The 113,418-nt window shown below is 67.4% G+C and carries 96 protein-coding genes, 1 tRNA gene and 1 pseudogene (1 of these 98 only partly in view); 65 read left to right on the top strand and 33 right to left on the bottom strand.

Annotated elements, in window-relative coordinates; genetic code table 11:
• On the bottom strand, positions 1-445 hold the 5' end (the start) of the coding sequence (locus ACJQWM_RS07265) for an FKBP-type peptidyl-prolyl cis-trans isomerase (RefSeq protein ID WP_332703193.1). The gene continues 503 nt to the left of window position 1, outside the view; the window shows 445 of its 948 coding nt (coding positions 1-445); its start codon is at positions 443-445; the stop codon falls past the left edge of the window.
• A 413-nt stretch (positions 446-858) separates the two neighbouring features.
• On the opposite strand from ACJQWM_RS07265, the gene ACJQWM_RS07260 reads away from it, so the two are divergent.
• From ACJQWM_RS07260 to ACJQWM_RS07240, 5 genes are all read left to right on the top strand, one after another.
• Entirely contained in the window at positions 859-1,278 is a 420-nt protein-coding gene (locus ACJQWM_RS07260; protein ID WP_332703195.1) for a hypothetical protein, read from the top strand.
• Between the two features lie 4 nt (positions 1,279-1,282).
• On the top strand, positions 1,283-1,657 hold the full coding sequence (locus ACJQWM_RS07255) for a GntR family transcriptional regulator (protein ID WP_332703197.1): 375 nt from the start codon (positions 1,283-1,285) through the stop codon (positions 1,655-1,657).
• On the top strand, positions 1,654-2,562 hold the full coding sequence (locus ACJQWM_RS07250; RefSeq protein WP_332703199.1) for an ABC transporter ATP-binding protein: 909 nt from the start codon (positions 1,654-1,656) through the stop codon (positions 2,560-2,562). Before ACJQWM_RS07255 ends, ACJQWM_RS07250 begins: the two co-directional genes overlap by 4 nt.
• Complete coding sequence (locus ACJQWM_RS07245) at positions 2,559-3,617, top strand: hypothetical protein (protein WP_332703201.1); 1,059 nt, start codon at positions 2,559-2,561, stop codon at positions 3,615-3,617. The genes ACJQWM_RS07250 and ACJQWM_RS07245 overlap by 4 nt, the downstream gene beginning before the upstream one ends.
• A gap of 204 nt (positions 3,618-3,821) precedes the next feature.
• Positions 3,822-4,679 carry a DUF4097 family beta strand repeat-containing protein gene (locus ACJQWM_RS07240; RefSeq protein WP_332703203.1) on the top strand — a complete coding sequence of 286 codons (858 nt, stop codon included), beginning with the start codon at positions 3,822-3,824 and terminating at the stop codon, positions 4,677-4,679.
• A 127-nt stretch (positions 4,680-4,806) separates the two neighbouring features.
• On the opposite strand, the gene ACJQWM_RS07235 is transcribed toward ACJQWM_RS07240, so the two are convergent.
• Positions 4,807-6,195, bottom strand: coding sequence for a class II fumarate hydratase (locus tag ACJQWM_RS07235; protein ID WP_332703205.1), 1,389 nt, complete (start codon positions 6,193-6,195; stop codon positions 4,807-4,809).
• A 180-nt stretch (positions 6,196-6,375) separates the two neighbouring features.
• Here ACJQWM_RS07235 and purB point away from each other — a divergent pair, with 180 nt between their 5' ends.
• The 15 genes from purB to ACJQWM_RS07160 all read left to right on the top strand — a co-directional run bounded on the left by purB (position 6,376) and on the right by ACJQWM_RS07160 (position 25,682).
• Positions 6,376-7,752, top strand: coding sequence for an adenylosuccinate lyase (purB, locus tag ACJQWM_RS07230; protein ID WP_332703207.1), 1,377 nt, complete (start codon positions 6,376-6,378; stop codon positions 7,750-7,752).
• A 9-nt stretch (positions 7,753-7,761) separates the two neighbouring features.
• Positions 7,762-8,142, top strand: coding sequence for a VOC family protein (locus tag ACJQWM_RS07225; RefSeq protein ID WP_332703209.1), 381 nt, complete (start codon positions 7,762-7,764; stop codon positions 8,140-8,142).
• Between the two features lie 273 nt (positions 8,143-8,415).
• Positions 8,416-9,621, top strand: a complete 1,206-nt coding sequence (locus ACJQWM_RS07220) for a JmjC domain-containing protein (protein ID WP_332703283.1) — start codon at positions 8,416-8,418, stop codon at positions 9,619-9,621.
• Complete coding sequence (locus ACJQWM_RS07215; protein ID WP_332703211.1) at positions 9,618-10,523, top strand: GNAT family N-acetyltransferase; 906 nt, start codon at positions 9,618-9,620, stop codon at positions 10,521-10,523. Before ACJQWM_RS07220 ends, ACJQWM_RS07215 begins: the two co-directional genes overlap by 4 nt.
• Before the next feature lie 464 nt (positions 10,524-10,987).
• Positions 10,988-13,819, top strand: coding sequence for a 2-oxoglutarate dehydrogenase E1 component (locus ACJQWM_RS07210; protein WP_332703213.1), 2,832 nt, complete (start codon positions 10,988-10,990; stop codon positions 13,817-13,819).
• Positions 13,820-13,949: 130 nt separating this feature from the next.
• Positions 13,950-15,206 carry a dihydrolipoyllysine-residue succinyltransferase gene (sucB, locus tag ACJQWM_RS07205; protein ID WP_332703214.1) on the top strand — a complete coding sequence of 419 codons (1,257 nt, stop codon included), beginning with the start codon at positions 13,950-13,952 and terminating at the stop codon, positions 15,204-15,206.
• 170 nt (positions 15,207-15,376) lie between these two features.
• Positions 15,377-16,801 (top strand): dihydrolipoyl dehydrogenase, encoded by a 1,425-nt coding sequence (gene lpdA / locus ACJQWM_RS07200; RefSeq protein ID WP_332703215.1) that lies wholly within the window; start codon positions 15,377-15,379, stop codon positions 16,799-16,801.
• 131 nt (positions 16,802-16,932) lie between these two features.
• Positions 16,933-17,526 carry an LOG family protein gene (locus ACJQWM_RS07195; protein WP_332703216.1) on the top strand — a complete coding sequence of 198 codons (594 nt, stop codon included), beginning with the start codon at positions 16,933-16,935 and terminating at the stop codon, positions 17,524-17,526.
• 687 nt (positions 17,527-18,213) lie between these two features.
• A complete protein-coding gene (locus ACJQWM_RS07190; RefSeq protein WP_411306749.1) occupies positions 18,214-19,578 on the top strand; it encodes a UbiA family prenyltransferase in 1,365 nt (454 codons plus the stop codon).
• Entirely contained in the window at positions 19,575-20,894 is a 1,320-nt protein-coding gene (locus ACJQWM_RS07185) for an FAD-binding oxidoreductase (protein ID WP_411306744.1), read from the top strand. Before ACJQWM_RS07190 ends, ACJQWM_RS07185 begins: the two co-directional genes overlap by 4 nt.
• A complete protein-coding gene (locus tag ACJQWM_RS07180; RefSeq protein WP_332703220.1) occupies positions 20,891-21,631 on the top strand; it encodes an SDR family oxidoreductase in 741 nt (246 codons plus the stop codon). The genes ACJQWM_RS07185 and ACJQWM_RS07180 overlap by 4 nt, the downstream gene beginning before the upstream one ends.
• A gap of 29 nt (positions 21,632-21,660) precedes the next feature.
• Positions 21,661-22,602 carry a lysylphosphatidylglycerol synthase transmembrane domain-containing protein gene (locus ACJQWM_RS07175; protein WP_332703222.1) on the top strand — a complete coding sequence of 314 codons (942 nt, stop codon included), beginning with the start codon at positions 21,661-21,663 and terminating at the stop codon, positions 22,600-22,602.
• An 81-nt stretch (positions 22,603-22,683) separates the two neighbouring features.
• Positions 22,684-24,033: a glycosyltransferase family 39 protein gene (locus ACJQWM_RS07170; protein WP_411306743.1), complete on the top strand. Its 1,350-nt coding sequence runs from the start codon at positions 22,684-22,686 to the stop codon at positions 24,031-24,033.
• Between the two features lie 186 nt (positions 24,034-24,219).
• Entirely contained in the window at positions 24,220-25,212 is a 993-nt protein-coding gene (locus ACJQWM_RS07165) for a YhdH/YhfP family quinone oxidoreductase (RefSeq protein WP_332703226.1), read from the top strand.
• Positions 25,213-25,316: 104 nt separating this feature from the next.
• Positions 25,317-25,682, top strand: coding sequence for a response regulator (locus ACJQWM_RS07160; RefSeq protein WP_332703228.1), 366 nt, complete (start codon positions 25,317-25,319; stop codon positions 25,680-25,682).
• A 196-nt stretch (positions 25,683-25,878) separates the two neighbouring features.
• Here the strand turns inward: ACJQWM_RS07160 and ACJQWM_RS07155 are convergent, their stop codons facing one another.
• Positions 25,879-26,787, bottom strand: a complete 909-nt coding sequence (locus ACJQWM_RS07155; RefSeq protein WP_332703230.1) for a DnaJ C-terminal domain-containing protein — start codon at positions 26,785-26,787, stop codon at positions 25,879-25,881.
• A gap of 175 nt (positions 26,788-26,962) precedes the next feature.
• Here ACJQWM_RS07155 and ACJQWM_RS07150 point away from each other — a divergent pair, with 175 nt between their 5' ends.
• Complete coding sequence (locus ACJQWM_RS07150; RefSeq protein ID WP_332703232.1) at positions 26,963-27,442, top strand: peroxiredoxin; 480 nt, start codon at positions 26,963-26,965, stop codon at positions 27,440-27,442.
• Positions 27,443-27,685: 243 nt separating this feature from the next.
• On the opposite strand, the gene gyrA is transcribed toward ACJQWM_RS07150, so the two are convergent.
• From gyrA to smc, 6 genes are all read right to left on the bottom strand, one after another.
• Complete coding sequence (gyrA, locus tag ACJQWM_RS07145; protein ID WP_332703234.1) at positions 27,686-30,331, bottom strand: DNA gyrase subunit A; 2,646 nt, start codon at positions 30,329-30,331, stop codon at positions 27,686-27,688.
• 429 nt (positions 30,332-30,760) lie between these two features.
• Positions 30,761-31,822, bottom strand: a complete 1,062-nt coding sequence (gene mtnA / locus ACJQWM_RS07140; protein ID WP_332703236.1) for an S-methyl-5-thioribose-1-phosphate isomerase — start codon at positions 31,820-31,822, stop codon at positions 30,761-30,763.
• 121 nt (positions 31,823-31,943) lie between these two features.
• Complete coding sequence (gene epmA / locus ACJQWM_RS07135) at positions 31,944-32,924, bottom strand: EF-P lysine aminoacylase EpmA (protein WP_332703238.1); 981 nt, start codon at positions 32,922-32,924, stop codon at positions 31,944-31,946.
• A gap of 112 nt (positions 32,925-33,036) precedes the next feature.
• Positions 33,037-35,382: an NAD-dependent DNA ligase LigA gene (ligA, locus tag ACJQWM_RS07130; protein WP_332703240.1), complete on the bottom strand. Its 2,346-nt coding sequence runs from the start codon at positions 35,380-35,382 to the stop codon at positions 33,037-33,039.
• Positions 35,383-35,545: 163 nt separating this feature from the next.
• Positions 35,546-36,295: a cell division protein ZipA gene (gene zipA, locus ACJQWM_RS07125; protein WP_411306742.1), complete on the bottom strand. Its 750-nt coding sequence runs from the start codon at positions 36,293-36,295 to the stop codon at positions 35,546-35,548.
• Positions 36,296-36,629: 334 nt separating this feature from the next.
• Positions 36,630-40,148, bottom strand: coding sequence for a chromosome segregation protein SMC (smc, locus tag ACJQWM_RS07120; protein WP_332703244.1), 3,519 nt, complete (start codon positions 40,146-40,148; stop codon positions 36,630-36,632).
• Positions 40,149-40,590: 442 nt separating this feature from the next.
• Between smc and zwf the strand changes: the two genes are divergently transcribed.
• The 5 genes from zwf to eda all read left to right on the top strand — a co-directional run bounded on the left by zwf (position 40,591) and on the right by eda (position 46,564).
• On the top strand, positions 40,591-42,027 hold the full coding sequence (gene zwf, locus ACJQWM_RS07115) for a glucose-6-phosphate dehydrogenase (RefSeq protein ID WP_332703246.1): 1,437 nt from the start codon (positions 40,591-40,593) through the stop codon (positions 42,025-42,027).
• Positions 42,024-43,070: a glucokinase gene (gene glk / locus ACJQWM_RS07110; RefSeq protein WP_332703248.1), complete on the top strand. Its 1,047-nt coding sequence runs from the start codon at positions 42,024-42,026 to the stop codon at positions 43,068-43,070. Before zwf ends, glk begins: the two co-directional genes overlap by 4 nt.
• 56 nt (positions 43,071-43,126) lie before the next feature.
• Positions 43,127-43,858, top strand: coding sequence for a 6-phosphogluconolactonase (pgl, locus tag ACJQWM_RS07105; protein ID WP_332703287.1), 732 nt, complete (start codon positions 43,127-43,129; stop codon positions 43,856-43,858).
• A gap of 193 nt (positions 43,859-44,051) precedes the next feature.
• Positions 44,052-45,917 (top strand): phosphogluconate dehydratase, encoded by a 1,866-nt coding sequence (gene edd / locus ACJQWM_RS07100; RefSeq protein WP_332703250.1) that lies wholly within the window; start codon positions 44,052-44,054, stop codon positions 45,915-45,917.
• Positions 45,914-46,564, top strand: a complete 651-nt coding sequence (gene eda / locus ACJQWM_RS07095; protein WP_332703252.1) for a bifunctional 4-hydroxy-2-oxoglutarate aldolase/2-dehydro-3-deoxy-phosphogluconate aldolase — start codon at positions 45,914-45,916, stop codon at positions 46,562-46,564. The genes edd and eda overlap by 4 nt, the downstream gene beginning before the upstream one ends.
• Before the next feature lie 44 nt (positions 46,565-46,608).
• Here eda and ACJQWM_RS07090 read toward each other — a convergent pair whose 3' ends face one another.
• Together ACJQWM_RS07090 and ACJQWM_RS07085 are read right to left on the bottom strand one after the other, a co-directional pair.
• On the bottom strand, positions 46,609-46,932 hold the full coding sequence (locus ACJQWM_RS07090; protein WP_441004836.1) for a BolA family protein: 324 nt from the start codon (positions 46,930-46,932) through the stop codon (positions 46,609-46,611).
• Positions 46,929-47,228 carry a YciI family protein gene (locus tag ACJQWM_RS07085; protein WP_332703254.1) on the bottom strand — a complete coding sequence of 100 codons (300 nt, stop codon included), beginning with the start codon at positions 47,226-47,228 and terminating at the stop codon, positions 46,929-46,931. Before ACJQWM_RS07085 ends, ACJQWM_RS07090 begins: the two co-directional genes overlap by 4 nt.
• A 468-nt stretch (positions 47,229-47,696) precedes the next feature.
• Between ACJQWM_RS07085 and ACJQWM_RS07080 the strand changes: the two genes are divergently transcribed.
• The 3 genes and pseudogenes from ACJQWM_RS07080 to ACJQWM_RS07070 all read left to right on the top strand — a co-directional run bounded on the left by ACJQWM_RS07080 (position 47,697) and on the right by ACJQWM_RS07070 (position 51,371).
• The gene (locus tag ACJQWM_RS07080) at positions 47,697-48,668 is read left to right on the top strand and encodes a segregation and condensation protein A (protein ID WP_332703256.1); all 972 of its coding nucleotides are present in this window, start codon (positions 47,697-47,699) and stop codon (positions 48,666-48,668) included.
• Positions 48,669-48,942: 274 nt separating this feature from the next.
• Positions 48,943-49,492: pseudogene (gene scpB, locus ACJQWM_RS07075) on the top strand (SMC-Scp complex subunit ScpB); the annotation flags it as partial.
• Positions 49,493-49,844: 352 nt separating this feature from the next.
• A complete protein-coding gene (locus ACJQWM_RS07070; RefSeq protein WP_332703258.1) occupies positions 49,845-51,371 on the top strand; it encodes a pseudouridine synthase in 1,527 nt (508 codons plus the stop codon).
• Positions 51,372-51,582: 211 nt separating this feature from the next.
• Here the strand turns inward: ACJQWM_RS07070 and ACJQWM_RS07065 are convergent, their stop codons facing one another.
• The 4 genes from ACJQWM_RS07065 to ACJQWM_RS07050 all read right to left on the bottom strand — a co-directional run bounded on the left by ACJQWM_RS07065 (position 51,583) and on the right by ACJQWM_RS07050 (position 56,750).
• A complete protein-coding gene (locus tag ACJQWM_RS07065) occupies positions 51,583-52,308 on the bottom strand; it encodes a hypothetical protein (RefSeq protein WP_332703260.1) in 726 nt (241 codons plus the stop codon).
• A gap of 229 nt (positions 52,309-52,537) precedes the next feature.
• On the bottom strand, positions 52,538-53,305 hold the full coding sequence (locus tag ACJQWM_RS07060; protein ID WP_345786184.1) for a slipin family protein: 768 nt from the start codon (positions 53,303-53,305) through the stop codon (positions 52,538-52,540).
• Entirely contained in the window at positions 53,302-54,813 is a 1,512-nt protein-coding gene (locus ACJQWM_RS07055; RefSeq protein ID WP_332703262.1) for an NfeD family protein, read from the bottom strand. Before ACJQWM_RS07055 ends, ACJQWM_RS07060 begins: the two co-directional genes overlap by 4 nt.
• Positions 54,814-54,995: 182 nt before the next feature.
• Positions 54,996-56,750: a 3-hydroxybutyrate oligomer hydrolase family protein gene (locus tag ACJQWM_RS07050; RefSeq protein ID WP_411306741.1), complete on the bottom strand. Its 1,755-nt coding sequence runs from the start codon at positions 56,748-56,750 to the stop codon at positions 54,996-54,998.
• A gap of 196 nt (positions 56,751-56,946) precedes the next feature.
• On the opposite strand from ACJQWM_RS07050, the gene ACJQWM_RS07045 reads away from it, so the two are divergent.
• Both ACJQWM_RS07045 and ACJQWM_RS07040 read left to right on the top strand, forming a co-directional pair.
• Positions 56,947-57,711: a 3-hydroxybutyrate dehydrogenase gene (locus tag ACJQWM_RS07045; protein WP_332703266.1), complete on the top strand. Its 765-nt coding sequence runs from the start codon at positions 56,947-56,949 to the stop codon at positions 57,709-57,711.
• A 128-nt stretch (positions 57,712-57,839) separates the two neighbouring features.
• Entirely contained in the window at positions 57,840-58,505 is a 666-nt protein-coding gene (locus ACJQWM_RS07040) for a response regulator transcription factor (protein ID WP_332703267.1), read from the top strand.
• A gap of 556 nt (positions 58,506-59,061) precedes the next feature.
• Here ACJQWM_RS07040 and ACJQWM_RS07035 read toward each other — a convergent pair.
• A complete protein-coding gene (locus ACJQWM_RS07035) occupies positions 59,062-62,448 on the bottom strand; it encodes a hybrid sensor histidine kinase/response regulator (RefSeq protein WP_332703269.1) in 3,387 nt (1,128 codons plus the stop codon).
• Between the two features lie 248 nt (positions 62,449-62,696).
• Positions 62,697-64,946 (bottom strand): TonB-dependent receptor, encoded by a 2,250-nt coding sequence (locus ACJQWM_RS07030; protein WP_332703271.1) that lies wholly within the window; start codon positions 64,944-64,946, stop codon positions 62,697-62,699.
• Between the two features lie 451 nt (positions 64,947-65,397).
• On the opposite strand from ACJQWM_RS07030, the gene ACJQWM_RS07025 reads away from it, so the two are divergent.
• Together ACJQWM_RS07025 and ACJQWM_RS07020 are read left to right on the top strand one after the other, a co-directional pair.
• Positions 65,398-66,801 (top strand): GntP family permease, encoded by a 1,404-nt coding sequence (locus ACJQWM_RS07025; RefSeq protein ID WP_332703273.1) that lies wholly within the window; start codon positions 65,398-65,400, stop codon positions 66,799-66,801.
• 80 nt (positions 66,802-66,881) lie between these two features.
• Complete coding sequence (locus tag ACJQWM_RS07020; protein ID WP_411306740.1) at positions 66,882-70,028, top strand: diguanylate cyclase; 3,147 nt, start codon at positions 66,882-66,884, stop codon at positions 70,026-70,028.
• A gap of 112 nt (positions 70,029-70,140) precedes the next feature.
• Here ACJQWM_RS07020 and ACJQWM_RS07015 read toward each other — a convergent pair whose 3' ends face one another.
• Together ACJQWM_RS07015 and ACJQWM_RS07010 are read right to left on the bottom strand one after the other, a co-directional pair.
• Positions 70,141-70,938, bottom strand: a complete 798-nt coding sequence (locus ACJQWM_RS07015; RefSeq protein ID WP_332703293.1) for an amidohydrolase — start codon at positions 70,936-70,938, stop codon at positions 70,141-70,143.
• A 173-nt stretch (positions 70,939-71,111) separates the two neighbouring features.
• Positions 71,112-72,302 (bottom strand): pyridoxal phosphate-dependent aminotransferase, encoded by a 1,191-nt coding sequence (locus ACJQWM_RS07010; RefSeq protein ID WP_332703277.1) that lies wholly within the window; start codon positions 72,300-72,302, stop codon positions 71,112-71,114.
• 113 nt (positions 72,303-72,415) lie between these two features.
• Here ACJQWM_RS07010 and ACJQWM_RS07005 point away from each other — a divergent pair, with 113 nt between their 5' ends.
• From ACJQWM_RS07005 to ACJQWM_RS06945, 13 genes are all read left to right on the top strand, one after another.
• Positions 72,416-72,907, top strand: coding sequence for a DUF3293 domain-containing protein (locus ACJQWM_RS07005; protein ID WP_332703279.1), 492 nt, complete (start codon positions 72,416-72,418; stop codon positions 72,905-72,907).
• An 84-nt stretch (positions 72,908-72,991) separates the two neighbouring features.
• Positions 72,992-73,636, top strand: a complete 645-nt coding sequence (gene ccmA, locus ACJQWM_RS07000) for a heme ABC exporter ATP-binding protein CcmA (protein ID WP_332703281.1) — start codon at positions 72,992-72,994, stop codon at positions 73,634-73,636.
• Positions 73,637-73,715: 79 nt separating this feature from the next.
• The gene (ccmB, locus tag ACJQWM_RS06995; RefSeq protein WP_411306739.1) at positions 73,716-74,408 is read left to right on the top strand and encodes a heme exporter protein CcmB; all 693 of its coding nucleotides are present in this window, start codon (positions 73,716-73,718) and stop codon (positions 74,406-74,408) included.
• 166 nt (positions 74,409-74,574) lie between these two features.
• The gene (gene ccmC, locus ACJQWM_RS06990; RefSeq protein WP_332705675.1) at positions 74,575-75,336 is read left to right on the top strand and encodes a heme ABC transporter permease CcmC; all 762 of its coding nucleotides are present in this window, start codon (positions 74,575-74,577) and stop codon (positions 75,334-75,336) included.
• Entirely contained in the window at positions 75,333-75,521 is a 189-nt protein-coding gene (gene ccmD, locus ACJQWM_RS06985) for a heme exporter protein CcmD (protein ID WP_332705672.1), read from the top strand. The genes ccmC and ccmD overlap by 4 nt, the downstream gene beginning before the upstream one ends.
• Positions 75,522-75,575: 54 nt before the next feature.
• Complete coding sequence (ccmE, locus tag ACJQWM_RS06980) at positions 75,576-76,064, top strand: cytochrome c maturation protein CcmE (protein ID WP_332705669.1); 489 nt, start codon at positions 75,576-75,578, stop codon at positions 76,062-76,064.
• A gap of 198 nt (positions 76,065-76,262) precedes the next feature.
• Positions 76,263-78,242, top strand: a complete 1,980-nt coding sequence (locus tag ACJQWM_RS06975; protein WP_332705666.1) for a heme lyase CcmF/NrfE family subunit — start codon at positions 76,263-76,265, stop codon at positions 78,240-78,242.
• Between the two features lie 35 nt (positions 78,243-78,277).
• A complete protein-coding gene (locus ACJQWM_RS06970) occupies positions 78,278-78,829 on the top strand; it encodes a DsbE family thiol:disulfide interchange protein (protein ID WP_332705690.1) in 552 nt (183 codons plus the stop codon).
• A 113-nt stretch (positions 78,830-78,942) separates the two neighbouring features.
• The gene (locus ACJQWM_RS06965; protein WP_332705663.1) at positions 78,943-79,368 is read left to right on the top strand and encodes a cytochrome c-type biogenesis protein; all 426 of its coding nucleotides are present in this window, start codon (positions 78,943-78,945) and stop codon (positions 79,366-79,368) included.
• Positions 79,368-80,369 carry a tetratricopeptide repeat protein gene (locus tag ACJQWM_RS06960; RefSeq protein ID WP_332705660.1) on the top strand — a complete coding sequence of 334 codons (1,002 nt, stop codon included), beginning with the start codon at positions 79,368-79,370 and terminating at the stop codon, positions 80,367-80,369. Before ACJQWM_RS06965 ends, ACJQWM_RS06960 begins: the two co-directional genes overlap by 1 nt.
• A 165-nt stretch (positions 80,370-80,534) precedes the next feature.
• Complete coding sequence (metX, locus tag ACJQWM_RS06955) at positions 80,535-81,683, top strand: homoserine O-acetyltransferase MetX (RefSeq protein ID WP_332705657.1); 1,149 nt, start codon at positions 80,535-80,537, stop codon at positions 81,681-81,683.
• Between the two features lie 167 nt (positions 81,684-81,850).
• Positions 81,851-83,014: an outer membrane protein assembly factor BamB family protein gene (locus tag ACJQWM_RS06950; RefSeq protein WP_411306738.1), complete on the top strand. Its 1,164-nt coding sequence runs from the start codon at positions 81,851-81,853 to the stop codon at positions 83,012-83,014.
• 154 nt (positions 83,015-83,168) lie between these two features.
• Positions 83,169-83,759, top strand: coding sequence for a cysteine dioxygenase family protein (locus ACJQWM_RS06945; protein WP_332705651.1), 591 nt, complete (start codon positions 83,169-83,171; stop codon positions 83,757-83,759).
• 371 nt (positions 83,760-84,130) lie between these two features.
• Here ACJQWM_RS06945 and ACJQWM_RS06940 read toward each other — a convergent pair whose 3' ends face one another.
• Both ACJQWM_RS06940 and ACJQWM_RS06935 read right to left on the bottom strand, forming a co-directional pair.
• The gene (locus tag ACJQWM_RS06940) at positions 84,131-84,325 is read right to left on the bottom strand and encodes a hypothetical protein (RefSeq protein ID WP_332705648.1); all 195 of its coding nucleotides are present in this window, start codon (positions 84,323-84,325) and stop codon (positions 84,131-84,133) included.
• Positions 84,326-84,489: 164 nt separating this feature from the next.
• Positions 84,490-84,576: transfer RNA gene (locus ACJQWM_RS06935), tRNA-Leu, on the bottom strand.
• Between the two features lie 76 nt (positions 84,577-84,652).
• Between ACJQWM_RS06935 and ACJQWM_RS06930 the strand changes: the two genes are divergently transcribed.
• A complete protein-coding gene (locus ACJQWM_RS06930; RefSeq protein WP_332705645.1) occupies positions 84,653-85,444 on the top strand; it encodes an NRDE family protein in 792 nt (263 codons plus the stop codon).
• 121 nt (positions 85,445-85,565) lie between these two features.
• Here the strand turns inward: ACJQWM_RS06930 and ACJQWM_RS06925 are convergent, their stop codons facing one another.
• From ACJQWM_RS06925 to ACJQWM_RS06900, 6 genes are all read right to left on the bottom strand, one after another.
• A complete protein-coding gene (locus tag ACJQWM_RS06925; RefSeq protein ID WP_332705643.1) occupies positions 85,566-86,024 on the bottom strand; it encodes a hypothetical protein in 459 nt (152 codons plus the stop codon).
• The gene (locus ACJQWM_RS06920) at positions 85,997-86,197 is read right to left on the bottom strand and encodes a PspC domain-containing protein (protein ID WP_332705640.1); all 201 of its coding nucleotides are present in this window, start codon (positions 86,195-86,197) and stop codon (positions 85,997-85,999) included. Before ACJQWM_RS06920 ends, ACJQWM_RS06925 begins: the two co-directional genes overlap by 28 nt.
• 269 nt (positions 86,198-86,466) lie before the next feature.
• Entirely contained in the window at positions 86,467-87,552 is a 1,086-nt protein-coding gene (locus tag ACJQWM_RS06915) for a class III poly(R)-hydroxyalkanoic acid synthase subunit PhaC (protein WP_332705637.1), read from the bottom strand.
• Position 87,553: 1 nt separating this feature from the next.
• Positions 87,554-88,714: a class III poly(R)-hydroxyalkanoic acid synthase subunit PhaE gene (gene phaE / locus ACJQWM_RS06910; RefSeq protein WP_332705635.1), complete on the bottom strand. Its 1,161-nt coding sequence runs from the start codon at positions 88,712-88,714 to the stop codon at positions 87,554-87,556.
• 235 nt (positions 88,715-88,949) lie between these two features.
• Complete coding sequence (locus tag ACJQWM_RS06905) at positions 88,950-89,564, bottom strand: CDP-alcohol phosphatidyltransferase family protein (RefSeq protein WP_332705632.1); 615 nt, start codon at positions 89,562-89,564, stop codon at positions 88,950-88,952.
• Between the two features lie 217 nt (positions 89,565-89,781).
• Positions 89,782-90,594: a glycine zipper 2TM domain-containing protein gene (locus ACJQWM_RS06900; protein ID WP_332705629.1), complete on the bottom strand. Its 813-nt coding sequence runs from the start codon at positions 90,592-90,594 to the stop codon at positions 89,782-89,784.
• A gap of 173 nt (positions 90,595-90,767) precedes the next feature.
• On the opposite strand from ACJQWM_RS06900, the gene ACJQWM_RS06895 reads away from it, so the two are divergent.
• Together ACJQWM_RS06895 and ACJQWM_RS06890 are read left to right on the top strand one after the other, a co-directional pair.
• A complete protein-coding gene (locus ACJQWM_RS06895; protein ID WP_332705626.1) occupies positions 90,768-90,983 on the top strand; it encodes a DUF6116 family protein in 216 nt (71 codons plus the stop codon).
• Positions 90,984-90,993: 10 nt separating this feature from the next.
• Entirely contained in the window at positions 90,994-91,779 is a 786-nt protein-coding gene (locus ACJQWM_RS06890) for a TatD family hydrolase (RefSeq protein ID WP_332705623.1), read from the top strand.
• A gap of 418 nt (positions 91,780-92,197) precedes the next feature.
• Here the strand turns inward: ACJQWM_RS06890 and ACJQWM_RS06885 are convergent, their stop codons facing one another.
• Positions 92,198-93,016, bottom strand: coding sequence for a tRNA threonylcarbamoyladenosine dehydratase (locus tag ACJQWM_RS06885; protein ID WP_332705620.1), 819 nt, complete (start codon positions 93,014-93,016; stop codon positions 92,198-92,200).
• 78 nt (positions 93,017-93,094) lie between these two features.
• Between ACJQWM_RS06885 and ACJQWM_RS06880 the strand changes: the two genes are divergently transcribed.
• Together ACJQWM_RS06880 and ACJQWM_RS06875 are read left to right on the top strand one after the other, a co-directional pair.
• The gene (locus ACJQWM_RS06880; protein ID WP_332705617.1) at positions 93,095-93,550 is read left to right on the top strand and encodes a hypothetical protein; all 456 of its coding nucleotides are present in this window, start codon (positions 93,095-93,097) and stop codon (positions 93,548-93,550) included.
• 182 nt (positions 93,551-93,732) lie between these two features.
• On the top strand, positions 93,733-94,218 hold the full coding sequence (locus tag ACJQWM_RS06875; RefSeq protein WP_332705614.1) for a peptidoglycan-associated outer membrane lipoprotein precursor: 486 nt from the start codon (positions 93,733-93,735) through the stop codon (positions 94,216-94,218).
• Between the two features lie 210 nt (positions 94,219-94,428).
• On the opposite strand, the gene ACJQWM_RS06870 is transcribed toward ACJQWM_RS06875, so the two are convergent.
• On the bottom strand, positions 94,429-94,638 hold the full coding sequence (locus tag ACJQWM_RS06870) for a cold-shock protein (RefSeq protein ID WP_332705611.1): 210 nt from the start codon (positions 94,636-94,638) through the stop codon (positions 94,429-94,431).
• 232 nt (positions 94,639-94,870) lie between these two features.
• On the opposite strand from ACJQWM_RS06870, the gene ACJQWM_RS06865 reads away from it, so the two are divergent.
• The 3 genes from ACJQWM_RS06865 (at position 94,871) to ACJQWM_RS06855 (ending at position 97,851) form a co-directional block, all read left to right on the top strand.
• Positions 94,871-95,356 (top strand): DUF456 domain-containing protein, encoded by a 486-nt coding sequence (locus tag ACJQWM_RS06865; RefSeq protein ID WP_411306737.1) that lies wholly within the window; start codon positions 94,871-94,873, stop codon positions 95,354-95,356.
• Positions 95,357-95,581: 225 nt separating this feature from the next.
• On the top strand, positions 95,582-96,847 hold the full coding sequence (locus ACJQWM_RS06860) for a phospholipase D-like domain-containing protein (RefSeq protein WP_332705608.1): 1,266 nt from the start codon (positions 95,582-95,584) through the stop codon (positions 96,845-96,847).
• 47 nt (positions 96,848-96,894) lie between these two features.
• Positions 96,895-97,851, top strand: a complete 957-nt coding sequence (locus ACJQWM_RS06855; RefSeq protein WP_332705605.1) for a patatin-like phospholipase family protein — start codon at positions 96,895-96,897, stop codon at positions 97,849-97,851.
• A gap of 108 nt (positions 97,852-97,959) precedes the next feature.
• Here ACJQWM_RS06855 and ACJQWM_RS06850 read toward each other — a convergent pair whose 3' ends face one another.
• A complete protein-coding gene (locus tag ACJQWM_RS06850) occupies positions 97,960-99,486 on the bottom strand; it encodes a fumarate hydratase (protein ID WP_332705684.1) in 1,527 nt (508 codons plus the stop codon).
• A gap of 399 nt (positions 99,487-99,885) precedes the next feature.
• Between ACJQWM_RS06850 and ACJQWM_RS06845 the strand changes: the two genes are divergently transcribed.
• The gene (locus tag ACJQWM_RS06845) at positions 99,886-100,602 is read left to right on the top strand and encodes a DUF4142 domain-containing protein (RefSeq protein WP_332705600.1); all 717 of its coding nucleotides are present in this window, start codon (positions 99,886-99,888) and stop codon (positions 100,600-100,602) included.
• Between the two features lie 141 nt (positions 100,603-100,743).
• Here the strand turns inward: ACJQWM_RS06845 and ACJQWM_RS06840 are convergent, their stop codons facing one another.
• Positions 100,744-100,944, bottom strand: coding sequence for a hypothetical protein (locus ACJQWM_RS06840; RefSeq protein ID WP_332705597.1), 201 nt, complete (start codon positions 100,942-100,944; stop codon positions 100,744-100,746).
• A 275-nt stretch (positions 100,945-101,219) separates the two neighbouring features.
• Here ACJQWM_RS06840 and ACJQWM_RS06835 point away from each other — a divergent pair, with 275 nt between their 5' ends.
• Positions 101,220-101,951, top strand: a complete 732-nt coding sequence (locus ACJQWM_RS06835; protein ID WP_332705594.1) for a BON domain-containing protein — start codon at positions 101,220-101,222, stop codon at positions 101,949-101,951.
• 62 nt (positions 101,952-102,013) lie between these two features.
• Here the strand turns inward: ACJQWM_RS06835 and ACJQWM_RS06830 are convergent, their stop codons facing one another.
• Complete coding sequence (locus ACJQWM_RS06830; RefSeq protein ID WP_332705591.1) at positions 102,014-102,586, bottom strand: DUF488 domain-containing protein; 573 nt, start codon at positions 102,584-102,586, stop codon at positions 102,014-102,016.
• A 257-nt stretch (positions 102,587-102,843) separates the two neighbouring features.
• On the opposite strand from ACJQWM_RS06830, the gene ACJQWM_RS06825 reads away from it, so the two are divergent.
• Together ACJQWM_RS06825 and ACJQWM_RS06820 are read left to right on the top strand one after the other, a co-directional pair.
• Positions 102,844-104,529, top strand: coding sequence for an ABC1 kinase family protein (locus ACJQWM_RS06825; RefSeq protein ID WP_332705681.1), 1,686 nt, complete (start codon positions 102,844-102,846; stop codon positions 104,527-104,529).
• A 189-nt stretch (positions 104,530-104,718) separates the two neighbouring features.
• A complete protein-coding gene (locus ACJQWM_RS06820; RefSeq protein ID WP_332705588.1) occupies positions 104,719-105,528 on the top strand; it encodes a ferredoxin--NADP reductase in 810 nt (269 codons plus the stop codon).
• 156 nt (positions 105,529-105,684) lie between these two features.
• Here the strand turns inward: ACJQWM_RS06820 and ACJQWM_RS06815 are convergent, their stop codons facing one another.
• On the bottom strand, positions 105,685-106,167 hold the full coding sequence (locus ACJQWM_RS06815; protein ID WP_332705585.1) for a glutathione peroxidase: 483 nt from the start codon (positions 106,165-106,167) through the stop codon (positions 105,685-105,687).
• A 246-nt stretch (positions 106,168-106,413) separates the two neighbouring features.
• Here ACJQWM_RS06815 and ACJQWM_RS06810 point away from each other — a divergent pair, with 246 nt between their 5' ends.
• The 7 genes from ACJQWM_RS06810 to ACJQWM_RS06780 all read left to right on the top strand — a co-directional run bounded on the left by ACJQWM_RS06810 (position 106,414) and on the right by ACJQWM_RS06780 (position 113,299).
• Positions 106,414-108,672 (top strand): M3 family metallopeptidase, encoded by a 2,259-nt coding sequence (locus ACJQWM_RS06810; protein WP_332705582.1) that lies wholly within the window; start codon positions 106,414-106,416, stop codon positions 108,670-108,672.
• A 566-nt stretch (positions 108,673-109,238) separates the two neighbouring features.
• The gene (locus ACJQWM_RS06805) at positions 109,239-109,589 is read left to right on the top strand and encodes a hypothetical protein (protein WP_332705579.1); all 351 of its coding nucleotides are present in this window, start codon (positions 109,239-109,241) and stop codon (positions 109,587-109,589) included.
• Between the two features lie 124 nt (positions 109,590-109,713).
• Positions 109,714-110,145, top strand: a complete 432-nt coding sequence (locus ACJQWM_RS06800) for a hypothetical protein (protein ID WP_332705576.1) — start codon at positions 109,714-109,716, stop codon at positions 110,143-110,145.
• Between the two features lie 167 nt (positions 110,146-110,312).
• Positions 110,313-110,639: a YciI family protein gene (locus ACJQWM_RS06795; protein WP_332705573.1), complete on the top strand. Its 327-nt coding sequence runs from the start codon at positions 110,313-110,315 to the stop codon at positions 110,637-110,639.
• A gap of 186 nt (positions 110,640-110,825) precedes the next feature.
• A complete protein-coding gene (locus ACJQWM_RS06790) occupies positions 110,826-111,167 on the top strand; it encodes a hypothetical protein (protein ID WP_332705570.1) in 342 nt (113 codons plus the stop codon).
• Positions 111,168-111,283: 116 nt separating this feature from the next.
• The gene (locus ACJQWM_RS06785; protein WP_332705566.1) at positions 111,284-112,303 is read left to right on the top strand and encodes a hypothetical protein; all 1,020 of its coding nucleotides are present in this window, start codon (positions 111,284-111,286) and stop codon (positions 112,301-112,303) included.
• Between the two features lie 126 nt (positions 112,304-112,429).
• Positions 112,430-113,299, top strand: a complete 870-nt coding sequence (locus tag ACJQWM_RS06780) for a GIY-YIG nuclease family protein (RefSeq protein WP_411306736.1) — start codon at positions 112,430-112,432, stop codon at positions 113,297-113,299.
• Positions 113,300-113,418 lie beyond the last annotated feature (119 nt).

The following is a 113,418-nucleotide window of genomic DNA, read 5'->3' as shown; positions in this document are numbered from 1 at the left end:
GTGCCCGCACCGCCTGCACCAGCACGGAAAGCTCAATGGCATCCTTGATCTGCAGCAATGAGCGGCCCACCATCAGGCCCCCGACGAGATAGCCGACCTTGTCCGGCGACACGCTCGGCAGCGGAGCGGCTGCATCCGCCGATCCGGTGACGCCATCGCGCGCCATGACCCGCGCGCGCAGCGCCTGATCGGTTTCACGGGCTTCGGCTTCGCTCAGCAACGGCTCGCCTCCGTCGAAGGCATTGCGGATGCCACGCTCGAACGCCGCCAGGTCCATGTCCGGACCGACTGGCTTGATCGAGCTGCCCACATCCATGCCGATGGCGTAGCTGACCCGCTCCTTTTCGTTGTCGAGCGCGGTTTTTTCCTGGGCGATGGCCGAAGCCCCAATCAGCGCCGCCGCGGTGGTCAGCATCACGGCGATGCCGCGCACGAAAGCCTTCATCCGGAACTACTCCTGTGATCTCTGGATATGACCGGGACATCGGCCCAACAGCGGCCGATCCCGGTAGACGGACCCGCTCGCGCCACGGTAGTGCGACGCGAAGCGGGCCATTGTCGCGGCACCACGCGGCCGCGGCAATCGCAGTTGCCAAAGCCCCGTTCAGCATGCGTCGAGGGCGCTAGTCATCGCGGCGGCGCCCGCGGCCGTTGCAGGAGCGCGCCGTGCGGGGCGGGTCTGGGCGCGATCGCCGCCGCATGTGCCGCCCGGTCACACCACGCGTTCCACCGGCATGGCCGCTCCCGCACACCCATGACTTCAGTTGGGTACCCGGCCCCACCCAAGGGTATTGACGCGCCGAAACTAGGTGTTATAGTCACCTACAACACCGGTTTAGCAATCAGCAGGATGACCCCATGAACCGCAAGCTGCACAATTCTCTGACCGCCTTGATGGCAAGCGCCGCCGTGCTGGTGCTGGGCCTGGTCGCAGCCACTCCGGCCGCGCCCTCAGGCAACGAAGTCGGCACGCAGCCGATCACGTACGAAGCCCCGGCACCGGCCAGCGGCTTCGACCAGCTCACCGCCGTCGCCCGGGCAGAAGCCGCCGCGACCGTCATCCGCGCCGATCTTTCCGAGATCGACACCCTGGCCGACGCCGCCGCGCTGACCGCCGAACTGGCGGCTGCCGCTGCACTCGCGGCCGCGTTCCAGCAGGCCTCCTCGGCGCCACAGGACAGTGGCGACCAGGTTCCATCGCACCCGCCACGCAAGACCACGCGCCGTAACCGGCAGACCCTCGTCATGCCTTTTTTCTCATTCGCACCGCGGGGTTGACTCGATGACCGCTATCCAATGGAGCGATGGCGCTCCAATCTACCGCCAGCTGAAGGAACGCGTCGTGGCAATGATGCTCGACGGCATCCTCAAGCCCGGCGATGCCCTGCCCTCGGTAAGGCAGGTCGCCGCCGAGTATCAGCTCAACCCCATCACCGTCTCGCGCGCCTACCAGGAGTTGGCGGACGAGGCCCTTGTCGAAAAACGTAGAGGATTGGGCATGTACGTGACCGAAGAAGCCGCCAGGAAGCTGCTAGTCAACGAGCGCGAACGATTCCTGACCGAAGAGTGGCCGCTGGTGCTGGAGCGCATCCTGCGACTCGGGCTCAGTGCCGAAGAGTTGCTGAAGGTGGCCCCGGCCCAGGCAGGTGCACGATGAATGCCCCGCTCGATACCGCCCCCAAGGCCGACACCGCGCTTGCCTCCGCACCGGTGATCCGTGCCCGCGGCCTGCGCAAGGCCTACAGGAACAAGCTGGCGCTGGACGACGCCGCGTTCGACATCCCCGCCGGCCGCATCATCGGCCTGATCGGTCCCAACGGCGCCGGCAAGACCACCGCGCTGAAGGCGATCCTCGGGCTGATCCCGTACCAGGGCGAGCTCAGTGTGCTCGGCCGTGACCCCTGCACCCAGCGCGACGAGCTGATGCGTGATGTCTGCTTCATCGCCGACGTCGCGGTGCTGCCGCGCTGGATCCGGGTGCGCGAGGCGATCGAGTTCGTCGCCGGCGTGCATCCGCGCTTTGACCGGGCCCGTTGCGAGCGATTCCTCGCCGGCACCCAGCTCAAGCCGCAGATGCGCGTGCGCGAGATGTCCAAGGGCATGATCGTGCAACTGCACCTGGCGCTGGTGATGGCGATCGACGCCAAGCTGCTGGTGCTCGACGAGCCCACCCTCGGCCTGGACATCCTGTACCGCAAGCAGTTCTACCAGCGCCTGCTGGAGGACTACTTCGACGAGGAAAAAACCATCCTAGTCACCACCCACCAGGTCGAGGAAATCGAGCACATCCTCACCGACCTGATGTTCATCCAGAACGGCAAGGTCGTGCTCGATACCGAGATGGACACCCTGGGCGAGCGGTTCGTCGAGGTACTGGTCAACCCCGACCAGGCCGAGCAAGCTCGTGCGCTCGGTCCACTGGACGAACGCGCCCTGCCCTTCGGCAAGACCGTGATGCTGTTTGACGGCGTGCCGGCCGAGCGGCTGTCCGGCCTCGGCGAAACCCGCACCCCCGGCCTGGCCGATTTGTTCGTGGCCACCATGAAAGGGACCTACGCATGAACGCGCTCGACACCACCGCCCAGGCCGCCCCGCGCGCCGCTGCGCAGCCCGTCCACCCGACCCACAAGTTCAAGCTGCTGCTCAAGCGCGAGTACTGGGAGCACAAGGGCGGCTTCCTGTGGGCGCCGCTGATCGCCGGCGGCATTTCCCTGCTGTTGACGCTGATGGCGATCGTGGTGGCCCTGATCGCCGCCCGGCGCGCGATCGGCGAAGGCAGCTTCGAGGTTGATGGGGTGACCATCAACGGCCTGGACCTGGCCCAGCTCACCAGCCAGCTCGGTCCCGAGGAGATGGACCAGTTTGTCGCGGGCATCAACCTCACGTTGTTCATGAGCTCGGTATGGCCCTTCATCGTGCTCGCGTTCGTGGCGTTCTTCTATTGCCTCGGCGCGCTGTACGACGAGCGCAAGGACCGCAGCGTGCTGTTCTGGAAGTCGTTGCCGTTGTCGGACAGTCAGACCGTGCTGTCGAAGGTCGTGAGCGTCGGACTGGTCGCCCCGGCGCTGGCGACGATAGCGGCGGTGGCCACCATGCTTGTCTTCGCCTTGATGATCAGCGTGGTGGTGATGCTGCACGGCGGCAACGCGTGGACCATGGTGTGGGGGCCGTCCAGTCCGCTCACCATCATCGGCGGACTCATTGCGGCGATTCCGGTCTACGCGCTATGGGCGATGCCGACCATCGGCTGGCTGCTGCTGTGCTCGGCCTTCGCCCGCAGCAAGCCGTTCCTGTGGGCGATCATGGTGCCGCTGTTCGCCGGCATCTTCGTGACCTGGTTCGACCTGATGCAGCTGTTCGACCTCGGAGCCTCGTGGTTCTGGGCCAACATCGTCGGGCGCCTGTTGCTCGGCACGGTCCCGGGCCTCGAGCTGCTCTACCGCGACGGGGTGGGCGAGCCCGGTGACTTCGAGCACTCCGCAGACCTGCTCCACCTGCTGTCGGCCAACAACACCCTTGCCACCCTGGCGATGCCGGAGTTGTGGATCGGCGTGATCGTCGGCGCGGCGATGATCCTCGGTGCGATCCGCCTGCGCCGCTGGCGGGATGAGGGGTGAGGCAGGCCGCTTGCGCGGCACTGCCGCGCGGCCTGCCGAACGCCCGGCCATGGATGGCCGGGCAGGAGTATCCCAAGCCGGCGAAGTGGCGCCATGGACGGCAACGCCGAACCTTGCGCCACGCACTTCCGCGCGGCGGGCCTGTTCCCCGGCCAGGTTCCGGACCGCCCCCGCCTACCGCAACTCTCACGAGAGGACAACACGATGCGCACCTTCATTTTTGCCTGCCTGCTGCTGGCGCCGCTGGCCGCTGCGGCCCAGGACACGCACTGCAAGCATGCGCAGCCGCGCGAGCTGCAGCTCGACCTCGCCGGGGTGGAGACGGTCGTGTTCGAGGTCGGCCCTCACCGGCTCGACCTGCGGGGCGCGGCCGGCGCCGCCGGTAACCTGCAGGGACGCGCCTGTGCCTCGCAGGCCAACTACCTGCAGCAACTCACGTTGACCCAGCGCAAGAGCGGCGACCGGCTGCTCGTGCGCCTGCATCGCGAGGGTTTGTCGAATGGCTCCATCAACAACCTGGGCGAGCTGCGCGACTTCGTGTTCGGCAGCAACCATGCTCATCTGGAGCTGACCGGCGATATCCCCGATCACGTCCGGGTGGAACTCGACGTCGGATCAGGTGACGCCTCGGTCCGCGGCGTCGCGGCGGCTGCGCTCGATGTCGGCTCCGGCGATGTGGAGGCGCGCGACATCCATGGACTGGTGACGGTCGCGGTCGGCTCGGGCGATGCCGACATCCACGATGTCGGCTCGCTGCGGGTGAGCTCGCTCGGTTCCGGTGACCTGCTCGCCCGCCGCGTGAACGGCGACGCCAGCATGGGCAGCATCGGCTCCGGCGATGCGGAACTGCGGGAGGTCGCGGGCAAGGTCGAGATCGGCAGCATCGGATCGGGCGATGCGACGCTGGTGGACGTGACCGGCGACGTCGCGCTCGACAGCGTCGGATCGGGCGACTTGCAAGTGCGCAACGCCCGCGGCGCCCTGCGCGTACGGTCGATTGGCAGCGGCGATGTCGACCACAGCGGAGTGGACGGCACGGTGAGCCTGCCGCGTGGGCATTGACCGCGCCGCCACGGCCGCGTGCTCGGCCTATCTGTAGGAGCGGCGTGAGCCGCGATCCAAAACCGGCGCGGGCGACCCACACCCACGATAGCGGCTGAAGCCGCTCCTACACCGTCACGTGCAGCGTCTACTTCTGGATACCGCCGCGGGTCAGCGCCGCCGGGTCCAGCAGCCTGCGCAGCTCGTCGCGTGCCATGCCGGTCGCCTCCACCGCCACGTCCAGCACCGGCCGGCCCTCGCGGTATGCCTGCTTGGCAATCGCGGCCGCCTTCTCGTAGCCGATCACCGGGTTGAGCGCGGTCACCAGGATCGGATTGCGCTCCAGCGCCTCGCCGACCCGTTCGCGGCGTATCTGCAAACCGGCGATCGTGTCGTCGGCCAGCAAGCGCATGGCATTGCCGAGCAGCCGGATCGAGTCGAGCAGATCGTGGGCGATCAGCGGCAGCATCACGTTGAGCTGGAAATTGCCGCTCTGCCCGGCAATGGTTATAGCGGTGTGGTGGCCCATCACCTGCGCGCAGACCATCGCCACCGCCTCCGGGACCACCGGGTTGACCTTGCCGGGCATGATCGAGCTGCCCGGCTGCAACGCGGGCAGCTCGATTTCGCCCAGGCCCGCCAAGGGGCCGGAGTTCATCCAGCGCAGGTCATTGGCGATCTTCATCAGCGCCACCGCCAGCACGTTGAGTTGGCCGGAGAGTTCAACGGCATCGTCCTGAGCGGCCAGACCTTCGAACTTGTTTTCGGCCGATTCGAAGCGGACCTTCGACAGCGATGACAACGACTTGGCCATCGCCTTGCCGAAGCGCGGGTCGGCGTTGATGCCGGTGCCGATCGCGGTGCCACCGATCGGCAGGCGCCGCAGCCGCTTGAGGCTGTCCTCGATCCGCGCCTGCGCGGAGGTCAGTTGCGCCGACCACGCGCCGAACTCCTGCGCGAACGTCAGCGGCATCGCGTCCATCAGGTGGGTGCGGCCGGTCTTGGTGATCTTGCCAAGCGATTTCGCGCGGCGGTCGATGGTCCGGCGCAGGTGCTTCAGCGCAGGCAGCAACGCTTCGAGCACCGCCAGCTGCGCCGACACCCGGATCGCGGTGGGCACCACGTCGTTGGAGCTCTGGCCGAGGTTGACGTGGTCGTTGGGGTGGACCTTCGCGCGGCCGGTTCGGGCCGCCAATGCGGCGATCACCTCGTTGGCATTCATGTTGCTCGAGGTGCCCGAGCCGGTCTGGAACACATCGATTGGAAACTGCCCGTCGTGCGCGCCATCGGCAACCGCCAGTGCGGCCTTGCGGATCGACTGGGCCACGCCCTTGCCCAGCAGGCCGAACCCGCCATTGACCTCGGCCGCCGCGGCCTTGACCAGCCCGAGCGCGCGGATGAACTCGCGTGGCATCGGCTGGCCCGAGATCGGGAAGTTGTCGACCGCGCGCTGGGTCTGCGCGCCCCATAGCGCATCCGCGGGCACCTGCAGCTCGCCCATGCTGTCGTGTTCGGTGCGGTAATCCTGTGTGGCCATGGTGCCTCCTGATGTCGCACCCGAGCATACGCCGCCCGCCATCACGCTCTTGTAGGAGCGGCTTCAGCCGCGATCCGGGGTCGGCACGAACGATGAATCATCCGATCGCGGCTGAACCCGCTCCTACAAGGACCGGGGCGTCCACGTAGAATGTGCGACTGCCTCCAACACGCCGTCACCATGTCCGCCACCATCGAATCCCAACTGCTCGCCCTGTCCCCTCTCGATGGCCGCTATGCCGGCAAGGTCGATTCGTTGCGGCCGATCTTTTCCGAGTTCGGCCTGATCAAGGCCCGGGTCAAGGTCGAGGTCGAATGGTTGCTGGCGCTGGCCGATGAGCCGGCCATCGTCGAGCTCGAGCCTTTCAGCGACGCTGCCACCGCGCGCCTGCGCGCACTGGCCGACGAGCTGTCGGTGCAGGACGCAGCCCGGGTCAAGGAGATCGAACGCACCACCAACCACGACGTCAAGGCAGTCGAATACCTGATCAAGGAGCGGCTCGCCGACGACAGCGAGCTCGGCCCGGCGCTGGAGTTCGTGCACTTCGCCTGCACCAGCGAGGACATCAACAATCTCAGCTACGCACTGATGCTGAGCCAGGCGCGCCAGTTCGTGCTGCTGCCCAGGCTCGATCAGTTGATCCAGGCGCTGCGTGCGATGGCGCACCAGCACGCCGAATTGCCGATGCTTTCGCGCACGCACGGCCAGACCGCGTCCCCGACCACGGTCGGCAAGGAAATCGCCAACGTGGTCGCGCGCCTGAAGCGCCAGGGCGAGACGCTGGCTGCCGCGCCGATGTGCGGCAAGATCAACGGCGCGGTCGGCAACTACAACGCCCACCTCGCCGCCTATCCGGAAGTCGACTGGGAGGCGTTCTCGCAGCGTTTCGTGCACTCGCTGGGTCTGGACTGGCAGCCCTACACCACCCAGATCGAGCCCCACGACGGCATCGCCGAGCTCTGCGACGCCCAGCGCCGCATCGACACGATCTGCATCGACCTGTGCCGCGATATCTGGGGCTACATCTCACTTGGATATTTCAGGCAATCGGTCAAGGCCGGCGAAGTCGGCAGCTCGACCATGCCGCACAAGGTCAACCCGATCGATTTCGAGAACGCCGAAGGCAACTTCGGCATCGCCAACGCGCTGTTCGAGCATTTCGCCGCCAAGCTGCCGATCAGCCGCTGGCAACGTGACCTGACCGACTCGACCGTGCTGCGTGCGCTCGGCACCGCGTTCGGCCATGCGCTGATCGGACTTGACGCGCTGCAGCGCGGCCTCGGCAAGCTCAGCGCCAATCCGGAGCGGCTCGCCGCCGATCTCGATGCGTCGTGGGAAGTGCTGGCCGAGGCGGTGCAGACCGTCATGCGCCGCCACGGCCTGCCCAATCCGTACGAGCAACTCAAGGCGCTGACCCGCGGCCAGGGCATCACCGAGCAGTCGATGCGCGAGTTCATCGACTCGCTGGAATTGTCCGACGAGGCCCGCCAGCGGCTGCTCGACATGACGCCTGGCAGCTACACCGGGCTGGCAGCGAAGCTCGCCGGAGCCGTCTGAGCATTCGCGATGAACCTCAACCAGATCACCTTGCCGGCAATCGACGTGGACGCCTCGGTCGCGTTCTACCGCGACATGGGGTTCACCCTGATCGTCGATTCGGCGCCGCGTTACGCGCGCTTCGAATGCCCGCGCGGCGATGCGACGTTTTCGGTGCATCGGGTCGATGCGCTGTCGCCGGACTCGGGGGTGGTGGTGTATTTCGAATGCGATGACCTCGACGCGCGGGTGGCTTCGCTGCAGGCGCGCGGCCTGGTGTTCGATCGGCCGCCCACCGATGAGCGCTGGCTCTGGCGCGAGGCGCGGCTGAAGGACCCGGCCGGCAACGTGCTGTGCCTGTTCCATGCCGGCGAGAACCGGAAGAACCCGCCCTGGCGCGTCGATACCTGATGCAGTTGCCGCAGGAGCGCCCGTGGGCCCAACCGCTTCGCGGAAGTCGTCGCCATCAGGAGCTTCGCGCCCATGGGCGCTCCTACCCAGGCGCGATTCCAGAAATCACGAGATCACGACATGAGCCGGAAGCCCCCCCTTCCCCGTAGTGCCGGGCTTGCCCGGCAGCCGCGAACCCGCAAGCCGGGCGAGCTCGGCTCTACCAAGATCGGACGCGGCGGACCCGCCGGGTCGCCGATCGAAGTGAACGCCGCCGCCCTGCCCCCGCTCGGCATGGCGCCGGCAGACTTCCTGCACGACTACTGGCAGAAGAAGCCGCTGCTGATCCGCAACGCGTTCCCGGATTTCGCCGCGCCCGGCTTCGAGCCGGCCATCTCGCCGGAAGACCTCGCCGGCCTGGCCTGCGAGGAATTCGCGCTGTCGCGGATCGTCGCGCGGGAGCGCAGCGCTTCCCCGCACGACCACGACCGCTGGCTGCTGCGCCACGGTCCGTTCGAGGAAGCGATGTTTCCCGGCATGCCGGACCGCGACTGGACCCTGCTGGTGCAGGACGTCGACAAATGGGACGCCGACGTCGCCGGCGTGCTCGATGCGTTCGGCTTCCTGCCGCGCTGGCGCATCGACGACATCATGGTGTCGTTCGCCGCGCCTGGGGGCTCGGTCGGTGCGCACGTCGACCACTACGACGTGTTCCTGCTGCAGGCGCAGGGGCACCGTCGCTGGCAGATCGACGCCTCGCCCAGCCCCTCGCTGGAGTTCCGCGATGATGCCGAACTGAAGCTGCTGCGCGAGTTCGAGGCCAGCCACGACTGGGTGCTCGGCCCCGGCGACATGCTGTACCTGCCGCCCGGGGTGCCGCACCACGGCGTCGCCGAGGATGCCTGCCTGACGTTCTCGATCGGCATGCGCGCGCCGTCGGCCGCGGAGTTGCTCGGAGATTTCGTCGACACCCTCGCCAGCGAGGCCGACGGGGCGATGCGCTACCGCGACCCGAACCTCGTTCCGCCGGCCGATGCCAGCGAGATCGACGCGGACGCGATGGGCCGGGTAGTCGAGGCGTTGAACGCGCTGCGCATGAACGACCCGGAACGCCTCGGCGACTGGTTTGGACGTTTCATCACCGTGTACCGCAGCGCGGGCGCGGTTGGCGCGCACCCGCACGAGGAGCCGCGCTCGCGCATCGAAATCGAATGGGACCTGCAGCACGGCGGCTCGCTGTGGCGCCACCCGTTCTCGCGCATGGCCTGGCGCAGGGCACAGGCCAGGGCAGGCGGCGGCGCGCGGCTGTATGTCAGCGGCCAGGAGTACCCGCTGCCAGTGCGCGATGCGCAGCGCATCGCCAATGGCGCCACGATCGATGGCGCGAGCTACGCCCGCCTGTCGCAGGCCGGGCGCGACTGCGTAATCGAGCTGCTGGGCAATGGCCACTACCAGTTTGCAGGCGACCAGATGCACCCAGAGGACGGAGAGGGGCGATGAACACCACGCCGGGTTTCAGCGTCGAGGCGGTCGAGTACGAGGCGGCCCTGCCCGATCTGCGCGTCGTGCGCGAGACCGTGTTCGTGCAGGAGCAGAAGGTCCCGATCGAACTGGAATGGGACGAGTTCGACCCAAACTGCCGGCACGTGCTGGCCCGCGACGACAGCGGACGTCCGATCGGCACCGGCCGGCTGACCCCGCAGCGCACCATCGGCCGGATGGCGGTGCTGCCCGACTGGCGCGGGCGCGGCGTGGGCGATGCGCTGCTGCTGGGGCTGCTCGACCAGGCACGCGAACTGGGCTGGCGCGAGTTGTCGCTGCATGCCCAGGCCTCGGCGATCGGCTTTTATGCGCGGCACGGTTTTCTGCCGTACGGCGAGCGTTTCGAGGAGGCCGGCATCGATCACCAGTCGATGGGGATCGTGCTGGATGCGGTGAACCCGGTGGAAACCTGCGATGCGGCAATCGCCGCCGTGCTGGGGGTGATCGCCGGCGTCCGTCGCACGCTGTACATCTACAGCCGTGAGCTCGACCCAAGCCTGCTCGACGACCCGGAGGTCATCGCGGCGCTGCGCCGGCTCGGCACCGGCGATGGCGAGGTGCGGATCCTGCTGCAGGACCCGGCCAGCCCGCAGCGTGCACTGGCGCCGTTGATCGGCCTCGCACAGCGCCTGCCCAGCACGTTCGGCTTCCGCGCCATCGAGGAACCGACCGACCGCGGCTATCCGTCGGCCTACGTGGCCAACGATCTGGGCGGCTACTACTTCCGCCCGCTCGGGCACCGCTTCGACGGGGAAACCCGGCTGGACGGCCCGGCGCGCGCGCGGCAACTGCGCGCCACCTTCGATCCGGTCTGGCAGCGCGCCCGCTGGTGCACCGAGTACCGCGCGCTGGGGATCTGACCCGCGCCGCCGCAACAGGCCCTCTGTAGGAGCGGCCCACGGCCGCGAGCTCTTCGCTCAGGCTGCGGAACAGCCTGGTCATGCAGCAGGACCCCAGCGGCGCGATTGCGGTTCGCCGGTCGCGGGTCGAAAGGCATCGCGGCCATGGGCCGCTCCTACAGGGGTTGCGTCGCGGTCCGTGGAGCCGAGCTGTTCGGCTCCGTGCGGTGCAGCGGAGCAAGCTCCGCCCTACGCTGCCCGCCAGGCCTTTGTAGGAGCGGCCCATGGCCGCGATCGTGTGGCAGGCCGTCGCGCCCATGGGGCGCTTCCTACAGAAGATCCCGAACAAACCGCGCTGTTCCCGCACCGGCACTGGCCGCCGACGGTCGCCCTGCCGCTATAATCGACGGTTCTTGGGCCCATTCATGCGCTGCGCGCGTCGGGATGGCGCTCCGACCTCCCCCTCCGAGTTTCCCGATGCCATCGTGGATAGTCTCCTGAAGCAGTTCTCCCAGTCCTCGCAACTCGGCGCCAACGCCGCCTACATCGAAGACCTGTACGAGCAGTACCTGGTCTCGCCCGACAGCGTGTCGCCGACATGGAAGGCGTATTTCGACGGCTTCAAGGGCCGCGAGGCCGGTGACGTGCCGCATTCGGCCGCCATCGAGAGCATCGTCGCGGCCGGCAAGCGCGCCGCCCACGCTCAGCCCGCCGCGGCCGCCGGCACCGGTGACGAGCGCGAGCGCGGCATCGGCAAGCTGATCACCGCATATCGTTCGCGCGGCCACCTCGGCGCCAACCTCGACCCGCTCGGCCTGCTCGAAAAGCCAGACGCACCCGACCTGGCACTCGGCTTCCATCGACTGTCCCAAAGCGATCTCGGTGCCGAGTTCAGCACCGGCGGCGTGGCCGGCAAACAGCGGATGAAGCTCGGCGACCTGCTCGCGCTGCTCAAGGCGACCTATACCGGCCCGATCGGCGCCGAGTTCATGCACATCACCGACGCCGAGCAGCGCCGCTGGGTGTACGAGCGACTGGAGACCGCCGGCGGCAACTTCGGCCACAGCGACCAGACCAAGCGCCGCATCCTCGAGCGCCTGACCGCGGCCGACGGCCTGGAGCGCTATCTCGGCACCAAGTACGTCGGCCAGAAGCGCTTCTCGCTGGAAGGCGCCGACGCACTGATCCCGCTGCTGGACACCACCATCCGCCGCGCCGGCGAACAGGGCGTGCAGGACATGGTGGTCGGCATGGCCCACCGCGGCCGCCTCAATGTGCTGGTCAACACCCTCGGCAAGCCCGCGCAGCACCTGTTCGACGAGTTCGAAGGCAAGTTCGAGCACATCCACAGTGATCTGGCCCACACCGGCGACGTCAAGTACCACCTGGGCTTCAGCGCGGATGTCGCGACCCCGGGCGGCCCCGTCCACCTGGCGCTGGCGTTCAACCCCTCCCACCTTGAGATCGTCAACCCGGTGGTCGCCGGTTCGGTGCGCTCGCGCCAGAACCGCCGCGGCGACCAGGGCCGCAGCCAGGTGCTGCCGGTGCTGATGCACGGCGACGCCGCGTTCGCCGGCCAGGGCGTGGTGATGGAACTGCTGCAGATGTCGCAGGCGCGTGGTTTCGCGGTCGGCGGCACGCTGCACATCGTGATCAACAACCAGGTCGGTTTCACCACCAGCGAGCGCCAGGACGCGCGCTCCACGTTGTACTGCACCGACGTGGCCAAGATGGTCGGCGCGCCGGTACTGCACGTGAACGGCGACGATCCCGAAGCGGTGGTGTTCTGCGCGCAACTCGCGCTGGATTTTCGCCAGCGGTTCGGCAAGGACGTGGTCATCGACCTGGTCTGCTACCGCCGCCACGGCCACAACGAGGCCGACGAGCCAGCCGCGACCCAGCCGCTGATGTACCAGGTGATCCGCAAGCACAAGGCGCCGCGCGAGCTGTATGCCGAGCAGTTGAAGAGCGAAGGCACCCTCGACGCGGACGACATTAAGGCGATGGTCGATGCGTACCGCGACAAGCTCGATGCCGGCGAGGTCACCACCGAGGTGGTCGAGGTCAAGCCAGACGAGTTCAACGTCGACTGGAGCGGGTTCCTCGAAGGCAAGCTGGGCGATCCGGTCGACACCACGTTCGACCGCGCGCGGCTCGACGAACTCGCCATCGCGATCAACGACGTCCCCGACGAGATCAAGCTGCACGCACGCGTCGCCAAGATCTACCAGGACCGCCGCAAGATGGCCGCCGGCGAACAGGCGGGCGACTGGGGCTTCGCCGAGAACCTGGCGTACGCCACGTTGGTGAGTGAGGGCTACAAGCTGCGTCTGGTCGGCCAGGACAGCGGCCGCGGCACCTTCTTCCATCGCCACGCGATCCTGCACGACCAGGTCGCCGACGCGCCGTACGTGCCGCTGCGCGAACTGGTCGAGAACCCGACCGACGTGACCATCATCGACTCGCTGCTCAGCGAGGAGGCGGTGATGGGCTTCGAATACGGCTATTCGACCGCCGATCCGATGACGCTGGATATCTGGGAGGCGCAGTTCGGCGACTTCGCCAACGGCGCGCAGGTGGTGATCGACCAGTTCCTGTCCTCTGGCGAGGCCAAGTGGGGCCGCCTGTGCGGGCTGGCGCTGCTGCTGCCGCACGGCTACGAAGGCCAGGGCCCGGAGCACAGCTCGGCGCGGCTGGAGCGCTTCCTGCAGTTGTGCGCGCTCGACAACATGATGGTCTGCGTGCCGACCACGCCGGCGCAGGCGTACCACATGATCCGCCGGCAGATGCATATGGCCACGCGCAAGCCGCTGGTGGTGATGACGCCCAAGTCGCTGCTGCGCCACAAGCTGGCGGTGTCCTCGCTGGACGAGCTGGCCCTGGGCGGATTCCAGGAGCTGATCCCGGACACCAACGCCGACATCAAGAAGGTCAAGCGCGTGGTGGTGTGTTCGGGCAAGGTCTACTACGACCTGCTCGAGGAAACGCGGAAGCAGGAGCAGGAGGATGTGGCACTGGTGCGCGTCGAGCAGCTCTACCCGTTCCCGCGCGAGGCGCTCGCCGCCGAACTCAAGCGCTTCGGCGCGGCCAGGGATGTGGTGTGGTGCCAGGAAGAGCCGCAGAACCAGGGCGCGTGGTACCAGATCCGCCACCACCTGAGCTGGTGCCTGCAGTCGAAGCAGTCGCTGCACTACGCCGGGCGCCTGCGCTCGCCGTCACCGGCCGCGGGGCACTTCTCCGACCATGTCGCCGAGCAGAAGCAGCTCATCGCCGATGCCCTGGTCAACCCGCTACGTGGCGAGCACCACACCGAATGACGCCTGTCATTCCGGACACAGTGAGGAACCTGCTGTTCGGCCAGTCACGCGACACCAGATTCCTCATGCAGCCGGTCCCGAGTTTTTCGATGGGTTCGGAACGACATCCTTCAATCTAGGACGACACCCCATGAGCACCGAAATCAAAGTCCCGGTCCTGCCCGAATCGGTTTCCGACGCCACCATCGCGACCTGGCACAAGAAGCCCGGCGATGCGGTCGCGCGCGACGAGAACCTGGTGGACCTGGAGACCGACAAGGTCGTGCTGGAAGTGCCCTCGCCGGTCGACGGCGTGCTTGGGGAGATCAAGTTCGAGTCCGGCGCTACCGTGACCAGCGAACAAGTGCTGGCCACCGTCGAAGCCGGCGCCGCGGCCGACAAGAAGCCCGACAAGGACAACGGCCAGACCGATGCCGATGCCGATGCCAAGAACGACGCGGCCACCACCGCCGAGGCCAAGCCGGTGCAGCCCAAGTCCGGCGCGGGCAAGGCCGAGCCGGCCAAGGCGGCCAAGCCGGCATCGAAATCCTCCGGCAGCGACGAGCTGCCGCCGGGCGCGCGCTTCACCGCCAGCAAGGAGGGCATCGACCCGTCGCAGGTCGAGGGCACCGGTCGCAAGGGCGCGGTGACCAAGGAGGACATCGTCAACTACGCCAAGGCCGGCGGCGTCGGCAATGCCTCGGGCGCACGCCCGGAAGAGCGCGTGCCGATGACCCGCATGCGTGCCCGGATCGCTGAGCGCCTGATGCAGTCCAAGAACTCGACCGCCATGCTGACCTCCTTCAACGAGGTCAACCTCGGCAAGGTCATGGCGATGCGCAAGCAGCTGGGCGAGTCGTTCCAGAAGGAACACGGGGTCAAGCTCGGCTTCATGAGCTTCTTCTGCAAGGCCGCCGCCAACGCGCTGCAGAAATACCCGGTGGTCAATGCATCCATCGACGGCAACGACGTGATCTACCACGGCTATACCGATATCTCGATCGCGGTGTCGACCGAGAAGGGGCTGGTCACGCCGGTGCTGCGCAATGTCGAGCGGATGGGCTTTGCCGATGTCGAAAAGGGGATCGACGGTTACGCCCGTTCCGCGCGCGAGGGCGGCCTCAAGCTCGAAGACCTGCAGGGCGGCACCTTCACCATTACCAACGGCGGCACCTTCGGTTCGCTGATGTCGACCCCGATCGTCAACCCGCCGCAATCGGCGATCCTCGGCATGCACACGATCAAGGAACGCGCGATCGTCGACAATGGCCAGGTGATCGCCGCACCGATGATGTACATCGCGCTGAGCTACGACCACCGCATCATCGACGGCAAGGATGCGGTGCTGTTCCTGGTCGATATCAAGAACCAGCTCGAGAATCCGCATCGCATGCTGCTGGGCATGTGATTCGTGTGCCTCCTGTCATCCGGAGGCCCGTTTTTAGCCCCTTCCCCTTCAAGGGGAAGGCTGGGATGGGGATGGGTTTGACCTTGCGTCGCGGCAACGTCTCCGTTCGAAACCCATCCCCACCCTAACCCTCCCCTTGAAGGGGAGGGAACTGGAACAAGGACCTGACAATGAGCGAACAATTCGACGTAATCGTGATCGGCGCTGGCCCGGGTGGCTACGTTGCCGCCATCCGCGCCGCGCAGCTCGGCCTGAAGACCGCGTGCATCGACGCGGCGCTCGGCAAGGACGACAAGCCGGCCCTTGGCGGCACCTGCCTGCGCGTGGGCTGCATCCCGTCGAAGGCGCTGCTCGACAGCTCTCGCCAGTTCCACAATCTCACCCATATGTTCGCCGACCACGGTATCTCGGCCGAGAAGCCGAAGATGGACGTGGGCACCATGATCGGCCGCAAGGACAAGATCGTGAAGCAGTTCACCGGCGGCATCGCGATGCTGTTCAAGGCCAACAAGGTGACTCCTTTCTACGGCTTCGGCACCCTGCACAAAGGCAACCTCGTCAAGGTCAAGCAACACGACGGCTCGGAGGTCGAGCTCAAGGCCGCCAACGTGATCCTCGCCGCGGGGTCCGATTCGATTGAGTTGCCGTTTGCCAAGTTTGACGGTGAGCGCATCGTCGACAACGTCGGCGGGCTGGATTTCGACAAGGTGCCCAAGCGCCTGGGCGTGATCGGCGCCGGCGTGATCGGTCTGGAGCTCGGCAGCGTCTGGAACCGGCTGGGTAGCGAAGTCACCATTCTGGAGGCGCTGCCAGAGTTCCTCGCCGCCGCCGATGCCGACATCGCCAAGGCTGCTGCCAAGGAGTTCAAGAAGCAGGGCCTGGACATCAAGCTCGGCGCCAAGGTCGGCAAGGCCGAAGTCAAGAAGGACGGGGTCCATCTGACCTACAACGACGGCAAGGCCGACCACAAGCTGGTCGTCGACAAGCTGCTGGTGGCAGTCGGCCGCCGCGCCGCGACCAAGGGGCTGCTGGCCGAGGGCACCGAGGTGAAGCTCGACGAACGCGGCATGGTCGAGGTCGACGAGCACAACCACACCGGCGTTGACGGCGTCTGGGCGATCGGAGACTGCGTGCGCGGCCCGATGCTCGCCCACAAGGCCACCGAGGAAGGCATCGCCGTGGCCGAACTGATCGCGGGCCTGCCCGGCCACGTCAACCTCGATACGGTGCCGTGGGTCATCTACACCGAGCCGGAGATCGCCTGGGTCGGCAAGACCGAAAAGCAATGCAAGGACGAGGGCATCCCGGTCAGGACCGGCAGCTTCCCGTTCGCCGCGATCGGTCGCGCCGTCGCGATGAACGAGCCGGCCGGCCTGGTCAAGGTGATCGCGCACGCCGAGACCGACCGCATCGTCGGCATGCACCTGGTCGGCGCCAATGTGTCCGAACTGGTCCACAGCGGCGTGATCGCGATGGAGTTCAACGGCGCCGCCGATGACCTCGCGCGCATCTGCTTCGCGCATCCCACCTTGAGCGAGGCCGTGCACGAAGCGGCGATGTCGGTCGACAAGCGCGCGATCCACAAGGCCAATTGAGGCACGGCGGTACGCCGCCGTCCGACTGGATTCTCTCCGGTCGTAGGAGCGGCTTCAGCCGCGATGCTTTCGATGGAACCGCGTCGACGCACAACCCATCGCGGCTGAAGCCGCTCCTACGAAGACCGGTCATGAAATCGATCTGCGTCTACTGCGGCTCCAACCCCGGCTCCCGCCCGGTCTACGCCGAACGCGCCGTCGCCCTGGGCAGGCGCCTGGCCGAGCAGCGCCTCGCCTTGGTCTACGGCGGCGGCAACGTCGGCCTGATGGGCATCATCGCCGATTCCGTGCTGCAGGCCGGCGGCGAGGTGGTCGGCGTTATTCCCGAACAATTGGTCGGATGGGAAGTGGCGCACCGCGGGGTGACGCGGCTGGAGGTCGTGTCCAACATGCACCAGCGCAAGGCGCGCATGTTCGATCTTGCCGATGGCTTCATCGCCCTGCCCGGCGGTTTCGGCACGCTGGACGAAATGTTCGAGATGCTGACCTGGCGCCAGATCGGCATCGCCGACAAGCCCTGCGCGTTCCTCGACGTCGAAGGCTTTTATGCGCCGCTGATATCCATGATGGACCGCATGGTCGCCGAGCGTTTCCTGCACGCCGAGCAGCGCCGCGACCTGTGGCACGGCGAGGACATCGACGCGCTGCTGGCCTGGATGCGCAACTACGCGCCGGTGCGAGCGGACAAGTGGCTGGACGAAAAGCGGCGCAAGGATTTGCGCTGACGCCAGGCCGCGGCACCGATGCTGCCGTAATCCCGGCGCAGTTGCGCCCATGGTCGAGATGATGGATCGGCGGGTCGACCGGCGATGCCCGCAACCGCACCAGCGCAGCCCGTAACCCGCGACGGCTCCCGCACGCTGCTCGCCTGAGACGCGCCGATCGGCCCGTCGAGGCCACCCGAACAACTGGACCACGGATGCCGCGGGAACCGCCGCTGCCGCGGCTTCCACCGTGTTCTCTCCCCGGTCCGGGGTCGGCGCGGGCCCACTCAAGTTCCATGCCAGGCGGGCAATGTCCGGTCCGCGAACCTCCACGCGTTCCCCCCCCCAAAGAGATCGATCTGGAGACGAGTTGGCAGATTGGTCCCGGCAGTGGTCAGCACGCCATCCGGCTGCATGAGTGGCGCGTCCCTACACGCATGGAGATGCGACATGACAACGCCCCCCCCGCTCGTCCTCGATTTCGACGACGCTCTGGAATCGCCCTCCCCCCACGCCAATGATTTCGGCGGCACGCTGGAAGCGCCTCCCCCTCGCGCTCCTGAGCTCCATGGCGCACGGGAAACGCCGTCCCCGCGCGTCATCGATCTGGACGGTACTCCGGCAACGCCGCCACCCGACGGCAGGCTGGCAGCGCTACCCCCGCTGGTCGTCGACCTCGACGGCACGCTGCTCCGGTCCGATCTCCTGATGGAGACCGGGCTGATGTTCCTGCGCGACCAGCCGTATCGGATGCTCGCGACCCTGCGATGGCTGACCCGTGGTAAAGCGGCGCTGAAGCAGCAGCTGGCCCACGCGACGGAGCTGGACGTTTCCGTCCTGCCTTACGAGACGGCGGTCATCGAGTTCGTCAAGGCCGAACGTGACCGCGGCAGGCGGGTCATTCTGGCTACGGCAAGCCACCTGCGGTTGGCCTCCCGCGTGGCAAAGCACCTCGCGCTCTTCGATGAGGTGATCGCCACCGACGCCGGTCGCAACCTATCAGCCAACACCAAGCGCGACGTGCTGGTGCGGATGTTCGGCAGTGGCGGTTTCGATTACGCCGGGAACTCGCGCGACGATCTGCCAGTATGGGGCGCGGCGCGGCATACCTACGTCGTCAATGCCTCGCCGGCCGTCGAGCGGCGTGCACGGGCGATCGGCAACGTCGCGGAGGTACTGAGTTCCAAGCGGCCGACCATGGGGGACTGGATCAAGGCGCTGCGGGTCCACCAGTGGCTCAAGAACCTGCTGATCTTCGTGCCGCTACTGGCGGCACACCTCTATGCCGAGGTTCCGCTGGTGCTCAGTACGCTGGTGGGCTTCGTGTGCTTCTGCCTGTGCGCATCCAGCGTGTACATCCTCAACGATCTGCTGGACCTGCGCGACGACAGGAAGCACGCCAGCAAACGGTCGCGCCCGTTCGCATCGGGGCGGCTGTCGATCCAGTCGGGGCTCGTCGCCTTTCCGGCGCTGCTCGCCTCCGCCTTCGCGCTCGCGGTCTGGCGGCTGCCACCGGACTTCGCGGTGGGACTGGCTGCGTATTACGCGCTGACGCTTGCCTACTCGATGTCGCTCAAGCGCCGCATGGTCATCGACGTCATCACGCTGGCAGGGCTCTATACGATGCGCATCATCGTCGGCGCCCTCGTCCTGGGCATTCCACTGAGCTTCTGGCTGCTGGCGATCTCGATGTTCATTTTCCTGAGCCTCGCCCTGGTGAAGCGTTATGCCGAGCTCTTCCAGGTACGTGCCCATGGAAGCAGGAAAATGGCCAGCGGGCGTGGCTACTACCCGGACGACCTGCAGATCATCGCTTCGCTGGGTGCGGCCGCCGGCTACATGGCCGTCATGGTGCTGGCGCTCTACATCAACGATGCCGGCACCGCGCAGCACTACAGGCACCAGCAGCTGATTTGGTTCGCCTGCCCGTTGCTGCTCACCTGGATCAGCCGCGTCTGGATGCTGGCCCATCGCGGCGAGATGAACGAGGACCCGGTCATCTTCGCCGTCAAGGACCGGATCAGTGTCTCCATCGGTGCGCTGCTCGCGCTGGTGTTCTGGGCTGCGGCATGAGTACCGCTCGACTGCTTTCATGGGGTAAGCATCCGCGCTTTCCGCAGCTTCCCACGAGCTGCAACTGGCGTGATGAGTTGTCCCGCAAGCTGGCGCAGGCAAGGCAGGCACAAGGCACCACGCTGCCCTATGGGGCGGGCCTGAGCTACGGTGACAGTTGCCTGGCCGCCAGCGACCATGTGCTCCACATGCGGCCGCTGGATCGCTTCATCAGCGCCGACTGGTCTGCCGGCGTACTTGTGGCCGAGGCAGGGGTCACGCTCGAGGACATCCTCTCGGTGGCGATCCCCCGGGGGTGGTTCCTGCCGGTTACGCCGGGGACCAAGTACATCACGCTGGGCGGTGCGATCGCCAACGATGTCCATGGCAAGAACCACCACCGCCGGGGCACCTTCGGCCGCCACGTCCGACAGCTTGGACTGCTCCGCTCCGATTCGGGGCATCAGGTCTGCTCTCCCGGGAGCGAGGCTGGACTGTTCAATGCGACGGTCGGCGGCCTGGGCCTGACCGGACTGATCGAATGGGCCGAGATCCAGCTCGTGCCGATACGCTCCAGCCAGATCGACCGTGTCACGCAGCGCTTCGGCGACCTCGATGAATTCTTCGCGCTCTCGGCCGAGCTCGACCACAAGCACGAATTCTGCGTCGCGTGGATCGACTGCGCCGCCACCGGCAACGCCATCGGACGCGGCATCCACATGGCCGGTGATTTCGCCGAGGACGGGCCGCTCGCCGTGGAGAATCCACGCAAGCTCACCGTACCGCTGACGCCTCCGGTGTCGCTGGTCAACGGCCTGATGCTGCGTACCTTCAACGAGCTGCACTGGCGCAAGGCGCCGCGGACGCGCAGCCGGGCGCGGGTGGGCTACGCCCCGTTCTTCTACCCGCTCGACGCGATACTGAAGTGGAACCGCATCTACGGGCCCAAGGGCTTCCAGCAGTACCAGGCGGTGATCCCGGAGGGAGAGGAACGCACCGGCATCCACGCGCTGCTGGCTGCCATCGCCGATTCCAGGGCAGGTTCGTTCCTCGCGGTGCTGAAGCGGTGCGGGCCGGCGCGCTCGCCGGGATTGATCTCGTTCCCATGCTCGGGAACGACGCTCGCCCTGGACTTTCCACAGACCGATCGCCTGGACACCGCCCTGTTTCCGCGGCTCGATGCCATCGTGAGGGCGGCGGGAGGACGAATATACCCGGCCAAGGATGCGCACATGAGCGGGGAAGACTTCCGCAGCAGCTATCCCGGCTGGAGCGAGGTGGAAGCCCTACGCGACCCGGCCTTGCTGTCGCGCTTCTGGGAGCGGGTTACCCGATGAAGAGGGTCCTGATCATCGGCGCGACTTCCGCCATCGCCGGTGCATGCGCCCGGTTGTGGGCAGCAGGGGGCGCGCACCTATTCCTGGTCGGCCGCGACGCCGAAAAGCTCGAGTCACTCGCCGCAGACCTGTCGGTGCGCGGCGCATCGGCTGTGCACCGGCGGCAAATGGACGCCAACGATGTGCCTGCTCACCTGGCGATGGTCGATGCGGCTGTGCAGGCGCTCGGTGGCTTCGACATAGCCCTGGTCGCGCACGGGACCTTGCCCGACCAGGCGGCCTGCCAAGCCGATGCCGATCTGACCCTGCGCGAGTTCACCACCAACGGCACTTCGGTGATCGCCTTGCTGACCGTCCTCGCCAACCAGTTCGAACGCCAGCGCAGCGGCGCGATCGGCGTGATCACCTCGGTAGCCGGCGATCGCGGGCGGCCGAGCAACTACGTCTACGGCAGTGCCAAGGCCGCCGTTTCTGTCTACTGCGAAGGCCTGAGGGCGCGCCTGTTCAAGGCCGGCGTATCGCTGACCGACATCCGTCCGGGTTTCGTGGCAACGCCCATGACTCAGGGCCTGCCGCTGCCGGCCTTGCTGGTGGCCCAGCCCAACACCATTGCCCGGCTGATCGTGGCCGGTATCGAGCGCAGGGCGGACGTGCTCTACGCACCTGCGTTCTGGCTGTACCTGATGATGATCATCCAGGGCATTCCCCGTGCGGTCTTCAAGCGGATGGCGCTGTGACGGCCCCCCTGCCATCAGCGCCGGCCGTGTTGGACAGCACCCAGTCGCTGCCGGGCTGGCACACCCGTGCGGTGGTCGGGTCAATGCTGCTGGCGGCAACTGGCTATCTCGGCTTTGCGCTCTGGAGCGGCTGGCAGGAGGTCTTGGCGGCCATCGGGAAGGTGGGCGTCCTCGGTGTTGCGGCGGCGCTGTCGCTGTCCCTGGCCAACTACGGACTTCGGTTCATCCGCTGGCAGGCATATCTCCGGGCCATGGATCACCCGGTGCCATGGCGGCCGAGCCTGAAGATCTACATCGCCGGGTTCGCACTGACCACCACGCCCGGCAAGGCGGGAGAGGCATTGCGCGGCGTCCTGCTCAAGCGCTTGGGCACGCCCTACCCCACCAGTCTCGCGGCGTTCCTCAGTGAGCGTCTTTCCGATCTGCTGGCGGTGGTCGTACTCACGTTGTTCGGGTTGACGGTGTACCCGATGTCGCAGCCCATGGTCGCTGTCGGCGCCGCCGGCGTCGTGGCAGCGTTCCTGGTGCTATCCAGCCAGGGACTGCTGCAGCGGCTCCACGGCGCTGTCACCGGAACCGCTCGTATCGCGTCGCTGTTGCGCGACGGGTTGCAGGTCCTGCTGCAGGCGCGCCGTTGCCACACACCCGCCCTGCTTGCGGGCGCCACCGGGCTCAGCCTGGTCGCCTGGGCAGCCGAAGCATGGGCTTTCCATCTGATCCTGCAGTGGATGGGGCTGGATGTGCCGCTGGGTTTTGCCGTGTTCGTCTATGCGATATCGATGCTCGCGGGCGCTCTCAGCTTCATGCCGGGCGGCTTGGGTGGGGCCGAATTCGCGATGGTGACGCTCCTCGCGTGGCAGGGGATTCCAGGCCCCGATGCCATCGCGGCGACCGTGCTCATAAGACTGACCACCCTGTGGTTTGCGGTCGGGATCGGCGTTCCGGTCCTTTCATGTTCACTCGATAAATAGGCCCGACTCCGCCGTGGCGTGCTCCGCTGTGGCGTGGCGTCGTCGGACGTGGCAGGCGGTTACGTAAGCTCGCGGGAGTTGATGGCGATGGTTGTCGAGGCGTTAGACGCAACGCGGTGGCGGCCCACGCCCGGATTCATGCGGGGACGGGTTTTCAGCACCGGGATGGAAGGGCGCGTGGCGCTCTGCCTGGTCACGCTGGCCCTGCTCGTGCGCACCATGGCGGCTTTCCTGCTTGCCGATGTGAGTGGCGGCGCTTCGACCTGGGAATACGGCCAGCAAGGTCTCTGCGCGCTACAGACCGACGGCGATCTCTGCATGCGCGATCGCACTGGCGCGCCCTACGCATCGGCTTACATGCCGCCGCTGACCTCGTATCTGTGGCTAGGGCTGTTTTCGCTGCTCGGCGATGGTGCAGGCGCGCGTACGGCGTACATCGCGCTCAATGTCCTGGTGGGCGCGCTCGGCCCCGGTCTACTTTACCTCTTCGCGCGCCGAGCCGGTCTCGGCCGCATTACCGCCGGCGCCGGCGCGCTCGTGTTGTGCTTCTATCCGACGTTCGTGTTCGTCTCGACCACCTATCACGCGACGAACTTCACGGTAGCGTTGTTGCTCGCGTTCGCACTGATACTGGTACGCGCGCTGCGCAGCGGCGAAATCCTGCCGGCGCTCGCCGCCGGTTTGGTCTGCGGCATCGCGGTGCTGACGCGATCGGAGATGCTCCTGGTCGGCGCTGGCGCCGGGCTTCTGCTGCTGTGGCGCTATCGTGTGCACTGGCGCACCGCATTGCTTTCCGCAGCGGCGCTCGCGATCGGGGCAGCACTGGTCGTAACGCCGTGGGCGATACGCAACTACGTGGTGTTCGAGCGCGTGATCCTCGTGGCCAACGCCAATGACTACAACCTGTGGAAGGCGTTCGGCCCCTACGCCCAGGGCTCCGGCAACCAGGTCGGGACCGCGCCGGAAAGCCTCGCCGCCATCGACTCGATCCGCGACGGTGTCCCACTCGGCGATGCGCCCGGCGCGCGCTACGAGAATCGCGTGCAGGATGCGTTCGCCGAAGACACCTCGCGCTTCATGGGCCGGCTCGGTGCCACACACCTGATCACGCTCACCGCACAGAAGGTCGCACTGCTCTGGCTGTTCGACTGGACCGACCCGCTGACACACGGCTTCCTGTACTGGGCGCCCTGGCTTGTCGTGAACGCGTTGGCCGTGGCCGGCGCATTCCTGATGGCTCGCGGGCGCTCCGAGCGTCTGAACGCCGACGGCGCAGCGATCGTGTTTCTTCTGCTTGCGGTGCTCACGTTTTCATATGCCATTTCGGGCGTGCACGCGCGCTATCGCATGCACCTCGAGCCGGTCCTGTTCCTGTTCGCCGGTGTCGCGCTGCAAGCGCTGCTCGCCGCCGTCCGCAGAGCGCGTGCGTGATCCGCTGTCCGTATCCGGTTGCACGAGCTGTTGTTCCGATTCGCATGTCCGGCTCGGTCGGTCGGCCGATCCAGATCGGAGCGGTCCGCATCCGGATATCATCGGGGCTCATCTCCCGAAAAATTCCCGCGTGACCGCAGGTCGGCTCTCCTGAGCCTGCCGAACGGCGGGATGAAGAGCACAGCAATGACGACGCCGACGGCATTCAAGGCATTTCGCATCCACAGCGACGAGGCCGGCTACCGCAGCGGCATCGAGCAGGTTTCGCTCGACGAGCTGGCGCCGGGCGAGGTCGTGATCAGGACCGCGCACTCCTCGGTCAATTTCAAGGACGCGCTGGCCGCTACCGGCGAGGGCAAGATCCTGCGCCGGTTCCCATTGGTCGGCGGCATCGATGTCGCCGGGCACGTGGTCGCCTCAAGTGACGCGAAGTTCAGGGAAGGCGATGCGGTGCTCGTCACCGGCTGCGGCCTCAGCGAGACCCGCGACGGCGGTTACGGCGAATATGCACGGCTCGAGGCGCGCTGGGCCATCCCGCTGCCAAGTGGCCTGACCCTGCGCGAGAGCATGATCCTCGGCACCGCCGGCTTCACCGCGGCGCTGGCGCTGTACCGCATGCTCGACAACCGGCAGGGGCCCGAGCTCGGGCCGCTCGCGGTCACCGGCGCAAGCGGCGGGGTGGGTTCGCTCGCCCTGGACATATTCAGCCGCGCCGGTTTCGAGGTGCACGCGATCAGCGGCAAGGCCGACCAGGCGAGTTACCTGAAGGCCATCGGCGCCAGCGAAGTGCTGGGCCGCGAGGCCCTCGCCACGACCCGGCCGATGGAGACCGCGCGCTTCGGCGGCGGGCTCGACAACGTCGGTGGGCCGATGCTCGCCAGCCTGCTTGCGCAGACCGCGCCCTACGGCAATGTCGCCAGTGCCGGTCTGGCTGCGTCGCACGGGCTCGACGCCACCGTGATGCCCTTCATCATCCGCGGCGTGTCGCTGTTGGGCGTGGCCTCGGCCGGCACTGCGCGCGATATCCGCGAGGCCGTCTGGCAGCACCTGGCCAGCGACTGGAAACCCATGCACCTGGACCGCATCTGCACCCGCGAAGTCGGCCTCGACCAGCTGCCGGAGGTGTTCCCGACCATGCTCGCGGGTGGTTCGATCGGCCGCACCCTGGTGACGATCTGATCGGTCATCACCCTCCCCCGCATGTCCCTGCGGCCGCACCAGTGGTGGCCGTTTGCGGCCACGCGCTGCATCGCTACAATCGGCGGCACGTTTAGGGGAAGACTATGGCTCGTATCTTGATCGTGGATGATTCGCCCTCGCAGTTGATGGGCATCCGCCGCATCGTGGAGAAGCTGGGCCATGAAGCGGTGACGGCCGAGGATGGCGCGGCCGGTGTCGAAGCGGCCAAGCGCGAGCTCCCCGACCTGGTGCTGATGGACGTGGTGATGCCGAACCTCAACGGCTTCCAGGCCACGCGGTCGATCTGCCGCGAGCCGACCACCCGCCACATTCCGGTGGTGCTGGTGACCACCAAGGACCAGGACACCGACCGCGTCTGGGGCATGCGCCAGGGCGCCAAGGCCTACATCACCAAGCCGTTCAATGAGGCCGACCTGGCCGAGATCATCGGCCAGCTGCTGCCGGGTTGAGGCAGATTCCGGCTGTTGTAAGAGCGGCTTCAGCCGCGAGCATCTGCGCCGTTGGGCGATAACGCGTCGAACGCACCGAGTGCGCCGTTGCCGAACAGCTCGCGGCTGAAGCCGCTCCTACAAAGATGCAGAGGCCACGCATATGGAGCCAAGGCGCGCGGAGCCGGGGCCCTGAAGCCAGGTCAGTATCTCCGGCTCACGACCGTCGCCCGTCCTCCTCGAACGCATCGCGCAGGGCCTGATACGCCGAGCGCTGTGCGGTGGTCTCCGGCTTTGGTGCCAGTATTTCCAGCTCCACGATCTGGTCACCCGGCGGGGCACCCGGCAGGCCGCGGCCGCGCAGTCGCAGCTTGCGACCGGCTTCAGAATTCGGCGGGATCTTGAGCTCGACCGGGCCGCCCAGCGTCGGCACGCTGACAGCCGCGCCCAGCGCCGCCTCCCACGGTGACAGCGGCAGCACGTGGACCACGTTGCGGCCGTCGACCTCGAACTGCGGATGCGCTGCGTATTCCATCTCCAGCAGCAGGTTGCCGTGCTCGCCCTGGCCGCTCAGTCGGATCAGCTGGCCCGGCCTGATGCCCTTGGGCACGCGCACATCCAAGGTCTTGCCGCTGATGCCGATGCGCACCTTGCCGCCTTGGTAGACCGTCTCCAGCGAAATCGCCAGCTTGGCCCGGGTATCGCCCCGCGGTGGAGCCGGGCGACTGCGCTGCGGACCGGCGCCGGCGCCGCCACGGCCCCGGCCGAACATGCTTTCGAAGAAGTCGCTGAAACCGCCGCCGGCACCGCCGCCGGCGAAGATCTCCTCGAAATCGACGTTGCCCGCGTAACCGCCACCGCCACCCCCGAAGCCGCCCGGCGGCGGCTGGACGTCATCGCCTGGGCGGTAGCCACGGGCCCGTAACTGGTCGTAGGCGGCGCGCTTCTGCGGGTCGCGCAGCGCCTCGTACGCTTCGTTGACCGCCTTGAACTTCTCCTCGGCGCCGGCCTCCTTGCTGACGTCGGGATGATATTTTCGCGCCAGCCGGCGGTAGGCGGTCTTGATCTCCGCTTCGCCGGCGCTGGACTCGACTCCGAGGGCTTCGTAGTAATCCTTGAACTGCATGAAAACTCCCGATGCGAAGGCGGCGACACAGCGTACGCGCGCGACAGCATCGCGCAAGGTAGCGCAGAAGATGGCCTCGCCGGTTTTTTTTTCAAGTGCGTGTCTACTTTGACGCGCATTTCAGGTGGTGCGCATAAACTGCGCGTTGGCCGCACTCCCCCGAGAGACGATCCCGATGAGCATCCAGGTTGGCGAATACCTTCCCGAAGTCCCGCTGCAGCGAATCCACGACGGCATCGAGACCGTCGACACCAAGGCCCTGGTCGAGGGACGCAAGCTCGTCCTGTTCGCGGTGCCCGGCGCATTCACCCCGACGTGCTCGGAGAAGCACCTGCCGGGCTACGTCGAACTGTTCGACCAGTTCCACCGCCGCGGCGTCGACGTCGCCTGCCTGTCAGTCAACGACCCGTTCGTGATGCAGGCCTGGGGCCAGGCGCACCACGTCCCCGGCGGACTGATGATGCTGGCCGACGGCAATGGCGAGTTCACCCGTGCGCTGGGCCTGGAACTCGACGCCAGCGCCTACGGCATGGGCACCCGCGCCAAGCGCTTCGCGCTATACGCCGAGGACGGCGTGGTGCAGCAGCTGAACGTCGAGGGTCCCGGCGAGTTCGGGGTTTCCTCGGCCGAGCACATGCTGAAGCAGCTGCCGTAGGGCAGCCTCGACCCGCACCTCCCGCAACGCCGACATCACGTTTGGCACAAGGCCTCGCGTAGGCTGGGCTGACAAGCCCAGCGCATTGGATGCGCCGGGGGCTGGGCTTGTCGGCCCGACTTACGGGCTTGTCTCCCCTCTTTGGAAAAGAGGTGCGGGGGAGATTTGCTCCCGCGTCGGCCGCGTGGAAAGAAAAACGCCACCCGAAGGTGGCGTCTTTTCCGATCCGTGTCGCTCCAAGCGCTACGGCTGAACTGCCTCGTCGCCAGACACGTCATCGGCTGCCGCCGCGTCAACCGGCCCCACTGCGGCATCGCCTGCACTCTCGAGCTCGCTTCCTTCGCCATCGAGCTCCTCGTCCAGCGAAGCATCGATGCGCTCGATCGCCTGCAAGGTCTCGTCGGCCGCCATGCGCATCAAGGTGACGCCCTGGGTGTTGCGGCTGACCTGCGAGATCTCCGATGCGCGCGTGCGCACCAGGGTGCCGCCATCGGAGATCAGCAACACCTCGTGGTGGTCGCTGAGCTGGATCGCGCCGACCAGTTTGCCGTTGCGTGCGCTGGTCTTGATCGCCAGCACGCCCTGGGTGCCGCGCCCCTTGCGCGGGTACTCGGTTTCCGGCGTGCGCTTCCCAAAGCCACGCTCGCTGGCGGTGAGGATGTCGCCATCGCCTTCGATCACCACCAGGCTGACCACCTGCTCGCCCTCGCCCATGCGGATGCCGCGCACGCCGGTGGCGGTGCGGCCCATCGAGCGCACCGCATCCTCGGTAAAACGCACCGCCTTGCCATTGCTGGCGAACAGCATCACGTCGCACGAGCCATCGGTCAGCGCCACGCTGACCAGCGCATCGCCTTCATCCAGGTTGATTGCGATCTTGCCGCGCTGCAGGCGGAACGCGAACTCGGTCAGCGGGGTCTTCTTGACCGTGCCCTTGCGGGTGGCGAAGAACACGAAGCAATCGTCGCGGTACTCGCGCACCGGAAGCACCGCCTGCACCTGCTCGCCATCCTCCAGCGGGATCCAGTTGATGATCGGGCGGCCGCGTGCGTTCGGGCCGGCGTCGGGCAACTGGTGCACCGGCAGCCAGAACACGCGTCCGGCACTGGTGAAGGTCAGCAGGGTGTCGTGGGTATTGACCAGCCACAACCGGTCGATGAAGTCCTCCTGCTTCATCGATGCGGCATTCCGGCCGCGGCCGCCGCGCTTCTGCGCCCGGTAGTCGCTGACCGGCTGGCGCTTGGCATAGCCGGCATGCGACAGGGTGACCACCACGTCCTCGGGCGCGATAAGGTCGAGGATGTCGAGGTCTTCCTCACTGGTGCGGATCTCGCTGCGGCGGGCATCGCCGAACTCCTCCTTGACGTTGCGCAGTTCGGTGCGGATCACCTCCAGCAGCACGTCGGGATCCTCGAGGATCTCGATCAGCCCGCGGATGGTTTCCAGCAGCAGCCTGTATTCCTCGGTGAGCTTTTCCTGCTCCAGCCCGGTCAGGCGGTGCAGGCGCATTTCCAGGATCTGCTGTGCCTGGGTTTCGGTCAGCTGGTAACGACCGTCGACCAGCCCCACCCCGACCGGCAGATCCTCCGGACGCGAATCATCCGCGCCGACCGCGCCAAGCAGCGCACCGACCAGGCCCGGCTCCCAGGTCTTGGCGAGCAGGCGCTCGCGCGCCTCGTTCGGATTGGCCGAGGTCTTGATCAGCTCGATCATCTCGTCGATGTTGGCCAGCGCGACGGTCAGCCCTTCGAGGATGTGCGCGCGGGCCCGGGCCTTGCGCAGGTCGAAGATGGTGCGGCGGGTCACCACCTCGCGGCGGTGGCGGATGAACGCCTCCAGCATCTGCTTGAGGTTCAGCAACTGTGGACGGCCATCGACCAGCGCCACCATGTTGATGCCGAACACCGACTCCATCTGGGTCTGCTGATAGAGGTTGTTGAGCACCACCTCGGCCGACTCGCCGCGCTTGACCTCGATGAAGATGCGCATGCCGTCCTTGTCGGACTCGTCGCGCAGCTCGCTGATGCCTTCGAGCTTTTTCTCTTTCACCAGCTCGGCGATCTTCTCGATCAGCCGCGCCTTGTTGACCTGATAAGGAATTTCGGTGACAGCGATCGCCTCGCGGCCGGTGTCCTCGTTGACCTCGATCTCGGCGCGCGCGCGCATCCGCACCCGGCCGCGGCCGGTGCGGTAGGCATTGATAATGCCGGAGGTGCCGTTGATGATGCCGGCGGTCGGGAAGTCCGGCCCCGGGATGTATTCCATCAGCGCATCGATGTCGATCTCGGGCGTGTCGATCAGTGCGATGGTGGCGTCGATCACTTCCGAGAGATTGTGCGGCGGGATGTTGGTCGCCATGCCGACTGCGATGCCGGCCGAACCGTTGATCAGCAGATTCGGCACCCGGGTCGGCATGACCGAGGGCTCGAGCTCCTTCTCGTCGTAGTTGGGCTGGAAGTTGACGGTCTCCTTGTCGATATCCGCCATCAGCTCGTGGGTGAGGCGCGACATGCGCGCCTCGGTGTAGCGCATCGCCGCCGCGGAGTCGCCGTCGACCGAGCCGAAGTTGCCCTGCCCGTCGACCAGCAGGTAGCGCAGCGAGAACGGCTGCGCCATGCGCACCAAGGTGTCGTACACCGACTGGTCGCCGTGCGGGTGGTATTTACCGATAACGTCACCGACGATGCGCGCCGACTTGTAATACGGCTTGTTGGCGTGGGCGCCGAGCTCGTGCATTGCGTACAGCACCCTGCGATGCACCGGCTTGAGCCCGTCGCGGACGTCCGGGAGCGCGCGCCCGACGATCACGCTCATCGCGTAATCGAGGTAGCTGCGACGCATCTCGTCTTCGAGATTGACCGGGATGATTTCTTTGGCGAGTTCTGCCATCAGGGTTCCGTCGTAAGCAAGATCGATGCTGCCGGCGAGCCATGGAAACGACCGTTTTTTGGGTCACTCCGCGACAGCGCGTGGGGCAGATGAAAAAGACGTGAAATGATAGCACTAATCGACCCGTTTTGCCGGTTCGATTCCGCGTAAAAACAAGGGTTTAGCGACAGATTGCGGAGCAGATGCAGGGCTGGGGGCCGAGGTCGCGCCTGGGTGCTTGATCAGGGGCTTTTTTGACGCGGATCAACGCGGATGGGCGCGGATCAAGCACAGGAACTTTGCGATGGAACCGGCTTCGCAGGCCGGCCTCTTCCCGCCGTCTTCCGGTTTTTACCCGCACCGGCCATGATGGCAGGACCAGACCGCCTTTCCAGCTTTGCCTTTATCCGCGCCATCTGCGTTGAACCGCGTCAAACGCCCTTATCGGCATCAATCGCCAAATGCCGCCTGCATCGCCGCCGCGTCGGGCCGCTCGATGACGCCGCGCTCGGTCACGATGGCGTCGATCAGCTCGTGCGGGGTGACGTCGAACACCGGGTTCCATGCGCTGATCTCCAGCGCCGCGGTGCGCACGCTGCCGACGCCGAACAGCTCGTCGGGATCGCGCATCTCGATCTCGATCGAGTCGCCGCAGTCCATCGCCATGTCGACCGTCGACGATGGCGCCGCAACCATGAACCTGACCCCGTGGTGGCGGGCCGACAACGCGAGCTGGTAGGTGCCGATCTTGTTGGCGACATCGCCGTTGGCGCAGATCCGGTCGGCGCCGACCACTACCCACTGCACCGCCCCGCTCTTCATCAGGTGCGAGGCCGCCGCATCGGCGATCAGGGTCGGCATGATGCCGTCCTGCTGCAGCTCCCAGGCAGTCAGGCGCGCGCCCTGCAGCCACGGCCGGGTCTCGCCGGCGTAGACCTTGGTGATGCGGCCCTGCGCCACTCCGGCGCGGATCACGCCCAGCGCGGTGCCGAAGCCGGCGGTGGCCAGCGAGCCGGTGTTGCAGTGCGTCATCACGCCGCTGCCTTCCCCGATCAGTGCCGCGCCCAGCGCGCCCATCCGCCGGTTTGCGGCCAGATCCTCGGCGGTGATCGCATCGGCGTCGCGCTCGATCACCTCGCGCCAGTCCTCGCCAGCGGCCGTGAGGGTCCGGCGCATGCGTGCGAGCGCCCAACCCAAGTTGACCGCGGTCGGGCGGGCCGCGTACAGGCGCTGCATCGCCGGTTCCATTTCGGTCAGTGCGCTCGCGCCGTCGGCCGCGTCGATCCCGCGTGCGGCAAGCACCACGCCCCAGGCGGCGGCAATGCCGATCGCGGGTGCGCCGCGCACGGTCAGCGCGTGAATTGCGGCAGCCACGTCATCGCTGCTCTCGCAGCGCACGTACTCCACCACGAACGGCAGCTTGCGCTGATCGAGCAGTTCGAGCGCGTCGCCGGTCCAGCGGATCGGACGGACGCGGTCGTAGCGGTCGAAGTCGAAGGTGTGGTCGGTCATGTCACGATTCTAGCCGGGAGATCCTGTAGGAGCGGCTTCAGCCGCGATCTACAATGCATCGGCTGACGATTCTGGTTCGCGGCTGAAGCCGCTCCTACGGCTGGGGGAATCAGCGGGAGCCTCAGGCGTGGGCGAAATCGAATGCCAGCACATCGGCAATGCGTTCGGTGCCGAGCATGGCCATCATCAGCCGGTCGACGCCGAGCGCGACGCCGGCGCAGTCCGAGAATCCCGCCGACAACGCCGCCAGCAGGCGCGCGTCGCGCGGCGGCGACGGTTGGCCGCGCTGCTCGCGCACCTGGCGGTCACGCTCGAAACGAGCGCCCTGCTCGGCCGCATCGGTCAACTCGTGATAACCGTTGGCCAGTTCGAGTGGCCCGAGGTACAGCTCGAAGCGCTGCGCGACGGGCGTTCCTTCATCGTCTTCGCGGATTCGCGCGAGTGCGCATTGCGATGCGGGGTAGCTGTGAATCGCAAGCAGCCGGTCGTGTGCAAATGTCGGTTGCAGGCGGTGCGTCATCAGCAGGTCGAGCCAGTCGTCGCGGGTCAGGCCAGCCGGATCGATGACGATATCGCCGAGCGCGCCGCGCAGGTCTTCGTCGCTCGCCTGCATCGGATCGATGCCGAGCTCACGCCGGTACAGCTCGCGGTAGCTGGTGCGCTGCAACGGCGCGCTGCGGCCGACCAGTGCCAGCGCCTCGTTCACCAGCGCGGCGGCTTCCTCGATCAGCCGCTGGTGGCCCCAGCCGATCCGGTACCACTCCAGCATCGTGAACTCGGGGTTGTGGCGACCTCCGGCTTCGCCATCGCGGAACACCCGGCCGAGCTCAAAGCAGTCACCGAAACCGGCCGCCAGCAGGCGCTTGAGCGGGTATTCGGGCGAGGTACGCAGCCAGCGCGTACGCGGCGCGCCGTCTGTGCGGCCGCTGAACTGCAGCGAGAACGACGCGATGTTCGGGTCGGTGTTGCCGGCGACCGACAGGACCGGGGTTTCCACCTCCATCACCTCGCGCTCGGAAAAAAAGGCGCGGATGCGGGCGCTGAGGGCCGCGCGCAGGCGAAGGACCTCGAAGGACGCGGTGGGCTGCCAGTCGGCGCTCATGAGGATTTCGACGCCCCCGTAGGAGCGGCTTCAGCCGCGATGCGAACCGGGTGCCGGCGCAAGGCGCCCATTGTCTTCGCGGCTGAAGCCGCTCCTACCAATGCACGGCGCTTCATTCGTGCTCACCAAGAAACGCGAGCAGCCGCACCTCGTCCCAGACCTCGACGCCCAGCTCCTCGGCCTTGGCGAGCTTGGAGCCGGCCGCCTCGCCGGCGACGACGAAGCTGGTTTTCTTCGAGACGCTGCCGGCGACCTTCGCTCCCAGCGCTTCCAGGCGCACCTTCGCGTCCTCGCGGGTCAGTGCCGACAGCGTGCCGGTGAGTACGACGCTCTGCCCGTCGAGCGGCCCAGTCACGGTGGTCGGCGCGGCCGGGGTTATCACATCGAGCCTGGACAGCGCCCCACCAATCTCGCCCAGCAGTCGCGCATTGCCGGCGTCATCCAGCCAAGCCGCGAGGGCGCGCGCGGTTTCGGCCGGAAGACCCGCAGTCACGAAATTGTGCTCCGGCGCGTCGATCAGGGCATCCACCTGCTTGAACACGGCGGCAAGCTGCTCGGCGCGGAGGCGGGTGATCTTCGGGATATCCAGATCGACCAGCAGCGTCGCCATATCGAGCCCCTCGCGCAACTTCGGCGACGGCGGATGCGCATCGCTGATGCTCACCCCGCGCGCGAGCAGATCATCGATGACCTGCTGGTTGCCGGGTTGGTCGAGGAAGTGGCCGATCGCGCGCGCCACCTCGCCACCGATGTCGGGCACGCGCTTGAACAGCGGCCACGGCAGGCGCCGGATGACTTCGATGTCGCCGAACCAGAGCGCCAGCGCCTTGGCGGTGCTTTCACCCACATGCTCGATGCCGAGGGCGAACAGGAAGCGCTCCAGCGTGGTGTCGCGGCTGCGGGCAATCGCGGCGATCAGGTTCTCGGCCCACCTGCTGGCGACCTTGCCGGCCTTGACGGTTCCCGGCACCGTGTCGTCACGTTCATCGCAGCGGCGCTTCATCTCCAGCAGGTCGTCGCGCTCCAGCGTGTAAAGGTCGGCGACGGACTTGACGAAGCCCAGTTCCGACAGGTTTTCGATGTGGCGCTCGCCCAGGCCGTCGATGTCCATTGCCCGGCGCGAGGCGAAATGGCCGATCGCCTCGCGGCGCTGGGAGGCGCAGGTCAACTCGCCCGAGCAGCGCCACACGGCGGCGCCCTCCTCGCGCACGATCTCCGAGCCGCACACCGGGCATTGCCGCGGCATCGACCACGGCACTGCATCGGGCGTGCGCTGGTCCGGCATCACCCGCACCACTTCGGGGATCACGTCGCCGGCGCGGCGCACGATCACGGTGTCGCCGACGCGCACGTCGAGCCGCGCCACCTGGTCGGCGTTGTGCAGGGTGGCGCGGGTCACGGTGACGCCACCGACGTGCACCGGTCGCATCAGCACCCAGGGCGTGACCGCGCCGGTGCGACCGACGTTGACCTCGATCGTCTCGACCACGGTCGTCTGTTCCTGCGCCGGGAACTTGTGCGCGATCGCCCAGCGCGGCGCGCGCGAGACGAAACCCATCTCGCGCTGGTCGGCGTAGTCGTCGAGTTTGTAGACCACGCCGTCGATGTCGAACGGCAGCGCGTCGCGCTTGTCGCCGATGCGCCGGTAGTAGCCGAGCAGACCGTCGCTTCCGCTGACCACGCGGCTTTCGGCGCTGACCGGCAGACCCCACTCGCGCAGGCGCTGCAAGGTGGCCGAATGCGTGTCGGGCAGCTTGCCGCCCTCGACCAGCCCGGTGCCGTAGGCGTAGAACGCGAGCGGACGCCGCGCGCTGATGCGCGCATCGAGCTGGCGCAGCGACCCGGCCGCACCGTTGCGCGGGTTGGCCAGCACCTTGCCGCCTTCGGCCAGCGCGCGCTCGTTGTAGGCTTTGAACGCGGCCAGCGGCATGTAGGCCTCGCCGCGCACTTCCAGCACATCCGGCCAGTCGTCGCCGCGCAGCTGAAGCGGGATGGCTTTCACCGTGCGCAGGTTGGCGGTCACGTCCTCGCCGGTCGCGCCATCGCCGCGGGTCGCGCCCTGCACCAGTCGGCCATGCTCGTAGCGCAGGCTGATCGCGAGCCCGTCAAGCTTGGGCTCGACCGAGAACGTCGGGTTTTCCCGATCGAGCTTCTGTTCGACCCGACGCACGAAATCGGCGACCTCCACTTCGGTGAAGGCGTTGCCGAGCGACAGCATCGGAATCGCGTGCCTGACCGCTGCGAAGGCACCGGACGGCGCGCCGCCGACACGCTGGGTCGGCGAGTCGGGCGTCAGCAGCTCCGGGTGCGCCTGCTCGAGCTCGTCCAGTTCGCGCAGCAGGCGGTCGTAGTCGGCGTCCGGGATCGCCGGGTCGTCGAGCACGTGATAGCGATAGTTGGCGTCATCGAGTTGACGGCGCAGCTCGGCGATGCGGGTAGCTACGTCGGTCATGGTCATCGCATCGCAGGGCGGTCCGCGGAGGTGAAATCTTTCGACGCGGATCAACGCGGATCAGCGCGGATCAGCGCGGATAAGAGCCAAGCGTGGCCGAAAGCGCAGAAGCATTCCTGAATGCTCTATCCGTGTCCATCCGCGTAAATCCGTATCACAAAAAAAAAGCTCACCAACGCGACGGCTTGCTCAGCGGCGGCGCTTCGCGTTCGCGGTCATAGGCGCGCAGCTCCTCGCGGATGAGGGCGATGCGTTGGCGGCCCAATGCGTTGCGCTGCTCGTCCAGGACGATGCCACCGAGCAGCTCGGCCATGCGCTCGACGGTCGGCAGCATGGTTTCCCAGCCGTCGAGCGCCGGCACCGGTGCCGGCAGGGTCAGGAAGAAGGCGATCGCCGGGGTTTCCAGCTCCTGGATGGTCGCCATATCAAAGCTGCCCGGCTTCATGATGTTGGCGACGCTGAATACCGGACCGCGTTCGGCATGATTCTCGACCAATCGGTGGAATACGCCCATGTAGCCGTAGGTCAGGCCGGCCTTCTCGGCGGCGACCACGATGTCGGTGCCCTGCAGCTTCTCGCCGGCGCGCGCGGCCAGATACAGCGTGACGATCTTGTCGAACTCCTCGCTGACGCGGCGGCCCGGCTCGCTGCCGCCCGCGCTGGCACCGCCTTCGAGGGTCCGGTCGAACAATTCGAGCTCGGCCTGGGTGCTGGCCGCATCGCCGTTGTCATCGGGCCCAACCAATCCGCTTTCAATCTGCTCACCGAACGTCGGCTCGACCCGCGAACCACTACCGGCTTCACGCGCGACCCGCTTGCCCTGCCCCGGCCGGCGCGGCCGGCCGAAGAACACGATCGCGGCGATGAGGATCACGCCGGCGATCAGGATTCCGATCCGCAGCAGGGTCATGTCCGACATCTGGGGCTCCTAAAACCGGTTGCCCGCAAAGGGCGCAAAAAGGACGCGAAAAAGGGCGTAAAAAAGGCGAAAAAAATTTACTTTTCGTTTACCCGTATATCAGATGTCATCCCCGCCAAGGCGGGGATCCAGAGCGGCGATCCTGCAAGTCCGCGGGGCATGGATTCCCGCCTTCGCGGGAATGACGGCTGGTAAAGCCGGTTCTTCGGGATTCCCTCGTGTTCCGTCTGGCTCGCCTTACCTTCTTACCCTGCTTCTTCGATTACTTCCTTCCTTACTTTTCTTTCGCTCTACTTTTGCGCGTTTCGCGTCCTTTGCGGACAGCGCCCTTGCTTCAAGCCGCCCCAGCCAGACGCGTAGCTTCCGCGAGGTCGACCGAAACCAACCGGCTGACGCCCGGCTCGCGCATGGTGACGCCGGACATCTGTTGCGCGGCTTCCATCGTGGCCTTGTTGTGGGTGACGAACAGGAACTGTACCTGCTCGCTCATCTCGCTGACCAATGCGCAGAAGCGACCGACGTTGGCTTCGTCCAGCGGCGCGTCGACCTCGTCGAGCAGACAGAACGGCGCCGGGTTCAGGCGGAAGATCGCGAACACCAGCGCGACCGCGGTCATCGCCTTCTCGCCGCCCGAGAGCAGCGAGATATTGGACACGCGCTTGCCCGGCGGGCGCGCCATGATCGCCACGCCGGTATCGAGCAGGTCCTCGCCGGTCAGCTCCAGGTACGCGTGGCCGCCGCCGAACAGGCGCGGGTAGAGCTCCTGCACGCCGGAATTGACCCGGTCGAAGGTGTCCTTGAAGCGGCCGCGGGTTTCGCGGTCGATCTTGCGGATCGCGTCCTCCAGGGTCTCCAGCGCGGTCGTGAGGTCGGTGTCCTGCGCGTCGAGGTACTCCTTGCGTTGCGCGGCCTCGGCGTGTTCGGCGATCGCGGCGAGGTTCACGGGCTCGAGCCGGCGCAGCTTGGCGTCGAGCTCGCTGACGGTGCGCTCCCACGCCTGTGGTTCGGCCGCGTCGTCGAGCGTGTTGACCACGTCCTCGAGCACGAAGCCGGCCTCGACCACCGCCGCGCTGAGTTGTTCGGCCTTGAGCACCAGCGCCTGCTGTTCTAGCCGGCGCTGGCCAATAGCCTCGCGCTGCTGCAGGGCCTGCTCGTCGCGCTGGTGACGGGTCTGCTCGAACCGCCGCAGGTCGTTGTCGATCCCGTCCAGCGCAGTGCGTGCGCCGGTCAGCTGCTGCTCGGCCAGCACGCGCTGCTCGAGCGCGACCTGGCGCTGTTCCTCCAGCGTCTGCACCGGCGCGTCGCCCTCGGCCAGTTGCGCGGCGAGTTCGCCCAGGCGCGAATCGAGCTGGCCCCGTTGGCCGCCCATGCGTTCCAGCGCCTGTGACAGCGCCGCGATCTGGGTGCGCTGCGACTCCAGCGTCAGCGCCAGGGCATGCGCGGTGTCGCGCGACTCGCGGGCCATCGTGCGGGCCTGGTCGCGGGCCTCGGTCAATGCGCTTCGCTCGGTCTCGAGCTGCAGGCGAGTGTCCTCCAGCGCGCTCATCCGGGCGACCGCGTCTTCCTGCCGGGTGCGCGCGTCGCGGCCCTGTTCGCGGCTGCTGCCGAGCGTGGCGGCGAGCTGTTCGAGCTCGGCCTCGATCTTCTCGATGCGCCCGCGCGCTGAATCCAGCCGGCCCTGCTGGCTCTGTACCTGGCCGGCCAGTTCGGACACGCTGCGATGCGCCATGTACAAGGCGCGCTGCGCGTCCTCGCGCTGCTGCTCGGCCGCCAGCAGGCGGTCGCGCAGCTGGGTGAGGGTCGATTCGAGCTCGCGCTCGCGCGTCTGCAGGTCCTCGATCTCGACCCGCAGCGACTGGATTTCGCGCTCGCGCAGCAGTGCACCCTGCTGGGCCGCGCCCGAGCGCAGCACGCGTACCCAGCCGGCGCCGAGACGCTCACCGCTGCGGGTGATCACCGAGTCGCCCTCGCCCAGCGACGCCTGCAACGCTCGCGCCGCCGCCAGATCCTCGGCGGCATGCAGGCGGGCGAGCAGCCGGCGGATTGCGGCGGGGCCCTGCACCTTCGCTGCCAGCGAGGTCGTGGCATAGCTCGTCGTGTCGGTTTCGGCCGAGACCAGCGCCAGACGGCCATCGCCGAGCTCGCCGATCGCATCGACTAGCGCACTGTCCAAGCTGGCCTCCGGCGCATCCACCAGCACGCCCTCGATCAGCTGCCCGAGCGCGGTCTCGACCGCGTTCTCCCAGCCCGGCTCGACCACCAGCGTCTCGCCGACGCGCGCGGCCGAATCCAGCCCTCGCGCCTGCAGCCAACTCAATGCGGCGCCCTGCTCCTGGCCGAGTGCGGCGTGCTGCAGCGTCTCCAGCGACGACAACCGGCCGCGCGCGGCCTGCGCCTGCTTGCGCACCTCGCCGAGTTCGGATTGGGTGGCACGCTGCTGTTCCTGCAGATCGCCGACGGCGGCCTTGCGGGTCTCGACCGCCTCGCCGAGGCCGTCGAGCGACTCCTTCTGCAGTTCGTGCTGCTCCTGCAACTGGCCGAATGCGGCCGCCAGCGCGTCCAGGTCCAGCCCGGTTCGTTCGTTGCCGAGCGCCTCGCGGCGGCGGTCGGCATCCATCGCCTGGCGGTCGAGGTGCTCGATGCGGGTGCGCTCGACGTCCGCCGCACGCACCGCCTCGGACTGGGCGCGGCTGTGCTCGTCCCAGCGCTGCTGCCAATCATTGAGCCGGATTTCGGCGTCGCGCAGGGCCTCCTGGCGGGCCTCATCGGACTCGCGCAACTCTTCCAGCTTCGGCTCGGATTCGGCCACCGCGGCCTGCAGTACGTCGAATTGCGCCTGGTCGCTGCCGATGTGTTCGGCGACCTCGGTCAGCGCCGCCTGGGCCTCGTCGCGGGCGCGTTGCAGACGCGTCGACATCTCGCGCTGGTGCTGGATCTGCTGCTCGATGCGGGCCAGCGCGCCGCTGACTTCGTAGCTCTCGCCCTGCGCCTTGTTGAGCGCCTCGGCGGCCTGCTCGCGGCGCACGCGGCCGGTCTCGATCTCGCGCTCGGCCTCGCGCTGCTCGGCGATGAGCTGCTGCAGCCGGGTTTCCTGCTGGCCCAGCTTCTCGCGCTGGCCCTGCAGCTTGCGATCGAGTGCGCGATGCTCCAGCGCCTTCCATTCGGCGTCCTTGACCAGGCGCTCGGCCTGGATCGCCTGATACTGCTCGGCCTGACGCGCCTGACGCTTCAGGTGTTCAAGTTGTTTACCAACTTCATCGCGCAAGTCGTTGAGACGATCGAGGTTTTCCCGCGTGTGGCGGATGCGGGTCTCGGTTTCCCGGCGGCGCTCCTTGTACTTGGAAATGCCGGCCGCCTCCTCCAGGTACACGCGCAGGTCTTCGGGCCGGGCCTCGATGATCTGGCTGATCATGCCCTGCTCGATGATCGAGTAGCTGCGCGGGCCCAGCCCGGTGCCCAGGAACAGGTCGGTGATGTCGCGGCGGCGGCACTTGGCGCCGTTGAGGTAGTACTGGCTGGCGCCGTCGCGGCTAACGGTGCGCTTGACCGAGATCTCGTCGAAGGCGCCGTACTCGCCGGTGATGGTGTGATCGGAGTTGTCGAAGATCAGCTCGACCGTCGCCTGCGACACCGGCTTGCGCGCCGAGGAACCGGCGAAGATCACGTCGGTCAGCGAGTCGCCGCGCAGGCGGCTGGCCGAGCTCTCGCCCATCACCCAGCGCACCGCGTCGATGATGTTGGACTTGCCGCAGCCGTTGGGCCCGACCACGCCGGTCATGTTGGTCGGCAGGTGCAGCGTGGTGGGATCGACGAAGGACTTGAAGCCGGACAGCTTGATGGTGGACAGACGCATGCGGCGAGAGGGCCCCTGGGCGGCGTCGCGTGGCGCGCCGCATTGATTCATAAAGTGGATCAGGTTTGTTACCTAATCCATTGATTTAAATAACCGTAACGCGGCTGGAAAGCTGCGATTTCCAGCGAGTATAGCGGCCTGCGCGGCTGGCGTCGGCGGAGTGAGCGCCGCCTGTCGAAGGGTGACTCGCAGGATGGCTTGAGCCAAGGCGATAACGATCGATCACGGCAACTGTGGGTATCGCTACGCTCCACCCATCACGACGAACTGCGCCGGGCCCACAAGGCGACCAGCGTAGAGCCGAGCTTGCTCGGTTTCGCGGGAACACATTCGCGGGAACACAGCTGTCGCGCAGCCGAGCAAGCTCGGCTCTACCAGCCTCTTCGCGCCGGCAGCGCCCGCGCTCACGAAGCCATTGCCCATTTGCGGGTAGCGTCGCCCCATGCACGACACCCTGATCCTGTTCGGCGCCACCGGCGATCTCGCCCAGCGCTACCTGTTTCCGTCGTTGCTGCACCTATGGCGCGACCGCCTGCTGCCGCCCGACTTCCGCGTGGTCGCGGTGGGCCGGCAGCCGATGGACGACGACGGCTTCCGGACCTGGCTGCGCGAGCGCCACGGCGAGGCGGCCGAGGACGGGGACCTCGACGGCCTGCTCGCCCGGGTCCAGTACCGCACGGTCGACCTGGACGACGAGGCCGCCATCCCCAACGCGCTGGGCGTCTATGCCGACCGGCCCTGCGTCAGCTACCTGGCCACGCCGCCGGACCTGTTCGTGCCGGCCGCACGCGGGCTCAGCGCGGCCGGACTGCTCGCCGATCCCTCGCGGCTGGTGCTGGAAAAACCCATCGGCCGTGATCTCGCCTCCGCGCGCGCCATCAACGCCGCGCTGCGCGAGTGCCTGGACGAGTCGCGGATCTTCCGCATCGACCATTACCTGGGCAAGGCGCCGGTGCAGAATCTGCTCGCCTTGCGGCTGGGCAACACCCTGATGGAGGCGGTGTGGCAACACCGCTGGATCAAGTCGGTCGACATCCTGGTGGCCGAGACTGCCGGCGTCGATGGCCGCGAGGGGTACTACGCCGGCTACGGCGCGCTGCGCGACATGGTGCAGAACCACATGCTGCAGCTGCTCGCCCTGATTGCAATGGAGCCGCCGGCCGCGCTGGACGCCGACAGCATCCGCGACGAGAAACGCAAGGTGCTGTGCGCGTTGCGGCCGATGGAGCCAGGCGATGTGGCGACCGATGCGGTGCGCGGGCGCTACCGTGCCGGCGTGGTCGAAGGCGATGCGGTGATCGGCTTCGACGACCGCCACGCCGACCCGCGCGGGCCGGTGGAGACCTTCGTCGCGCTGCAGGCCTGGATCGACAACTGGCGCTGGGCCGGCGTGCCGTTCCGGCTGGTCACCGGCAAGCGGCTGGCCGCGCGCACCACCGAGGTGGTGGTGTCGTTCAAGCCGGTGTCGCACTGGCTGTTCGAGCGCCCCCGCCGCGAGCGCGCCCGCGCCAACCGGCTGCGCATGCAACTGCAGCCGGAGGAAACCATCGAACTCGGCCTGATGGGCAGCCTGGCCGCGTCCGAATGGGGCGCGATGGAGTTGCGGCCGATGACCCTGGACCTGCCGGTGTCGCGCTCGGACCAGCGCCGCATCGCCTACGAGCGCTTGCTGGTGGATGCGCTGCGCGGCAATCAGACCCTGTTCGTGCGCGACGACGAGGTCGAGGCCGCCTGGCGCTGGATCGACAGCGTCGAGCGCGCCTGGTCGCAGGCCCAGGCGCCGGTGCACGACTATCCGGCCGGCTCCTGGGGTCCGGCCGAAGCCGCCGCGTTCATGCCGCGCACCTTGCTGAAGTCCCCGCGCGGGGGTGATGCGTGAGCGGCGTCGGCGTGCTGCTGGCCGATATCGGCGGGACCAATGCGCGCTTTGCGCTGGCGCACCCCGGCGACTCGCCGCCGCTGCTCGCCGACAGCATCGAGACCTTCCAGGTCGAGGCATTCGCGTCGCTGGCCGATGCGGCCCGGCATTACCTCGACGGCCGCGATGCGCAGGTGCGCGATGCGGTGTTCGCGGTGGCCGGTCGGGTCGACGGCGACGAGGCGCGCATCACCAACCACCCCTGGGTGATCTCGATCGAGCGCACGCGCCGGGCACTCGACCTCGAACACCTGCAGATGGTCAACGATTTCGCCGCGCAGGCGATGGCGGTGTCGCTGCTCGACCACACCGACGTCGCCCAGGTCGGTTCCGCGCGCTGGCCCGGCCACGACGTGGGAGTCGGCGACGATGGCCGCGACCGCACCTACGCGGTGATCGGCCCTGGCACCGGCCTGGGCGTAGGCGCGCTGTTGCGTCGCAACGGCCAGTACCACGCGCTGCAGACCGAGGGCGGCCACGTCAGCTTCGCACCCGGCACGCCGGAGGAGATCGGCGTACTGCAACGCCTGTCGGGCGAGTTCGGCCGGGTCTCAAACGAGCGCCTGGTCAGCGGCGGCGGCCTGGTGAACCTGCATCGGGCGCTCAGTGCGATGGCCGGTGGCGAGGAGGCACATGGATCCCCCGGGCCCCTGCGGCCGGAGGACATCACCGCACGCGCAATCGACGGCGACGCCCGCTGCCTGCACACGATCGATGTGTTCTGCGCCGTCTTTGGCGCGGCCGCGGGCGACCTGGTACTGACCCTGGGCGCGTGGGACGGCGTGTTCCTGACCGGTGGCGTGGTGCCGCGGGTGATGCCGTGGCTCGCCCACTCTGGCTTCCGCCACCGCTTCGAGCACAAGGGCCGTTTTTCGCCGGCTATGGCGACCGTGCCGACGCTCGCGGTGACCCATCCGCACCCCGGGCTGCTGGGCGCCGCGGCCCTTGCGCGACAGCTGCCGCAGGCGCCTGCACAGGCGCTGCCCGGTTACACGCAGGCGTGAGGTCGGCATGCGACACTCGAACAATGCCCGCCGCACCGCCGCCCGATCCGGTTGCCATGGACTCGCTCGATCCCACGCGCGCGGTGCTGCACGCGTTTCCGAGCGCCGATGCGTGGACCTGGGCGAGTGCGGTGGCGATCGCCGCGGAGCTGCGTCGCGACCTGCAGCAGCGTCCGCGCGCGCGCCTGTTGCTGTCCGGTGGAGGCACCCCGGCGCCGGTGTATCGCGCACTGGCGAAGGCGCCGCTGGACTGGAACCGGGTCGATGTGGCCCTGGTCGACGAGCGCTGGCTGTTGCCGGACGACCCCGACAGCAACGCACGCTTGGTGCGCACGCATCTTCTGACCCAGCATGCCGCGCAAGCCCGTTTCGAGCCGATGACGCAACCGGGCCGGCCGATCGAGGATGCGGTGGCGAGCGCCAACGCGCATGGGCAGCAGGTCGCCAGCGTGGCCGTGCTCGGCATGGGTGCCGACGGTCATACCGCGTCGCTGTTTCCGCACATGCGCAATTTCGATCGCGCGCTGGCCAGCCGCCAGGCCTATGTCGAGGTCGACGCCAGCGGCTGCGCGGGCGCGCAACAATGGCTGCGGCGCATCAGCCTGACCCCTGCCGGGCTGGCGCGCGCGCAGTCGCGCCTGCTGCTGATCCAGGGCGAGCGCAAACGCGAGGTGCTCGAGCAGGCACTCGCCAGTGGCGACGTGACGAAATGGCCGGTACTGGCCGCGATCGACCTGCCCGCCGGCAGTCACGACCCGGCGCCGCTGCAGGTGTACTGGAGCCCCTGACAGACGCGGCTGTCGAGGTAGGCCACGGGCGCATAAGTGCTCGAACGAGACAACCGCCTCGGTTGTTTCCCCCTTTGACAAAGGGGGATCAAGGCGGATTTGCTTTGGCCCCCGACGCGGCGCCCGAAGCAAATCCTCCCCAACCCTCCTTTTTCAAAGGAGGGAGCCAGACGCACCATTCGTCGAGGTTCCCATGAGTCTGCATCCCTGCATCGTCGAAGTCACCGACCGCATCCGCGAGCGCAGCCGCGCCACCCGCGCGGACTACCTCGCCCGCATCGATGCCGCACGTCTGGCGACGCCCCACCGGTTCGCCCTAAATTGCGGCAACCTGGCCCATGGTTTTGCCGGCAGCGAGGAGGACAAGCCCGCGCTCAAGGCAGGCCGCGCGCCGAATCTGGGCATCGTCACCAGCTACAACGACATGCTGTCGGCGCACGCGCCCTACGGCCCCTATCCCGACTTCATCAAGGCCAGCGCGCGCGCGGTCGGCGCGACCGCTCAGGTCGCCGGCGGCGTGCCGGCGATGTGCGACGGCGTCACCCAGGGCCGCACCGGCATGGAGCTGTCGCTGTTCTCGCGCGACGTGATCGCGCAGGCCACTGCCATTGCCTTGTGCCACGACATGTTCGACGCGACGCTGTGCCTGGGTATCTGCGACAAGATCGTGCCGGGGCTGCTGATCGGCGCGCTCGCCTTCGGCCATCTGCCGACGGTGTTCGTGCCCGGCGGGCCGATGCCGTCGGGCCTGTCGAACCGGGCCAAGGTGGTGGTGCGCGAGCGCTACGCCAGCGGCGAGGCGAGCGTGGAGGACCTGCTGGAGGCCGAGTCGGCCTCGTATCACGCGCCCGGCACCTGCACGTTCTACGGCACCGCCAACTCCAACCAGGTGCTGCTGGAGGCCATGGGCCTGCAACTGCCCGGCTCTTCCTTCGTCAATCCCGGCAATCCGCTGCGCGCTGCATTCACCCGCGAAGCGGTGCGCCGCGCCGCATGCATCACCACCCAGGGCGAGGACTACCGCCCGATCGGGCGCCTGCTCGACGAGCGCGCGATCGTCAACGCGATCGTCGCGCTGCTCGCCACCGGCGGTTCGACCAACCACACCATCCACTTCGTCGCGGTGGCGCGTGCCGCCGGCCTGCAGGTGACCTGGGAGGACTTCGACGCGATCGCGCGCGTGGTACCGCTGCTGTCGCGCATCTACCCCAACGGCGATGCCGACGTGAACCAGTTCGCCGCGGCCGGAGGCACCGCGTTCGTGTTCCGCGAGCTGCTCGGCGGCGGCCTGATGCACGACGACATCGAGACCATCGTGCCCGGCGGCATGCGGGCCTACTGCGACGAGCCGCGGCTGGACGGTGATGCACTGGTGTTCGATCCGGTACCGACCACCAGTCGCGCGTCCGAGATCCTGCGCCCGCTCAGCGACGCTTTCGATCCCCACGGCGGTATCGCACTGCTGCAGGGCAACCTGGGCCGCTCACTGGGCAAGCCCTCGGCGGTCAAGCCCGAGCATCGCCGCATCGAGGCACCCGCGGTGGTGGTCGATGACGCGCGCGTGCTCAAGCTGCTGCACGAGCAGGACGCGCTGCCGCGGGATTTCATCGCGGTGGTGCGATTCCAGGGGCCGCGCGCCAACGGCATGCCCGAACAGCACAGCCTGATGCCGCTGCTGGGGGTCATGCTCAACGCCGGTCGCCGGGTCGCGCTGGTGACCGACGGCCGCCTGTCGGGGGCCTCGGGCAAGGTGCCCTCTGCCATCCATGTCATCCCGGAGGCGGTCGACGGCGGTCCGATCGCGCGGGTGCGCGACGGCGACATGCTGCTGCTCGATCTCGATGCCGCGGTGCTGGTGGCGCAAGTAAGCGACGAGGAACTGGCCGGCCGTGAGCCCGCCAAGCCGCGCAGCGAAGGTGGAGTCGACCTCGGACGCGGCCTGTTTGCGCACAACCGGGCCAACGCCACGCCGGCCGACGAGGGTGCGCTGTCGATCAGCGTCGCCCCGTTTTCCACCGGCGAACTGGTGGCCAACGTGCTCAACGAGGGCGGCGAATGACTCGCTCGGCCGCCGCCGCGTTGCTGTACCGGGCCGGGGTGATGCCGGTGGTCACAGTGCGCGATGCCGACAGCGCCGTGCGTATCGCGCGCGCACTCATCGAGGGCGGACTGGGCGCAATCGAGGTGACGTTGCGTTCGGACGCGGCGCTAGACGCCATCGCCGCGATCCGCCGCGAGGTCCCCGGCATGAGCGTGGGCGCCGGCACCGTGCTGGACGCAGGCCAGTTGCAGGCTGCGCAGGACGCCGGCGCCCAGTTCGTCGTCACTCCCGGCACGCCGCCCGTCCTGGCCGAGGCTTTGATGGCCGCGGCGGTGCCGGTGGTGCCGGGCGCGGCGAGCGTCAGCGAGATCCTCGCCCTGGCTGCGCGCGGCTTCGACGCGGTCAAGCTGTTCCCGGCCGAGCCGCTGGGCGGCGCGGCGATGGTCAAGGCCCTGCGCGGCCCCTTGCCCGCTGTCGGCTTGTGCCCCACCGGCGGGATAGTGGAAGCGCAACTGCCCGACTACCTCGCGCAGCCCAACGTGTTGTGCGTGGGTGGCTCGTGGCTGGTCCGTGACGAATGGCTCGCGGCGGGCGATTTTGCCGCCGTGCGTGATGTCGCGAGGCGGGCGGCAGAGGCGTTGGCTGCGGCACGGGACGGAAGCTGAGCCGAGGCCCGGCGCGGGTGCCGATTGCCGCTGCAGCAGTCGGCTCAGGCCTCTGCTTCCTGCGGCGTGCGGGCGCGAATCGACAAGGCGTGGATGTCGGTATTCATCAGCTCGCCGACGGCGGCGTACACCGCGCGGTGGCGCGCGATCGGGTTGAGACCGCTGAAGGCATCGCTGATCACGTCCACGCGGAAATGCCCGCGGCCGTCGCGGGCGCCGGCGTGACCGGCGTGGCGATGGCTTTCGTCTTCGATCTCCAGCGCCTGCGGCTTCAGCGCCGCTTCGAGCGCGGCGCGGATCGCGGGCACGCGCTGCTCGCGCGGCAACGCGCCTACGATCGGGGCACCAGGCATCGGCGACTCGCTCATGGCAGCACCGGCTTGAACGGCCGCACCTCGACGCGGGCATACACGCCGGCGGCCACGTAGGGGTCGGCATCGGCCCAGGCGCGGGCGGCCTCAAGCGAATCGAACTCGGCCACGACCAGGCTGCCGCTGAAACCGGCCGGGCCGGGGTCTTCGGCGTCGATCGCCGGACACGGGCCGGCCAGCAGCAACCGGCCCTGGTCGCGCAGGGCGGTCAGGCGGGCCAGGTGCTCGGTCCTGGTCGCAAGCCGCTTGGCCAGTACTTCGGCGCCGTCGTAACCTTCTATTGCGTACCACATGTGTTTGCCGGTTCCCGAGTCGTCATGCAGGGCAACGATTGTAGGGCACCCGAACCGTCGCTCCGGGTCCTTCCCTTGCGCATGAACTCCCCGGCTGGACACGGCTTTGATGACCCCGTACCCTAGCTGTCACGCCCATGGCCGGGCGCAGTCGGTCCGTCGCGACAGGTCCCCACACCGCCGCCACGTTCCGCGCCGCACTCCATCCCAGTGCCAGTGCGACGCTGCACCCCACCGGCCCCGCGCCCGCAACCTTCTTCCGTCGTTCGCCGTCACGTCCTGCGTGGCGCGCAAGTCGGGGCCATTCGTGCAGGCAGGCGGGCCGGGCACGACTTTTCGCAATTCGTTGCACCCGCAGTCGTTTACCCGCAGTGGCCGCATCCGGCCGCCTGCACCTTTGCAGCAGCAGCAGTGCCTGCGGCCCGGTCGGGGCCGGACCTGCATGGCCCCCGGAGGGGCCAGCCTCGCATGACCAACGAACTCGCGCCCGACGCGACCGAGCACAAAGTGACCGGGGACCACCCCACGCCGGCCGGCCTCAACCCGCTGTCGCCGCAGCAGCAGGAAATGCGGCTGGCGATGGTGCACGGCCAGCCGGTGCTGCAGATCCCGCAGGACCTGTACATCCCGCCGGATGCGCTGGAGGTGATACTCGATGCATTCGAAGGCCCGCTCGACCTGTTGCTGTACCTGATCCGCCGGCAGAACCTGGAGATTCTCGACATCCCGGTGGCCGAGATCACCCGGCAATACGTCGACTACATCCAGGCGATGCACGAGATGCGTTTCGAGCTCGCCGCCGATTACTTGGTGATGGCCGCGATCCTGGCCGAGATCAAATCGCGCATGCTGCTGCCGCGCGCGGTCACCGAGGAAGGCATCGAGGACGACCCGCGCGCCGAACTGGTCCGCCGCCTGCAGGAGTACGAGCGTTTCAAGAAGGCCGCCGCGGACCTCGACACCCTGCCCCGCCAGGACCGCGACACCGTCCCGGCGCAGGCGTACGTGCCCGACCGCGCCACGGTCAAGCTGCCGCCGCCGGTGGACCTGCGCGAGATGCTGCTGGCGCTGCACGACGTGTTCAAGCGCGCCGAGCTCTACACCCAGCATGCGATCAAGCGCGATGCGCTGAGCGTGCGCCAGCGCATGGGCGAGTTGCTCGAGCGCATGAGCGACGGCGCGTTCTACCGGTTCGAGTCGCTGTTCACCGCCGAGGAAGGCAAGCTCGGCGTGGTGGTGACCTTCCTGGGCCTGCTCACCCTGGCCAAGGAGCAACTGGTCGAGATCGTGCAGGAGCACCCCTCCGATGCGGACCATGATCCGCGTCAGGCGCTCGCGCCGATCTACGTCAAGTCGCTCGCCCTCGGCGAGGCCGCCACGCAGGTCGAGCTCACCAGCGAGTTCGACGAGGACGCGGCCAATGACGATGCGCCCGCGTGAACGGCGGGGGTGGTCCGCAAAGGACGCAAAAAGCGCAAAAGGAAAGCGAAAGACGAGACAAATAGTGTTGTCCGCCGGATGAGTCTCGCGCCGGCTCGAAACGCGGCGAAGAATCGATTCCGCCACGGCACAAACCGATCCCCCCGCCTCCGCGGGATGCCAGCCAACCGCTCAGCACGACAAAGATTTTTTGCTTTCTTTTGCGCCTTTCGCGTCCTTTGCGGACCAAAAGGCTCTTGAAGCACCCACCACCGATTCGCAACCAGCCCAACCCATGGACCAGACCCTGATTACCCGCATCGTCGAAGCCGCGCTGCTCGCGGCCAACCAGCCGTTGACGCTGGCGCAGCTGCACGCATTGTTTCCGGAGGACCAGCCGGCGCCGGCCGACAGCGTCGAGCTCGCGCTGCAGACCCTGCGCGAAGGCTGTGACGGGCGCGGGGTCGAACTGGTCGAACTGGCGTCGGGCTTCCGCTACCAGGTGCAGGCCGACGTGCATCCCTGGGTCGCGCGGCTGTGGACCGAACGGCAGACCCGCTATACCCGTGCCACCCTGGAAACCCTGGCGCTGATCGCCTACCGCCAGCCGATCACCCGCGGCGAGATCGAGCAGGTCCGCGGCGTGGCGGTCAGCAGCAACATCATCCGTTCGCTGGAGGAGCGCGAGTGGATCCGCGTCGTCGGCCATCGCGACGTCCCGGGCAAGCCGGCGTTGTTCGGCACCACCAGGACCTTCCTCGACTACTTCGGCCTGAAGCGGCTCGACGAGCTGCCCCCGCTGTCGGAGCTCAAGGAACTGGGCGAGCTGGAGCCGCAGTTCCAGTTCGACGGCGCGCCCGCCGGCGACCAGGCGATCGCGGCCGGGGGTATCGGCAGTGGCGCCGATGCCGAAAGCGCGGATTCCAATGGCGATGACAACAACGCCGCAACCGACCAGGCCGGTGCGGCGGATGCAACCCACGCAGATCCGGATGATCCCCAACCCGGCGCCGAAGTGGTCGAAGCAGCGGCCGATGTGGTCGATACGACCGATAGCGCAATCGAAACAATGACCGATGCGGTCCAAATCACGACCGACGTGGTCGACCAGGACACCACCACGAACACCCGGCCCACCGGCCACACCCATCCAAATGAAGAGGACGACGCCGAACCGGCCTCGTCGGAGCGACAGCAATGACTGAAGAAAAAAGCCGCAAGCTCACGCTGAAGCGCGGCACCGAAGCGACACCCGATGCGCCGCGCTCACAGGAACGCCTGCACAAAGTGCTCGCACAGGCCGGGCTCGGCTCGCGCCGCGCGCTCGAGCAGCGCATCGCCGATGGCCTGGTCAAGGTCAACGGCGAGGTCGCGCAGACCGGCATGAGCATCGGCAGCGGCGACCGCATCGAGCTCGACGGCCGCCAGTTCGTCGCCAGCGCGCTGACCGAACCGGCCCGCGTGCTGATGTACAACAAGCCCGAAGGCGAGGTCACCACGCGCGAGGACCCCGAGGGCCGGCCGACCATCTTCGAGGCGCTGCCCGCACTCAAGGGCGCGCGCTGGGTCGCGATCGGCCGGCTCGACATCAACACCAGCGGCCTGCTGCTGCTGACCACCGACGGTGAGCTGGCCAACGCGCTGATGCACCCGTCCTTCGAGGTCGAGCGTGAGTACGTCTGCCGCGTGCGTGCACCGGAAGGCCAGGACAAGGTCGCCGAGGACCTGGTCGAGCGGCTGCGCCGCGGCGTCGCGCTGGAGGACGGTCAGGCGAAGTTCGACGAGATCGAGCAGATCGGCGGCAGCGACTCACACGACTGGTTCCGCGTGCTGCTCAAGGAAGGCCGCAACCGCGAGGTCCGCCGGCTGTGGGAGTCGCAGGGTTGCCAGGTCAGTCGGCTCAAGCGCATCCGCTACGGCGCGGTCGACCTGCCGCGCGAGCTGTTGCGCGGCCAGTCGCAGGAGCTGCCGACCGACAGGGTCGAGAAGCTGCGCCTGGATCTCGGCCTGGAAGACGCTGCGCCGTCGGCGCTGACGCTGCAGCCGGTGATCGGCCAGCGCAAGGCCGCCAAATCGACGATCAACCTGTCCAACACCGGCGATCGCACCACCGGCTACGTCAGCGGGCACAACAGCGCGTCCGATGAAGGCCGCGAGCTGCGCCGCTTCGACAACGTCCGCGAAGATCGCGGCCGCGGGCGCGGCGCTCCCAACCGGCACGGTGGTCTCACCGTCAGCGGCGAGACCGCAGCCAAGCAGGCGCACAAGCCGTTCAAGCAGCGCCAGGACAAGGGCTCGCGCGCGCTGCCCGAGGGCAATCCGGCGGCCTTCCGCACCTGGTACGTGCCCGAGGGCGTGGATACCGGGCCGAGCGGTCACCGCAATGCCGACGGCCGAGGCCCGAAGAAGCCCTACGGCAAGAAGCCCGGCGGGCGACCGGGTGGCGCTGGCGCTGCGGCTTCGCGGGGCCGCAGCGAACGCGGTCCCGGCGGCGGGCAAGGCCAGGCACAACGCGGCGCGCGTCAGCACACCGGCGCACCGAGCTTCCCCTCCGACCATGCCAATCCCGGCAGCTTCAACCCCTACGGCGACAAGCCGCGCGCCCCCCGCCCCCCCGGCTCGGGTAAACCCGGGCCTCGCCCCGGCGGCAAGCCGGCGGGAAAGCCAGGCGGCAAACCCTCGGGCAAGCCCCGCGGTGGCCGCGGCCCGCGCGGCGGCGGTTGATCGAACCTGCGCAACTAAGGCGCTGCGCCACGCGCCGGCAGCGTCTGAGGCAGGATTCGGTGCCCATGATCCAGTGATGATCTGGGGTCTGGCGAGCGCCACTGCGGACACAGTGCGCAGCAGCCACGAAAAAGGCCGCAGGGGTCAGCTGCGGCCTATGGTTTCCAGTACTGCAGGCCATGCACCCGAGGGTGCTGCCCTGCTACGGCTGTCAGAGCTCGATCAACTCCGCGCCCTTGACCAGCCGGACCTCCTCGACCACCAGCGCGCCGGCGCCGGCGAACGCTTCGGCGCCGCTCATCGAGCCGCCCGCGACGTCATCGTCGAAGTCCACCGATGCCTGCGCCCGCGCCTGCACGACGATGTCATGGACGCCCGAGGTCAGGTCGGTCATGGCGAAGTTGAAGGCATGCGCGTTGAGCGTCTTCAGGATCAGCTGAAGCTCTTCGGCATCGAGGCAGTCGACCGCGCCGGTGGTCAGGTCGGCGGTGCAGTTCAGGCCGGCGAACTCGGCGGCCAGCGTCTGCACGCGGTCGCAGAACACCACGCCTTCGGCGGCGGCGCCGTTGGCATCGATGCTGCCGGTGGGCTCGGCCATGCGCTCGCCATCGACCACCACCCGCACCGCGATGTTGGCGCGGGCAGTCGACGATGACTTGCTGCCGCCCGAGCTCCTGACCGTGGTGTCGGTGACAATGCCGCACTGCATCGACACATCGAACAGCAGGTCCTTCTGGTTGGCGGTCTTGATCTGGGTTTGGAGCACATCGACCCAGCCGGTATCGCCATCGGTGGCTCCATCACTGTAGGCCGATTGAGACAGCGCGATCAGCGGCTTGATCGTCACCGCGGCCTTGGCCGACTGGGCATGGGCGACACCGACCATGCCACCCGCGCACAGCACCACGACTGCTGCTATCAGCTTTGACGTTTGCATTTTTGAATCCCCTAGCATGGGCCGGCATCGCATTTGCGATGGCCGGCGGTTGTTGCGCCCCGTTGCCCGGAATCGATCCCGGCCGAGGCGCAGCGCCGGGGACGTGGGCTTCCGGGACAACGCGGGGTCTTCTGGAAACCGGCCAGCACTGCCGCAAGGCCCGCCCGAGCCGCGACTGCCCGGCCGATCCGGCGGTCTGCCTGCTCGATCCCGGCGGTGCCGGGAGCCGCTACCCGGGCCGCTCCTGCTTGAGCCGCGCCAGCATCGGCTCGACCAGGTCCATCGGCAGCGGGAAAACAATCGTCGAACTGCGCTCGCCGGCAATCTCGGTCAGCGTCTGCAGGTAGCGCAGCTGGATGGCGCGCGGATCGGCGCCGAGCAGCTTGGCGGCCGCGACCAGCTTTTCGGCGGCCTGCTGTTCGCCCTCGGCGTGGATCACCTTGGCTCGGCGTTGGCGCTCGGCTTCGGCCTGGCGCGCGATCGCGCGGATCATGGTCTCGTTGACGTCGACGTGCTTGATCTCGACGTTGGCGACCTTGACACCCCATGCATCGGTCTGCCTGTCGAGCACTTCACGGATGTCGTCGTTGAGCTTCTCGCGGTCGGCCAGCATCTCGTCCAAGTCGTGCCGGCCCAGCACCGAGCGCAGCGTGGTCTGGGCGAGCTGGCTGATCGCCTCGTAGAAGTGCTCGACGTTGATGATCGCGTTCTTCGGGTCGATCACGCGGAAGTACACCACCGCGTTGACCTTGACCGAGACGTTGTCACGCGAGATCAGATCCTGCGACGGCACATCCATGACGATCGTGCGCAGGTCCACCCGAACCATCTGCTGCACCATCGGGATCAGCAGGATCAGGCCCGGCCCCTTGACCCTCCAGAACCGGCCGAGTTGGAACACCACCCCGCGTTCGTACTCGCGCAGTATCTTGATCGCACTGAACAGGAACAACGCGATCAGCAGCAAGGCCGGCAGGTACAGCATCATGAGGCTCATGGCTCGACTCCGTGGTCGGGGGTAAGGGGGACGGGTGCCGCGTCGAGCGGTTCGACGCGCAGGACCAGGCCTTCGACCGCGAGCACCCGGAGCGTCTGTCCGGCCACCACCGGCACCTCGGATTTCGCATGCCAGACCTCGCCGCGGGTGCGCACGCGGCCGTGGCCGGTGAAATCGTGCAGCGCGGTGGCGGCCTGGCCGAGCAGTTCATCCACGCCGGTCGCCACCGGCCGCTTGCGCGACTGCGCCGCGAACCAGATCAGACCCATGAATGCCAACGCGCTGGCCACGCCGATGCCGACGATGAGCGCCACCGGCACCCCGAAACCGGGCACCTCGGTGTCGTAGAGGATCACCGAGCCGGTGATCAGCGCGATCAGTCCGCCGATGCCCAGCGCGCCGAAACTCGGCGCCGCCAGCTCCGCGGTCATCAGCACCACTCCCAGCACGATCAGGCCGACGCCGGCGTAGTTCACCGGCAACACCTGCAGCGCATACAGCGCCAGCAGCAGGGAGATCCCGCCGACCACGCCCGGCACGATCGCGCCGGGGCTGTAACCCTCGAACAGCAGCCCGTACATGCCGACCAGCAGCAGCATGTAGGCGACGGTCGGATCGGTCAGCACCGCCAGCAGCTTGAAGCGCCAGTCCGGTTCGATCGCGGTCACCGGCCGGCCGGCGGTGGCGAGGGTGACGCTGCCCTCGCGCAGCCTGACCTCGCGACCGTCCGCCTGGCGCAGCAGGCTGTCGATGTCATCGGCGAGGATTTCGATGACGCCCTGCTGCAGCGCCTGCTCGGAGGTCAGGGTGGCGGCGTCGCGCACCGCGCGGTCGGCGAAGTCGCTGTCGCGCCCGCGCAGTTCGGCCAGGCTGCGCAGGTAGGCGGCGGCGTCGTTGGTCGCCTTGCGCGAGGATGCGCTGCCCTGCTCGGGCGACGGCTCCGGCGCGGCCGCGGAGTCATCGTCGGCAGCGGGTGTGTCGGAATCCTCCTGCCGCTGCTCCTGCGGCGGAGCACCTGGCCGTTCCATCGGTTCGGGTTTGCCGCCGAGCGACACCGGCGTGGCGGCGCCCAGCGCGGTCGCCGGCGCCATCGCGGCCAGGTGGCAGGCGTAGAGGATGTAGGTCCCGGCACTGGCGGCGCGTGCGCCCTGCGGCGCGACCCAGGCGATCACCGGCACGCGCGAGGCCAGGATCGCCTGGTTGATGTCGCGGGTGGCGGCGTCCAGGCCGCCGGGCGTATCGATGCGCAGCACCACCGCGGCGGCGTTCTGCTCGGCCGCGCGCTGCAGCCCGCGCTCCAGGTAGTCGCGGGTGGCAGGCCCGATGCCGCCCTGGATCTCCAGCAGCAGCACCGCCTGTCCTGATGGGGATCCCGGTGCGGACCCCGCTGCGGTACCCGAGGCAGGCGCGGATGCCGGACCCGGCACAGGCGCAGCCATCGGCGACAGCAACATCGACGCCAGCGCCAGCGCGAAAGCCAGCAGCAGAGCTCGTCCATCCAGTCTCATGACCACCCACCGGGTGACACGGCGCAACCCGCCCGGAGCACCAGTTAACGCCGGGCTCCGTAAACGCAGCGGCAAGAGTCATGCGCCAGCCGGCGGCCGACCCGTAGGCTGGGCTGCCAAGCCCAGCGTGTTTCAGCAGCCGGCGCGGGCGTGCGAAGTAATGCTGGGCTTGTCAGCCCAGCCTACGGCGCTGGCGGCATCGACAGATGACCGGCTTCAAGTGCGACACCGGGGCCGCGCGGGGTGGTTGCGATGACCGCATCGGTCGGCAGCGGCGCACGATGCTCCAGATGCGCCCAGGTGCGATCGAGCGCCTCGTAGACGTAGGGCAGCAGCGGCAGGTACTGGGCGGCGTACACCGGCAGCCCGAGGAACGCATCGAAGTGCTGGGCGTTGTGCACCTGCCAGTAGCGCACGTCGCGCCCCGCCGACTGCACCGCCGCCACGTACGGCGCGCTGCTGAAGGCCGCCGGGATCAACCCGTCGTCCAGGCCATGGATCACGACGACCGGCAAGCCCGCGCGAGGCGGCTGCGCCTCGATGGCCGCCACGCCCTCGCGCACGCGGTCCGCGTCCGGGCCTTGGCCATCCCAGAGCGCTCGCAGGCACTGCAGCTCCCCCAGAGCCAAGCCAGTCGTCGGCGGCGCGACGATGGCGACGCCCGCGCCCGGCGCAATGCCGCTGCCGTCGGACCACCAGGCGGCACGCTCGGCCGCCGTGGCCGGACGCGGCGCGCCCTCGGGTGTCACCGCCGAGAATGCGTGGCGGCACGGGTGTTCACCGACGCCGTAGCGCCCGTACGCCGAGGCATATGTCACCGCGACCGCGCGCCACAGGTCGAACGCGAGGCTGATCGAGCCGGCACGCAATGCGGCGTCGGTCCAGCCATTTGCACGCAAGGTCTCGTAGGCCGATCGCTGTTGCTCGGCGGCACTGGCGCCGGTGACCAGGCCGGCCTCGGCCAGCGCCGCGCAGTGCGCCGCCGCATTCGGCATCGGCGGCACGCCCAGGTGCGGCAGCGCGCACGGCATCAGCAGCGCGGCCTCTGTGCTGTAGTCATAGAGCGGCCGTGCGCCGGCGACGTGCAGGTTGGGCTCGCCGGCCACGACCGCATCGAGCCATTCACCCGCGTCCTCGGCCGCGCGCAGCACCGCGCCGCCGCCGTTGGAAATGCCTACCGCGATCACGCTGGTGTTGTCGAAGCGGAACGGCGCCGCATCGGGGAACGCATCGTTCAGCACCTGCAGTGCGAACGCCGCCGCCTGTTTGACGTGGCCGCCCCAGTCGGCCTCGGGGTTGTCGCGCGAATGCGCGTGCTTGATCGCAATGCCGCTGCCGCTTGCCGGCTCGGGCAGGAAAGCCAGGCTCTCACCCGCACCAACCTCGGCCGCACCGCCGATCCGTCCGTCGATGCGCACGCCCTGCCCTGCGTCCAGGTCGAAATAATCACTGCCCGCGGCCTTGTCGGTGTATGCCACCGCGCAGCCTTTCGGCAGGCCCCAGGCCCCGGCCACCGCGATCGCGCCATAGACACCGCGCGATCCTGAAGCGGGCGCCACCACGATGCAGCGCTGCGCCTGGTCGAATCCGTCCGGCACCTGCACTGCCACCCGATGCGGGTGGGTGGCGCCGTCGATGCGGGCCAGGGCGTGGTATTCGCGTCCCGGCACGTCGGCGACGCTGCCGTACACCTCGCCGAAGCCGCCGCCCGGCGCGAGATCGGCGATGCCGCGCCAGTTGCTCCAGATCGTGCGTCGGCGCAGTTCCTCCGCAGTTGGCGCGGTGGCATCGGCGAACGCCGGCGGCGTCATGGCACGCAGGCCGTCCAGGCCGAGCCCGGCGGTCAGCAGGTCGTCGGCACCGCGGTGTTCGCTGGTGCGGACGGGCCCGAAGCTGCGTGGGATCGTGTCGCTGGTGTTCGCGTCGTTGGTGGTCACTTCGGGAGCAGGAATGGCCGTGGTTGCGCAGCCGGCCAGCAGAACCAACGCGACGGCGGGCGGGATTCGGAGCAGTGGCATCGTCATGAGCCGACCTTAGCAATGCGGCCCGGTCCCGCCATCGTACCTTCGTACCGCGCCGATGCCGCCGCCGGTTGCTAGGCTGCACCCACCCAGCAGCTACGGCGGAGTACCCATGACCACCCGTTGCATCCTGATCACCGGCGCCGGCAGCGGCATCGGCGCCGGCATCGCCGACGAGCTCGCGCGCGCCGGCCACCACATCGTGGTGACCGACATGGCGCTCGACAACGCCGAGGCGACCGCGCAGGCGATCCGCACCGCCGGCGGCAGCGCCGAGGCACTCGCGCTCGACGTGACCTCCGGGGCCAGCATCGAAACGGCGCTGGCGGCGCTGTCGCGCCCTGTCGACGTGCTGGTCAACAACGCCGGGTTGCAGCATGTCTCACCGCTGGAGGCGTTCCCGATGGCCAAGTGGGACCTGCTGGTGCAGGTGATGCTGGTCGGCGTCGCACGGCTGACCCAGGCGTTGCTGCCGGGCATGCGCGAGCGCGGCTTCGGCCGCATCGTCAACATCGGCTCGATCCACTCGCTGGTCGCCAGCCGCTACAAGAGCGCATATGTCGCCGCCAAGCACGGCCTGCTCGGGTTTTCCAAGGTGATCGCGTTGGAAACCGCCGATACCGACATCACCATCAACACGATCTGCCCGACCTACGTGAAAACCCCGCTGGTCGACAAGCAGATCGCCGACCAGGCGCGCACCAACGACATCCCCGAGTCGCAGGTGATCAGCGAGATCATGCTCAAACCGATGCCCAAGGGCGTGTTCATCGGCTTTGACGAACTGGCCGGCATCACCGCGTTCCTGATCTCGCCGCCGGCGCGCAACATCACCGGGCACACGATCGAGGTCGACGGCGGCTGGACAGTGCAATGAAGCAGTGAGGAGGTGAGAAGGTAATAAGTTAGTTAGAAGCGATGCCTCACCCCTCACCCCTCACCCCTCACCCCTCACCCCCTTACAGCCCTTAAAGCCCTTACAGCCCTTACAGCCCTTACAGCCCAATGCCTGCCCTGCTCATCGCCGATGACCACCCGCTGTTCCGCGCCGCGTTGCGTGGCGCGGCTGCCGACGCGGTCGCCGGGCTGCAGGTGCATGAAGCCGATTCGCTCGGTGGCGTGCTCGCGGTGCTGGAGACCGAGCCCGATATCGACCTGGTGCTGCTGGACCTGCACATGCCGGGCAATCATGGGCTGGCCGGACTGGCTGCGATCCGGGCGCAGTACCCGGGCGTGGCGGTGGTAGTGGTGTCGGCCAATGACGACCCGCGCGTGGTGCGTCGCGCGCTCGATCATGGCGCGGCGGGTTACCTGCCCAAGAGTTCCGGACTGGACGAGCTGCGCGATGCGATCCGCGCGGTGCTGGCCTGCGAGCAGTGGCTGCCGCCGCCATTGCGCGCCGCGGTGGCGCGGACGCAGAGCTCCAGCAGCGATGCGGCGCTTGCCGCGCGTCTGGCAAGCCTGTCGCCGCAGCAGTTCCGGGTACTGACGCTGGTCGCCGAAGGCCTGCTCAACAAGCAGATCGCCGACCGTCTGGACGTGCAGGAGCGCACGGTCAAGGCGCACCTGTCGGCGATCTTCGAGCGCCTCGGCGTGCGCAACCGCACCCAGGCCGGCGTGGTCCTGCGAGAGCTGGAGCTGACCGATCCAGCGCGCCGGATGGAAGGCTGACGCGCCACTTCGGTGTTTCGGGCGTTTTTGTAGGAGCGGCTTCAGCCGCGATCCGGCAACCCGACCACGACGTCATCTCAAGACCCCTTCGCGTCCTCATGTAGGAGCGACGTAAGTCGCGATTTCGCGCAAGCCGGGGTCGTGCGTTTTCGCGACTTACGTCGCTCCTACAAAAAGCTTTCGCGGTAATCGGACGGGTCACTTGAAAACCGGTTCTGGTTCGCGGCTGAAGCCGCTCCTCCGGCTCGACCGCGGCGGGTTCGAGCGCGCGCGCTTCGCGTGCGGCCAGCAATCGGTCAAGCATCGATTTCAACGCCAACGGCTGGATGGCCTGGCCAGCGTTTTTTGTAGGAGCGGCTTCAGCCGCGATCCGGCAACTCGACCACGACGTCCTCTCAAGACCCCTTCACGTCCTCATGTAGCAGCGACCAAAGCCGCGATTTCGCGCAAGCCCGGAGCGTGCGTTTTCGCGACTTACGTCGCTCCTACAAAAAGCTTTCGCGGTAATCGGACGGGTTACTTGAAAACCGGTTCTGGTTCGCGGCTGAAGCCGCTCCTACGGCTCGACCGCGGCGGGTTCGGGAGCGCGCGCTTCGCGTGCGGCCAGCAATCGGTCGAGCACCGATTTCAACGCCAGCGGCTTGGATGGCTTGGCCAGCAACGAGTAGCCGGCATCCAGCACCGCGCGCCGCACCGCGTGACCGCTGTCGGCGCTGAGGATCAGGGTCGGTCGTGCGCCATGGCGGTCGGCCAGGTCCGCGGCCAATGCGACGCCGGTATCGCCGTCGTCGAGGTGGTAGTCGAACAGCCACAGCGACGCCGGGCACTCGCCCATGCGCCGCTCCGCCTGGAGTCGGTCGCCGGCGGTGGCGACCTCGCAACCCCACTGCCGCAATACGCCGGCCAGGGCCGACAGCGCCTGGGGGTCGTTGTCGACCAGCAGCACGCGCAGGCCCTTGAGCCCATCGGTGGTGCCGCCGCTGGCGGCCTGGGGCGGCGCACTCGCGCTGGCCACCCGGACGGCGAACACGGTGCCGCACTCCAGGCGACTACGCAGGGTCAGTGGCGCGGCCAGCAGTTGCGCGATGCGATCGGCGATCGACAGCCCCAGCCCGAGCCCCTGCCCCGGCGCGTCCTCGCCACGGCGGAACTCCTCGAAGATCGCCGCCTGCTGCTTCAGCGCGATGCCCGGGCCGGTGTCGTGCACCTCGATGCGAAGACCGTCGCCCTCGCGCCGCACGCCGAGCAGCACGCCGCCGGCATCGGTATAGCGCACCGCGTTGGCCAGGAAGTTCTGCAGCACCCGTCGCAACAGCTGCGGGTCGCTGTAGACCCACGAATCGCAGCCGACGAAGCGGAACCGCAAGCCGCGCGCCGATGCGATCGCGCCGAATTCCGAGGCCAGCGGGTCGAGCACCTCCGCCAGCGGGAAATCGCGCGGCTGCGGCACCAGGCCGCCGGCTTCCAGCCGCGACATGTCGAGCAGCCCGGTCAGCAGGTCGCCGGTGGAGTCGAGCGCACCGCTGATCTGCGCGACCGATTCGCGCTGCGCCGGGTCGCCGAGTTGCTTGGCCAGTGCGTCGGTGAACAACTGCGCGGCGTGCAGCGGCTGCATCAGGTCATGGCCGATCGCGGCCAGGAAGCGGCTCTTGGCCTCGTTGGCACGTTCGGCCTCGCGTGTGGCGGCCTCCAGGTCGATGGTGCGGGCGACCACGCGATGCTCCAGCGTCTCGTTGGCCTGGATCAGTCCGGCCTCGGCGCGGCGGAACGCGGTGACGTCGGTGAACGTCGCGACGAAGCCGCCACCGGGCATCGGGTTGCCGCGGATCTCCAGGATGCTGCCGTCGCTCAGCACGCGCTCGGAAAGATGCGCGGTACCGGCCCGCATGTAGGCCAGGCGGCGCGCCAGCGCGCGTTCGAGATCGCGCGAACCCCTGCCCTGCGGCGGCAGACGCTGCAGCGCCCAACGCGACAGCTCGGCGATCGGCCGGCCGATCTGCAGCAGTTCCTCCGGGAAGCCGAACAACTCGGCGTAGCGCCGGTTCCACGCGACCAGCCGCAGGCGCGAATCGACCACGCTGATGCCCTGGCTCATGTTCTGCAGCGCCGCCTCGAGCACGCGCTGGCTGAAGCGCAGGTCGGCCGAGGCCTCGCCGACGATCGCCGCGACGGTGTCGAGGTCGCGCCCGGCCTCGCGGCGCGCGGCATCGAGCAGCACCCGCGCCGATGCCGAGCCGAGCACCGCAGCCAGTTCACGCTCCACGCGCGCCTCGGCCAGCGCCGGCACCGCACCGTCGGACGGGGCATCCTGCAGCAACTGGGTGATGCGCTCGCGCGGCAGGAAGCGCAGGCCGGCATCGCGCAGGGTCTGCGCGTCCAGGCCGCGCTGCATGCGTCGCGGCGCCTCGCGCCGCCAGATCGACGCCACCACCGTCGCCAGGGTGCCGACGAACAGGCTGGTCCCGACCGCGCGGCCCAGGCGGCTCCAGCCGGTCAGCCCGAACAGCCCCTCCGGCGAAAGCCACGCCAGGCCCCATGGTCCACGCTGCAGCCACTCCGGCGCCAGTCCCTGCGCGGCCAGCGTCATCGGCAGCAGCAGCACCCACGCCCAGGCCGCGAATCCCGCCAGCACGCCGATCACCGCCGCACGCGGCGGCGTCTGAGGCCGCCACACCGCGAACGCCAGCGCCGGGGTCAAAGTCGCCAGTGCCGAGAACGACACCGCGCCGACATCGGCCAGCGCCTCGCTGCCGGCGATCAGGCGGCTGTAGGCCCAGGCCAGCAGCATGATCACCGCGATGCCGACGCGCCGCAGCGTGAGCACCGAGCCGCGCAGGTCGCTGCCGTCGTTGCGCGACCACGCCCCGCGCAGCAGGCCCGGCGCGAACCAGTGGTTGCCGATCATCAGGCTAAGCGTCAGGGTGCTGACCACCACCATGCCGGTCGCCGCGCTCAGGCCGCCCAGGAAGGCGAACAGCGCCAGCCCGTGCTGCCCCTGAGACAGCGGCAGCGCCAGCACGTACAGGTCCGACGGCACCCCGGAGCCGCCCAGCAGCGCGCTGCCGGCCTTCGCCAGCGGCAGCACCGGCAGGGCGATCAGCACCAGGTACAGCGGAAACTGCCAGCGCGCGGTGCGCACGTCACGCTCGTCGCGGCACTCCACCACGCCGACATGGAACTGGTGCGGCAGGATGAACATCGCCAGCGCGCCCAGCAGCACCAGCGGCATGAAGCCACCGGCTGGCTCGGTCGCCAGCGTCTGCAGCGGCGGCTCGGGCAGGCCATCCAGCCCGGCATCCAGGCCAAGCCACACAAACGCGCCGATCGCCAGCATCGCGGCAAGTTTGAACACCGACTCGAACGCCATCGCCAGCACCAGCCCGCGGTTGTGCTCGGCGGCGCTGGCCCGGCGGGTGCCGAACAGCATCGCGAACAGCGCCATCGCCAGCGCCACGTACAGCGCGCTGTCCTGCCACGCCGGCGCGGAGGCGCTGGTGGCATCTCGCGTGGTCATCATCGCGAAACTCATCGCCACCGCTTTGAGCTGCAATGCGATGTAGGGGATCAAGCCCAGGGCGGCGATCAGGGTCACCGTCGCCGCCAACCACGCGTCCTTGCCCAGCCGCGTGGCGATCAGGTCGGCCAGCGAGGTTGCGTTGGTCTCGCGCGCCAGCCGCACCAGCTTCATCATGAAACCGACCGCAAGCGTGTACAGCACGATTGCGCCGAGGAAGGTCGGCGGCAGCGGCCAGCCGTAGCGTGCGGCCTGGGTGACGGTGCCGTAGAACGTCCACGAGGTGCAGTGCACCGCCAGCGACAGCGCGTAGACATGCCGCCAGTGCCGCGCCCACAGCGCCGGGTGGCGTTCGCCATACAGCGCGGTGCCGAACATCAACGCGAGCCACGCCAGGCTCGCCAGCGCGACGGCGGTGAAACTCAACATGCCCGAAGCCCCCTGCCGCTCGCCCTCATAACGTCGTGTATGCCCGTGATCGCCCCGACGCGATTATGGCCCCTGTTTTTGGTATCCGTAGGGTGGCCACGTCTTTGTGCCCACCGGCGCGAGACCTCGGAGATTGGTGGGCACAAAAGACGTGCCCACCCTACGAAATTTGCGCATGCGCGCCCCAAAAAAAGCAACGGCGGCGGGCCGGAGCCCGCCGCCGTGCGATCTGACCGCTTCGGGGTCGGTCAGAACTCGTAGCGCACCGAGAGGCTGTACTGACGCGGCGGGCCGTAGAAGCCGGTCAGCACGCCCAGGGCCGCGTTGATGTTGTAGCCGGTGGTGCGGTATTCCTTGTCCGTCAGGTTGGTGCCCTGCAACGCCACCGACCAGGGGCCGCCGCTGCGCCAGGTCACGCCGGCGTTGAGCAGCCCGTAGCCGTCCTGGGTGATCGGCTGCGCGCCGGTGCGCAGGATCTCGGTGGTTGCCACCACGTCGCTCTGGTAACTGTAACCGACCCGCGCCGAAAGGTCGCCGGCGTTGGCCAGCTCGGTGCGGTATTCCAGGTTCAGCGCGCCGGAGAACTCGGGCGCGTTGGTGAACTCCTGCTCGTCGGCGATGTTGGCGCCGGCGAAGAGGAACTCGTCGTACTTGGCGTCGAGCCAGGCCAGGTTGCCCGAGATCAGCCAGTGCTGCGTCGGTAGCCACTGGTACTCGACCTCCAGGCCGTTGACGGTGCCAGAGCCGGCATTGGTGAAGTCGCCGAAGAACGCGTCGTTGGTGCCGTCGCCGTTGCTGTCGAAGGATGTGAACACCGACAGCTGGATGTCCTCGTACTTGTTGTGGAACGCCGACAGGTTGAGAAACATCGACTGGTCGAGGAAGCCCATCTTGGTGCCGACTTCAAAGCTGTCGACGACCTCGTCGTCGAACGGCTCGGCCGAACGCGGCACCGCGGTCGCCTGCGCGCGGATGTTGTAGCCGCCCGACTTGAACCCGCGCGAGGCGGTGCCGTAGACCATGATGTCGGGGGTGACCTGGTAGTCCAGCGAGACCTTCGGCGAGGTGTTCTTGAAGTTGATGGTCTTGTCGAAGGCGGCAACGACCCTGGTCGGCACGGTATAGGTGATGTCGCTGTAGCCGCGGTTGAGCACGTCGGCGCGTTTGTCCTCGTCGGTGTAGCGCGCACCCAGGCCCAGCTGCAGGCGGTCGTTGAGCTCGAACGTCCAGTCGGCGTACAGCGCGACGCTCTCGGTGTACACGGTGCCCTGGGTATCGCCGAACAGGAAGTTGAAGAAGTTGTTGAGCACCCGGCCGCCGGCCTCGCCGTCGAAGGCGTACAGGCCCATCACGCCGCGGGAGCGGCCGCCGGCATCGAAGTTGGCCTGCAGCTCGTGGCTGACCTGCTGGTCGCGGTAGAACGCCTTGACGTCGGCGATGGCGACCGGCGTGGTGTCGAAGTCGATGTTGGTCTCGGTGTCGGACTCGCGCTTGGCCAGCACGTACTTGAAGCCCCAGTCGTCGTTGGCGCGCCAGTTGACCACGGCCGAGGCGCCCTTGATCGAGGTGTCGTTAATGTTGAGCATGCCGTTGCGCACGTCGTAACGGCTGTCCAGCGGCGGGAAGGCCGGGGTGAAGCGGTTGGGCGTCAGCATCTGTGCGCCGCGCACCCCGGACTGGTCGTCCATCCAGTCGAACGCGAACTGGACGTTGAGATCGTCGTTGACATAGGCGCCGAGCTGGCCGCGCAGCGCAAGGATCTCCTTGTCGCTGACCTCCTGCCCGGTGATCACGTTCTGGCCGAAGCCGTCACGGTTGAGACTGGCCACCGCGACCCGCGCGCGCAGGGCGTCGCTGCCACCGAGCGAGCCGCCGAGCGCGCCCTTGACGTCCAGTTGGCCGTAGTTGCCGACCGTGACCGAGGCGAACCCGTCGGTACCGCGCGGCAGTCCGCGCGAGATGTACTTGATCGCACCGCCGATGGTGTTCTTGCCGTACAGCGTGCCTTGTGGACCGCGCAGCACTTCCACGCGCTCGACGTCGAACACGTCCAGCAGCGCACCCTGCGGCCGCGCGATGTAGACATCGTCCAGGTAAATGCCGACGCCCGGGTCCACGCCCCACAGCGGGTCGGACTGACCGACGCCGCGGATGTAGGCGGTGATGGTGCTGCTGGACCCGCGCGCGGCATAGATCGTGAGATTGGGGACGTGCGCATCGAGATCGCTGAGGTCTTCCACCGCGAGGCGGTCGAGCGCGTCGGCGGTGAACGCGGTCACCGCGACCGGCACGTCCTGCAGCGTCTCCTCGCGCTTGCGGGCGGTGACGGTGACGGCCTCCAGCGTGGTGCGAGGCGCGGCGGCGGGCTCGTCGGTGGCGACGGTGTCCTGCGCCCATGCGGTCGGCGCCAGCAGCGCGCAGCCGATGGCGAGGCTCAGATAGTTGCGGCTGTTGCGGATGCGACCCTTGCTGCTGCGGTTCTTGTCGATGCGACCCATCACGATTGCTCTCCCCGGTACTGATAAAGGCACGTTCAAATCGAAGGCACGGTATGCGGTGGGATCCCCATGGGTGGATCGCCCGCCATGCCGGCAAGACTAGGAGCACGCCCCGGCCAGGGGCAGATGTACCTTCGGACAATGCCCCGGGCGCGCCGGGTTGCCGACACTGCGCCGCATCGACGGCAGATGCCATCGACGTCGGTCCTTCGACGATGCGTCGGCTTTTGTTGCCTTTGCTCGTCATTCCCGCGCAAGCGGGAACCCAGTGGCTTTGATGTTGCAGCTGTGTCGGTCGCGCATGGCGAAAGCAAAGTCGCTGGGTTCCCGCGTTCGCGGGAATGACGATTTGAAGGTCGCGCGGGTCGGAAGAGGCCCGCTCCGACGAAGTGGTCTACGAACTGGTTTTCGAACGCTGGTCTTACGAAACGCTGCTCCCCCGAGGACTTTGATGGCATTCCTGATCGTGCTGGCCGCGCTGGCCTTTTTGATGTTCGTCGCCTACCGCGGCTACAGCGTGATCCTGTTCGCGCCAGTCGCGGCATTGGGCGCGGTGCTGTTGACCGACCCGTCGCTGGTCGCGCCGATGTTCACCGGCCTGTTCATGGACAAGATGGTCGGTTTCCTCAAGCTGTATTTCCCGGTGTTCCTGCTCGGCGCGATCTTCGGCAAGCTCATCGAGCTGTCGGGTTTCTCCAAGTCCATCGTCGCCGCCACCATCAGGCTGTTCGGCGCCCAGCGCGCGATGCTGTCGATCGTTGCGGTATGCGCACTGCTGACCTACGGCGGTGTGTCGCTGTTCGTGGTGGTGTTTGCGGTGTATCCGTTTGCCGCCGAACTATTCCGCCAAAGTGATATTCCCAAACGGCTGATCCCCGGCACCATCGCGCTGGGCGCGTTCACCTTCACCATGGACGCTCTGCCGGGCACACCGCAGATCCAGAACATCATCCCGGCGCCGTTCTTCGGCACCGACTCGTGGGCCGCGCCGGTGCTGGGCACGATCGGCGGCGTGTTCATCCTGATCCTCGGCATGACCTACCTGGAGTGGCGCCGGCGCAAGGCCGCGGCCGCCGGCGAGGGTTACGGCGACGCAGCCCTGCTGGTCAACGAACCGGCCGCGTTCACCGGCGGACGCCTGGTGCATCCGCTGGTCGCGGTGCTGCCGCTGGTGCTGGTCGGCGTGTCCAACAAACTGTTCACCGAGTGGATTCCGCAGCTGTACGGCGCCACCCATTCGTTCCAGCCCGCGGTGATCGGCGACGCCGCGCCGGTCGTGCAGGAGGTCTCGCGCATCGCCGCGATCTGGGCCGTGCAGGGTGCGCTGCTGGTCGGCATCCTCACGGTGCTGGCATTCGCGTGGAAGCCGGTGATGACGCAGTTCGCCGAAGGCACCAAAACCGCGATCGGCGGTGCGCTACTCGCGGCGATGAACACCGCTTCGGAGTACGGGTTCGGCGCGGTCATCGCGGCGCTGCCGGGCTTCCTGATCGTCGCCAATGCGCTCGGCGCGATTCCGGACCCGCTGATCAACGAGGCGGTCACGGTGACCGCACTGGCCGGCATCACCGGCTCGGCATCGGGCGGCATGAGCATCGCCCTGGCCGCGATGGCCGAGACCTTCATCATCAACGCCAACGCCGCCGGCATCCCGATGGAGGTGCTGCACCGGGTCGCCTCGATGGCCTCTGGCGGCATGGACACCCTGCCCCACAACGGCGCGGTGATCACCCTGCTCGCGGTGACCGGCCTGACCCACCGCCAGGCCTACAAGGACATTTTCGCGATCACGATCATCAAGACCCTGGCGGTGTTCGTGATCATCGGGGTGTTCTACGCGACCGGCGTTGTGTGACCGTCGCACGCATCGCTTGGCAAGCCGCGCCTGATCGGTACACACTCGCCGCAGCGAAGGGGCGTCGGCGGGGATAGCGGGTGTTGCAACATCGGGTGGTCGCGATCCTGGCTGTGTGCCTGTTGTACTGGACTCCCGTGGGGGCCGTGGCGCAGTCGTCGCCCGGCCAACCCTTCCTGAGCCTGGAGCGCTACACCCCCGAGGAGGGGCTGTCCCAGTACGCGATCACCGCGCTGGCCGAGGACGAACACGGGCTGTTGTGGATCGGCACCCAGGAAGGCCTGAACCGTTACGACGGCCACCGTTTCGTGGTGTTGCGCCACACCCCTGCGGAAGAGACGCCGGAACTGGCCAGCAGCAGCATCGATGCACTCGCGGTCGACGGCCGTTCGCGGCTGTGGGTGGGCACCAATGATGCCGGGCTGCAGATCATCGACCTGCGCACCCGGGCATCGGTTCGGTTGGGCATGGCCGATGGCCTGGGCCATCCGACGGTCCGCTCGATCCTGATCGATCCGGCCGGTGGCGCGTGGCTGGGGACCGCCAGCGGGATCGGGCGCATCGATGCGGAGCTCGCCGCCGTACAGCCGCTGGGCGCCAGCGCGCCGGTGGTGGCGATGGCGTTCTCGGCAGGCAACGTCGCCCACGCGCTGGGTCAGGACTGCCGGCTGTGGCGGCTGTCGCCAACACGCATGCATGCGCAACCAGCCGCGGTGCCCGATGGTGCCTCGTGCGTGGCCATGCAGCCGGCCGGCGACGGCTTCTGGCTCGCCACCGCAACGCACGGGCTGTACCGGGTCGACGGCGATGGCCAGCGCGTCGCCCACCGGCCGGCCGGGTGGCTGCGCCAATCAAGCGCGGAACTGTCGGCGCTGATGCAGCGCCCCGACGGCCGCTGGCTGCTGGGCTACGCCGACGGTGCGGTATTGCAGGCACCCGCGGACTGGAGCGCCGCGCCCACGCGCATCGCTTTCGACCAGCCGATCGACAGCGCGATCACCCGGTTCCACCAGCACCGCTCCGGCGTGCTGTGGATCGGCAGCAGCACCAGTGGCCTGTTCCGTGTGCGTGCCTTGTCCTCGACGATCCGCCGCGACCTGGTCGATGAGGCGGCAATCGCCGCCTGGCCCAGCGACAGCGTGCGCAGCATCCGTCGCGACGGGACCCGGCTGCTGGTCGGCACCGACGCTGGCCTGGTCATCCGCGACGGCACCGACGCGGACTGGCACGCGGTCGAGGCGATCGGCGCGACCTCGGTCCGCGCGATCGCACCGGCCCGGCGCGGCGGCTGGTGGGTTGGCACCCATCGCGGTGTGTGGCACCTCGGCGCGGACGGCCGGGCCCGCGCGATCCCCGGCCTTCCCCATCCGCACGTCACCGCCCTGCTGGTCGAAGCCGACGCCGGAGGCGAGCAGGTCTGGATCGCCACCCGCGGCGGCCTCGCGCGGCTGCGCGATGGGGTAATCGACACCGGCATGCTCGACAGCGACGCGGTGCCATCGGTGCTACAGGACCAGTTCCTCACCAGCCTGATGCGCGACCGGGACGGGCGTCTGTGGATCGGCAGCAACGAGCGCGGCGTCTACCGGATCGAACCCGATGGCGGCGTGCAGCACCTGGGCACCCACGACGGGCGCCTGCCGCACGACTCGGTCTGGTCGCTGCATGCCGACGCCAAGGCAGTGTGGCTGGGCACGTTCGGCGGTCTGCTGCGGCTGGACCCGGCCACCGACACCGTCGAGGCGATCACCGAGCGCGACGGGCTGTCCAACAACGTGATCTACCGGATCGAGCCGGACGCGCTGGGCCGCTTGTGGCTGAGCACCAACCACGGCATCAGCGTGCTCGATCCGGGCAGCGGCATCATCCAGACCCTGGGCCGCGGCGACGGGCTGTTCAATCTGGAATACAACAGCGGCGCCAGCTTCATCGGCCGCGACGGCCTGCTGTACCTGGGCGGCACCGACGGGCTGGACATCCTCGACCCCGCGCAGCTCTCGCCGACCAGCCCGCCGGCGACGCCGATGGTCACCGGACTGCGCGTGCTCGGCCGGCAGGGGCCGGTCGCCGACGCCGGGCCTGCGCCCACCCCCGGGGTGCTTTACGCCGATCGCCTCGAATTGGGCCATCGCGACCGCGTGTTCCAGCTCGACATGGTGGCGGTGGACTTCACCGCGCCCGATGCCGCGCGCCTGCGCTACCGCGTCGCAGGCATCTACGACGACTGGGTGCACCCGCGCGATGCCGAGACTACGGTGGTGCTGAGCTACCTGCCGCCGGGCGACTACCCGCTCGAGGTGCAGGCGGCCGGGCGCGATGGCCGTTTCGGGCCGAGCCGCCGGTTGCTGCTGGTGATGCAGCCACCGCCGTGGCGCCACCCGCTGGCGTATGCCGGTTACGCGCTGCTGCTGCTCGCCCTGCTCGCGTGGTTGGTCCGGCGCATGCGCGCCAAGGCGCGCGAGAAACACCTGCAGATCGAGCGGCTCAACCGGACCGTCGCGGAGCGTACCGCCGCACTGAAGCAGGCCAATCACCTGCTGTCGCGCACCAATGCGCAACTGGAGAGCGCCACGCGCATCGACCCGCTGACCCGGGTCTCCAACCGCCGCGACCTGCACGAGTGGCTCGAGCGCGAGTGCCCGCAACTCATCGGCGAACTTGCCGCTCCCGGTACCGCGCTGCGCTGCATGTTGTTCTGCGTCATCGACCTGGACGACTTCAAGCGGATCAACGACAACCACGGCCACCAGGTCGGCGACCAGGTGCTGGTGGAAGTCGCACGCCGGCTGCGCCAAGTCTGCCGCGAGCGCGACATCCTGGTGCGCTGGGGCGGCGAGGAGTTCCTGCTGCTGGTCCGCGATGCCCACCTGGAGGATGCCGCTGGGCTGGCCGAACGGGTCCGTCGCGCGATCGCCGAGGTACCGGTGACGCTGGCCAACGGCCAGGCGCTGGCGGTCACCGGCTCGGTCGGGCTCGCGCCGTGGCCACTGGCGCCGCAATGGCCGTTGCTGGGCGACTGGCAGCAGAGCGTGAGCCTGGCCGACCGCGCGCTCTACGCCGCCAAGTCAGCCGGCAAGAACGCCTGGGTCGGCGTGGTGCCCGGCCCCGAACTCGACCGCGCCTGCGTGCAGACACTACTGGCTGGCGCCGAACCGGATTCGCTGCCTCCGGGATCCATCACGGTGCTGCACTCCACGCCCGTGCGCCCACCGTTCAGACGCGGGTGACCATATCTGTAGGAGCGGCTTCAGCCGCGAACAACAATCGTATGCGCATGCAGGGACCGATCGCGGCTGAAGCCGCTCCTACAACAAACAAAGGCCGCGGACGCGGGACGGCTCAGGCAATCGTGAACCTGTCGCCATCGAGCATCGCCGGGAAGCGCTCGCGATACGCGGCGAGCTCGGCACCCAGCAATGTCGTGGTGCTGACCACCTCCATGTCCTGGCACTCGCTGATCGGGTGGCCGAGATAATCGATCACCGCGCTGTCGCCGGAATAATGGATGCCGTTGCCGTCCTCGCCGACGCGGTTGAGACCGGCCACAAAGCACAGGTTCTCCATGGCCCGCGCGCGCAGCAGCGTTTTCCAGGCATGGTCACGGGCGGATGGCCAGTTGGCGATGTAGATCAACAGGTCATAGTCGAGCCCGCCCTCGCGCTCCACATCGAAGCGGTTGCGTGAGTACACCGGGAAGCGCAGGTCGTAGCAGACCAGCGGACAGATGCGCCAGCCCTTCCACTCCACGGTGAGGCGCTCGCGACCGGCGGCGTAGCGCTCGTGCTCGCGGGCATAACGGAACAGGTGACGCTTGTCGTACATCTGCAGGCCGCCGTCGGGCGTGGCGAAGATCAGTCGGTTGTAGACGCCCTCGCCCTCGCGGATCTGCACGCTGCCGGTCACCGCGGCGCCGATCTTCGCGGCCTGCTCGCGCATCCAGGCGACGCTCGGGCCGTCGACGGTCTCGGCGTTCCCGATCGCGTCGTTGGAAAAACCGCTGGTGAAGGTCTCCGGCAGGATCACCAGATCGGTGGTGTCGTGCAGCGGTGCGATCAGGTCGCCGTAGTACTCGCGGTTGCCGGCCGGATCGTGCCAGATAGTGGCGCCCTGGATGAGGGAGATGCGCAGGTTGGTCATGACGGCGTCCATTAGCGACTTCCTGAATTTGTAGGAGCGGCTTTAGCCGCGAGCTTTTTTCGGACAATCGGTACTGATCCGGCTTCCCCCCGTAGGGGCGGCTTCAGCCGCGATCGGGACCTGCCCGGGTCCACGATTCTGGTTCGCGGCTGAAGCCGCTCCTACGGCAATCGCTAGAGCTTTTCCAGCCGCTCGATCGCGGCGTCCAGCGTCGCCTCGTTCTTGGCGAAACACAGCCGCGCCAGGCGCTGGCCCGGCGGCGGCGCGCCATAGAACGGCGACAGCGGGATCGCGACCACTCCGTGCTCCACTGTCAGCCAGCGGCAGAACGCGGCATCGTCGAGATCGCTGACCGCCGAGTAATCGACCAGTTGGAAGTAACCGCCCGGCACCGGCAGCGGCTGCAGCCGGGTGCCGAGCAACTGTTCGCGGAAGCGGTCGCGCCGGGGCTGGTAGAACGCCCCGAGCTGCTCGTAATGCTCCGGCTCGGCCTGGATCATCTCGGCAAATGCGGACTGCGCCGGGGTGAAGGTGCAGAAGGTGTTGTACTGGTGGACCTTGCGGAACTCGGCCGAAAGCGCCGGCGGCGCCACGCAGTAGCCGACTTTCCAACCGGTGCAGTGGTAGGTCTTGCCGAAGCTGGAAATCACGAACGCGCGCTCGCGCAGCTCGGGATGGCGCAGCACCGATTCATGCCGTGCGCCGTCGAACACGATGTGTTCGTAGACCTCGTCCGACAGCAGCACGATGTCGGTGCCGCGCAACAGAGCGGTCAGCTCGGCGATGTCGTCCGCCGTGAACATCGCGCCGGACGGGTTGTGCGGGGTGTTGACCATCAACATCCGCGTCCGCGGCGTGATCGCGGCACGGACCAGCGCCCAGTCCGGCGCGAAACTCTGCGAATCGTCTCCCGCCAACCCCAGCGGCACGTGCACCGCGCGGCCGCCGGCCAGCTCGATCGCCGGCACGTAGCAGTCGTAGCAGGGATCGAGCACGATCACCTCGTCGCCCGCATGCACCACCGCGTGCACCGCGTCGAAGATCGCCTCGCTGGCGCCGGAGGTCACCGTGATCTCGGCATCGGCGTCGGGCCGGTGGCCGTAGCAGCGCTCGGTCTTGGCCGCGATCGCCTCGCGCAGTGCCGGGATGCCGGTCATCGGCGCGTACTGGTTGCTGCCATCGCGCATCGTGCGGTGCAATGCGTCGATCAGGCGCGCCGGCACGTCGAAATCCGGAAACCCCTGGCCGAGGTTGACCGCGTCGTGTTCGGCGGCCAGCTGCGACATCACCGCGAAGATGGTGGTGCCGACCCTGGGCAACTTGGTGGTCGGCTGGAACGTGGTGGGCTGGGGCGGGAGCGACATCGGCGTAGTTGGATGCGTGGGAATGCCCAGTCTACGTGCTGCCTTTCACGGCCGCGCGAATGCCGGCGCAGGCGCGGTTTGCACTCACCGGGCAACGCCGCGACACTCCGCACATGCGCGAACTACAGATTGTCGATGCCGCCGAACTGGCCGCCGCCTATGCCGCTGCGCACTATGTGGTGATGCTCGATGGCGACGCATTGCGTCTGCGCGTCGGCGAGCCGGCCACGGACCTGGAAGCCTACTGGCCGGCCGGGCGCTATGTATTCATCACCGCGTGGAATCCGGCGTCCGAGCCGCATTCGGACACCGCCAACAAGAGCGCCGATGCGCTGCTGGTGGCCGAGCTCGACGCGGCCGGAATCCGCCGGCAGTCGGCCTGGGGCGAGGACGCCGATGGCCGCTGGCGCGAGCCGGGCTGGCTGCTGGCCGACGTGGACGACTCGCGTTCGGCCACGCTGGCGCAGGCGTACGGCCAGGCCGGCGTGCTGGCCTGGACCCGCGGCCAGCCGGTGCGGCTGCGGATGCTGCTACACCGGCCCGACATCGTCGGCGCCCTGGCCGGCATCGGGATGGGGGAGTTCATCGACTGGGTTGATGGCTGACCCGTTCGCGCAGCGGTCGGGTTCGCCGGCCGAGTCGGATAAAATAGCGGCCCTGCGGCCGCATGGCCCGCGCGCACCGACCCGATGAGCCCACTGGACCGACCTGCCCCGCCGCTGCTGGAAGCCCGCGGCCTGCGCTTCGCGCGCAACGAGGAAGCCGTATTCGGCCCGCTCGACTTCACCGTCGATGCCGGCGAGGCGCTGCTGGTACAGGGCGACAACGGCGCCGGCAAGACCACGCTGCTGCGGGTGATGGCCGGGCTGTTGCGCGCCGACGAGGGTGAGATCGATATCGACGGCCGCCCGGCCAAGGCCTCGTGGCGGTCACGCGCGATCGCCTACCTCGGGCATCTGCCGGGGCTCAAGGCCGACCTCAGCGCGCTGGAGAACCTGCACTTCCTGTGCGGTCTGCAGGGCCGCCGCCGCGCGCAGTTGCCGGGCAACGCATTGGCCATGGTCGGCCTGGCCGGCTATGAGGATGCGCTGGCGCGGCAGCTCTCGGCCGGCCAGAAGAAGCGCCTGTCGCTGGCGCGCCTGTGGCTGTCGCCGGCGCCGCTGTGGCTGCTCGACGAGCCCTACGCCAACCTCGACCTGGAAGGGATCGAACTGGTCAACCGCATGGTCCAGGCCCACCTGCGCGACGGCGGCGCGGCGCTGGTGACCACCCACGGCGCCTACGCGGCCCCGCCGGTGCGGACACGGATGCTGGTGCTGGAGCGGATGTCGTGAACAGCGGAAATCCGCGACCTTTCGGACCCGCGCCTCATGCCGTCATCCCCGCGAAGGCGGGGAAACAGGTGGGGGCCACATGAAGCGCCACGCCCTGCCCGGTCTGCTCGGTGCCGCCAAGGCCCTGATGGCCCGCGACCTGCGCCTGCTGTGGCGGCGCCGCGGCGACGCGCTGCAGCCGGCGCTGCTGGCGCTGCTGGTGGTGGCGCTGTTCGCGCTGGCCCTGGGCGGCGAGCGCGAGGCGCTGGCGCCGGTCGCGGCCGCGGTGCTGTGGCTGGCGGTGCTGCTGTCGGGCCTGCTGGCGCTGGATACCCTGTTCCGCGGCGATGCCGAGGACGGCTCGTTGGAGCAATGGATGCTGGCGCCGGTGCCGCTGGCGTGGCTGGTCGGTGTGCGCACGTTCATGCACTGGGCCACCACGGCCCTGCCGCTGCTGGTCGCCACGCCCTTTTTGGGCGAACTCCTGCACCTGCCGCGCGGCCAGTTGCCGGTGCTGATGGCGTCGCTGGCGTTGGGCACGCCGCTGCTGAGCCTGCTCGGTGCGGTGGTCGCGGCGCTGACGGTCGGGATGAGGCGCTCCGGTATACTGGTGGCCTTGCTCGCGCTGCCCTTGTACGTGCCCGTGCTGGTGTTCGGCGCAGGCAGCGTGGCCGCCTCGGCCCAGGGACTGGATCCGGTCGGCGCATTGCTGCTGCTGGGCGCCGGGCTGGTCGTGGCACTCGTGCTGGCGCCGCTGGTGGCGGCGGCGGCGATCCGGATTGCGCTGAGTTGAAGCCGCCCCCACCCAAGCCTCGCGTGCCCGCACCCTGCCGCTGCTAGGTGCGGCTTCGCCTTACCAAGCAGCCCCGGCCCTCAGATCGTTCGGGCGCTGCGTAAATCGCGGACCTTCGGTTCGCAAACGAATCACGCAGCCCCGCAAGTGGGAGAGGGGTAGACGTATGAATCCGATCATCCGCTGGTTCCACAAGCTCGGTTCCCCGCCCTACTTCGACCGCTTCGCCGCGCGCTGGGCGCCGTGGGGCTATGGCCTTGGGCTGCTGGTCATGGCATGGGGGCTGTATGGGGCGTTGTTCGTGGTGCCGGCCGACTACCAGCAGGGCGACAGCTTCCGCATCCTCTATATCCACGTGCCGAGCGCGTGGATGAGCCTGTTCGTGTTCGGGCTGATGGCGTTCTACGCGGCGCTCGCGCTGGTCTGGCGGATCAAGCTGTGCGAGGTGCTGGCGATGGCCTGCGCGCCGATCGGGGCCGGCTTCACCCTGATCACGCTGGCGACCGGCTCGATCTGGGGCAAGCCGATGTGGGGCACCTGGTGGGACTGGGACCCGCGCCTGACCACCGAGCTGATCCTGCTGTTTTTGTACCTGGGCATCATCGGCCTGTACAACGCGATCGACGACCGCCGCGCGGCCGCGCGCGCCGCTGGCCTGCTGGCCATCGTCGGGGTCGCGCTGCTGCCGGTGATCCGCTATTCGGTGGTGTGGTGGAACTCGCTGCACCAGGGTCAGACGATCCGCCTGTTCGGCGAATCGACCATGGACCCGAGCATGGTCCAGCCGCTGGTCTGGATGCTGGTCGGCACCAAGTTGTGGTTCATCGGTGCGCTGCTGTCGCGCGCGCGCGCCGACAACCTGCGCCGCGAGAACGGCAAGGCGTGGGTGGCGCAGCTGGCCGGCGCGCCGGCAGGAGCGCAGCCATGAGCTACCAGAACTACGTGATCGCCGCCTACGTGGTGTTCGCGCTGGTGCTGGCCTGGGAGTTCATCGTCCCGCGCCTGCAGATCCGCCGCGAACTGCGCCACGCGCGCCGCCGCGCCGCGCGCCAGGCCGCGCGTCCGAGCCCCACCGATATGCCCGACGCGATTTCCAGCGAGTTGAGCCGATGAGGCTGTCTACATGAATTCTGTCCACATGAGCCTGCCCCACATGAGCATGTCCAATTGAACCAGATCCGACGCCGCCGCCTGCTGTGGGTGCTCGCCCTGGTGGCCGCCGCCGGCCTCGCCACGACACTTGTGGCGATGGCGCTGCAGCGCAATATCGCCTATCTCTATACGCCGGTCGAAGTGCTGCGCGGTGAGGCTGGTGCCGATGCGAATGGCGGCCGGGCGCGGTTCCGCCTCGGCGGGATGGTCGCGAAAGGCTCGTTCCAGCGTGCATCGGGGTCGCTGGAATCGCAGTTCCGGGTGACCGACGGCGATGCCGAACTGGCGGTGGTGTACCGCGGCATCCTCCCCGACCTGTTCCGCGAAAACCAGGCGGTAGTTGCGACCGGGCGCATGGACGGCGATGTCTTCGTCGCCGAGCAGATCCTGGCCAAGCACGACGAGACCTACATGCCAAAGGAAGTCGCGGACAAGATGGGCGCGGCGCACCAGAAGCATGAGGTCGGCGCGCCGGCCGACGCTGCACTCGGGGCCGGGAATTGAGTCTGTTTGCGTCGATGGCGTGGCTTGCTCGTTCGCTTTGGGCCTCAGAGGCAAGAGCAAATCCCCCTCAATTCCCCTTTTTCAAAGGGGGAGGTCCAACGTTGCAATCAATCCGGTCAAAGCCGGCTGTTCCCCCCTTTGGGAAAGGGGGGCAGGGGGGATTTGCTGCTGCTTTGATTTGCCACCGAGCACCGACCGATGCTGCCTGAACTCGGCCAGATCGCCCTAATCGTCGCCCTGCTGGTCGCGATCGTGCAGTCGGTGCTGCCGCTGGTCGGCGCGCACCGCGGCATCGCGCCGTGGATGGCGCTGGCGCGCCCCTCGGCCTACGCGCAGCTGGCACTGGTCGGCATCGCCTACGCCATCCTGACCCATGCCTTCGTCACCCAGGATTTCTCGGTGCAGTACGTCGCGCAGCACAGCAACTCGCTGCTGCCGATGCTCTATCGATACACCGCGGTGTGGGGCTCGCACGAGGGTTCGCTGCTGCTGTGGGTACTGGTGATCGCGCTGTGGACTGCGGCGGTGGCGCGCTTCTCCCAGCGCCTGCCGGCGAGCGTGATCGCACGCGTGCTGGGCGTCATGGGGGTGGTCAGCGCCGGCTTCCTCGCGTTCCTGATCTTCACCAGCAATCCCTTTACCCGCCTGCTGCCGGCCGCGCTCGAGGGCCGCGATCTCAACCCGCTGCTGCAGGACCCGGGCATGATCATCCACCCGCCGATGCTGTACTTCGGCTACGTGGGGTTCTCGGTGTCGTTCGCCTTCGCGATCGCGGCCTTGCTCGATGGCAAGGTCGATGCACGCTGGCTGCGCTGGACCCGGCCGTGGACCAATGTGGCGTGGGGTTTTTTGACGCTCGGCATTGCGCTGGGCAGTTGGTGGGCGTACTACGAACTCGGCTGGGGCGGCTGGTGGTTCTGGGATCCGGTGGAGAACGCCAGTTTCATGCCGTGGCTCGCGGGCGCGGCGCTGATCCACTCGCAGGCGGTCACCGAAAAGCGCGGCAGTTTCCGCAGCTGGACCTTGCTGCTGGCGATTGCGACGTTCTCGCTGTCGCTGCTCGGCGCGTTCCTGGTGCGCTCGGGCGTGCTGACCAGCGTGCATTCGTTCGCGGCCGACCCATCGCGCGGGTTGTTCATCCTGTTTTTCCTGGCACTGGTGATCGGCGGCTCGCTGCTGCTGTATGCGCTGCGTGCCCCAGGAGCTGACCTGGAGAGGTCGGAGCGCGGGGACCAGCCCGACGGCAAACCGTTCGCCGCGATGTCGCGCGAAACGCTGCTGCTGGCCAACAATCTGCTGCTGACCACCGCCTGCGCAATGGTGCTGCTGGGCACGCTGTACCCGTTGCTGGCCGACGCGCTCGACCTGGGGAAGATCTCCGTCGGCCCGCCCTACTTCGCGCTGATGTTCGTGTTGCTGATGGCGCCGCTGGTATTGCTGCTGCCGTTCGGGCCACTGACGCGCTGGCAGCGCGAGCAGGTTTCCAAGCCGCTGGCGATGTTGCTGCCGTGGGTGGGGCTCGCCTTAGCGGCGGGTGTCGCGGCATTTTTCCTCGCGCCGCAGGGCCAATGGAAAGTGGCGGCCGGTGTGTTCGGTGCGGTCTGGGTGGCGGCCGGCACCCTGCGCTTCGTATGGACGCGCATCCAGGGCCGCCGCGTGCAGGGCATGCGCCGATTCACCCCGGAGATGCTCGGCATGACGCTTGCGCACCTGGGAGTCGCGGTATTCCTGGTCGGCGCCCTCCTGACCGAGGGCCTGAACCAGCAGCGCGAGGTCGCGGTGGCGCCGGGCGATTCGGTCGAACTGGGCGGCTACCGGTTCCGTTTCGACGATGTGGCGCACAGCCAGGGCCCGAACTACGAGGCCGACCGCGGCACCGTGAGCGTGTTCGAGGACGACCGGCCATTGACCGTGATGCACCCGGAGAAACGCCTGTACGCCGGCGGTGGCCAGGTCATGACCGAGGCCGCGATCTCGCGCGGCATCACCCGCGACCTGTACGTCGCCCTGGGCGAGCCGCTCGGCGGCGGCGCGTGGGCGCTGCGCGTGCACATCAAACCCTTTGTGCGATGGATCTGGGCCGGCGCGCTGCTGATGATGCTCGGCGGTTTTGTCACTGCAGCCGACCGTCGCTTCCGCCTGCCCCCGCCCGATCATCCCCTGGAGACCGCACCGTGACCGACGCGCCCACTACTGCACCCCGCAGGTCCGCCATGCGCTGGCTGCCGCTGGTGGTGGTCGCATTGCTGGGCGTGCTGCTCGCGGCCGGCGTCTGGCTCAGCCGCGACCCGAATCGCGAGGCATTGCCCTCGCCGCTGATCGGCAAACCGGCGCCGGCGTTCGAACTGCCGGTGCTGCACGAGCCCGGGCGGCAGGTCTCCTCCGACGAGCTGCGCGGCGCGCCCTACCTGCTCAATGTCTGGGGCAGCTGGTGCCCCGCCTGCCGCGACGAGCACCCGGTGCTGACGCGTTTCGCCGAGACCCGGCGCGTGCGCGTGGTCGGCTTCAACTGGAAGGACGAGCACGCCGATGCGATGCGCTGGCTGGAGCAGTTCGGCAACCCCTACTGGCTGGTGCTGACCGACTACGTGGGCGACGTCGCAATCGACTGGGGCATCTATGGCGCGCCGGAAACTTTTCTGGTCGATGACAATGGTGTGGTGCGCTGGAAGCATGTGGGGCCGATGACCGACGCCACCATCGAGCAGGACCTGCTGCCGGTGCTGGCCGAGGTGGAGCAGGACGGCCGGGAGCGGGCACTGTGATTGCCGTGATGGCAGGCAACAGCAAATCCCCCCTGCCCCCATTTTTAAAAGGGGGGAACAGCAGGTGCCTTGCCTCCCTCTTTGGAAAAGGGGGATTGAGGGGGATTTGCTTCATGCTGCTGCTCTGCCTGTTGCTGACTCCTGTCGCCGCCCTCGCCCAGCCCGCCACCGATCCCACTCCGCCGCAGTTCACCGACCGCACCGAGGAGCGCCGCTTCAACTCGCTCGTCGCCGAGCTGCGCTGCGTGATGTGCCAGAACCAGTCGCTGGCCGATTCCAACGCGCAGATCGCCGTCGACCTGCGCCGCGAAGTGCTCGAGCTCATGCAGCAGGGCAGAAGCGACGCCGAAATCAAGGAATTCCTGGTCGCGCGCTATGGCGAGTTCGTGCTGTATCGGCCGCAGGTCGGCGCGCGCACCTGGCTGCTGTGGTTCGGGCCATTGCTGCTGCTGGTGATCGGCGGCGTGGTGCTTGCGCACGTGGTGCGCCAGCGCGGCGGCGGCCAGCCGGTCGCCGACGACGAAGACCAGGAGTGGTGATGACCGCGTTCGTGATCATCGGCGTTGCCCTCGCTCTGCTCGCCCTGGCCTACGTCGCGCGGCCGCTGTGGCGCGCCACCCCGACCGCATGCGTCGCGGTGGTCGCCACCCTGGCGCTGCTCACCGGCGCGACTTACCTGTGGATCGGCACGCCCGATGCACTCGACCCGGCCAATCGCCGATCACCGGAAACCCTGCCCGAAGCAATCGCACAGCTCGAAACGGAGCTGGAACGCGACCCGCGCCAGATCGAGGGCTGGCGCCTGCTCGGCAGCGCCTACACCGCCGCTGCACGCCTGGACGAGGCGCGCGATGCCCACGCACGCGCAGTCGCGCTGGACCCCGAGGACCCCAACCTGCTGGTCGAGGCCGCCGAGTCGCGTGCGAACGCCGCGCCGGGTCGCCGCTTCGATGACGCGGCCACTGCGATGCTCGAACGCGCGGTCGAGCAGCAGCCGATGCACCAGCGGGCACGTTGGTTCCTCGGCATCGCCCGGCGCCAGGCCGGCCAGCATGCCGAAGCTGCTGCCACCTGGGAGCCGCTCCTCGCGGTAGTCGAACCCGGCACTGCCGCCAGCTTGCGCCCCCAGATCGACGCCGCACGCTCCGACGCCGGCCTGGAGCCGCTCCCGCCGGCTGCCTCGGAGTCCGGCAGCGCGCGCAGCATCACCGTCAGCGTCTCGCTCGACCCGGCCCTCGCCATGCGCCTGACGCAAGGTGCGGTGGTGTACGTGATCGCCCGCCAGCCCGGCGGCGCATCAATGCCGGTGGCGGTCGAGCGCTTGTCGGCCAATGCGCTGCCGAGCGTGATCACTCTGGACGACGCTGACAGCCCGATGCCGACGCTCACGCTGTCGCAGCTCGGCGAGGTGGAAATCACCGCGCGTATTTCCGCCAGCGGCGATGCGGCCGCACGCCGCGGCGACTTCGAGGCCGCGCCGGCGACCGTCAGCGCGGACCAGGAGGCAGCGGCGTTGATGATCGATCGTGTGGTGGAATAGGCGCCACACACGCGCTACTCGTTGAACGTCATTCCCGCGAAAGCGGGAACCCAGTGACTTTGGCTTTGCGCTTTCAATCACTCACTCGAACACTCCACCAAGAAAACCCGAGACGCTGGATTCCCGCCTTCGCGGGAATGACGAGCCAAGGAGTCACGCACCGGCATGACCGAATTCATCCCCCCCGGCACCCGCTTCATCGACCTGCCCGCCGCCTTCCCGATGAAACGCGGTGGCGCGCTGCACGGTGCGCGCGTCGCGTTCGAAACCTGGGGCACGCTCAACGCCGCGCGCGACAACGCGATCCTGATCGTCACCGGCCTGTCGCCCGACGCGCATGCCGCCGCCAACGATGGCAATCCGGAGCCGGGCTGGTGGGAAGCGATGATCGGGCCCGGCAAACCCATCGACAGCGATCGCTGGTTAGTGGTGTGCGTGAACTCGCTTGGCAGCTGCAAGGGCTCCACCGGCCCGGCTTCGATCGATCCCGGCACCGGCGCGCTGTACCGGCTGGCGTTCCCGCAGCTGTCGATCGAGGACGGCGCCGACGCGGCCGTACATGTCGTGCGCGAACTCGGCATTGAGCAACTGGCGTGCGTGATCGGCAACTCGATGGGCGGCATGACCGCACTGGCGATGCTGGTGCGCCATCCGGGCATCGCCCGCAGTCACATCAACATCTCCGGCGCCGCACGCGCGCTGCCGTTTTCCATCGCGATCCGCTCGCTGCAGCGTGAGGCCATCCGCCTGGACCCGCAGTGGAATGGTGGCCATTACGACGATGCCAGCTATCCCGAATCGGGCATGCGCATGGCGCGCAAGCTCGGCGTGATCACCTACCGCTCGGCATTGGAATGGGACGGCCGCTTCGGCCGGGTGCGACTCGACCAATCCTCGCAGGACCCCGACCGCCCCGACTACGAACCGTTCGGCCTGGAGTTCGAGGTCGAGAGCTACCTCGAAGCCCACGCCCGCCGTTTCGTGCGCCGCTTCGACCCCAACTGCTATCTCTACCTGAGCCGCTCGATGGACTGGTTCGACCTGGGCGACTACTGCGCGCAGAAGTGCGGCGACAGCCAGGCCGATACTTCCGCCGGCCTCGCCTCCATCCGCGTCGACAAGGCGCTCGTGATCGGCGTCGAAACCGACATCCTGTTCCCCCTGCAGCAGCAACGCGAGATCGCCGAGGGACTGCGCGAAGGCGGTGCCGACGCGGACTTCCTGCCGCTGTCCTCGCCGCAAGGCCACGACGCGTTTCTGGTCGACATCGCGCGCTTCGGACCCGCGGTCCAGGGATTCCTGGCCACCTTGTAAATTTCTCTCTTGGGAAAGAGGGATCGCGGTCTGCTGTCTGCTCCCGAGCCCGGCGGCTCTGTGGCGCATTTGCCCGCGCGCGATCTATGCCATCACTCCTGGATCGCTCTCGCCGACGCACCGGTACGATACGTCGCATGTTAATGGGGAGCCTGCGAATGAAGATGATGGCGACACGAGTGGTTGGAACCGCGGCCGTAATGTTGATGCTGGCCGGCGCGGGCCTGTGGTACACGGTCGAAGCTGCTGCTGCCAAGCCAGGTGATGTGCTTTGGAAATACCGCACCGGCGGTGCGATCTGGGCACCGTTGACCCACGCCGATGGCGTGCTCTACGTCGGCAGCGACGATCACCACCTGCATGCGGTGGACCTGGCGACCCGTCGCGCCCTCTGGACATTCGAGACCGGCGGCCCGGTTCGCTCCAAGCCACTGGTGGTCGCCGGCCGCGTGTATCTCAGCAGCGACGACGGCCTGTTGTATGCACTGGACGCGTCGACCGGCCAGGAGCACTGGCGCTTCGAACTCGAGCCCGACAGCGTTCCGCGAGAACTGCCCGCGGCTGGGAGCACCGCCTACGACTACCTGCAGTCGGCCCCGATCCATGCCGACGGACTGGTGTATGTCGGCAGCGCCAGTGGCCGCATGCACGCGCTCGATGCGGCCAGCGGCAAGGAGCTCTGGCGCTTCGCCACCGACGGCGCCATCCGCGGCAACCCGCTCGTTGGCGGCGGCGCGCTCTACTTCGGCAGTTGGGACCACGGTGTCTACTCGCTCGATGCGAAAACCGGCGAGCGCCGGTGGCACTACGACACCCAGGGCATCGTGCAGAGCACGCCGGCGCTGGGGGATGGCAAGCTCGTCATCGGCAGTCGCAGCGCCAAGCTGTTCGCGCTGGACGCGGCGACCGGCACGGAAGCCTGGACCCATGTCTACTCCGATGGTTCCTGGGTCGAGTCCTCAGCGGTCTACGCCGACGGCGCGTTTTACATCGGCAGTTCCGACTCGCTCAAGCTGTCCGCCTTCGATGCCGGCAGCGGCGAGGAAACATGGGCGTTCGACACCGGCGGCTGGGCATGGTCGACGCCGGTGCTGAGCAATGGGGTTGCTTATATCGGCGGCTTGAGTGCGTTCCCGTACTACTTCGACGGGGTAACGCTGGAGCCGGGGTTCTTTGCCGTCGACGCCGAGACAGGCCAGGAGAAGTGGCGCTTCATGCCGGAACCGGTGAAGGGGTACGTTACTGGCGGCGTCATGGCAGCACCGGAAGTCCATGACGGCACTGTCTATGTCGGTGCCCTCGACGGCCACGTCTACGCGCTGCAGGAATAACTCTCCTCCGAGACGCAGCCGCCAACTCAGGATGCAGAGCGGGTTTGAACCCGCCGACCCGATCGTCGGTTTCGACCGTAGCGCTCGTGTGCAAACCGCCGACGCATCGACCGACCGCAGGCGCGCACGCGCGAGCCGGCGTAAACTCGTCGCCATGAACGTCCAAGCCCTGCCCGACATCGCCTTCCCCGGTCACGACAAGCTGGTCACCGCGCTCGATGCCGCGGTCGGCCGCGGCGACGAGCACGAGATCACCGCCGCGTTGCGCGACACGCTGTGCCGGTTGATCCGGGACCGCGACGTCAGCCTGCCGCCATGCGTCCATGAGCCGATCGACGACCACTACGCGCGCCGCGAGATCTACCGCAGCCCGGACCTGGGCTACAGCGTGGTGGCGATGACGTGGGGGCCAGGCCAGGGCACGCCGGTGCACGACCACTGCGGCCTGTGGTGCGTGGAGGGCGTATGGGACGGCGAACTGGAGATCACCCAGTTCGAACTGCTCGAGCGCGACGGCGAGCGCTTCCGCTTCCGCGCCGCCGGCGGCATGCACGCCGGCCCCGGCAGTGCCGGCAGCCTGATCCCGCCGCACGAATACCACACCATCCGCAACACCAGCGCCGAGCACGTGGCCATTTCGCTGCACATCTACAAGGCGCCGATGGACACCTGCTCGGCGTTCGTTCCGCACGATGGCGAATGGTTCGCCCGCAGGGACCAGACGCTGGATACCGACGCGCCCTGAGCCCCGCCTGCGCAGGCCAAGCGCTCCTGTAGGAGCGCCCCATGGGCGCGAAGCCCGCCGCGACGCAATCCCGCTCCGATCGCGGGCATGGCCCGCTCCTACAAATCCCGCCGCCGCAAGCACACGTAGAGCGGAGCTTGCTCCGCTGCACCCGCGGCGAAAACAGCAGCCGAGCAAGCTCGGCTCTACCGATCGCCCGCACGCTTCCTTGTAGGAGCGCCCCATGGGCGCGAAGCCCGCCGCGACGTGACCCCGGCCGCGCCCGCGCCCGCGCCTCCAAATGCGTCGCGCTCGCCTACCTCCGCGGCTCTCCCGTCAGCCATATGCCTGCCGATGGATTTCTGTTTTGTAACGCCTGCAAACCCGATCACTCAGTCCCGCGACCTCGCCGGAACGAACGGCGACACCGGGTCGCTGGCCGGAAAGGTTTCTTCCACCGCCTCATCCTGCAGCTCGCTCTGATGCTCCCGATCCCGATCCCGATCCTGCCGCTGCTGCGGCGACTCCGGCAGGTTGCGCGCACCGCCACCATCGATCGAAGGGTCTTTCTGATCCTGCCTGACCATGGCCGTCTCCAACTGGGGGATAGGCCAAGCTATGCCGGCAAACGTTAGGGTTTCCGCACGCGGACGTGATGGACGGTTTAACTCCAGGAACCCGATCCGATCGCCGCAAAGAAGAAGGGCCCGGAATCACTCGCGGGCCCTTCACTTGTCCGGTATTTGTTGCCTGGTGCCGAAGGTGGGACTCGAACCCACACGCTTTTAAGGGCGGCGGATTTTGAGTCCGCTGCGTCTACCGATTCCGCCACTTCGGCCGGCCGCGCAGTATAGCCGCACCCGCTTGCGGCGCTCCAGCGAAATATCCCGCGGCGCTGCGGCTAGGATGCGGGCATGTGCCTGATCGCCGCCGCCTGGTGCGTCCATCCCCGCTATCGGCTGGCCCTGATCGCCAACCGCGACGAGTTGCACGCGCGGCCGGCGGCGGCGGCGGGCTTCGATCCGGAGGCCGCGGATGTCTACGGCGGCCGCGACCTGGTGCAGGGCGGCAGCTGGCTGCTGGCGTCGACGCGCGGGCGGCTGGCGGCCGTCACCAACGTGCGCGCCGGCCCGGCCGGCGAGGCGATGCCGCGATCACGCGGTGCGTTGGTGCGCGATTTCGTGCGCGGGGCGCAATCGGCTGATCAGCACCTCGCCACACTGCGCGCGGAAGCAGCCGAGTACGGCCGCTTCAACCTGCTGGTCTGGGACGGCGAACGCCTGGCGTTTGCCAGCAACCACCCGGGCTTTGCCGCCGATCCGGTCGAACCCGGCGTGCATGCCATGTCCAATGGCGCGTTCGATGCGCCGTGGCCGAAGAGCGCGCATGCGACGCGGGCGTTGTCGGCGTGGTTGGCATCGGACGCGCCGGGCCGGCATCAGGCGGGCGACGCCAGTGCGCTGCAGCCGTTGCTGGACGCGCTGGCCGATGCGACACCCGCGCCGGATGCGGACCTGCCCGATACCGGGATCGGTCGTGACCTCGAGCGCTCGCTGTCGCCGGCGTTCGTGCGCGACCGGCGCTACGGCACACGGTGCAGCACCGTGGTGCTGGTGGAGCACGCGGCGCTCACTTTCGTGGAGCGGCGTTTCGGGCCGGATGCGCGGGTGACGGGGGAAAGTGCGCGGCGGTTGCGGATCGACTGAGGTGCAAGTCGGGGATGTGCGCCGGCGATCTGGCTCGAATCCTCCCCGGCCCTCCTTTGCCAAAGGAGGGAGACAAGCCTGCGGCGGAGCTGGCAGAGAACTCAGCCCCCGCCTCGCGCAATCACCCCCACGGCCACCAGCCGCGGCCGGTCGCGGCGTACCGGTCGGCGGCGCGCTCGAAACGGTTGCGCACACTGATGCCACCGCACACCAGGTACACCGGCAGGAACAACGGACCGAGCACCATGTACTGGTAGACATGGGCGCGCTCGTGATCGGCCAGGCGCACGTGCGGCTCCTCGCACAAACCGGCGCGATGCGCGTAGGTGCGACACGGCGCATCGAGGTCCTGCCCGGTATGCAGGATCACGTTGCCCAGGGTCAGCGCCCCGCCCGGCCCCCACGGCCAGCGGTCGAACACCAGCGCGAGTTCGCCGCGCCGCCAGTGCACACGCGCACCGAACGCCAGCCCCGAGCCACCGAGCAACAGTCCGGCGAGCGTGTTGGGCAGCGTCCACAACGCGCCAAGCGCGAGCCACCCGCGGATCGGGATCAGCCCTCGTCCGGCATCAGCAGCCACAGGATCAGGTACGCCAGGATGCCGGGGAATGCGGCCGAGGCGATCGAGACGATCACGAAGACGATCCGCAGCAGGGTCGAGCTCCAGCCGTATCGGCGGGCAATGCCGCCCATCACGCCGCCGATCATGCGGTCGTGGCGGGAGCGGGTGAACGGTCGCGGGGTGGCGGACATTCGGCTCGATCCTGTGGGGGATGGGACGAGTGTATGGCGGGTGTGTGATGACGGCGTGGCGCCGGCAGCCGCCCGGCCGCAGTTTCCTGTAGGAGCGGCTTCAGCCGCGAGCTCCTGCCGCAGGCCGGTGCAGAGCCGTCCAACCTGCGAGCCGCGCGGCGCTTCGGCGGTCGCGTTCCGCTGGATGCCCTGCAGAAGTGGTGTGGCATTCCGGCTCCGGATCGAAAAGCTCGCGGCTGAGAGCCGCTCCTACAGAGGGCCGATCGGTATCAGCGGGTTGTGAGCCAGTCGTGGATCGCGGTGGGCACCTCGCGCTGGGCGCGGCCGGACACGTAGATGCCGATGTGGCCGCCGCGGAACGACAGCTCGCTGTAGTCGCTGGAGCCGGTCAGCCCGGCGAGTGCGCGGGACGCGGCTGGCGGCACCAGGTGATCCTGCTGGGCATAGATATTGAGCAGCGGCATGTCGACATCGCCCAGGTGCACCTCGCGCCCGCCGATGTCGATCCCGCCCTTGACGAAGCCATTGCCCTGGTAGAACTGCTTGACGAACTGGCGGAACGCTTCGCCGGCCTGGTCGGGCGAGTCGAAGATCCACTTTTCCATGCGCAGGAAGTCCTCCAGCGCCGCCTTGTCGTCGAGGATGTCGACCAGCCCGACGTACTTCTGCACGAACAGCCGCCACGGCTTGAGCATCAGGTAGCTCATGTTCATCAGGTCGGCCGGCACGTTGCCGAGGGTATCGACGAACAGGTCGACATCGATCCCGCGGGTCCAGTTGGCCAGCATGTTGTCTTCGGTGTGGAAGTCCACCGGCGTGACCATGGTGATCAGGTTGCGGACCTTGCCCGGGTTGAGCGCCGAGTAGCACAAGGAGAACGCGCCGCCCTGGCAGATCCCGAGCAGGTTGATCGCATCGAGGTCGTGACTGCGGCGCAGGTGGTCGATCGCCCCCCCGAGGAACCGCTGGATGTAGTCCTCCAGTTCCAGGTAGCGGTCGGAACGGTCGGGATAGCCCCAGTCGAGCACGTAGACGTCCTCGCCGCGCTCGAGCAGGCCGCGCACGATCGACTTGTTGGCCTGCAGGTCGACCATGTACGGCCGGTTGACCAGCGCATAGGCGATCAGCAGCGGTACCTTCGCGGTCGGTGCATGCCCGCCGTCGCCGCGGAAGCGGTACAGCACCACCTTGCCGTCGCGCCACACTTCCTGTTTTTCGGTGACGCCGTAGTCGACGTCGCCGACCTGCTGCAGCGTCTCCAGCCCGGCGCGCAGCTTGGCCTGGGTCTTTATGGCTTCCTGCGCCAGCGACTGCGGGGTGAAGCCGATCGGGCTGTTGGTCTCGTAGCCGTTCATCTCAACGCTTCCTCTGCGGGGTCTTCTTCACCGTGCGCTTGGCCGCTGCTTTCTTGGCCGCTGCTTTCTTGGCCGGCACTTTCTTGGCCGGCGCTTTCTTGGTTGTCTTTCGAGCGCTGGATTTCTTCGCGACCTTTGCGGGAGCGGTGCGCGTTTCGCTCGTGCCCCCTCTCCGCGCAGGAGCCGGTCGGGGTGAAGCGTCGGGATCCCGATGCGCCCGCGGGTGCTCGGCGCTCTTGCCAGCGGACGCATCGCCCCCCGCCTCGAGCCGGTCGCGCAAACGGCGCATCTCACGCTCCAGCTGCACTATCTTGCGATGGGCCGAATCGACTTCGGTGCGGGTCGGCGTACCCAGCAGCAGACCGGCCTGCTCGACCTCGCCCTGCACCGCAGCGCGCAGCCGCATCTGCGCGTTGATCATGTCGCCATAGGCCTCGCGGAAGCGCGGCGACAATGCGACCTCCGCATAGGCCTCCTCGGCTGCATCGATCCAGAGGTCGAACAGCGCACGGGCCGAGTCCAGCGTTTGCCCCGACTCCCCGCGTTGGGCCAGCTTTTCCTGAAACAGTGCGAACGCAGCCTGCCCGGCCTCGCCGAGCAGCGCGTTGTAGGCCTGATCGCGCTGCTGGAAATCGAGCTGAGCCTGCGCGAGCTTCTGCCAGCGCTCCTGGTGCTCTCGAGCGAATCCGAACGCCGGGGTGCCCAGCCACTGGCTGCCCTGGCGCTGCAGGCCCTCGATATAGGGCGCGGCCTGTTCGAACCACTGCTCGGGACCGGCCTGGCCGCGGCCGCCCATGCCGCGCAACACCTCGGCAAACGGATTGCCGCCGCCGCTGCCGAGCATCCGTTTCCAGGCATCGGCGATCTGCGCCGCGCCCGCGTCCTGGCCGGCGAACTGCGCGGCCAGTTGCTGCATCTGCCCGAACCAGCCGCGCGCCTGGCTGTTGAAGCGCTGCACGGCCTCGTCCATCTCATTGCCGCCGCCGCGGCCGGGTTGCGATGCCAGCTGCGAGGCGAGTCCGGACCACCAGCCGACCGCGTCGTTCCAGTCTGGCGCCTTGGGCTGCGACGGCTTGGCGGCATCGCGCATCATCTCGCCCCAGCTGTTCCAGTACTCGCGCGCGAGCGCCTCGAAATCGCCACCGAACGTAGGGTTCGCCATCATCGCCTCCTGAGCCTGGCGCGATGATATCAACGCGGTTGTTGCGCGATGGTGTCGCCGATGGGCTCTCTCCGCGTTTTAGCGGGAAGGCAATGGAGTAACGGTGCGCGGAAACCGGGGGCGGCGGATGCTCTGAATCGGGACTGGCGCAGTCGTTTACAGGGCGCTTGCCCTCATCCGCCCTTTGGGCACCTTCTCCCGCGCGCGGGAGAAGGGGTCTTGCGAAAGGCCATTCTTAGGGCTTGGGAATCCGCAGCGTCTTGCTGATCATCAGCACGCCCGACAGCGCGAACATCAGCACCAGCGGATGGAACTGCCACGGTCCGAGCTGGACCATGCCCAACCATATGTCGCGGCCAATGGCGCCCTGCCAGGCGGCGACCGCCAGCACGATCACCAGCACCAGGCTGGTCGGGATCGGGGTTCCCTCGAAGTAGTTGACCTTGCCCTCCTCTCCCGCCAGTTGCTCGGCGGTGACGTTGTAGCGCGCGAGCCGGCTGACCCCGCAGCCGACGAAGAAGCTCAGCACCACCCAGTCCCAGCCACCCTGGAGGCCGCAGGCATAGCCGAGCGCCGCGGGGGCCACACCGAAGGAAATCACGTCGGCCAAGGAATCCAGTTCGCGCCCCAGGGTCGAGGCCAACTTGCGCCAGCGCGCGACGCGGCCGTCCAGCGCATCGAAGATGAAGGCCAGCGGGATCAGTGCCATGCCGATCATGAGGTCGCGCACGATGCCTTCCTGCAGGAAGCGCATCGCCGCGAAGATCGCGCCGGTTCCGCAGAACGCATTGGCGAGGGTGAACCAGTCCGCGAGGTGGAACTCGCGAAGCATCGTGAAGTGACGCGGCATGCAAGGCTCCGGGGTGGCGACCGGTCCATCGTAGTGCATGCAGACTGCCAGAGCGGGCGTGAAGCGCGCAGCAGTCGGCAAGTCGCCGAAGGGCCTATCCGGGCGCGATGCGCCTGGTCCTGACGCGATAGGCCGGTGCCGGTGTCGGCCCCTCATCCCCAAAAAAAACGAGGCCGGATAACCGGCCCCGTCGGACAATGCATCTGTTGCAGATAGATCAACCGCGCGTCGTATCGCCGGACACCAGCGCGGTCTGCGTCACGATTTCGCCGTCGACCACCGGCAGGCGCTCGCCCGGACGGTCATCGAGGCGGATGACCTGCTCCCGGCCCTCATAGCGGTAGGTGACGTCATAGCCGATCACCTGGTCCTCGCTGCCCAGCGGGATGCGACTGCCCGGCTTGCTGCCGGTGCGCATGGTGCCGGTGGTGCCATCGGGATTGCGGTAGGTCACGTTGTAGCCGACCACGCGGGTGGACTGCGAGGTCTCCGAGACGGTGCGGCATTGGCGGTCGACCCGCTCGACCGTCTGGCCGCCGACATGGTTGCGGTCAACCCGGTTGCCGACATAACCGCCGGCGGCCGCGCCGGCCGCGGTCGCGACCTTGCGGCCGTTGCCGCCACCGATCTGGTTGCCGACCAGGCCGCCGATCACCGCACCGGCGATGGTGCCGCCGACGTTGCCGTCACGCTCGGGCAGCCGCTCCTGCACGACCACGTCCTCGCATACCTCACGCGGGCTGGACACGGTGCTGGTCTCGCGCACCGGGTCGGATCCGATCACGGTCGCATACAGCTCCTGCTTTTCATTGACCGGCTCGACCTGCAGCACGTCGGCGTATTGGGCCGCGGCGATGGCGCCATCGACCGCGAAGTCGCCATCGGCAGCGGTCACCAGCGCCTGCGAATCGGCGGCGGTGGCCACCTGCGGATCCGCAGAGCCATTGCCGCTGAAGCTCTGGTAGGAAGCCACCGCAACGCCACCGACCAGCAGCGATGCCAACGCAACCGCAATCATGTTCTTGTTCATCAGCGCCTCTCCTGCAGCGGGTCGGAGCCCGCGGTTGGTGTGGGGTGCATTGCAGCACCCCCAACCTGAACGGGCACCGTTTTTTTAACGTAAAACTGACAAATGCATGAATATCGCGGTGCCGGTGTTAGCGTGTCCGCCATCACACCCAGCCGCGAGCACAGGACCCGGGCATGGCCAATCCGATGCTGCTTCCCCTGTTGAACTGGGCGCGCAAGCTGCGCTATCCGACGCTGTTCAAGATCACCGCGGCGCTGTTCGCGATCACGCTGGTGGTGCCCGATCCCATCCCGATGATCGACGAGATACTGCTCGGGCTCGGTACGCTGTTGCTGGCCAACTGGAAGAACCGCAAGGCACCGATCCCGCCGCCGCGGCGTCCACGCTGACCGGTGCCTCTTGTTCGAGCTGATCGACACCCATTGCCATCTCGACGCCGGCGAATTCGATGGCGATCGCGCGGCGGTGATCGAACGCGCGCGCGCCGCCGGCGTGACGCGGCAGATCGTCCCGGCAATCCAGGCCGACCATTGGCCGGCGCTGAAGGCGGTGTGCACGGGCGCGCCTGGCCTGTTTCCGGCCTATGGGCTGCATCCGATGTGGCTGGCGAAACATCGCGAGCCGCACATTGCGGAGCTGCGCGAATGGATCGAGCGCGAACGGCCAGTTGCGGTCGGGGAATGCGGGCTCGATTATTTCGTCGAGGGACTCGACCGCACCGGGCAATCGCACTATTTCGAGCAGCAGCTGCGGCTGGCGCGTGATTTCGAGCTGCCGGTGATCGTGCACGCGAGGCGCGCGCTCGACGAGGTGCTGGCCGCCTTGCGCCGGTTCGCGCCCTTGCGAGGCGTCGTGCACAGCTTTTCCGGCAGCCTGCAGCAAGCCGAGCGCCTATGGGAACAGGGATTCCTGCTGGGTCTGGGCGGCCCGGTGACCTACGAACGCGCGCAGCGCCTGCGCCGGGTCGCGAGTCAGGTGCCGATCGAGTGCTTGCTGCTGGAGACCGACGCCCCCGACCAGCCCGACGCCGGACACCGCGGCCAGCGCAACGAGCCGGCGCGGATCCTCCATGTGCTGGACACCATCGCCGAACTGCGCGGCATCGATCGCGCGGAGCTCGCCGCCGCGACCACCGCCAATGCCGAGCGCCTGTTCAAGCTCCCCCGCCCGCCCGTGCCTTTGTAGGAGCGCCGCCCCATGGGCGCGATGTACGCGGTCGCGTCACTCCACATCGCGGGCATGGCCCGCTCCTACAAAAGCGCGGTGCCATTGTAGGAGCGCCCCATGGGCGCGATGCACGCACTCGCGTCACTCCACATCGCGGGCATGGCCCGCTCCTACAAAAGCGCGGGCCTTTGTAGGAGCGCCCCATGGGCGCGATGTACGCGGTCGCGTCACTCCACATCGCGGGCATGGCCCGCTCCTACAAAAGCGCGGGCCTTTGTAGGAGCGCCCCATGGGCGCGATGCACGCGGCCGCGTTACTCCCATCGCGGGCATGGCCCGCTCCTACAAAAACGTGGTGCCTTTGTAGGAGCGCCCCATGGGCGCGATGCACGCGGCCGCGTTACTTGCATCGCGGGCATGACCCGCTCCTGCGCCGGTCAGGGCGTCCGGCTTGCGGGTGCCTTCAACAGCATCTCCAGCGCCTTGCCGATCATTGCGAATGCGAACGCGCCGGTGATGTGGGTGGCCGCGCCGAGGCCGGCGCCGCAGTCGAGTTTCAGGGCGGCATCGCCGCCGACCTGCGGGCGTACGCCGCAGACGCTGCCGTCGGCCTGCGGATAACTCACGTTCTGCAGCGAGTACACCGCCGGCACGCTGAAATAGCGGGAGGCCGTCTTCGGAAAATTGAACTCGCCGCGTAGTTTCTTGCGGATCAAGGCGAGCATGGCGTCGTGTTCGGTGCGCGACAGGTCACGCACGCGCACCAGTGTCGGGTCGGTGCGACCGCCGGCCGAGCCGCACACGATCAGCGGCCGCTTGCGGCGGCGGCACCAGGCGATCAGTTCGACCTTGCTGCGGAAACTGTCGCAGGCATCCAGCACCAGGTCGAAATCCGGCGCCAGCAAGTCGGCGACATTGCCGGCAGTCAGAAAGCTCGGCACGGCCACCACCTCGATCATCGGATTGATCGCGCGGCACCGTTCGGCCATCGCCTCGACCTTGGCGCGTCCGAACTGGCCTTCCAGCGCAGGCAGCTGCCGGTTGGTGTTGGACACGCACAGGTCGTCGGCGTCGATCAGGGTCAGGTGGCCAAGACCGCTGCGCGCCAGCGCCTCGACCGCCCACGAGCCGACCCCGCCCAGCCCCACCACCGCCACGCGGCATGCGGCAAAGCGCGCAAGCGCGCCGCGGCCGTAGAGCCGGTCGATGCCGCCAAATCGTTGCTGCCACAGGTGTTCGCGGGCGTTCTCGGTCATGCCTGCAAGTGTAAGGGTGCGAGCCCCGGCCAATGAATGGGGCGTGATATCTTGCGGCCAAATCGACGGAGCCAGGCCATGAGCGATCCCCAGCCGACCCGCAATCCCGATGCCGACAAGCGCGGCGGAAATGGTTCCCGGTTCCTTTTCATGTTCCTGCTGGGGCTGGTCATCGGCGCGGTCGTGGTCGCGTACCTGATGCGCACCTGGCTGGGCGGACCCGACACCTACCCGCGCGCGGTCATGCAGGTGATGAACGCACAGATGGGCCAGCTCAAGCAGAGTGTCGAGCGCAACAACTGCAACCCGACCGACACGCTGCCGCACCTTCAGGCATTGCGGACCATGGCCGGCCAGTTCGACGGTGCATTCGTGGAGCTGCGCGATGACCGGCGTTTCATCGCTCATTCCAGCGGTCTGCGCGCCAGCCTCGACGAGGTGCTTGCTTCGCCCCCGCTGAACTGCGCGGGCGTGACCGCCGCGCAGCAGGCAATCGGCCAGGCCTGCCAGGATTGCCACCAGGACTTCCGCTGATCGCCCGCAGGGGTTCGAGGATTCCTATTTGCCGCGGATCTGCGAACTCGGGCGCCAGCAGGCGCACCTGAACGGCCACGCCGCCGCCTTGGTGAAGTTGATGGGGTGTTCACGGTGCCGCGAATAGCGTGATGGCGCGTGGCCGGATCCGCCACACGCCCTTACTTCAGCAGGAGATCGGCATGAATATCACCCACCCTCGTCTTCTCGGCGTCGCCGCGGCGGCCTCGCTGGCACTGGCCGGTTGCGGCACGACCGGATATGGCTCTGCCGGAGCCGGCGGCGGCGCGTACTCACCCGGCTACGGCGCCAGCACCGCCAACTGCTATGACTGCGGCACCGTCACGCGGATCGAACAGGCCAGTGGCGGCAGCACGGTTCCGCGCGGCACCGGTGCGGTACTCGGCGGACTGGTCGGCGCCGCTGCCGGCCGCGAGATCGCCGACAGTCAGACCGACAGCGAAGGCCGCAAGAACACCGCGACGGTGGCGGGAGGCGTGGCCGGTGCAGTGGCCGGCAACGCCATCCAGAACCGCACCGGCGCCAACTACAACGTCTATGTCCGCATGGACGACGGGCGCACCACGGTAGTCACCCAGAACGACCTGGGCGGCATCCGCGAGGGCGCGTACGTGCGGGTCTACAACGGCCGCGCCTGGCCGCGTTGATGCGCTAGTCGATCGATCGTTCGCTCGCCAGACAGACGGCCCGCCCGCGCGCGGGCCGTTTTTTTTGTCGACGAGCATCCGCGGCGCCGGCCAGATCACTCCAATCGCCCGGACTGCGCTGGCAAGGCATTGAGGCAAAAAGAAACCCGGCCGAAGCCGGGTTTCTCCTGGGGCCTTGCGCCTCATGGTCGCGCCATTGCTGCTGTCGCCTTACATCGGCTCCACAGCGTCGGCCTGCAGGCCCTTCTGGCCCTGTACGACGACAAACGAGACCTGCTGGCCTTCCGCCAGGCTCTTGAAGCCCTGGCTCTGGATGGCGCGGAAGTGCACGAACACATCCTCGCCATTCTCGCGGCTGATGAAGCCGAAGCCCTTGGCGTCGTTGAACCACTTGACGGTACCGGTTTCGCGATTGGACATCTCACTTGCTCCCTGGAACGAGGTGGATTATCGCCAACGTATTGGCGTGCTGCCGGCTGCAAGGAGGAAGCGAGGTACAACGATGCGTGTGGATGGTCGATCGGCGGATCATCGGAACAACCGCATCGGGCCACGATTCACGGTGACCTTGGGCAAACGCAGCGTCGGAAAAATTACCTCGCGTCCGGCGACAATGCAATCATCCGCCCAACCCTGGCAGAGGCTTTCGAATATGGATGTGCAGACCCTTTATTACATGATCGCCGGGGTTTTGATACTGGTGGGCATCGCCGGCACGATCCTGCCCGCGCTGCCCGGGCTACCGGTGGTATTCGCCGGCATGTGGCTCGCGGCCTGGACCGGGGGTTACGCGGAGGTCGGGGTCGGCACGGTGGTGGCGCTGGCACTGCTGACGGTGTTGTCGCTGCTGGTGGACCTGCTGGCGACGATGCTGGGCGCCAGGCGCGTCGGTGCCAGCCGGCTGGCGCTGATCGGTTCGGTGGTCGGCACGGTGGTGGGGTTGTTCTTCGGCCTGATCGGGCTGTTCGCTGGTCCGTTCGTCGGCGCGCTGGTTGGTGAGCTGATCCACGGCCGCCGGGTCGGCCGCGCGGCCCGGGTCGGATTCGGCACTTGGCTCGGCATCCTGCTGGGTACCGTACTGAAACTGGGCCTGGCGTTCGCGATGCTGGGCCTGTTCGCGTTCGCGTGGCTGGTGTAGCGCTTGTGTGTAGGAGCGGCTTCAGCCGCGATCGTGGGGTTGGACGTCCGCGCCGGTTCCGGATCGCGGCTGAAGCCGCTCCTACAGGCCCGAGGCGTTCGAGGGCCGGGCCAAGGGTGCATGCGCCAACCTCTCGCATCGTTCACGCGACTTAACGGGCGAGTGCTCCAAGGTGGGCCCACCAAGGGGACCCCGATGCTGCCACGACGCTGGAGCCGAAAACGCATGATCTGGACGATCGTCATCACCGTGCTGGTCACGGTACTGGCAATGTTTCTGGCGATGAATTTCGCCAAGCCCGAGAAGGAGCTGGAACGCAAGATCGGGCACCGCTACGCCGTCTCGGACCCGCAGTTCCGGCGCGAGATGTCGGTGATGCTGGGGCCGTCGATCATGGCCGGCAACCACGTGGAGGCCTTCCAGAACGGCACGGAAATCTTCCCGGCGATGCTGGAGGCGATCGGCGCGGCGCGCAACTCGATCACCTTCGAGACCTATATCTACTGGTCGGGCGAGGTCGGCGAGCAGTTTACCGAGGCGCTGGCCGAGCGCGCCCGCGCCGGCGTACCGGTCAACGTCACCATCGACTGGGTCGGCAGTATCAAGATGAAACAGGAGCTGCTGGACCGCATGGAAGACGCCGGCGTCGACGTGGAGCGTTACCGGCCGCTGCACTGGTACAACATCCGGCGCATGAACAACCGCACCCACCGCAAGCTCCTGGTGGTGGACGGCAAGGTCGGCTTCACCGGTGGCGTCGGCATCGCCGACCAGTGGCAGGGCAACGCGCAGGACCCGCAGCACTGGCGCGATATCCACTTCCGCATCCAAGGCCCGGTGGTGGCCCAGATCCAGGCCGCGTTCAACGACAACTGGATCAAGACCACCGGCGAAGTGCTGAACGGTCCTGCCTACTTCCCGCCGCTGCGACCGGCCGGCGACATGGACGCGCACCTGTTCATCGCCTCGCCCGCCGGCGGCAGCGACAGCATGCACCTGATGTACCTGATGGCGATCGCCGCGGCCGAGCGCACCATCGATTTGGCCGCGTCGTATTTCGTGCCCGACCCGCTGATCACGAAGGCGCTGCTGTCAGCACGCCAGCGCGACGTGCGGGTGCGGATCCTGGTGCCGGGTCCGTATATCGATTCGGACACGGTCCGGATCGCCTCCAGACGCGCCTGGGGCGAGCTGCTGCTGGCCGACGTGGAGATCTACATCTACCAGCCGACGATGCTGCACAACAAACTGCTGGTCATCGACCGCGAACTGGTCTCGGTCGGCTCGACCAATTTCGACATCCGCTCGTTCCGGCTCAACGACGAGGCCAGCCTGAATATCTACGACGTCCAGTTCGCCGAGCAGATGATTGGCGTGTTCGAGCAGGACCTCGAGCGGGCCAAGCGCCTGGACTATCGCGAGTGGAAGCGGCGGCCGCTGAAGGAGAAATTCGCCGAGTTCGTCACCATTCCGCTGAAGTCGCAGTTGTAGGTAACCCGCGCTAGGCTGCGCAGCCACCCTGCACAAGGACACGTGACATGGAGATGCGGCGCATCCTGTCCCTCGATGGCGGCGGCATCCGCGGACTGGTCAGCTGCCTGTGGCTGGCGGGCGTCGAGGATGCCCTGCTCAAGGCCGGCAAGCCCGGCGTACTGAAGAGCTTCGACCTGCTGGCCGGCAGCTCGACCGGCGCGGTGATCGCCTGCGGGATGGGGATCGGCCTGAGCCCGACGCAATTGGCCGATCTCTACCGCGCGCAGCGCCACACGATCTTCCCCGGCATCGCCGAGCGCCTGTGGTCGCGCGCCGGACGCGTGCTCGCGCACGGCCCGTCGGCGCCCAAGTACGACGGCACGGGCCTGGACCAGGTGCTGCAGCAGGTCTTCGGCGATACCCGGCTGGGCCAGTTGAAGATACCGCTGCTGGTGACCGGCTACGACACGTTGTCGCGCAAGCCAGTGATGTTCAAGAGCTTCCTGCCCAGGCACGAGGACCTGCTGGTGTGGGAGGTGTGTCGCGCGTCGGCCGCGGCGCCGACCTATTTCCCGGCCCATGGAATGATGATCGAAGGCCGGCCGTGCTCGATGATCGATGGCGGCGTGGTCGCCAACAACCCGACCGCCTGCGCGATCGCGGAGGCGATGCGCAAGGACGCCCGGGTCGGCGACAGCCACGAACTGGTCGTGCTGTCGGTCGGCACCGGTGAGCGCAACCGGCCGATATCGCTGAAGTCCGCGCAGGAATGGGGCGCGCTGGAGTGGGCCGTGCCGATCATCGACGTGCTGTTCGACGGCAGCACCGACTCGGTCGATTACATCGCGCGGCAACTGGTCGGCGACGGCTACTTCCGGCTGCAGACCGAGCTGGTGGTCGGGCTGGACGACCTCGACGACGTCAGCGCGACCAACCTCGCGGCGCTGGAGGCATTGGCGGCCGACTACCTGCGCCAGGCGGCCACGCAGAAGAAGCTCAGGCAGTTGGTGAAGCGGCTTTGACCTCGTACTTTCGCACCCCGTAGGAGCGGCTTCAGCCGCGAGCTTTTCCGCACGCATGCACGCGACGAATCGCGGCTGAAGCCGCTCCTACAACAGCCCCATGGCGGGTCAGGCCGGCTCCACCAAAACCGGAATGCCGCCTAGCTTGCCGGCGATCCTCGCCTGCCATTCGCGCGGGCCGGTCTGGTGCACCGACTCGCCACTGCTGTCGACCGCGACCGTCACCGGCATGTCCTGCACGGTGAACTCGTAGATCGCCTCCATCCCGAGGTCCTCGAACGCCACCACGCGCGAGGCCTTGATCGCCTTGGACACCAGGTAGGCGGCGCCGCCGACGGCCATCAGGTAGACCGAGCGGTGCTGCCGGATGGCGTCGATCGCGACCGGCCCGCGCTCGGCCTTGCCGACCATGCCGAGCAGCCCGGTCTGGCCGAGCACCTGCGCGGTGAACTTGTCCATGCGCGTGGCGGTGGTCGGGCCGGCCGGGCCGACCACCTCATCGCGCACCGGATCGACCGGCCCGACGTAGTAGATGAAGCGCCCGCGGAAATCGACCGGCAGCGGCTCGCCGGCGTCCAGCATGCCGACGATGCGTTTGTGCGCAGCGTCGCGGCCGGTCAGCAGCTTGCCGTTGAGCAGCAGCACCTCGCCCGGCTTCCAGCTGGCGACATCCTCGGGCGTGACCGCATCCAGATCGACCCGGCGCCCCTTGGAGCTGTCGTAGGTCAGCTCCGGCCAGTCGGCCAGCGACGGCGGTTCGAGCTGCACCGGCCCGCTGCCGTCGAGCACGAAGTGCGCATGGCGGGTCGCGGCGCAGTTCGGGATCATCGCCACCGGCAGGTTGGCGGCATGCGTCGGATAGTCCTTGACCTTGATGTCCAGCACCGTGGTCAGGCCGCCCAGGCCCTGCGCGCCGATCCCGAGCGCATTGACCTTTTCATACAGTTCCAGCCGCAGCTCCTCGGCACGATTGGAGGCCCCGCGCGCCTGCAAGTCGGTGATGTCGATCGGCTCCATCAGCGATTCCTTGGCCAGCAGCATCGCCTTCTCGGCGGTGCCGCCGATGCCGATTCCGAGCATGCCCGGCGGGCACCAGCCGGCGCCCATGGTCGGCACGGTCTTCAGCACCCAGTCGACGATCGAGTCGGACGGATTGAGCATCGCGAACTTGCTCTTGGCCTCCGAGCCGCCGCCCTTGGCCGCGACGATCACATCGACCGTGTTGCCCGGCACCACCTTGACGTTGACCACGCCCGGCGTGTTGTCGCCGGTGTTGCTGCGCCGGCCGGCCGGGTCGGCCAGCACCGACGCGCGAAGCTTGTTGTCGGGGTGCTGGTAGGCGCGGCGCACGGCGGCGTGGACCATGTCCTCCACGCCCATGGTGGCGTCATCCCAACGCACGTTCATGCCGATCTCCAGGAACACCGTGACGATGCCGGTGTCCTGGCAGATCGGGCGGTGGCCTTCGGCGCACATGCGCGAGTTGATCAGGATCTGCGCGATCGCGTCCCGGGCCGCGCTGCTCTCCTCGCGCTCGTAGGCCGCGGCCAGGTTCCGGATGTAATCGACCGGGTGGTAGTAGCTGATGTATTGCAGTGCATCGGCAATGGACTGGATGAAGTCCTCCTGCCCGATCGATACCGACTTGGTCGGCGCCGGTTGGGTCGATGCCGGTTGGGTCGATGCCTGCTGGCCCGCTGCGGGCTCGGTCCGGGCGGGCGGGGTCGGCGAAATCGCGTCTGGGGGAGGGCTCACGGCGTAAAGGGCTGGCGTCGGGGACGGCCATTCTACCTTCGCCGCCCAAAGCCTCCCGCCGCAGAGCATGAAGGTGTGCAGTGCAGAGAACTCCCGGCCGTTTGAGCACTGGGTTCCAGGGCCTGCCGCGGCAAGGCACCGCGCGCCACATCTGTGAAAAACGCGTTACCAGCGCCTTCACGGCCAACGCATCCGCCCTGCTCTAGCGTGCGGATGCGGCCCGTACGGTCGGCACTCAAGCGCCCCCGCGCCCGTACTTCCCCCCGAAGGAGATTTCCCATGATCCACAAGACACTGACAATCTGGACGGCCTCCATCCTGGCGGCCTCGGTGCTGGCGGCCTGCGCGCAGGACGACATTGCCAACGACAGCGCGATGGTGCCGCCACCGGGCACCGAGGCCGCCGACCCGGCGGTCACCGACGGCGCCCTGACCGATACGATGGCAATGGACCAGAGCGCCGTCGGCTCCGACCAGGGCGCCGAAGCGCTGGCCCTGGTGATGGCGGTGGACGAGCACGACATCGCCGCCGCCGAGCAGGCGCGCGACAAGGACGTGGATGGCGAAGTGCGCGAGTTCGCCGACATGCTGCACACCGAGCACACCCAAAACCTCGAAACGACCCGTCAGCTGATGCAGAACACCGGCGGCGCCGTCGGCGACTCCGCGGAAGCGTCAGCCGATCCCGCCGTGCGCGGCGACGTGGCGGGCCCGCAGGCCGGCGCGATGGCCGATGTCGGCAACATGCCCGAGGTCCAGGCCCAGCGCCAGAAAGGCGAGATGGTGCTGCGCGATCTGGGTGCTATGGAAGGCGACGAGTACGAGCAGGCCTACATCGATGCGATGGTCCAGGGCCACACCGACGCCCTTGCGATGCTCGATGAGCGCCTGCAGGGCGTCGACGACGAACAGATCCGCCAGCACCTCACCATGACCCGTGACGCCATCGCCAGCCATCTCGAGCGGGGGCAGGAGTTGCAGGGCAAGACGCAATAGCGTCAGAGCTAGGATCACAGCTAGACCGAAGTCCCCAATGACGCCCCTTTCCGGTGCTGCCGGAAAGGGGCGCTTTTCGTTGCAGCGCCTTCAACGCTGCAGCAGCAAGCGCGCTAGACCATCAAGGCTCGTCGCAGGCAACTACTCGTCGAGTTCGAGTAGCGATCGCGCCGGACGGTGCCTGCGCAAGCCTCCGGTCTGATCCTTGTGCGCATCGCCCAGCAATTGGCGCTTGTCAGCACCCTGGCCGGGCTGGTTGTCGCGGTCACCGGGCTTGCGAAGCTCCCCGCGTGCGGTGTCGACGTCGTATTGGCCGCGGCGTTTGTCGTGCGTGATATGCATGGCGAGTTCCTGCAGTCTGTTGGACGGACAGACGTGGCATCCCGCGCCACGCCGAGGTTCGTTGTAGTCGACAAAACGTTACGAAAAGGTGGTCGCCGCGCTTCAGTTCCGCGACAGCCGGGCGGTGGCAACTGGCTGGGAATCGAATGAACGGTTCAGCTTGACCCGATCCAAGCGGTCTGCGTCAGTCTTGGCACGACGGTAACGTGCCCCGCCCTACCGTAGGCATACGGAGCCGGAAAAGGCCTCACCTCACCCCCTGGCAGGAGAACGACATGCCTTCCAAGCAGCCGCATGACGAGCACCGCTCATCCGATCGCAGCCGTGAACAGCGCTACCAGGCGCGCCCCTATGAAGGCATGCCGTCGGTGACCAACCGCGAGTGGGGCGAGCGCGATGCTTCGCGCCAGCACTCCTTCGGATCGGGGGAATTGGGCGGGCACGGCGACCTGCGCACCGGCCACCAGGGCGGCTACGCGCAGGACCAGGGTCGCCACGCGCAGAGCGGGCATGGCCGTGGTGGCAGTGTGCAAGGCAGCGAGCAGACCTCACGCGGCGCGGATGGCGGGCGGCAGAGCCATCGCGGACGCGGGCCGAAGAACTACCGACGCTCCGACCAGAGCATCACCGACGAGATCTACGACCGACTGACCGACGATGACCATATCGACGCCGGCGAAATACTGGTGATGGTCGAGAACGGTGCGGTCACGCTGACCGGCGAGGTACCGGCGCGGCACATGAAACACCGCACCGAAGACCTGGTCGACGCCATGCGCGGCGTCAGCGACATCGACAACCGCATCCGCGTGGACCGCGGCGCCGATTCGTTCGGCCCGCCCGGCGCGGCCATGCGCAGCGGGGAAAACCAGCCGGGCAGCGGCTTTTCCAGCTCGGCGCGCATCGAGGATCCGCTGGCCGAGCAGTCGGTCGCATCCGACCGTCGTTCCGGCAGCGAGTCCGAAGAGGGCACCACCCGGCGCGAGGGACGCAAGGCTCGAAGCTGAGGAGTCCCAGGGCTCAAATCCCCTACCCCCCCCTTTTTCAAAGGGGGGAATAGCCAGGGTTTTCAGAACAGCGCCGGCTGCGGGTTGTCGGGGGCCGGTGCGCTGTAACTCAGGCGTCCATCGACGATCCGCACCGCACGCGTGTACGGGTGCTCCTCCGCGCGCCCGGGTGCGGTCAGATGGATGACCTCCCACCCCTCGGCCTTGAAGTCATCGGAGATCAGGCCACGGTGGCACTGCCACCACAGGGCCTCCGCGCACATCACCGCAGTCGGCCGGAAGCGCGCAAGCTCGGCCAGTCGCGCGCGCGCCGCGCGGTACGGCGGGGTTGCCATGTGGTCGGCATAGCCACGGAAGCTGGCGTTTTGCCATGCGGTGTTGGGCGTATCGGGAGCGGCCTTGCGACGGCCGCCCAGATCGGGCATCGGCAGGTAGTCGATGCCGGCCTCAGGCAGGGCGTCGGCCATGGTCTGGCCGGAGAACTGCGGATGCCGCCGCGAGCCGGCAAAGCGCCGCACGTCCACCAGCGCGGCGATGCCGGCATCGCGCAGCATGCCCACGAAGACCTCCCAGTCTCGCGTCGAGTGGCCGATCGTCCACAAGCGGCGGGGATTCGGTCCGGTCGCATCGGTCATGCCCGCATCGTGCCGGGGCGCGGGTGACAATTTTGATAAGGATCGACGCTGCGCCCGCGCGCGACCCTCGCAGGCGCGGCGCACTACGCGCGCACGCCGAAGCGGCGGCCTCGCGGGTGAAACGCCCTTTGACGCCGCACCGGCTAGGCTGCCGGCAACGCAGTGGAGAGGCGCCGGCGCCCATGAACCATCCCAGCTCCGACCACGCAAGCGCCGAGACCGGCAATGAGTCGCGTAGCTCCGGTCACCGCGGCGGCATGGCGCGGACCGCGCAGATCGTGCGGTTCCTGCTGAAGTACCGGCACGCGGGCGTGTTCAGCGGGCTCGACCTGGACGCGGCGGTGCTGGCGGCGGGTGAAGTCCCGCCGACCGCGGGCAAACCGGAGGAGTTCGTCAGCGACCTGGAAGCGCTCGGCCCGACCTTCGTCAAGGTCGGCCAGTCGCTGTCGACGCGTCCCGACATGGTGCCGCCGGCCTACCTGATTGCGCTGGAGCGGATGCAGGACCACGTCGCCCCGGTCGGCTACGAAGCGGTACGCGAGGTGATCGAGGACGAGTTGGGGGTCCGCATCAGCAAGTTGTTCGAGAGCTTCGACGAGACCCCGCTGGGCTGTGCGTCACTGGCGCAGGTGCACCGCGCGACCCTGCGCGGCGGCCGCGAGGTCGCAGTGAAGGTGCAGCGGCCGGGCGTGTCCGAGCAGGTCCGCGACGACCTCGATGCACTCGCCTCGATCGCCGGCCGGGTCGACCACAGCACCGACCTCGGCCGCCGCATGCGCTTTGCCGACTGGGTGCACGAGTTCCGCAAGACCTTGCTGGCCGAGCTCGACTACCGCATCGAGGCCCAGAACCTGGACCGCTTCGCCGAGCACTTCGAGCAGTATCCCGAGCTGTTCGTGCCCAGCCCGGTATGGGACATGACCCGTTCGCGGGTGCTGACGATGGATCTGGTGCGCGGCACCAAGGTCACCGAGATCAGCGGCGTGCGCCGCACCGAGCAGTCGCTGGCCTACCTGGCCGACGCGCTGATGCGCGGGTATCTGGACCAGGCCTTCGTACACGGCGAGATCCACGCCGACCCGCATCCGGGCAACCTGCTGGTCACCGAGGATGGCCGCATGGCGATCTTCGACCTCGGCATGGTCGCGCACGTGCCCCCGCGCCAGCGCGACCGCCTGCTCAAGCTGCTGTTCGCCGCCGTCGACGGCCGCGGCGAAGAGGTCGCCGGCGAGGCGATCGCCATGGGCACGCGGCTGGAGGACTTCGACGAGGAACGCTACCTGCGCGAGGTCGGCCAGCTGGTCTCGCGCTATGCCGCGCACCACGCCAGCCGCGCCAGCGCCGCACATGCGGGGACCAAGGCGATGTCGGAGGGCCGGCTGGTGCTCGACCTGACCCGCCTCGGCGCCGCGTGCGGGTTGCGCACGCCGCCGGAACTGAGCCTGCTGGGCAAGACCCTGCTGAGCCTGGAAAGCGTCTGCCAGGCGCTTGAGCCGGGGCTGGACGTCAAGCGCATCGTCGAGGAGCACCTCAACCAGGTGATGAGGGCGCGGCTGCGCAAGTCGTTCTCACCCGCCGGCATGGCCTCCGAGATGATCGAGTTGCAGGGGCTGCTGCGCGAATCGCCGCGCAAGCTGTCGGACCTGCTGTCGCTGTTGTCGGAGAACCGCCTGCAAATACGCATGGTCGGTTTCGAGGACTCGCAGTTGATGGAGAGCCTGCAGAAGATCGCCAACCGGATCACCGCCGGCGTCGTCACCGCCGCACTGATCCTGGCCTCGGCGCTGCTGATGCGAGTCGAGACCGGCCCGATGCTGCTCGGCTACCCGGCGATCGCCCTGGTGCTGTTCCTGATCGGCGCCGGCCTGGGCATCACCATCGTCCTCAACGCCATGCGCCGCGACCACAAGGTCAAGCCGCACGAGGAGCGTGGGCCGCGGTGACGGGCGTGGCGTTTTTTTGGTCCGCAAAGGACGCCAAGGACGCAAAAAGAGAAGTAAGAAGTAAGAAGTAAGAAGTAAGAAAAAAGTAGGGGACGAGCTGGCGGATGCCACCTTCGCTGTCCTTTGCGTTTTTAGCGTCCTTTGCGGACCGCTTAAAATACCCCCTCCCCCAAGACACCTCTCCCCCGCATGTCTTCTGCATTCGGCACCGAAACCGTGCTGGACGTCCGTCATTGGACCGACGACTACTTCAGCTTCACCACCACCCGCGATCACGGCTTCCGGTTCGACAACGGCCAGTTCGTGATGATCGGGCTGCAGGTGCCGCAGGCCGACGGATCGTCGCGCCCGCTGCTGCGCGCCTACTCCATCGCCAGTGCCAACTGGGAGGAGCAGCTCGAGTTCTTCAGCATCAAGGTGCCAAACGGCCCGCTGACCTCGCGCCTGCGCGACATCCAGCCGGGCGACCAGGTGGTGGTCGGTCGCAAGCCGACCGGCACGTTGCTGATCCACGACCTGCACCCGGGCCGCAACCTGTACCTGCTCGGTACCGGCACCGGGTTCGCGCCGTGGCTGTCGATCATCAAGGACCCGCACACCTACGAACGCTTCGACCGGGTCATCCTGACCCATGGCGTGCGCCACGCTCGCGATCTCGCCTACCGCGACTACATCGTCAACGAGCTGCCGCGGCATGAGTTCCTCGGCGAGGTCATTGCCGGCAAGCTCAGCTACTACCCCGCCGTGACCCGCGAGAACTTCACCCACGATGGCCACGACCACCGCGGCCGCATGACCGACCTGATGGCGAGCGGCCAGATGATGAAGCACCTGGGCATCGAGCCGCTCGACCCGGCCCATGATCGCGCGATGATCTGCGGCAGCCCGCAGATGCTGGCCGACTTCCGCACCCTGTTCGATGGCCGCGGCTTCACCGCCGCCCCGCGCATCGGCACGCCCGGCCAATACGTGTTCGAACGCGCGTTCGTGGAGAAATAGGCGCCGGCGGTCAAAAGCAGCGGGACTCCTGTAGGAGCGCCCCATGGGCGCGATCACCTACCGCGACGAATCGCGCACGGGTCCCGATCGCGCCCATGGGGCGCTCCTACAGGGGCCCGCGGCGCTTGCGGGGCGGTCGCTGCAAGCCCTACGCGTTCAACCCAACGACGCCTCGATGTCGCCCGCGAGCGACTCGGGCTTGTCGGCCGGCGCGAAACGCTTGATCACCTCGCCGTCGCGACCGACCAGGAACTTGCTGAAGTTCCACTTGATCGCGTCGATGCCGAGAAAGCCGGCTTTCTCGTCCTTGAGCCATCGCCACAACGGGTGCGCACCGCCGCCGTTGACCTCCACCTTGGAAAACATCGGGAAGCCGACCTCGTAGCGCAGCGCACAGAAGTCCTTGATTCCGGCCTCGTCGCCCGGCTCCTGGTGGCCGAACTGGTCGCAGGGGAAACCGAGCACCACCAGCCCGCGCGGGCCGTACTCGCGCCAGAGCTTTTCCAGCCCGGCGTACTGCGGGGTGAACCCGCACTCGGAGGCGACATTGACGATCAGCAGCACCTTGCCGCGGAACTCGTCCAGCGCGCGCGGCCGCCCGTCGATATCGGTCGCGGAAAAGTCGAATGCAGTAGTCATGACAGCCCCTTTGATGGATGTCCTGTAGGAGCGGCTTCAGCCGCGATTCAATCGTCCGCCCTTCGAAGGCGCCCGTTTGCCAATCTTGGCCAACCCGCCCGGCGGACACCAGAACTGTCCACCCTACCCAATCGGGCGGCATTCACGCCGCCACGGCGGCCGGTGGCGTATCCATGCCTTTCGTCATGGGTGGGTCACAGCGCCATCGGGTACGCTCTGGGGTTCCCTTCGACGAGGTTTCCGCCCATGAAGCATCCCCTCGCGCTGGCGCTCGCCGTCGCCCTGTCCGCGGTCGCCGTGCCTGCTCTGGCCCAGTCCACTCCCGCCGATACCGCCGCCAATCCCGCCGCTGATCCTGCCGTGAACGACGCCCAAGCCGCCAACCCGTTCTTCACCGAAAGCACGCTGCCGCTGCAGTACCCGCCGTTCGACAAGGTCGACGACAGCGATTTCGCCCCGGCGTTCGAGCGCGGCATGGCCGAGCACCTCGCCGAGATCGTGGCGATCGCCAACAATCCTGAGCCGGCCACCTTCGACAACACCATCATCGCGATGGAGAAGTCCGGCCGCCTGCTGGGCCGCGCGACCACCGTGTTCTATTCGCTGGCCGGCGCCGACACCAACGACACCCGCCAGCAGCTGCAGGCCCAGTTCGCCCCGCAGCTGTCCGCGCACCGCGACGCGATCACGCTCAACCCGGAGCTGTTCGCGCGCGTCCAGACGCTGCATGACCAGCGCGACGAGCTCGGCCTTGATGCCGAAGGCGTGCGCCTGATCGAGCGCTACCACACCGATTTCGTCCGCTCCGGCGCCAACCTGTCCGAGGAGGACAAGGTCCGCCTGCGCGAGATCAACTCCGAGCTCGCCGCACTGGGCACCAAGTTCAGCCAGAACGTGCTGGCCGAGGTCAACGACTCCGCGGTCGTGGTCGATACCCTGGAAGAGCTCGACGGCCTGTCCGACCAGGCCATCGCCGCCGCCGAGGAAGCCGCCAAAGAGCGCGACCTGGAGGGCAAGTACGTGCTGGCCCTGCAGAACACCACCGGCCAGCCGCCCAACACCTATCTGACCGACCGCGACCTGCGCCAGCGCATCCACGAGGCGTCGGTCTCGCGCGGCAGCCGCGGCAACGAGTACGACAACACCGGCATCGTCTCCCGCGTGCTCAAGCTGCGCGCCGAGCGCGCCGCGATGATGGGCTACGACAACCACGCCCAGTACGTGCTGGAAGACGAGACCGCCAAGACCCCCGAGGCGGCCAACGACATGCTGACCCAGCTGGCGCCGGCCGCCCTGGCGAACGCAAAACGCGAGGCCGCCGCGCTGCAGGCAATGATCGACAGCGAGCAGGCCGCCAAGGGCGAGCCGAGCTTCGAGCTGCAGCCGTGGGACTGGGCGTTCTACGCCGAGAAGGTCCGCCAGGACCAGTACAACTTCGACGAGTCGCAGCTCAAGCCGTACTTCGAGATGAAGAACGTGCTCGAGAACGGCGTGTTCTACGCCGCCAACCAGGTCTACGGCCTGACCTTCAAGCAGCGCACCGACCTGCCGGTCTACCACCCCGACGTGGTGGTGTACGACGTGTTCGACGCCGACGGCGAGCAGTTGGCGATCTTCCTGGGCGACTTCTACGCGCGCCCGTCCAAGCGCGGTGGCGCATGGATGAACTCCTACGTCGACCAGAGCGAACTGTTCGGCACCCTGCCGGTCGTGGCCAACCACCAGAACATCCCCGAGCCGTCGGAAGGCAAGCCGACGCTGATGACCTGGGATGAGGTCACCACCATGTTCCACGAGTTCGGCCACGCCCTGCACGGCATGTTCTCCGACGTGAAGTACCCGTACTTCAGCGGCACCAGCGTGCCGCGCGACTTCGTCGAGTTCCCCTCCCAGGTCAACGAGATGTGGGCCGACTGGCCCAGCGTGCTGGCCAACTACGCCAAGCACTACCAGACCGGCGAGCCGATGCCGCAGGAACTGCTGGACAAGGTCCTGGCCAGCGCCCAGTTCAACCAGGGCTACGCCACCACCGAGTACCTGGGTTCGGCGATGCTCGACCAGGAATGGCACAAGCTCAGCGCCGACCAGGTGCCCGACGCCGACGAAGTGATGGCGTTCGAAGCCGAAGCGCTGGAGCGCATCGGCCTGGACTACGACCCGGTGCCGCCGCGCTACCGCACCCCCTACTTCAGCCACATCATGGGCGGCTACGCGGCCGGCTACTACGCCTACATCTGGTCCGAGGTGCTCGATGCCAATACCGTGGAGTGGATCAAGACCCACGGCGGCCTGACCCGCGAGAACGGTGACCGCTTCCGCGCCACCCTGCTCTCGCAAGGCGGCAGCAAGGACGCCCTGCAGCTGTTCCGCGACTTCACCGGCGAAGAGCCCAAGATCGACCCGCTGCTGATCCGCCGCGGTCTCGATACCCCGATCACCGACGACACCGTGGTGCCCGACGCACCCAAGGCCCCGGCCCCGGAAGCGCCAAGCCCGAGTAACTGACCCACCGCGACATGAAACAGCAAAACCGCCCGGAGCAATCCGGGCGGTTTTTTATTGCCCGCCCGCCGCCTTCCGATGCTCCCGTAGGAGCGCCCCATGGGCGCGACCACCCTCCCACGCGACGAGCACCCCGCCCTACGCTCACCAACGACACCGTTACGCCCTCAAATGTGCAGTGCTAACGCTTACGCCTCAAAACTGCGGTGTAATCACGCGTGCCTGCAGCTCGCAAAGCTGCCCAGATCACCACAAGCCCTTGTCGGCACAAGAGATTTCATCCTTGACACACCATTGGCCGAACGTGAACATCAAGCGCTACGCCTCATTTGGGGGCTCGAATAGGCGTTAGGCTTTTGGAACAAGATAATCGCTACCTTGAGGCGCTTACCAAAGCATCGCTCAACGCTGAGCGTGCTTTTCAGGCCGCGGTTTCGCCGAAGTACGCGCACTACCCAGCCAAACAACTCCAAATACGGGCAGCTGCAGCAATCCTTCAATGCGATATTCTTCGCTACCTTGTCACATTCGAAACCTCCACTAGAGAAGGTTTGGTTCGACTCCTTTGGATGGGAGATATCGTGTCAATGCTCTATGAGGCAAAGCAGTGGTACTACCGCAAGGGCGGACCCGATCTAGTAGCTATCGCTGAGGCCAGAGGATTCGACAAAGATCACGTCCGCGAAAAGATAAAGGCGATCAAGAAGGCCTACCCGCTAGACGGTGTGGGGGAATTCGCGGACTATCGGAACAAGGTCGGACATCATTACGACGTAGACTTTGTAGCTCATCTCCGTAACTTCTCGGAGACTAGGGCCGATAACTTCCATGCCGTACTCACCAATTATGCAAAGTTCGCAAACACGTGGGCTGCGCTCTGCAAAGATATGCTCGCCTACAATCCTGGGCCAAAGGCCTAACAATTCATTCAAGCCGAACCCGCTTCGTCGCTTGGCTCAAATGTGTTGCTGTTCCATTGTCACAACTCACCGATCAGCGCGTTGCGGGTCGGCTTAATTCAGGCGTTAGGCTGCACAGGCAACTATGGACAGGACTCGTAATAACTTTCTCATCGTTGGTGCGGCGCTCAGCGCCTTTGCAGCTCTACTGCACCTTGGTTGCATTGTGTTCGGTGCTCCTTGGTACCGCTTCCTCGGTGCCGGTGAGCAAATGGCGCAAATGGACTTGGCTGGGCATTGGTACCCCGCAGTCGCCACCCTCGTCATCACGACCGTGTTGCTGGTCTGGTCGCTCTACGCACTCTCTGGTGCTGGAGTGATCCGCAAGCTGCCACTGACTCGCATGGCGCTGTGCGCCATCACTGGGGTCTACCTGCTACGCGGTGTGGCCTTCACTCCGCTCATGGCTTATTTCCCTGGCAACAGCGCATCGTTCTGGCTCTGGAGCTCGGCTATCTGTCTGGCATTTGGTGTTGTCCATCTCATCGGGCTCCGGCAAGTCTGGGCGCGCTTGTGAGCGCAGGTGCAGCCTAACAATTCATTCAAGCCGAACCCGCTTCGTTACTTGGTTCAAATGTGTCGCTGGTGATGTTTTGCCAGCTCCCGATCAGCGCGTTGCGGGTCGGCTTAATTCAGGCGTTAGGCCGCACATCTAGCTTCTCTGTCGATCTATGGAGATATCCCATGCCAAAATTCATTGCCATAGGGTACGGTGACCGCGAAGGTTATGACCGCACAGCCAAGACGGTTCGAGATGCGGCTCACGCACATGACAAAGTGCTGCAGGAAGGCGGAGCTTTGATGGGAAGTGCGGGACCTCCTGAGCAGGTCCGCAATCACGAGGCTGGACATGTCCAGACGGAGAGTGGCCCCTACATGGCTTCACAACTCCCCGTCGCTGGATTTACTGTAATCGAGGCGCCCACTATTGCTGAGGCTATAGAGATGATGTCGCAAACTCCATGCGCTGTCGCATACGGGGTCGTTGAGGTTTGGCCGCTCAAACAGTGACGGCGAGAAGCTGATCAAACCGCCGCGTGATATGGCTGTCAAGGCAGCGCGGCCTAACAATTCATTCAAGCCGAACCCGCTTCGTTGCTTGACTCAAATGTGTCGTTGCTCCATTGCAACGACTCACCGATCAGCAGGTTGCGGGTCGGCTTAATTCCGGCGTTAGGCTGCTATCCAGAGAACTGCATGGAATTGGAAACAATCTCAATCGCGCTGTTCCCCGTGCTCTTTGGCATGGTGCTTGTCTGGTTCGTGCTCGTGAAGCTGCTGTTCAATCGGCTGGAGCAGGCGCACCCGCAAACGTACGAGGCAATGGGCCGGCCGTCGCTATTCCTGCGTAATAGTCCCGCTGGTGTCATTGCAATGCTCAAGTTCCTCGTTCGGCGGGAGCATCGCGCGCTTAGTGACGGCGGTCTTTCCAAGCTGTCGGACGCAATGCTTGTGTTCCTTGCGGTCTATCTGGTGTTGTTCATTGGGTTGGTCGTACTCATCGTGAGTCAAGGTGCAAGCACTGCAGCAGCGGCCTAACAATTCATTCAAGCCGAACCCGCTTCGTCGCTTCGTTCAAATGTGTCGTTGTTCAACTGCAGCAACTCACCGACTTGCGCGTTGCGGGTCGGCTTAATTCAGGCGTTAGGCGCCCTATGCACCTTATCGACATTCCTGTTACTGCTTGGCTGCCAATTCGCACAGCGATATGGAAGGACCGCATTGAAGCCTGTGCCGACTCAATGTCCAGATTTATCGAAAGCATTCCGCAGCTTGCTGAACGCGTCGGAAGCGGAATTTCGAAAGTAAAAGCGTCAGCCGCATCTCCGCCAAAGAGTGTGTTTAGCAGGCTCGCGAAGACCAATATTATGGTTCATGCAAGGCAAACTGAGTTTGTGCGAGTAACCGCGATCTGCACCTTAGACCGTGACAAGTTCAATGAGGACAACCCAGATCACGAACTAGATGAGGATTTTGCCGCGGCATGGGCTGCTCTCAACCTCGCATCAGCAATGGAGGCTTTGCTAGTTCTAACGGGACTGGCAGAACCTGGTCGAGTTGACGCAAATGAAGGGACCGCCCTGGCAAGTCCGGGAGGGTATGCGCGAATTCGTGCCAGCCCATCTTTCTTTCAGCTTTGGTTCCCGGATTCAACCGATCCCACTTGGCCTGCATTGGCAACGATTCCATTAGCAGCAGTAGTGGAATGGTCAAGCAAGACCTCTTTCCTAAAGGGCGCTTTCGCAACAACAAAAGTCGAACGAATGCTGGCCGCCTACACCCAAATGGTCCAACTAGCCCCTCACAGAGAAGGGGAAACACTCTTCCGTGCAATGCAAGCGCTAGAGGCGTTTTACTGCGACGGCATCGGAGACCTCCGCAAGCAGCTAGCGGAAAAATCAGCAATTTGGCTCGGCCCTTGGAGCGAACGGAAGAACATTGTTGGTCATCTCTACGATATGCGCTCCAAATTTGTGCACGGCTCTTCCAAGTTGCAGTACTCAATTGACCACGCGGACCCGTGGGATGAAGACGAGAAGCACATGAGTGAGTTCTACTACAGCGTAGCGCTCGCAACTCGGCTTGTTGTAGCCACCTTGCAAAAGTGCATTAGCGATGAAGTCCACAACATCGAGTGGTCGTATTCCGTCAAGGCGTCAAGGGCGGGCGCCTAACAATTCATTCAAGCCGAAGCCGCTTCGCGGCTCGGCTTAATTCAGGCGTTAGCCGCCACTGGAGATTTACGTATGTCGTTTGGTAAGTAGGTTCGCATCTTCCTGCCGGATGCGTCGGTCACAGGGATGCGTCATGCTGAAATAATCAATCGCACAGGACAAGCGATTGCTTGCCCTAGGAATCGTCTCGACGAGCTTAAACAATGGCCTGAAACAGCGAAGCCTGGCGTGTACTTTTTGTTTGAAGCACGGCTAGGCGACTCCAAGCCATTAGCTTATATAGGCGAGTCTGAGGATGTTTCCGAACGACTGCTAGCACACGACCGAAAGAAGGAATTCTGGAACGACGTTGTCGTATTTTCAAGCAAAGACGACAATCTAAATAAGTCACATATCAAGTATCTAGAGTCACGACTTGAGTCATTGGCGAGATCTGCTGATCGCTATAAGCTTGAGAACGGCAACACTCCAACACTTTCAAACTTGTCTCGCGCAGACCGTGACGCTATGGAAGAACTTATCGAGGATATTCGATTGGTTCTCGGTACTCTAGGCTATCCGATTCTAGAGCCTCTTCTGAAATCAAGGGCTATCCCATCAACCGGCACTACCTCCACAACTTCAACTTCGTCGCCGAGTGATGAGTTGACGTTCACAGTTCACAACCTAGTAGCAAAAGCGGTTCAAACAGATGAAGGATTTGTTCTAAAGAAGGGGTCTACCGCCTCTAAGGCAAACTCAGACAGTCTCAGCATAAAGCTTGTCAAATTCAAGGAGCAACTGATAGCGGACGGCCGCATGGAAGCCGATGATGAATATCTCCAGTTAACGGAAGACGTTCTCATGACTTCCTCTAGTTATGCGGCAGCACTTATCGCTGGAACCGCCCGTAGCGGGCCACAGAGTTGGTATGCTGCGGACGGAAGGTCCCTAAAAGAGATGCAGGACAGTGCTGCTGAGGCCGCAGAACCGGAGCTATCCACAGGTGGCGCCTAACAATTCATTCAAGCCGAACTGGAACCTCATCCGATTTTGTTGACACCCTCACCTAACGAGAGGTGTCAGATGGCCAAGCCCGGTCTTCGCAAGATCCATCGCTACAGCGACGAGTTCAA

The organism is Novilysobacter longmucuonensis (assembly GCF_046600735.1).
GTDB lineage: Bacteria > Pseudomonadota > Gammaproteobacteria > Xanthomonadales > Xanthomonadaceae > Novilysobacter_A > Novilysobacter_A longmucuonensis.
This window is presented reverse-complemented; position numbering and strand designations above follow the sequence as displayed.

What these genes read in the sequence shown, in the direction of transcription:
- ACJQWM_RS07260 (WP_332703195.1), top strand. Translation starts at nt 859, where the DNA reads ATGAACCGCAAGCTGCACAATTCTCTGACCGCCTTGATGGCAAGCGCC.
- ACJQWM_RS07255 (WP_332703197.1), top strand. Translation starts at nt 1,283, where the DNA reads ATGACCGCTATCCAATGGAGCGATGGCGCTCCAATCTACCGCCAGCTG.
- ACJQWM_RS07250 (WP_332703199.1), top strand. Translation starts at nt 1,654, where the DNA reads ATGAATGCCCCGCTCGATACCGCCCCCAAGGCCGACACCGCGCTTGCC.
- ACJQWM_RS07245 (WP_332703201.1), top strand. Translation starts at nt 2,559, where the DNA reads ATGAACGCGCTCGACACCACCGCCCAGGCCGCCCCGCGCGCCGCTGCG.
- ACJQWM_RS07240 (WP_332703203.1), top strand. Translation starts at nt 3,822, where the DNA reads ATGCGCACCTTCATTTTTGCCTGCCTGCTGCTGGCGCCGCTGGCCGCT.
- ACJQWM_RS07235 (WP_332703205.1), bottom strand. Translation starts at nt 6,195, where the DNA reads ATGGCCACACAGGATTACCGCACCGAACACGACAGCATGGGCGAGCTG.
- purB (WP_332703207.1), top strand. Translation starts at nt 6,376, where the DNA reads ATGTCCGCCACCATCGAATCCCAACTGCTCGCCCTGTCCCCTCTCGAT.
- ACJQWM_RS07225 (WP_332703209.1), top strand. Translation starts at nt 7,762, where the DNA reads ATGAACCTCAACCAGATCACCTTGCCGGCAATCGACGTGGACGCCTCG.
- ACJQWM_RS07220 (WP_332703283.1), top strand. Translation starts at nt 8,416, where the DNA reads ATGGCGCCGGCAGACTTCCTGCACGACTACTGGCAGAAGAAGCCGCTG.
- ACJQWM_RS07215 (WP_332703211.1), top strand. Translation starts at nt 9,618, where the DNA reads ATGAACACCACGCCGGGTTTCAGCGTCGAGGCGGTCGAGTACGAGGCG.
- sucB (WP_332703214.1), top strand. Translation starts at nt 13,950, where the DNA reads ATGAGCACCGAAATCAAAGTCCCGGTCCTGCCCGAATCGGTTTCCGAC.
- lpdA (WP_332703215.1), top strand. Translation starts at nt 15,377, where the DNA reads ATGAGCGAACAATTCGACGTAATCGTGATCGGCGCTGGCCCGGGTGGC.
- ACJQWM_RS07195 (WP_332703216.1), top strand. Translation starts at nt 16,933, where the DNA reads ATGAAATCGATCTGCGTCTACTGCGGCTCCAACCCCGGCTCCCGCCCG.
- ACJQWM_RS07190 (WP_411306749.1), top strand. Translation starts at nt 18,214, where the DNA reads ATGGAGACCGGGCTGATGTTCCTGCGCGACCAGCCGTATCGGATGCTC.
- ACJQWM_RS07185 (WP_411306744.1), top strand. Translation starts at nt 19,575, where the DNA reads ATGAGTACCGCTCGACTGCTTTCATGGGGTAAGCATCCGCGCTTTCCG.
- ACJQWM_RS07180 (WP_332703220.1), top strand. Translation starts at nt 20,891, where the DNA reads ATGAAGAGGGTCCTGATCATCGGCGCGACTTCCGCCATCGCCGGTGCA.
- ACJQWM_RS07170 (WP_411306743.1), top strand. Translation starts at nt 22,684, where the DNA reads ATGGCGATGGTTGTCGAGGCGTTAGACGCAACGCGGTGGCGGCCCACG.
- ACJQWM_RS07165 (WP_332703226.1), top strand. Translation starts at nt 24,220, where the DNA reads ATGACGACGCCGACGGCATTCAAGGCATTTCGCATCCACAGCGACGAG.
- ACJQWM_RS07160 (WP_332703228.1), top strand. Translation starts at nt 25,317, where the DNA reads ATGGCTCGTATCTTGATCGTGGATGATTCGCCCTCGCAGTTGATGGGC.
- ACJQWM_RS07155 (WP_332703230.1), bottom strand. Translation starts at nt 26,787, where the DNA reads ATGCAGTTCAAGGATTACTACGAAGCCCTCGGAGTCGAGTCCAGCGCC.
- ACJQWM_RS07150 (WP_332703232.1), top strand. Translation starts at nt 26,963, where the DNA reads ATGAGCATCCAGGTTGGCGAATACCTTCCCGAAGTCCCGCTGCAGCGA.
- gyrA (WP_332703234.1), bottom strand. Translation starts at nt 30,331, where the DNA reads ATGGCAGAACTCGCCAAAGAAATCATCCCGGTCAATCTCGAAGACGAG.
- mtnA (WP_332703236.1), bottom strand. Translation starts at nt 31,822, where the DNA reads ATGACCGACCACACCTTCGACTTCGACCGCTACGACCGCGTCCGTCCG.
- epmA (WP_332703238.1), bottom strand. Translation starts at nt 32,924, where the DNA reads ATGAGCGCCGACTGGCAGCCCACCGCGTCCTTCGAGGTCCTTCGCCTG.
- ligA (WP_332703240.1), bottom strand. Translation starts at nt 35,382, where the DNA reads ATGACCATGACCGACGTAGCTACCCGCATCGCCGAGCTGCGCCGTCAA.
- zipA (WP_411306742.1), bottom strand. Translation starts at nt 36,295, where the DNA reads ATGTCGGACATGACCCTGCTGCGGATCGGAATCCTGATCGCCGGCGTG.
- smc (WP_332703244.1), bottom strand. Translation starts at nt 40,148, where the DNA reads ATGCGTCTGTCCACCATCAAGCTGTCCGGCTTCAAGTCCTTCGTCGAT.
- zwf (WP_332703246.1), top strand. Translation starts at nt 40,591, where the DNA reads ATGCACGACACCCTGATCCTGTTCGGCGCCACCGGCGATCTCGCCCAG.
- pgl (WP_332703287.1), top strand. Translation starts at nt 43,127, where the DNA reads ATGGACTCGCTCGATCCCACGCGCGCGGTGCTGCACGCGTTTCCGAGC.
- edd (WP_332703250.1), top strand. Translation starts at nt 44,052, where the DNA reads ATGAGTCTGCATCCCTGCATCGTCGAAGTCACCGACCGCATCCGCGAG.
- eda (WP_332703252.1), top strand. Translation starts at nt 45,914, where the DNA reads ATGACTCGCTCGGCCGCCGCCGCGTTGCTGTACCGGGCCGGGGTGATG.
- ACJQWM_RS07090 (WP_441004836.1), bottom strand. Translation starts at nt 46,932, where the DNA reads ATGAGCGAGTCGCCGATGCCTGGTGCCCCGATCGTAGGCGCGTTGCCG.
- ACJQWM_RS07085 (WP_332703254.1), bottom strand. Translation starts at nt 47,228, where the DNA reads ATGTGGTACGCAATAGAAGGTTACGACGGCGCCGAAGTACTGGCCAAG.
- ACJQWM_RS07080 (WP_332703256.1), top strand. Translation starts at nt 47,697, where the DNA reads ATGACCAACGAACTCGCGCCCGACGCGACCGAGCACAAAGTGACCGGG.
- ACJQWM_RS07070 (WP_332703258.1), top strand. Translation starts at nt 49,845, where the DNA reads ATGACTGAAGAAAAAAGCCGCAAGCTCACGCTGAAGCGCGGCACCGAA.
- ACJQWM_RS07065 (WP_332703260.1), bottom strand. Translation starts at nt 52,308, where the DNA reads ATGCAAACGTCAAAGCTGATAGCAGCAGTCGTGGTGCTGTGCGCGGGT.
- ACJQWM_RS07060 (WP_345786184.1), bottom strand. Translation starts at nt 53,305, where the DNA reads ATGAGCCTCATGATGCTGTACCTGCCGGCCTTGCTGCTGATCGCGTTG.
- ACJQWM_RS07055 (WP_332703262.1), bottom strand. Translation starts at nt 54,813, where the DNA reads ATGAGACTGGATGGACGAGCTCTGCTGCTGGCTTTCGCGCTGGCGCTG.
- ACJQWM_RS07045 (WP_332703266.1), top strand. Translation starts at nt 56,947, where the DNA reads ATGACCACCCGTTGCATCCTGATCACCGGCGCCGGCAGCGGCATCGGC.
- ACJQWM_RS07040 (WP_332703267.1), top strand. Translation starts at nt 57,840, where the DNA reads ATGCCTGCCCTGCTCATCGCCGATGACCACCCGCTGTTCCGCGCCGCG.
- ACJQWM_RS07035 (WP_332703269.1), bottom strand. Translation starts at nt 62,448, where the DNA reads ATGTTGAGTTTCACCGCCGTCGCGCTGGCGAGCCTGGCGTGGCTCGCG.
- ACJQWM_RS07030 (WP_332703271.1), bottom strand. Translation starts at nt 64,946, where the DNA reads ATGGGTCGCATCGACAAGAACCGCAGCAGCAAGGGTCGCATCCGCAAC.
- ACJQWM_RS07025 (WP_332703273.1), top strand. Translation starts at nt 65,398, where the DNA reads ATGGCATTCCTGATCGTGCTGGCCGCGCTGGCCTTTTTGATGTTCGTC.
- ACJQWM_RS07015 (WP_332703293.1), bottom strand. Translation starts at nt 70,938, where the DNA reads ATGACCAACCTGCGCATCTCCCTCATCCAGGGCGCCACTATCTGGCAC.
- ACJQWM_RS07010 (WP_332703277.1), bottom strand. Translation starts at nt 72,302, where the DNA reads ATGTCGCTCCCGCCCCAGCCCACCACGTTCCAGCCGACCACCAAGTTG.
- ACJQWM_RS07005 (WP_332703279.1), top strand. Translation starts at nt 72,416, where the DNA reads ATGCGCGAACTACAGATTGTCGATGCCGCCGAACTGGCCGCCGCCTAT.
- ccmA (WP_332703281.1), top strand. Translation starts at nt 72,992, where the DNA reads ATGAGCCCACTGGACCGACCTGCCCCGCCGCTGCTGGAAGCCCGCGGC.
- ccmB (WP_411306739.1), top strand. Translation starts at nt 73,716, where the DNA reads ATGAAGCGCCACGCCCTGCCCGGTCTGCTCGGTGCCGCCAAGGCCCTG.
- ccmC (WP_332705675.1), top strand. Translation starts at nt 74,575, where the DNA reads ATGAATCCGATCATCCGCTGGTTCCACAAGCTCGGTTCCCCGCCCTAC.
- ccmD (WP_332705672.1), top strand. Translation starts at nt 75,333, where the DNA reads ATGAGCTACCAGAACTACGTGATCGCCGCCTACGTGGTGTTCGCGCTG.
- ACJQWM_RS06975 (WP_332705666.1), top strand. Translation starts at nt 76,263, where the DNA reads ATGCTGCCTGAACTCGGCCAGATCGCCCTAATCGTCGCCCTGCTGGTC.
- ACJQWM_RS06970 (WP_332705690.1), top strand. Translation starts at nt 78,278, where the DNA reads ATGCGCTGGCTGCCGCTGGTGGTGGTCGCATTGCTGGGCGTGCTGCTC.
- ACJQWM_RS06965 (WP_332705663.1), top strand. Translation starts at nt 78,943, where the DNA reads ATGCTGCTGCTCTGCCTGTTGCTGACTCCTGTCGCCGCCCTCGCCCAG.
- ACJQWM_RS06960 (WP_332705660.1), top strand. Translation starts at nt 79,368, where the DNA reads ATGACCGCGTTCGTGATCATCGGCGTTGCCCTCGCTCTGCTCGCCCTG.
- metX (WP_332705657.1), top strand. Translation starts at nt 80,535, where the DNA reads ATGACCGAATTCATCCCCCCCGGCACCCGCTTCATCGACCTGCCCGCC.
- ACJQWM_RS06950 (WP_411306738.1), top strand. Translation starts at nt 81,851, where the DNA reads ATGGCGACACGAGTGGTTGGAACCGCGGCCGTAATGTTGATGCTGGCC.
- ACJQWM_RS06945 (WP_332705651.1), top strand. Translation starts at nt 83,169, where the DNA reads ATGAACGTCCAAGCCCTGCCCGACATCGCCTTCCCCGGTCACGACAAG.
- ACJQWM_RS06940 (WP_332705648.1), bottom strand. Translation starts at nt 84,325, where the DNA reads ATGGTCAGGCAGGATCAGAAAGACCCTTCGATCGATGGTGGCGGTGCG.
- ACJQWM_RS06930 (WP_332705645.1), top strand. Translation starts at nt 84,653, where the DNA reads ATGTGCCTGATCGCCGCCGCCTGGTGCGTCCATCCCCGCTATCGGCTG.
- ACJQWM_RS06920 (WP_332705640.1), bottom strand. Translation starts at nt 86,197, where the DNA reads ATGTCCGCCACCCCGCGACCGTTCACCCGCTCCCGCCACGACCGCATG.
- ACJQWM_RS06915 (WP_332705637.1), bottom strand. Translation starts at nt 87,552, where the DNA reads ATGAACGGCTACGAGACCAACAGCCCGATCGGCTTCACCCCGCAGTCG.
- phaE (WP_332705635.1), bottom strand. Translation starts at nt 88,714, where the DNA reads ATGGCGAACCCTACGTTCGGTGGCGATTTCGAGGCGCTCGCGCGCGAG.
- ACJQWM_RS06905 (WP_332705632.1), bottom strand. Translation starts at nt 89,564, where the DNA reads ATGCCGCGTCACTTCACGATGCTTCGCGAGTTCCACCTCGCGGACTGG.
- ACJQWM_RS06900 (WP_332705629.1), bottom strand. Translation starts at nt 90,594, where the DNA reads ATGAACAAGAACATGATTGCGGTTGCGTTGGCATCGCTGCTGGTCGGT.
- ACJQWM_RS06895 (WP_332705626.1), top strand. Translation starts at nt 90,768, where the DNA reads ATGGCCAATCCGATGCTGCTTCCCCTGTTGAACTGGGCGCGCAAGCTG.
- ACJQWM_RS06885 (WP_332705620.1), bottom strand. Translation starts at nt 93,016, where the DNA reads ATGACCGAGAACGCCCGCGAACACCTGTGGCAGCAACGATTTGGCGGC.
- ACJQWM_RS06880 (WP_332705617.1), top strand. Translation starts at nt 93,095, where the DNA reads ATGAGCGATCCCCAGCCGACCCGCAATCCCGATGCCGACAAGCGCGGC.
- ACJQWM_RS06875 (WP_332705614.1), top strand. Translation starts at nt 93,733, where the DNA reads ATGAATATCACCCACCCTCGTCTTCTCGGCGTCGCCGCGGCGGCCTCG.
- ACJQWM_RS06870 (WP_332705611.1), bottom strand. Translation starts at nt 94,638, where the DNA reads ATGTCCAATCGCGAAACCGGTACCGTCAAGTGGTTCAACGACGCCAAG.
- ACJQWM_RS06865 (WP_411306737.1), top strand. Translation starts at nt 94,871, where the DNA reads ATGGATGTGCAGACCCTTTATTACATGATCGCCGGGGTTTTGATACTG.
- ACJQWM_RS06860 (WP_332705608.1), top strand. Translation starts at nt 95,582, where the DNA reads ATGATCTGGACGATCGTCATCACCGTGCTGGTCACGGTACTGGCAATG.
- ACJQWM_RS06855 (WP_332705605.1), top strand. Translation starts at nt 96,895, where the DNA reads ATGGAGATGCGGCGCATCCTGTCCCTCGATGGCGGCGGCATCCGCGGA.
- ACJQWM_RS06845 (WP_332705600.1), top strand. Translation starts at nt 99,886, where the DNA reads ATGATCCACAAGACACTGACAATCTGGACGGCCTCCATCCTGGCGGCC.
- ACJQWM_RS06840 (WP_332705597.1), bottom strand. Translation starts at nt 100,944, where the DNA reads ATGCATATCACGCACGACAAACGCCGCGGCCAATACGACGTCGACACC.
- ACJQWM_RS06835 (WP_332705594.1), top strand. Translation starts at nt 101,220, where the DNA reads ATGCCTTCCAAGCAGCCGCATGACGAGCACCGCTCATCCGATCGCAGC.
- ACJQWM_RS06830 (WP_332705591.1), bottom strand. Translation starts at nt 102,586, where the DNA reads ATGACCGATGCGACCGGACCGAATCCCCGCCGCTTGTGGACGATCGGC.
- ACJQWM_RS06825 (WP_332705681.1), top strand. Translation starts at nt 102,844, where the DNA reads ATGGCGCGGACCGCGCAGATCGTGCGGTTCCTGCTGAAGTACCGGCAC.
- ACJQWM_RS06820 (WP_332705588.1), top strand. Translation starts at nt 104,719, where the DNA reads ATGTCTTCTGCATTCGGCACCGAAACCGTGCTGGACGTCCGTCATTGG.
- ACJQWM_RS06815 (WP_332705585.1), bottom strand. Translation starts at nt 106,167, where the DNA reads ATGACTACTGCATTCGACTTTTCCGCGACCGATATCGACGGGCGGCCG.
- ACJQWM_RS06810 (WP_332705582.1), top strand. Translation starts at nt 106,414, where the DNA reads ATGAAGCATCCCCTCGCGCTGGCGCTCGCCGTCGCCCTGTCCGCGGTC.
- ACJQWM_RS06805 (WP_332705579.1), top strand. Translation starts at nt 109,239, where the DNA reads ATGGGAGATATCGTGTCAATGCTCTATGAGGCAAAGCAGTGGTACTAC.
- ACJQWM_RS06800 (WP_332705576.1), top strand. Translation starts at nt 109,714, where the DNA reads ATGGACAGGACTCGTAATAACTTTCTCATCGTTGGTGCGGCGCTCAGC.
- ACJQWM_RS06795 (WP_332705573.1), top strand. Translation starts at nt 110,313, where the DNA reads ATGCCAAAATTCATTGCCATAGGGTACGGTGACCGCGAAGGTTATGAC.
- ACJQWM_RS06790 (WP_332705570.1), top strand. Translation starts at nt 110,826, where the DNA reads ATGGAATTGGAAACAATCTCAATCGCGCTGTTCCCCGTGCTCTTTGGC.
- ACJQWM_RS06785 (WP_332705566.1), top strand. Translation starts at nt 111,284, where the DNA reads ATGCACCTTATCGACATTCCTGTTACTGCTTGGCTGCCAATTCGCACA.
- ACJQWM_RS06780 (WP_411306736.1), top strand. Translation starts at nt 112,430, where the DNA reads ATGCGTCATGCTGAAATAATCAATCGCACAGGACAAGCGATTGCTTGC.